Source organism: Microbacterium sp. S308A+ (assembly GCF_049800815.1).
Classification (GTDB): Bacteria; Actinomycetota; Actinomycetes; order Actinomycetales; family Microbacteriaceae; genus Microbacterium.
On the sequence record NZ_JBNAFT010000002.1, the window covers coordinates 166,064 to 280,007 of the forward strand.

The window sequence follows — 113,944 nt, forward strand, 5'->3', positions numbered from 1 at the left end:
ACGCCTACCAGGGGCATCCGGCCCATCAGGAAGTGGTCGCGTATGTGAGGTCGGTCGTCGCATCTCGTGCGGCGGTGGACATCGAGCTCTGATCCGCAACCGGATCGTGATGCGTCCCGGCGGGCCGGAGGTGCGGCGAACGTCGTGTGTCGTGTCAAGATGGGCTCCACCCGAGATCGTCCCGGGCCTCGTGCCCATTGACAAAGGGAGCTAGCCAATGCACCGTCGCACCCCACTCGCCGCCGGACTCGTCCTCGCCGCCGCGGCCACTCTCGCCCTCGCCGGCTGCGCGGGCGGCGGAACAGGAGGTTCCGGTTCCGCCGCGCCCTCCGGTGGCGGCGAGTACAGCCTGGTCTCCGCAGGGACGCTCACGGTCTGCTCGGACGTGCCCTACCCGCCGTTCGAGGTCGAGGACACGTCGAGCGAGTCGGGCTTCTCCGGCTTCGACATCGACCTGCTCACGGCGATCGCCAAGAAGCTCGATCTCAAGATCTCCGTGCAGGACGTGGGCTTCGACGCGCTGCAGTCGGGAACGACCCTCGCCGCCGGCACCTGCGATCTCGGCGCCTCGGCGATGACCATCACGGACGCCCGCAAGGCGAACATCGACTTCTCCGACCCGTACTACGACTCCGTGCAGTCGCTGCTGGTCCGGGCCGACTCCGGCATCAAGGGCGTCGCCGGCCTGTCCGGCAAGAACGTCGGCGTCCAGCAGGGCACCACGGGCGAGGCCTATGCCAACGAGAACGCCAAGGGCGCGAGCATCGTGCAGTACCCGTCGGACGGAGAGCTGTGGCCGGCCATGCAGGCAGGGCAGATCGACGCGATCCTCCAAGATCAGCCGGTGAACTTCGTGCACCAGCAGTCGGACCCGGCCTACAAGATCGTCGAGACCTACGAGACCGACGAGCAGTACGGCTTCGCCTTCGAGAAGGGCAACAAGGATGCGCTGCGCGAGGCCGTCAACGGCGCTCTGAAGGAGCTGCGCGACAGCGGCGAGTACCAGAAGATCTACGACCAGTACCTCACCGAGAAGAAGTAGGCGTCGCGACGTGAGGGGAGGAGCCCGACGATGGCGTTGAGGCGCACGACGAAGAACAGGATCTACCGGTACACGGTCTACGCCGTGCTGCTCGCGCTCGTCGTCTGGGCGGCCCTCAGCGCGGACTGGGCGCGGCTCGGCACCCTGTTCTTCAACCCGCAGGTCGCGATCAAGATGTTCCCGGCCATCGTCACGACCGCGCTGGTGAACACGCTGTGGTTCACCGTCGTCGCCTTCGCCGGCGGTCTGCTGCTGGGAGTCCTGCTCGCGCTGATGAAGCTGTCCAGCATCGGCCCGTTCCGCTGGATCGCGACGGTGTGGATCGAGCTGTTCCGCGGGCTTCCCGCGCTCCTCACGATCTTCGGCGTGGCCTTCATCGTGCCGATCGCGGTCGGGGTCCCTGGCAAGGACCTCGGCGGGCCGGTCGTGCTCGGGCTGATCGGTCTCGTGCTCGTCGCCTCGGCATACATGGCGGAGACCATCCGGGCGGGGATCCAGGCGGTCCCGAAGGGGCAGACCGAGGCGTCGCGATCGCTGGGCATGTCTCCGTTGAAGACCACGTTCTGGATCATCGTCCCGCAGGGGTTCCGGATCATCATCCCGCCGCTGACGAACGAGTTCGTCCTGCTTCTGAAGGACACCTCGCTCCTGTTCGTCGCCGGGACCTTCATCTGGTCGAAGGAGCTCACCACGTTCGCCCGCGACGCGACGACCCAGAACACCAACGCGACGCCGCTGATCATGGCGGCGATCCTGTACCTGATCGTGACGATCCCGCTCACGCGGTTCACGGCGTGGCTGGAGCGTCGGATGGCGAGGGCACGATGAGCACCGATCTGATCGACGTCCACGCCCCGGCGATCGACGTGCAAGGGCTCGTCAAGACTTTCGGCGAGAACGAGGTGCTCAAGGGCATCGACCTCACCGTCACCGCCGGAGAGGTCGTGTGCGTGATCGGGCCCTCGGGCTCGGGCAAGTCGACGCTGCTGCGATCGGTGAATCTGCTCGAGGAGCCGACGGCCGGCACGATCCGCATCGAGGGGATCGACATCACGGACCCGGACACGGACATCGACCGTGTCCGGACCCGCATCGGCATGGTGTTCCAGAGCTTCAACCTCTTTCCGCACATGACGGTGCTGGGCAATCTCACGATCGCCCAGAGACGAGTGAAGAGGCGGTCGAAGGCCGAGGCGGAGAAGGTCGCCCACGAGATGCTGTCCCGGGTCGGCCTCGCCCAGAAGGCCGGCGCCTACCCCGGTCATCTCTCCGGCGGGCAGCAGCAGCGGGTCGCGATAGCGCGGGCGCTGTGCATGAACCCGGACATGATGCTGTTCGACGAGCCGACCTCGGCACTCGACCCCGAACTGGTGGACGAGGTGCTGCAGGTGATGCGCGCTCTCGCGGACGAGGGCATGACGATGCTCGTCGTGACGCATGAGATGGGCTTCGCTCGCGAGGTCGGGTCTCGGCTGATCTTCATGGACGGGGGGAACATCGTCGAGGAGGGCGATCCCCGTCACGTGCTGGCGAACCCGCAGCATCAGCGTACGAGGGACTTCCTCTCCAAGGTGCTGTAGTCCTTCCGGATGATCCCGGGGCGCCCCCAGCGTTTCCCCGGGCACGCGCGAAGACGGCCGTTCTAGGATGGGCCGTCACCCCCGGAGGGACCGGAGCGGTGCGGGAAGAGGGGCTCATGCCGCAGTGGCTGCTCACGCTGGACATCGCTGAAGGCGTCGTCCCGTGGACGGTGTGGGGCGTCGCGATCGCCGCGGCGCTGGTTCTGCTCGTCCGCCGGCCGAGGCGTCGCTGGGTGCGCCGGGTGGCCGTCGCCGTCGTCGCGGGAGGGGTGATCGGGTTCCTCACGGCCGTGCTCACCGAGGGGGCGAACCTCTACGGCGGGCCGATCCCGGAGAGCGTGCGCTGGTGGGCCGCTGCGACCTTCGCGGCCATGGGTCTGGCTGTCGTGAGCCTGTGGGACTCCCGCTGGTGGCACAAGGTCACTGCGATCGTGCTCGTGGTCGCGGGCGTCCTCGCCGGCGCGATCGGCGTCAACGCCGCCTTCGGCCTGCAGCGCACGCCCGGTGAGCTGCTGGGGATCTCCACGCATGCCCAGCTGGGTGCCCTGCCCGCGCCAGACCCCGGGGCCACCTCGACCGCTCCCCTCATGGAAAGCTGGCATCCGCCGAGCGACATGCCGGGGCGCAGCGCCGTTTTCACCCTGAGCGGCGACAAGGCGATCCCGTCCACGGCGGGGTTCGCTCCGAGGGATGCGACGATCATCCTCCCTCCGGCCGCGCGGGTGGTCGACCCGCCGCCGCTCCCCGTCCTCGTCCAGATGATGGGGCTCCCTGGATCCCCGGACTCCTCGATCGTGCGCGACATCGTCGACGAGTTCGCCGCGAAGCACCAGGGGCTCGCGCCGATCGTCATCATCGCGGACCAGCTGGGGGAGACCTCGCAGAACCCCGGCTGCGCCGACACGAAGGCCTACGGTGGGGTTTCCACGTACTTCAACGTCGACATCCCGACGTACATCAAGGACAAGATCCGTGTGCTCCAGGATCCGCGGTTCTGGACGATCAGCGGATACTCCAACGGCGGGGCCTGCTCCTTCCTCTACGGCGCGGAGCACCCGGAGATCTGGGGCAACCTGATCGACGTCTCGGGCGAGAGGTGGCCCGGCTTCGGTGACAAGGCCTCGGTGCTGGACGGCGCGTTCGGTGGTGACGAGGCCGCCTTCGACGCGAACAAGCCCGAGTCGGTCCTCCTCCACCACCCCGGCGCGTACGTCGACCGCCGGGCCGTCTTCACCGCCGGGTCGGAGGACACGAAATACGGGCCCGGCGCGAAGATCGCGGCCGATGCCGCACAGGCGGCAGGCTGGGACGTCAGCTTCTTCATCGTGCAGGGGGCGTCGCACACCAACACCGCGTTCAGCGAAGGCCTGAAGGAGTCGTTCGAGCTGCTCGCGGAGCGATGGGGGCTGGCGGGGAGATGACCGCGAAGATCACCGTCGCGGTGCGGACGTTCGGTTCCCGGACGGCCGCCTTCGTCCGCCGGCACCCGTTCTCCGCCGCGCTCGGCGTGCTCGTCGTCGTGACCGGCCTGGCGACGGGGTCGCTGTGGACCGCGGAGCCCGAGATGATCGGGGCGAGCCCGGTCGCCATCGTCGAGCGCGGCCGCTGGTGGACGCCGATCACCGCCCTCCTGGTCCCGGATTCCGTGCTACAGCTGCTGTTCACGCTGCTCCTGGCGGTGGCCGTCCTGGCGTACGCAGAACGGCTCCTGGGAACGAGGCGCACCGCCGCGCTCTTCTTCGCGACGGGCATCGTCGGGATCATCCTCGGCGTGGGGGTGCAGGAGCTGGCTGCGGCCTGGGGCGAGGTCTGGGCACGTGCGGGGACGTCGAGCCTCGTCGCCGACCCGGTGATCGGCATCTGCGGCGCTGTGATGGCGGCCAGCGCCTTCGCCCCCGCGCTCTATCGGCGCCGCATCCGCCTCATCGGCTTCTCGTGGCTCGTGATGTTCATCCTCTACGCCGGCGACGCCGAGAGCCTCTATCGCCTCGTCGCCGCGCTCCTTGGCCTGTTCCTCGGGCTCGTCCTGGCCCGAGGCGTCTCGCATCCGGCCTGGCACCGCAGCTCCTACCGTGAGACGCGCACGCTGGTCGCCGCGATCGTCGCCGTGACCGGACTCGGCCCGCTCATCGTGATCCTCACCGGTGTGGGCGCAGGCCCGCTCTCCCCGGTGATCGCCGGGCTGCGCGGTGCCGACATCAGCTCGGTGATGTCGCGCTGTGCGCGTGCGGCGACCGAACGGTGCGTCGTCGACGTCCCCGCGATCGTCGCCGCGGGCACCGGGGCCTTCTTGATGAGCATCGTGCCCCTCGTGCTCTGCCTGGTCGCCGCATGGGGCCTGCGGTCCGGGCGTCGTGCGGCATGGTTCCTCGCGCTCGGCGTCAACGTCACGATGGCGACGCTCACGGCGATCAGCCTGGTGGTCCGCACGGCGAAGCACCCTCAATCCCTCGCCGCCTTCAACCAGCAGTTCCCCGGATTCCCGGTGTTCGCGATCGCCGTCCCGCTCGCGGTCTGCCTCCTTCTCGTCCTCACGCGGCGCCGGTTCGCCGTGCGTGCGGAGAGGGCGGCCGTACGCCGGTTCGCGCTGATCGTCGTCCTCGCCTTCGTCCTCCTCCTCGTCGCGGACACGCTGCTCGTGCTCACGCTCACGAGATCCGGCGGCTTCTGGACGGTGCTGGGGGACGCGGTCCGGCGGTTCCTTCCCACCGGCATCGGGCGCCCTGGCACCTCGACGCCTCTCGTCGGCCTTCCCCGGGGGATCCATCGCGGCGTCGGGGCGATGTTCTGGGGCGTCTTCGCGGTCGCGATGCTCGGCCTCCTGCGCGCGCGGACCAACACGGCCACCGATGATGCGCAGCGCTTCCGCGACCGCCTCCGCCGGTACGGCAGCGGCACGCTCGGCTTCATGGGGACCTGGGCGGGGAACAGCCACTGGTTCTCCCCGGACGGTGCCGGCGCGATCGCCTACCGGGTGGTAGGCGACATCGCGATCGCGGTGGGCGATCCGGTGTGCGCCCCGGAGGACAGGGAGAGCACGATCCGGGGCTTCATCGACTTCTGCGACAGCAACGCCTGGACCGCGGTCTTCTACAGCACGCACGAGGAGTCGTTGCCGGTCTTCCGGGATCTCGGCTGGAAGCACCTCTCCGTGGCCGAGGAGACGGTCGTGCCCCTCGAGCGGTTCGCGCTCACGGGGAAGGTGTGGACGAAGGTCCGCCAGCCGTACAACCGGGGCACGCGGGACGGCCTGACCGCGCTGTGGACGAGGTGGGCGGATCTGGGCCCGGCGCTGACGGCCAAACTGGACGCGCTCAGCGAGCAGTGGGTGTCTGAGAAGGCGCTCCCCGAGATGCGCTTCACCCTCGGCGGTGTCGAGGAGCTGAAGGATCCGGACGTCGCGCTCATGCTCGCGATCGGTCCAGACGGCGCGCTCCAGGCGGTGACGAGCTGGCTGCCCTGTTGGAAGGACGGCGAGCTGGTGGGCTGGACGCTCGACTTCATGCGGCGAGCCGACGAGGCGATGTCCGGCGTCATGGAGTATCTGCTGGCCTCGGCGGCCCTCCGGATGAAGGAGGAGGGGCTGGAGACCATGAGCCTCTCGGGTGCGCCGCTCGCCCAGGCTCCGGACGAGACCGCCGATCCGGACGCGCTCACCGAGCTGCTGGCCTGGCTGAGCCGCGTGCTGGAGCCGGCCTACGGCTTCGCGTCGCTGTTCCGGTTCAAGGGGAAGTTCAACCCCGACTACCGGGCGCTGTACCTCGCCTACGCCGATCCCGCTCAGCTTCCGACGATCGGTGTCGCGCTCGCCAGGGCCTACCTGCCCGAGGTGTCTCCCCGGGAATATCTGGCTCTCATGCGCACGCTCTCGGGCTGACTCGCGACGTGTCATGCGGCCGCGGCCGACGCCCTGCCCGGACACGATGACGCCCCGCCCGGACGGATCCGGACGGGGCGTCAGCTGGAGAGCTCAGGCCTCGGTCTCGACGACCTCGGCATCGGAGGCGTTGCGCCGAACCGAATCGATGCCGTTGAGCGCGCTCGACTTCGAGGCGTATCCCTGGCTCGTGGCGATGATCTCGCCATTGCCCGCCTTGAGTCGGAAGCGGTAGTCGCCACCCTTGTCCTGGTATAGCTCGAACTTCCCCGCCATTGTGCGTCCTTTCGATCCGGATCGGGCGCGACGGCGCCCCTGAGCACACGTTAGCGACGCCGGCGTGGGAAAGGGCAGGACGACACGACGGCTAGGGGGAAACACGTAAGCGGCCGCTCCTGCCGCGACGCACGGCGGTGACGCTCCGCCGCCACGTCCGCAGTGGTGGCGGAGACCCCGGCTATCATGACTCTCGGGCCCCTTACGACGTCGAATCGAGTAGGCATGCCGTCCTGGCTTCTGAAGACCAACATCGTCGACGGTCCGTTCCCCCTGACGGTCTGGGGCGCGACCGCGATCCTGATCGTCGTGCTGCTGGTGCGCCGCCCGACGCTCCGCGGGGCGCTGACAGCCCTGGTCGCCGTCCTCGGCGGGGCGGTGGTGGGGGTGGGGACGGTGCTCGTCCTGCGGATCTCGGGTGTCCTGATCACGCTGCCCCCGTTGCTCGCGTTCTGGGCGGGCGCCGGACTGGGATTCCTCGGGCTCGCGATCGTGAGCCTGTGGGACACGAAGGTCTGGCGCAAGGTCGTGGCCGCGCTCACCATCGTGATGGTGCTGCTCTCGGTCACGCTCGGCGTCAACGCCCAGTTCGGCATCGACAGGACGATCGGCGATCTGATCGGAGAGTCCACCCTCGACAAGGCCGAGTCGCTTCCCGGGCCGGCGACGCCCCCTGCCGCCTCGGGGCCCCTCTACAAGAGCTGGGAGCCACCGGCCGGGATGCCGGCCAAGGGCAAGGTCCTGGAGCTGGGCAACGCGGAGGCCATCCCCTCGTCGGCGGGGTTCGTGCCCCGCAACGCCTCGGTCTACCTTCCGCCCGCCGCGCTCGTCGCCGCCCCTCCGCCCCTGCCTCTGGTCGTGCACATGATGGGGAAGCCCGGGGCGCCCACGCCTCAGTTCATGCAGGAGGCGATGGACAAGCTTGCGGCCGAGAACAAGGGGCTCGCGCCGATCGTCATCGTCGCCGACCAGCTCGGCGGCGATGAGAACAACCCCGCATGCGCCGACTCCGCGGCCTTCGGCGGGGTCTCCACCTACTTCAACAAGGACATCCCGGCGTACGCGCTGGGCAAGCTCCCGGTCACCGCCGATCACCGGGATTGGACGATCAGCGGCTATTCCAACGGCGGCGCCTGTGCGTTCGCCTGGGGTGCCGAGCATCCGGACGTCTGGGGCAACGTCGTGAGCATCTCGGGCGAGGACTATCAAGGCTCGGAGGAGCCGGATCAGGTCCTCGCCCAGATCTTCGGCGGCGACCAGGCCGCGTACGACGCCGCCAAGCCCGCAGCCGTGGCCGCGCGGAACAAGGGGAGCTTCGCGGGTCATGTCGCGATCTTCACGGTCGGAGCCAACGACCCGCTGTACATCCCCCGCGCCGAGAGGTCCGCCGCTGTCGCACGGGAGGCGGGGTTCGAGACGAGGACGTTCGTCATCCCCGACGCCGACCACGTGGTCACCGCGCTGCAGAAGGGGATCCCCGAGGCCTACCGTGCGCTGTTCCCGCATCTGGGGCTCGCGCCGCCGGCCTCCTAGCCGCCTGACTCTCACCATCCGTCCTGAAAGGCCCTCCATGTCGACGACAACGACGCCCGACGTCGCCTCGCCCACACCGCGCCGCTCGCCGATCCTCCGCTATGCGCGACGGCACCCGTTCGCGATCCTGTTGTCCCTGACGCTCCTGGGCACGGGAATCGGATTCGGGACGCTGTGGGGGAACGCCCCGGCGGAGCTCGCCGCGAGCCCGCTGACGACGTTCGCCCAAGGGACATGGTGGTCGCCGGTGACCGCGCTCCTCGTGCCGGACTCGGCCGTCGAGGCTCTGCTGACGATCGCCCTGGTCCTCACCGTCATGGCGTACGCCGAGCGCAAGCTGGGGACGCTCCACAGCGTGCTCGTCTTCCTGGGCACGGGGGTCCTCGGGATCCTGCTCGGGTTCGGCCTCGAGTCCCTGCTCACGAACGGCGATCTGCTCTGGGGCCTGTCGCTCGAGGCCGGCTTCGTCCTGGACCCGGCGATCGGCGTCCTCGGCGTCGTCATGGCCGGAAGCGCGTTCGCTCCCGTGCTCTTCCGCCGCCGGATCAGGATCATCGGCTTCGCGGTGATCCTGATGTTCGTCCTGTATGCGGGAGACGCCGACAGCCTCTTCCGGCTCGTGTCGGCGATCCTCGGCGTCGTGGTCGGCCTCGTCCTCGCCCGCGGGGCGGCGGCAGGGGCCTGGCACCGCAGCTCCTACGCGGAGACGCGGACCATCGTCGCGGCCATGGTCGCCGTGACCGGCCTGGGCCCGCTCATCGCCTTGGTCTCCGGGATGGCCAACGGGCCCCTCGCCCTCGTCGTCGCCGGGTTCTCCGGTGTGGACGCCGAGGAGGTCTTCGAGCGCTGCGACACCTCCGAGACGCTCAGCGACGCCTGTCTCACCGACATCGGTCGCGTGCTCACCGACGGACCAGGACCGTTCCTGCTCAGCCTCATGCCGCTCCTGCTGAGCCTGATCGCCGCCTGGGGGCTGCGCCTCGGCCGCCGTGCGGCGTGGTTCCTCGCCCTCGCGGTCAATGCCGTCGTCGCGATCGTCACCGCTGTCGGGCTGGGCGCAGGCGAGCTGTTCGACGCCGCGACGCGGACGGACGTCGGTCTGGAGTACGTGATCTGGGCGCTGCTGGCGGTCCTCCTGCCGGTCGCCGTGATCGTGCTCCTGCTCGTCACCTGGCGACGTTATCGGGTGCGGGCGCCGCGCCGTGCCGCTCTGCGGTTCACGCTGACCGTGACCGGGGCGTTCGTCGTCCTGGCCGGAGGCTATGTCGCGCTGGTGCTGCTCTCGCCCGCCGGTGCCTTCCTGCTTCCCGTGGCGGCGGGCGACGTGCTCCTCGACGTGGTCCGCCGGTTCCTCCCCGCGGGACTCCTGCAGCCGGTCCCGGTGCCGGTGGTCCCGACGGAGGGCCTCGTCCTGTTCGCGTACCAGTGGGTCGGCGTGGTGTTCTGGATCGTCTTCGCTGTCGCGATCCTCGTGCTGTATCGAGCGACGATCGTCCACCGCGACGCCGAAGGGGAGGCGCGCTTCCGGGCGCTCCTTCGCGCGGGCGGCGGCGGGACGCTCGGCTTCATGGGCACCTGGCGTGGCAACGACTACTGGTTCGCCCCCGAGGGCACCGGTGCGGTCGCCTACCGGGTGATCAACGGGATCGCGCTGACGATGTCCGATCCGGTCTGCGCGAAGGAGGACGAGGCGGCGACGGTCCGCGGCTTTGCGGACCACTGTGACAGCCAGGGGTGGACGCCGGTGTTCTACAGCGTCCACGACCGTTATCGTCCCGTCTTCGAGGGCCTCGGCTGGCAGACCATGTCGGTCGGGGAGGAGACGGTCGTCCCGCTCGCCGGCTTCGAACTCACCGGCAAGCCGTGGGCGAAGGTCAGGCAGGCATACAACAAGGGCGTGCGCGAGGGCATCACGACGCTGTGGTCGTCGTGGGCCGACCTGCCCGCGTCCGTCCTCGCCCAGATCAACGCGATCAGTGAGCAGTGGGTCTCGGAGAAGGAACTGCCGGAGATGGGCTTCACGCTCGGCGGCATGGAGGAGCTGAAAGACCCCGACGTCGCCCTGTTCCTGGCTCTCGGGCCGGACGGCGGGCTCCAGGCGATCACGAGCTGGCTGCCCAGCTGGACCGACGGGCGGATCACGGGCTGGACCATCGACTTCATGCGCCGCGGAGACGAGTCGACCTCCGGGATCATGGAGTTCGTCATCGCCTCCGCTGCCTTCCGGATGAAGGAGGAGGGTGTGGAGGTGATGAGCCTGTCCGGTGCGCCGCTGGCCCAGAAGCCCCTCGCGCCAGGCGAGCAGGCTCCGGATCCGACGGTGATGACGCGGCTGCTCGGCTGGCTGGCGACGGTTCTGGAGCCGGCCTACGGGTTCACGTCGTTGTTCCGGTTCAAGAGCAAGTTCAACCCCGAGTACCGCACGATCCTCATGGCCTATCCCGATCCTGCGCAGCTGCCCACGATCGGTCTCGCGATCGGCAACGCCTACCTTCCCGAGGTGTCGCCCAAGGAGTACCTCGCCCTCGCGAAGACCTTGAACCAATAGGATCGCGCGTCCGAGAAGTCTCCGCGAGAAGTCGGCCGCGGCGGGAATGATCGCGGGCTGGCGAGGGTTTTCCTGCAGGGCAGGTATATGCACCTGCATGGAAAATACGGAAGGAAACAGCCCGCATGACCACCTATGACGTCGGCGTTCTCATCGGCAGCATCTCCTCGACCTCGATCAACCGGCGCCTCGCGAAGGCGCTCGTGAAGCTCGCTCCGCAGGCGGAGCTGCGCCTGACCGAGATCCCGATCAAGGGTCTGCCGTTCTACTCGGCCGACCACGACACGGCGATCCCCGCCGAGGCTGCGGAGCTCAAGAAGCAGATCGAGGCCGCCGACGGCATCCTCCTCGTCACCCCCGAGTACAACCGTTCCGTGCCGGGGGTGCTGAAGAACGCGATCGACACCGCGAGCCGGCCGTGGGGGCAGAACAGCTTCGCCGGCAAGCCCTCCGCGGTCATCGGCACCTCGATCGGCGCGATCGGCACGGCCGTCGCCCAGCAACACCTGCGTTCGGTCCTGTCGTTCCTCGCCTCACCGGAGCTCGCGCAGCCGGAGGCATATCTGCACTCCACCGAGGGCCTCATCACCGACGACGGCGAGGTGACAGACTCCTCGACCGCCGAGTTCCTCCTGTCCTGGCTCAGGGCGTTCCACACTCACATCGCGAAGACCCTCAGTCCCGCCCGCTGACGGGTGACATCGCCACGGTGGCGGCGACCTCCCGGAAGCCGCCGCCACTATGGCGCCTTCTCGTGTGGCCTACGGAGCCGCGCAGAGACGGTAGGGACCCGACTCGCGGAGCGTCGGCCCGGGACAGGGGTCCAGGCTCAGGCGTGTGACATGCTGCATCGCCGGGGCGTCGGAGAGGCCGACGTGCGCACCCGTGAGGACGACCGCCGAGACCGCCGGGCCCCACGGGGCCGCGGCGAGCCAGTGCGCGTCGTTCTCCTGGACCCAGGACGCCAACGGGGCGGCCGCGGCACGCTGCGCGGCCAAGGTCTCGGCCGTCGGCGGGGTCACGGCCTGCGCCGCGTGCATTCCTCCCGCGACGCCGATCGGGAGCAGGAGCGCCGCGCCGGCGAGCGCCGCGGACGTGCGACGGACCGCCTGAGCCTTCACGCCCTCGCCTCGCCAGAGCTCTTGGGCTGCGCGCACTCCCGCGGCGGCCAGGAGGGGGCTGAAGGCGAGAAGGCCGACCGCGGGGTGGCGGATCCACAGCGGTGAGCTCGCGGCCTGCGCCCACCAGCCGAGGAAGACCAGGAAGCCGACCGCTCCGGAGGCGATCAGCGCGATCGCCTCGTGGTCGCCGCGCAGCGCGGGGGAGAGCACGAGGGCGATGAGGAGGATCGCGGCCACGATGAGACCGGCCGAGACCGCGGTCCACGTCGGCACGAACCAGGAACCGGCGAAGGTCTCCAACTTCTGCGGGATGGTCGGGGGGGTGAGGTGTCGCTGCCCCCCGTCGAGGAGGAAGTCCCGCACACTGCGCAGGTGGTCGACGAAACCTCGAGGGCCGAGGGAGACGAAGGTGACCAGTTCGACCAGGACTGTCGGCACCGCGGCCGCGGCGAGGGGCAGGATCGCGCGCCGCAGCGTCCGCAGCAGTCGTGCTCCGAGGGGCGCGTGGCGGGTGAGGACGAACAGCGCCACGGCGAACGCCGGCAGGGCCAGGAACGAGATGTACTTCGCCTGGAGGGCGAGACCGAACAGGAGCCCGGCGAGCCAGGGTCGGCGGGAAAGGGCGACGAATGCCCACACGAGCAGTGCCGCGGCGGGGACCTCCCCGAGGAGGTCGGCCGGCCCCTGCAGCGGCGACACCGAGAGGGCGCCGTTGAAGGCGAGCGGCAGGGCGGCGGCGGCGAGACCGCCCCACCGTCCGGCCAGGTGCCGGCCGAGCATCCACAGCCCGCCGACGAGCAGCGCCCAGTACGCGAGCGGGACCAGGCGCGCGCCGATCACCGGATCGATTCCGGTGGCCAGCACGCCTGCCACGGGCAGCAGCACGGCCGGTCCGGTGGAGATGCGGGCGTCGAAGGGGGTGAGGAGCGATCCGGACAGGGTGCCGTCGCTCGTGTACCCGAGCCCGGCGAGGAGGTTTCGGGGCACGGTGAGGTTGAAGGCCTCGTCCTCCCAGAGCCGCAGTACGGTGAGGCTGTGCCAGCAGACCAGGACGTTGGCGACGAGAAGCATCGCGGCCAGCGCCCAGAAGGCGATCGTGGCGAGACGACGGCTCATGACGTGCTCGTCCCGGAGGGCCGGGCCGCCGTGGCGATGGACCGGAGCGGAGCCCCGGGACGGAGCGACCAGGTCCAGGCCTCGCGGAGGGCGTCCCGTGCGAACGCGCGCAGTCGCCGAGGAGGGAGGGCGATCCGCGACGCGCGACCCCACATCGTGCCGGTGGCGGAGGCGCCGCGGCGCGGGATGCTGCGGACCCGGACGTAGCGGACGCGGTAGCCGGCGCGGACCTCCGCGAGAGAGAAGTGCACGTGGGGCACGAGGGCGTCCCGGGGCACCGCGTCCACCAGCGCGCGGGCGACCGCGGGACGATAGGCGCGCAAGGGCGTGTTCACATCCGGGACCCCTCGGCCGGCGGCAGCGGCGACGAGCACCCGCACCGCGGCGGTGAGCGCGCGCCGGAACCACGGGTCGGTGCGTCCCCCGCGGACGCCGTGCACGACGTCCGCGCCGGTGTCGGCGAGGGCCAGGGCGACGGCCGCGATCTCCTCGCCGAGGAACTGCCCGTCGCCGTCCACGTGGACGATCGCGTCGGGGGCGAGAGCGAGCCCGGCCCGGTAAGCGGCGAGAGCGGTCGGGCCATGGCCGCGGTTTGCGGGCTGGGTCTCCACCCGTACGCCGTCGAAGGACGAGAGGATCTGCGCCGTGTCATCCGTCGAGCGGTCATCCGCGACGACGACCGTCAGATCCTTGGTCAACGGAAGGAGGGTCTCGCGAAGCTCGTCGACGAAGCCGACGATGCCCTCTGCTTCGTTGTAGGCCGGCATCACGACCACGAGGTGGGTAAAGCGCACGGGTTCCTCGGTCAGCGGGCGGCGAAGACGGCGCACAACGCACCGCCCCGGTAGTCTAGTCGAGTCATGGATCGTCGCTCTCGCTTGCGCCGGATCGCGGGGGTCGGCGGTCGCTTCCTCGTCATCGGCGGCATCAGCACCCTCATCGAGGTCGGCGCCTTCAACCTGTTCGTCTACGTGCTGGGGTGGGACGTCGTGACCGCCAAGGTCGTCGCCTCTCTCGTCGCCCTGGTCAACGCCTACTTCGGCAACCGGGAGTGGGCGTTCCGCCATCGCGACCGCCGTGGACGCGCGGCAGAGATCGTGCTCTTCCTGGCCACGAACCTCGTCTGCACCGCGCTCGGTGCGCTCCTCGTCTGGGCGGGGACCGAGGCCGCCGGCGCGCTTCTCGGGCATGCGCCGGGGGCTGCGATCGTCAACGTGGTGAATCTCGCGAGCATCGCGATCATCGTCGTCGTCCGCTTCATCCTCTACCACGGGATCGTCTTCCGTCCTGCTCGCGCCGTCCAGCGCTGACCGCGCCGTCCCCTGCGTCGAAGCGCGCCGACGGGCGCCATGACCATCGCCTGCGTTCCGCGGGTCGCGGGTCAGCCCGTGGCGGTGCAGCCCGGTGCGTTCACCGTGACCCCGGTCGGGCGCACCATCGGGGTATGACGTACCTCGAGGGGTCCGTAGGCGCCGGCGGCTCCCGAGTAGGTGGCCGACACCTGGGCCGTCTGCCCAGGCCCCGTCTCCACATTGACCTTCACCGCGTTGCGCCCCAGGTGCGGCATCGGAGTGAACGACACCTCCTTGCCGTCCACGGTGACCGTGGTGGGCGTCGCTCCTACCGGTCCGTAGATGACAAGGTCGGTCGACACGATGCCCTTGGGGAAATACGTTCCCGGCGAGATGTACTCCGCGAGCCCTGGAACTTGGGCGGCGGTGAGGGTGTTGGCCAGGGTCGCGGTGATCCCGAAGGTGGGGCTCCCGTCCTTCGCCTCGCACTGGTTGCTGTCCGCGGTGATGTCGAGCTGCATGTAGTAGTCGAGCTTGCCCGCGGTGATGTCGTTGACGTAGACGCCAACGGTGGTCGCCTCGGCGTTCATCTCGGGCAGGGTGCCGTTGACGAGCGTGCCGGCGATGACAGCCGACTCGTCCCTGTCGTTCGGGGCGTAGAGGAGACGTCCCTCCCCGGCCGCCTTCGCCAGCATGTCGACGAGGGTCTTCGGGTCGGAGGGCTGGGAGAGCAGGCCGCGGAAGACGGCCTCCGCGGTCGCCGCGAAGAATGCGTCCTGGTCCTTGGTGGACGGGTATTTCGCGTACACCTCGTTCAGGAGAAGCGGCACGGCGTTCTCGGCCGTCAGCTCCTCTCCCGTGGTCAGCGTCACCGGCCCCGTCGCGGAGAGGAGATAGCTGAGGGCCACCGGATCGAAGGAGGCGACTCCGTCGATGGGGGTGCCGAAGGACTCCGCCCAGAAGGCACGGGCGATCTCCGCCGTCGTCGGGAAGTTCGGCGTGAGCGTGGTGTCCTGGATGAACCGGCCGATCTTGTCGGTGTAGAGGGCGAGGGTCTGGGAGTCGATCGTCGTGACGGGCTCGGCGCGACCGTTCTTGAAGTCGCTCGACGAGGCCTGCTGCGTGATCGAGATCCTGCCCTGGTCTGCGGTGACGATCGCGATGGCGGCGGGGTTGCCGCCGGTTCCGCGGGACTCCGCGTTGTTCTGGAACAGGACCAGGTAGTTGCGCGGCCCCTCGGAGCCGAGGGCCTTGGGCATCAGGGTCAAGGCGTTGTGGGTGGGCTCGAGCACCGGCTCGACCTTCGCCAGGGCGTCGTCCAGCATGCCGAGACCGCCGGCGACCTGGTCGACGAGCGCGCCACGGTCGATCCCGGCGACCTCCTTCTTCACCTGTTCGACGCTCGTCGAGGCCTTCTTCACGACCCCGGCGAGCTCGGTGAGGCGGGCGAGGTCGATCGCGCCGTCCCTGGGCACCAGGGCGTCGAGGCTCAAGGCCGTGAGCGGCACGACGGCGTCACGGACGAGCGCATCGGCCGAGGACGCGGCGATGCGCGCCGCGGCGAGGTTTGCCCCCGCCACGGGCACCACCTCGGCGACGCGCCAGAGGGGACCATCGGTCTTCGCCTTCGCCGCGGCGGTGTACTCGGCGATCTTCGTCGCCGTGACCTGGGCGCCGGCGGCGTCGCCGGCGAGCATGCTCTTCTCCACCTCGCCCACGAGCGGGACGGCCTTCTCGAGATCGCCCTTGGCGGAGATGGCCTGCTCGTAGAGGCTCTTCGCCGCCAGGCCCCCTCCGACGATCAAGCCGATGAGGACGACGCCGATCGAGACGGGCACCCAGAAAGCCGCGCGTTTGAGGAGCGGCCGGCGCCGCTTCCGGCGCCGGTGGGAAGAAGTGCTGGTGCTCACCCGGGGATCATATCGGCCATAACTGAGAGGACCCCGCGTCTCCGTTCCGGTCGCCGCAGCCGTCTCGCCGGCGTTTCTCGGGTCCGATCGGAGCAAGGCGTCACGCCGGCAGACCGGTCGAGGCCGATCCCATCGGTTATTGTGGTTCTGCGCGCGTGGGGGGCGTCGGCGTGGCCGTCGCCACATCGGGACGGCATGCGGCCTCACGCCCTGGCAGCAGGAGGAGAACTCCGCCAGCGAGCCCGGGGAAGGGATGAGCAGTGACCGATCGTCTGAGAGTGGGGTTCTGGCGCACCCGGCTTCTCGCGGGGAGCGAGACATTCATCCGCCTGCAGGCGAAGACGCTGCAGCAGGGGACGACGGATGTCGACACCTTCGGATTCGCGCCGTTGCGCTCCTCCCTCGCCAGCGATCGCGACCTCTTCCCCTTCCGCGGCTACAACTTCTCGCGAGCGATGCTGAGGGCTTTCCAGATCACGAGGAGATCTCGTCGCCTGGAGAGGCTCCTTCGGAAGCGGCGCCCGGATGTGATGCATGCGCATTTCGCTCTCGACGCGGGGCTGATCACGCCGACGCTGCGGCGGTTGGGCATCCCCTTGGTCGTCAGCGTCTACGGCTACGACGTGACCAGGACGGCCTCGGACCCACGACAGGCGGAGAAAGAGGCGGCCCGCCTCCGCGAGGCGTTCGACTACGCGACGACGATCACGGCCAACTCCGCGTTCATGCGAGAGAGCGCGATCGCCCGCGGTGCCGACCCCGACAAGGTCGAGGTCGTGCACCTTGGCGTCGAGATGCGGGAGGACGCGGTGCCCTCTCCGCAGGAGGAGCGCCGTGGCGTCCTCTTCGTCGGACGCTTCACCGAGAAGAAGGGCGTGGACGACCTCATCGAGGCGATGAGCCTCCTCCCGGCGGAGCTGAGGGACACGGAGCTGACGGTCATCGGCGACGGTGAGACCAGGGAGTCGCTGGAGCGACGCGCGAGGGAGCACGGGCTGAACGCCCGTTTCCTCGGGAGCCAGCCGCACTCGGTGGTGCAGGAAGAGGTCGCGAGGACGATGATCCTGGCCGCCCCGTCGAAGACGGCGAGTGACGGCGACTCCGAGGGGCTGCCGACGATCATCCTCGAGGCCGCCCAGATGGGCGTGCCGGTCGTCTCCACCTACCACTCGGGGATCCCGGAGGCCGTCGCCGACGGGCGGACCGGGATGCTCGTCCAGGAGAAGGATCCGAAGGCGTTCGCGGCGGCGCTGGCGCAGCTGCTCTCGGATCCCGCGCGTGCGTGGTCGATGGGGCAGCAGGGGCGTGCCCTCATCCGCGAGGAGTTCGACATCGGGCTCTGCGCCCGGCGGCTGGAGACGATCTATGCCCGGGCGGTCGGGGAGCGCCGGTGACCGCCAGTCTCGTCCTGGGAGGCAACGGTTTCCTCGGTGTCCCTCTCGTCTCGGCGCTCGTCGCGGCGGGACAGCAGGTCACGTCGTTCGACAGGTTCAGTCGGGAGCCGGTGCGTGAGCTGCCTGACGGAGCGACCAGGTTCGCCGGAGACTTCCTCGACAAAGGCGATCTCGCCAGGGCTCTCGCGGGAAAGAAGGAGGTCTTCCACTTCCTGTCGATGACGACGCCGGTCGCCTCTGACGACGACCCGTTCCTCGACCTGCGGACCAACGTGTTCCACACGGTGGAGCTGCTCAAGCTCTGCGTCGACGCGGGCGTCGAACGTCTCTACTTCGCCTCCAGCGGCGGGACCGTGTACGGGGACCGGGGCAAGGCCGCTCTCTCCGAGAACGATCTTGCGGAGCCGATCTCCCCCTATGGCATCGGAAAGCTCGCGATCGAGAACTACCTCTCCTACTTCCATGCCAAGTACGGGCTGGAGTCCGTGATCCTGCGGATCTCGAACCCGTATGGACCGGGGCAGCCGCCGACCCGGCGCCAGGGGCTCATCCCGATCGTGCTGGGGAGAGTCGCCGAAGGGCTCCCGGTCGTCCGATCCGGGGCCGGGACGATGGTGCGGGACTATCTCTACGTCGACGATGCGATCGCCATGATCCTCGCCCTGGTGGGAGGTGAGCCCCGGCATCGCGTCTACAACATCGGCAGCGGCGTCGGCCATTCGGTCAATCAGGTCTTCGAGGCGATCCAGCGGGTCACGGGACGGACCCTCGACGTCCAGGACGTCCCGAAGCCCGCCTCCTTCGTCGAGCACGTCGTCTTGGACACGTCCCGGTTCGCCGGCGAGTTCGGCGCCCTGGAGCCGTTGTCCCTGGACGAAGGCATCGCGCGCACCTGGGCCGCGCTGCGCTCCTGAGGGACAGGCCGTAGCTCAGCGTTCCCGCGGGAAGGTCGTCGTCCCCGCGGGAAGGGTCCTCCCCGCGTAGCGGGCCTCGACACCGACCGGCACCTCGAACCGGACGGTGTCCGCGTCCCAGGCGACCCGGACGTCGCCTCGCCCGGTGTCGACGCTGGCGTCCAGCTCGTCCACGAGGAAAGAAGGATCAAGGTCGACGGCGCCAGGGGACACCGGGCGGATCCCCGCCAGACGCGTGAGGAGATAGGCCAGATAGCTGCCGTGCATATGGTGGGAGAGGCTTCGCACCTGCGCGGGCTCGCCCCACCCGTTCCAGGTGGTCGTCGCGCCCAGCTCGGCCCATTGTCCCCACGAGGGGCGGTCGGTGGAGCGGAGCAGCGCAAGGCAGAGATCCGCCCGCCCGTGGTCGTGGAGGAGGGGGAGGAGGAGCGGCTCGCCGACGATGCCGACGTTCAGATGTCCCAGCCGTTCGGTCTCCCGCGCCACGGCATCGATCGGCGCTGTCCCGTGGGCGGCGGGCTCGATGCCGATCGCGTAGGCGAGCAGCGTCGGGGTGCTCTTGAACGGCGCCATACGCGGATAGATGCGCGAGGGACGGTAGGTCGAGGTCCTCCGATCCCACAGCCGCCGTCGCCACGCCTCTGCCTCTTCCGCCGCGCGCTCGCCGTAACGTGCGGCGTCCTCGGCTCGGTCGACGCGATCGGCCATTCGCGCCAAGGCTTTCAGCGCCAGGACGACATGCGCTGTCGCCGTGCTGTCCCGACCGCCGTCGCGTTTGTTGCCGGCGGGCGATCCCCAGTCCCCGTAGCAGGACGACCAGCGGCCTCGACGCTGGTTCGCCAGCAGCCACTCCACCACGTTCCGGACACGTTCATAGCTCTGGGCGACCCAGCCGGGATCGTCGTGAAGCGCGTCGACGCGCTCGACGAAGAGGGCGGCGGCCGATGCCCACTCCGGCGCGAAGTACTCGCCGATCGGCTCCGGCGTGCGCGGCGGAGGCGGCACGATCACCGGGAGGAAGCCCAGATCCTCGAACGAGTCGAGGGCCTGGTCGTGCCATTGCCGGAGGAGCGGTGCCATGTCGAAGGCGAGCGTCGAGCTCTCGAGCATGGCGACGGCATCGCCCAGCCAGCCGTTCTTCTCGTAGGTCGGGGTGTCGGAGACGACCCCGGCGTGCTGGTTGATGAGCATCGAGCGGACCGACATCTCGAAGAGCTGCACGAGGAGAGGGTCGGAGCAGGTGAAACGCGCCCGCTGTGGCGTCTCGGAGAGGATCTCGCGCAGACGCACAGATCGCACGTCGACCTCGGCGGCGTTCTCCGGAAGGAGGACGGCCACGTAGCGGCATCCCTTGAAGGTCAGCTGGGCCTCGAACGTGTCCTCCTCGCCCGAGAGCAGGAGCACGTCTGTCTGCATCGTCTGCATCAGATCGTGTCCGCTGCCGTGCAGGGCCTCGTTGGCGGTGAAGACCATGCCGGAGGCGTCGACCTTCTCGCCGTGGACGACCTCGACCCTGGTGCCGGCCGGTCCGGTCACGACGATGCGCGCCGTTCCCGTGGTGACGAGGCCGAAGTCGTAGACCGTCCCGTCGCCGGTCGGGGACGGCGCCTCCGAGAGGGGGTCGAGGAGGCGCCCCGGCCTCTCCGGATAGGCGCGTGCCGCGCGGATCGGGAGCTCGGGTGCGGGGACCTCCTCCGCCTCCGCCCAGGCGTGGTCGTCATACTCCGCCTCCTGCCACCCGGTCGTCTCCTCGCGCGCATCGAGGAGCTCGCCGTAGAGGACGTCGTCGTAGCGGACCCTGCCCGGGGCGGCCTTCCAGCTGGCGTCGCTGACGAGCGTCGCCGCCCCCGTGACCCGTATCCTGACGCGCGGACGATCCGTCCAGGCGGCGTTCCTCCAGTCCCAGTCCGACTCGGAGCGGACGCCCCACCATCCGCGACCCAGGGTGACCGTCACCACGTTCCGGCCGGGCCGGAGGTCGACGGCATAGCTGCGCGAGAGGAAGCCCCGAGGATAGTACGGGAAGCCGGGATCGTTCGCGCCGGAGACCCGCTCGCCGTTGACCGACACCACGGCGAAGCCTGCGCATGCCACGTGCACCACGGCGCGCCCCCCACCGGGAGCGTCGAACACACGGCGGAGCTGCGGAGCGGCCTCGGCGGCATGCGTGATCCACTGCGCGTCCGCCCAGTCCTCGGCGGAGAAGGGTCCTGTGCTGAAGCGGAGATTCTCCTCCGCCTCCGCGCCGTGCTCATCGCGGACGGCGAGCACGGCCCGGTAGTCCGTGAACGGCGCGAGCAGCGGGGCACGCCAGCGCTGGGCGCCGCCCTGGACCCATCCGGAGTCGATGCCGCCCGGATCCAGCCGCATCCGGTACGCGGCTTGCCGCTGGCCGGTCTCGGCAGCGGCAAGCTTCCATGCCAGCACGGGGGAGGGGTCATCGACCCCGTCGCGCACGCCCCAACCGGGGAGGAAAAGGTCAGTGATCCTCATCGACGCTCACTCCGTCCAGCTGGATCCATTCCGTGGGGTGTGTCGGGGCCGTGACGATCTGCACGACCCCCGCCGCGATCCGCAGCGTGACGTGCCCTTCGCCCGCGGACGCGGTCACCGTGCCGTCCTGCGCCGGCCACGGGCCGGTCAGGATCACCGCTCCCGGGGCGAAAGCCGCCTGGCCGCGCAGGACACGGCCGTGCAGCCTCGACGTCGCCGGCCGTGCGGCGAGCGCATGCACGGGGGCAGCAGGGTCGCTGCGGAAGCCAGGGGCGACCTCGAGGGACGATCTGGGCTCTCCGAGACGCCGAGCGGGACGGGGCGCGGCGCCGATCTCGGAGAGGCGGGTGAGCGCTGCAAGCCCCTTGTCCGTCGAAAGGAGACGGGGGAGCAGGCCTCCGATCGATACCATGCCGACATCCTCTCATGGCGTCCTCGGCAGCCGAGCGCGCTCGGCTACGCTGGGCAGGCGTCGGCGGTCTGCCCGAGCCGGCAGCGACAGAAGGGGAGCCGAACGATGAGCGCGCCGGATGCGAACGGTCAGCGACCACATGTGCACGTGGTCGCCGACGACGTCTTCTTCCCCTCGAACAGCGGCGGCAGGGTCGAGGTCCTCGAGAGCACGCGCGCGCTGCACCACGCGGGTTTCGCCGTCTCCTGCACGATCATGCAGCGGGAGCAGATCTCAGAGGGCGACGTGCGCAGGAACACGGCGGAGTTCCCCGGCACGCTGACCCTCCACCGTCCTGGGTTCCTCGCCACGACGATGCGGCACCCTTTCCTCCCCTACCAGCTGGCGAGCCGGCTCTTCGCCGATGTCCCGCGGACGCTGGACACACCGCCCGACATCGTCGTCGCTCATCACGAGTGGGCGCTCCCCTATGCGCGTCGGATCGCCCGCGAGCACGGGGCGCGTCTTGTCCTGCGCAGTCACAACGACGAGCTCGAGTACCTGCGCTCGTTGCGGAACCCCGCACCGTGGGGCGTTCGTCGGGCGTACTACTCGGCCGAGCTCGCTCGGGCGAGACGAGCCTTTCGGGCGGGCTTCTACGAGGACGTGGCGCTGGCGCTGACGATCTCGGAAGCTGACCAGCGGTTCTATCGCGACCGCGGTGTCGCGGTGGCGACCATGCCGCCCTCTCTCGGACTGGCCAGCGCGAAGCCCGTGGAGGAGATCCCTGAGGGGAAGGGCATCGTGTTCGCGGGCTCGATGGACATGCCGTATGTGGTGGCGGGGCTTCGCTGGTTCGTCGCCGAGGTCCTTCCGCGGATCGTCGAGAAAGACCCGGACGTGCGGTTCCACGTGATGGGCAGACGGGCGCCACAGGCGCTCGCCGACGAGCTCGGAGGAAACGGCAACGTCACGTTCCTCGGCGAGGTGGACGACACCGTTCCTCATCTGCGACAGGCCAGGGTCTTCGTGAATCCGGTCTTCGAGGGAAGCGGTCTGAACATGAAGATGGGACCGCCTTCGGCGCTGGGCATCCCGATCGTGACGACGACCGTCGGAGCCAGGGGGCTGGGCGATCTCGCCGCCCTCTTCGACGTCGCCGACGACGACGCCGGGTTCGCGGAGGGCTGTCTTCGGCATCTCGCGGGCGGTCAGCTCTGGCAGGAGCGCTCGCGAAAGCTGGTCGCCGCGTCGGCGTCGTACAGCAGGGATGCCGTCGCGCGTCAGTACCGTGAGGCCTTCGAGAGCCTGTGAGCGTCCGCGCCGGCCGCCGGCGCGCCCGCTATGCTTACGGAAGCGACCAAGAACACTTCGAGCCATCCCGGTGGTGATGTGAAAGACAGCGGGTGCCCATGCGATTCCACGTGTTGATCGTGAACTTCAACTCCGTGCAGTTCGTCGCCGACTCCATCCGCTCGCTCCGGGACGAGCCCGTCACGGGGATCCACGTTCTCGACAACGGATCGACGGAGCCGCAGGATCCCGGGTTCGAGGCTCTCGCAGCGCTGGACTCCCGGGTCACACTGCACCGGAGCGAAGCGAACCGCGGGTTCGCAGGAGGCGTCAACCGGCTGGCCGCCGCCCTCGACGGCGCAGATGACGACATCCTCTGGGTGCTGAATCCCGACACCCGCGTGGTGCCAGGCTGCGTGCAGGCGTTGACGGACTGCCTGTCCCGGCATCCCGATGCCATCATCAGCCCGGTGCTCCTGCGCCCGGATGGAACCATCTGGTATGCCGGTGGGGCATTCGAGCCGAAGCGAGGGTACTCGGCGCACGACCATTACGGGGAGTCGCCCGAAGTGCTGGGCACGGCGGTCTTCCCCACACAGTTCGTCACGGGCGCGGCGCTCACCCTCACCAAGAGGACGTGGTCGGAGGTCGGGCCGCTACGCGAAGACCTCTTCCTGTACTGGGAGGACACCGACCTGTCGTTGCGCGCGGCGACGAGGGGCACGCCGCTTCTCGTCGTCCCCGGAGCGGTGGTCGAGCATCTCGAAGGCGGGTCCAGCTCGGGCGGCAAGGGCCGCAGCGCGGTGTACTACTACTACTTCTCGCGCAACCGCATCATCGTCTGCGCGCCGACAGCAGGTCTGCTGCAGCTGATCGTCGGAAGAGGCATCATCGAGACGGTGCGCGCGCTGGCCAAGCCTTTGATCAAGGAGCGCGACGGGCGGTGGAAGAAGACGTTCGCCAGCTTCCGCGGCCTGTGGGCAGGGATTCGCGCCTATCGGGCGTCGACGACGTCTCGATAGGCGCGGCCTTCTGTAGCGCCGTCGCATCCGCGCGGTCGTTGGCGCCGGCGATCACGATGCAGATCAGGGAGAACCACGTCGCCCACGCGAGCGTGTCGACGGTGTCGATACGCAGCGGCGTCTCGGCGATGTACATTCCCATCAACGCGAGCAACGCCATCAGGGCGGGACGAGATCCGACGGTCGCGGACATCGCCCCGCGGAAGGCCACGATCATCACGACGACGAAGTAGCACACGACCAGCGCCCCGCTCATGGTGAGCAGGGTGACGAACTGATTGTGCCCGTGATAGGTGGGCGAGCCGTTCTGCCGGGCGAAGTTCGAGTCCAGGCCGTAGAACTCCAGGCTGCTGCCCAGGAGGAAGTTGCCGAGCGAGCTCCATTCATGGCGAGAGAGCATCCAGATGGCGCCGCGGTTCGAGAACGCATGCCAGTCCTGGATGACGAGGGGGAGGGCGACCACGACCACGACGATGGCGATGGCGGCGGAGGCATGGAGGACGTTCTTGAACGTGCGATTGCGCCAGATCAAGGCGATGAGCGCGACCGGTAGTGCGATCGCGTAGCTGATCAGAGCCGTCCGACTCGATGTGAGCACGAGAGCGAGAGACATCAGGAGGAACGCGATCGCGCCGATGCTCTTCCGCTTCATGAGGAAGGCGAACGGCGCGCACGTCGCCATGACGATGCCCAGGATGTTGCTCTGGGGGAAGAGGCCCCCGAGGAGCTGGTCGCCGATGAGCGACTTCTCGATGAGCGCGAAGTCGGCTTGAAGCATCCATGCCTTGCCCGACGGGATCAGCGCGAAAGAGCCGAGGGCGACGAGCGTTCCGACGGCGCCGATGACCCGCAGGTCACGGATTCGCGGCTGGATGCACCAGATGACGAGGACCAGGACGATCGCGATGCGCGAGCCGATGCGCACGTTCGTGGCGTCCGAGCTGAAGAAGCTCATGAAGACGATCAGCAGGAAGAAGCCCAGGAGAAGAAGCGCCGGCGCCCCGGGGGCCGGCTTGCGGTCGCGCCGGAGAAGGCTGCCGAAGACGATGACCGCGCTGCCCAGATAGAAGGCGATCTCGCCGAGGATCCCTGTCGCCGTGCCCAGCGAGGTCACGGCGACTCGTCCGGTCGACCCGTATCCGGCGGGAAGGCGTCCTCCGACGATCAGGTTCACCACAGGCTCTCCGGTGGCGAAGACGAAGGCCAGGATGATGACGATCCAGAGCTGCAGAACCCGTCGTTTCTCTTCGGGGTCGACGCTGAGAGCGCCCGTCGCGGGGACGGACCCGCTCTCCGCGGCCTCCGCGGTGTGCGCCGTCCGACGGGCGATGGTGCTCGTCATGAACTGCCTTCTGTCGTCCGCCGGGCGCGGAGAGGATCATCTGAATCTGTTGATAGTATCAGCGCTGGCACTGGGAGCGCGGTGTGGGGATCTGGAAACCGCCGCGGGAGCGAAGCAGGGGAACCGACCATCAACCATCTTCAACGAGCCACGTCGGCGACGAAGTGGACGACTCTCTCGGTCGTCATCCTGGCTCTCTCCCAGCTCCTCATCGTCCTGGTGCTCGCCCGCATCCTCGACAAGCATGACATGGGCCTCGTCGCCATCGTGACGATGATCTACTCCCTGATGGACGTCTTCGTGGGCATGGGGCTGACGAGCGCTCTGATCCAGCGGCGGAGGGTGACCTCCTACGAGCTCTCGTCGGTGCACTGGGCCAACGTGACCATCGGCGTCCTCTTTCTGGCCCTCACCATCGTGCTGAGCCCCGTCTTCGCCGGTTGGCTCGGAGCGCCCGACTCGCAGAACCTCATCATCATCTGCGCGGTGGCCTTCCTCGTCACCGCACTGGGGCAGGCGAGCCGGGCCATGCTGGAGAAGCGGCTCATCTTCCGCCCCCTGGGCATCGCCGACGCGATCTTCGGCATCACGTCCTTCGTCGTGGCCATCGTCCTCGCTCTTCTGGGGGCAGGGGCCTACAGCGCGGCGATCGGTCTCGTGGTCGCGGCGCTGGGGCGGACGATCACGTTCGTCGTCGCAGGCCGGCGCGTCACTCCGATCCGACTTCGGTTCCGCCTCCGGGACACGCGACGTTTCTTCTCCTTCGGGGTGTGGCAGTCCATCGACGGGATCCTCAACTACACCGGCAACACCCTCAGCGCCCTGGCGACGGGACGCCTTGTGAGCACCGCTGCGCTCGGCGGATACAATCTCGCCTTCAACGTGGGGGTGAGCATCCCCGGACGTGTGAACCCGATCGTCACCCGCATCCTCTTCCCGTACTTCTCCATCATCCAGGACGACCTCTCGCGGATTCGCCGCAACTACCTGCAGATGGTGACCCTCCTCGGACTGGTGAGCATCCCCCTCCTCGTCGGCGTCGCGATCGTCCCTGCGGACGTGATGGCGGTCGTGTTCGGCGCCGAATGGAGCGAGTTCGGGACGATCCTCGCGATCCTCGCCATCGCGGGGATGTTCCGTGCACTGGGCAACCCGCTGGGATCGCTGCTGATGGCGACGAACCGGATGCGTCTCGGCGTCTACATCAACATGGTGCGCACAGCGTTCAACATCCCGCTCGTCATCCTGATGACCATGGCCTGGGGCGTGACGGGCGCGGCCTGGGCGATGGTCGTCATGGGCGTGATGAGCTACTTCATCGGGTTCGGCTGCCTCCGTGTCGTCACCGGCGTCGACATGCGCTCGTATCTGGCGGCGACTCTTCCTCCGTTCCTCCTCTCGATCCCCATGGCCGTCGTCGTGGCGGGGCTGAGCCTGCTGATGGCGGGGCAGCCGTCGTTGATCAGGCTTCTCGTCCTGATCCCTGTCGCTCTGCTGGTCCTCGCCGGCACGCTCCTCCTCTCGCGCGACCCGGCCGTCCAGCTCTTCGTCACGGAGATCCGTCGGCGTCTGACCCGCGCCGGCTCTCCGGCGCTCGCCGTGATGATGCCCGTGGACGAGCGCTTCGACGGGACAGGCGGCGCGGCGGCGAGCTGGGCGCGCAACGCCTACTCCCAGGGGGCGATGGCAGACGTGGACTACGCCATCTACTGCCCGCTCAACCGGGGAAGCTTCTCATCCGGCATCAGGCGGGGACCGATCGGCCTCTACGAGCCGTTGGACCGGGTGCTGCGTGCGTGTGCACGTGCCGCGGCGTCTGTGACCGGTCGCAATGCGAACAGCATACGGCGCATCCTCACCGGCAAAGGCAAGCACTGGGTGTGGTTCCTCTATCCCCGGCTGGCCGGCTCCCGAGTCGTCCACATCCACAACCGTCCTTCGTACGCGGCCTATCTCCGTCGTCTCGGATACTCCGGCCGGATCGTCGTGCACATGCACAACGACGCCGTGGACAGTATCGGGGCGGCGCTCTCGCGAGACCGCTCCATGAGCGCCGAGGAGATCACCGAGGCCGTCGACCTCTGGTTCTTCTGCAGCGAGTTCCTCTCGACGAGGGCCGCGGCCGAGTTCTCCATCGCCGACAGGAGCGGGGTCCTGCACAACGGGCCGACCGTGACGGACGCCGTCCCGGGCCAGCACGGCGTGCACTCTCCGTTGCGACTCGCCTTCGCGGGAAGGATCATCCCCGACAAGGGGGTGCTCGAGGCCGTCCGCGTCGCGGAAGAGGTCGGGCGGACCCATCCGGTCGTGCTCGACATCTATGGGGGGCGTGCGATCGGCGCGGGAGCAGGCGACTCTCCGTATATGAGACAGGTGCGTGAGCTCGCCGAACAGATCTCCGCCGAAGACGCGGGGGCGACGATTCGTATGCACGGCTTCGTCCCTGCCGGGGAGCTCTCCACGCGGCTGGCCGAGGCAGACCTCTTTCTCTACCCCTGTCGCTGGGATGAGCCTTTCGGGATGGTCATCGTCGACGCGATGGCCGTGGGCACTCCCGCGGTCACGGTCCGCCGGGGCGGGATCACTGAGATCGTCACGGACGGCAAGGACGGCAGGCTCCTCGACCCGGGAGCCTCGGCCGCCGAGATCGCGGCGGTCGTCGTCGAGCTCTCCGAGACTTCGGACTACGGGGCGATGCGCGAGTCGGCGGGGGACACCGTCCGCGACCGCTTCTCCTGGGGAAGGATCGCCGGTGAGATGATCGAGGCGATCGAGGCGACGGGAGAGAACGTGAGGAAGAGACGATGACCGACACGACGCCCATCGCCATCTATGTGAGGGCGCGGACCGTGCATCTCGAGCGCTTCGCGGACATCGGGGTGCGGCTCATCTATCGGACGCGGAACTACGACTTCGACCCGGAACTGGCGGAGAGGCTCTCCGCCAGGCAGCTGGGATACCTCGGGACCGTGCGGTACCTGCTGAAGAACGCGCCCACGACGGTCGAGCTCAACGAGCCGTTCCAGCTCAACGCGTGGCCCAGCCTGTTCCTCTCCGTGACGGCCATCCGGGTCAAGGACTTCTTCACCCGCAGGCGTACCGAGATCGTCACGTATGCGATCGGCAATGACGACCTGGTCGCGAACGTGATGGCGTACACCCGACTGCCGCGACCGTTGGCCGCGATGCTCGCCAAGGGGGCGATGCGCTATCTGTTCGGCCGGTACGATCGCGCCGCCTTCGGCATCCCCGTCGCGCGCGAGATCTATCGCGAGCTCTGCGGAAGGGCCTTCGACCGCCCGGAGACCAGGCTGTTCGGCGCCTTGGCCCCCCGCATCCCGGGAGAGATCCCGGAGGAGCGTCCACAGCGACTGGTCTTCCTCGGCTCCCTCGAAGAGCGCAAGGGCATCGCCAAGCTCATGGAGGCGTGGCCCGCCGTGGGGCGCCCGGACGCTCGCCTCGTCATCCTCGGCAAGGGGCCCATGGCAGACGAGGTCGCTCGCTGGGCCGAGGCCCGCGACGACGTCGAGTTCGTCCTCGACCCGTCGCGAGAGAAGATCTCCGCCACCCTGCTCGCCTCGTCGGTTCTGATCCTCTTCTCCCAGCGCACACCGCGTTGGCGGGAGCAGATCGGCCTGCCCATCCTGGAGGGCCTCTCGCACGGATGCACCGTCATCGCCTCGACCGAGACGGGAGTCGCGGACTGGCTCACGGAGCATGGGCATGTCGTCCTCGACGCTGGTGCCTCGACGCAGACGCTCGCGTCCGCGATCGGGCGGACGCTCGACGCTCCCCAGTCCGTTGCGGAGGTCCTTGCCTCCCTGCCGGAGAAGGACACCCGCCTGATCGCATCCGACTGGATGTTCGGCGCGGAGATCTAGGCGCGCGTCCCCTCGGCAGGACGCGCGTCGAGCTCGCCGAACAGCTCCCGATAGCGTGCGACGACGTTCTCCATGCGGTATCGCTCCGGGAGGGCCGTGCGAGGGAGGTCGTCCACGGCGGCGATCGCCTCAGCGACCGCTGCGGGCGTCGCATCACGAACGATGGTCAGCTGATCGCGGATGTCTGCCGGCCAGAGTCCGCCGTCGAGGGTGACGATCGGAAGTCCCGCGGCAAGCGCCTCGAGCACGACCATGGGCAGACCTTCCCGCTCGATGTTGCGGGGAAGGAAGACGAAGGCGTCGGCGCAGGCCATCGCCTTCCGCACCGCCTCGGCGTCCACATGACCGGAGAAGGTCACCCGTGACTCGACCCCGCTGTCCGCTGCCAGGCGTGCGAGGGCGGCGAGCTCCGGACCGTCCCCGAGCACGGTCAGCGAGCCACGGCCGGCGGGCAGCGCGGCGATGACCCGATCGACGCCTTTCTGCGCGGTCAGGCGAGCGGCCGCGAGGAGAACGGGTCGATCGCGGTCGCTCGGGGGATCGAGACGGGGCGGAGGGGCGCCGACACCGTTGGGGATCTCTGTCGGGCCGTTCTCCCGGAAGGCGCCGGCGTAGGCCGGATCCTTCAACGCGTCGATCACTGCGGGCCCGATTCCCACCACGGTCGAGCGGCGGTAGGAGAAGCGGTCGATCATCATCCACCAGGCGTACCGCAGGGCTCGAAGCGGCCAGAGCGACGGCTTTCCGCGAAGGGTCGCCTGGAGCTCACGCTTGGCCGTGCCGTGCGCCTGGAAGACGTAACGCGGGCCTTTCCTGCCGAGCAGGATCATCGCCGTCGCGCCCGCGCTCACGGAGAGGACGGCGTCATAGCCGTCCGTCCGCGTCCGCGCCGTCGCCAGCCACCAGCGTGGCGAGTACTTGCCGCTCTTCGCTCCCCGGATGGTGCGGACGGGAATCCCGTCTGCGACGAAGCTCTCGCCGTGGCCGGGGACAGGCGTGGTCAGGACGGACACGTCCTCGCTGTGGCCCAGTGCGACCGTGAGGTCCCAGGAGGCTCTCTCCATCCCTCCCGCGCCGCGGTGGAAAGGGGTAGCCCGGGTAACGACCAGAATACGCACGCTGAGAAGCTACCAGACCCTCTCGGAGCGGCTATGCACCGCGCGTCGCCCGTGAGGCGAGGTCCTCGTACCAGCCCGTGAGGTCGGCGGCGCTCTGCGGGATCGAGTACCCGGCCGAGGCGAGGCGAGAGGCCACCTCGTGAGACTCCCGAGGGGCGCCGCCCGCCCGGCGGAGTGCCTGCGCCCATTCCTCGGCTCCTGCGGAGAGCGGAACCTGCGTGATGAGCTCGTCGACGATGACGGCCTCATCCGGCACACGGTCGGAGATCACCGTGGGCAGCGACGAGGCCTGTGCCTCGACGGCGACCATGCCCAGGCCTTCGTACAGGGACGGGAACGCGAGCACGTCCATCGCCGCATAGAGGGAAGCCGTGTCCGATCGCGCGCCGAGGAATCGCACGTGGTCGGAGACGCCGAGTCGATGAGCCTGCTGCGCGAGCTGCTCGCGGAGCGGGCCTTCACCGAGGAGGAGGAGGACGGCCGGTCCGTGGAGCTGGAGGAGCCGTGCGAACGCCTTGAGGAGGAACACCTGGTTCTTCTGCGCGCTCAGCCGGCCGACGCACCCGACCACGAGGTCCTCGTCGGAGAGCCCCAATGCACGCCGCGTCTCGACGCGATCGGTGACACGGAAGGCGAACCTCTCGATGTCGAGGGCGTTCTTGACGAGGTGGACACGTCCGCCGCTCGTGGCCCTCTTGCCGAAGAGCCAGGCGGCGGCATGATCGGAACAGGCGGCCAGATCCGTCGGCATCGTCCGGGAGACCGAACGGAGGAGCAGCTTCGCCGCCTCGCGAACCGGTTCCGCCGGCGCGGACGTGCTGTGGCTGTGGGCGATGCGAACGGGGACGCCCGCACGGCGCCCCGCGGCGAGCGGGAAGACGCTGAGCGCGTTCACGTGGGAATGCACGATCATCGGACGGTGCTGCCGGCAGAGATCGGCGACGGCGTTCAGGTATGCCGGAAGCCGCTTGTAGCCCGGCACCTCCCATACGCGTCCTCCCGCGGCCTCGATCTCGTCACGAGGGACGTGCGTCGAGCCGGCGTTGACCACGAAGTCGAACTGCACCCTCGTGCGGTCGAGCGCCCGATAGTGGTTCAGAACGGTCGACTCCACCCCGCCCGCGCCCATGTGCCCCATGATCTGCATCACGCGGAGAGGGGCGTCGCTCACGGGCGGCCCATCCCGAAGTAGGACCAACCGGCGTCGCGCCAGGCCTTGCTGTCGAGGCAGTTGCGGCCGTCCACGACGACCTGCCCTGCCGTGAGCGACGATGCGTGGACCGGGCTGAGCTCGCGACGGTACTCGTCCCACTCGGTGACGACCAGCACGGCGTCGGCGCCGCGGAGCGCCTCGTCGCGGTCCGTTGCATAGGCGAGCTGCGGGTGGACTCGTCGGGCGTTCTCGATCGCCTCGGGGTCGGTGACGACCACGTCTGCGCCGAGACCGTGGAGACGTGTGGCGGCGTCGAGCGCCGGCGAGTCGCGGACGTCGTCGCTGTGCGGCTTGAACGCGGCACCGAGGACCGCGACCCTCTTGCCGAAGACGGAGCCGCCCAGGCCATCGATCACGAGCTGCACGGCGCGATCCCGTCGACGGAGGTTGATCGCGTCGACCTCTCTGAGGAAGTTCACCGACTCGCCTCGGCCGAGCTCCTCGGCGCGTGCCGCGAACGCGCGGATGTCCTTGGGGAGGCATCCGCCGCCGAACCCGATCCCTGCGCCCAGGAAACGACGTCCGATCCGGACGTCGTGACCGATCGCGTCGGCGAGCTGAGTGACATCGGCGCCGGTCACCTCCGCGATCTCGGCCATCGCGTTGATGAAGGAGATCTTGGTGGCCAGGAACGCGTTCGCGGCGACCTTGACCAGCTCCGAGGTGGCGTAGTCGGTCACGATGAACGGCGTGCCCTTGGCCACCGAGGGGTGGTACACCTCACGGAGGATCTCTGCGGCACGCTGCCCTTCCGGGCCCTCGGGGACCCCGGCGACCAGACGATCGGGATCGATCGTGTCCTGCACCGCCCATCCTTCCCGAAGGAATTCCGGGTTCCAGACGAGCGTCGCACCGGTGGCGGTGACGCGTTCGGCGAGGCGGGCAGCCGTGCCGACGGGGACGGTGGACTTCCCTGCCACCACGTCCCCGGGACGGAGATGGGGGAGGAGGGCGTCGACGGCGGCATCGACGAAAGTGAGGTCTGCCGCGTATCCCCCTGCCTGCTGGGGGGTCCCCACTCCGATGAAGTGCACGGCGGAGCCGGCGGCCGCGGCCGTGTCCTGGGTGAAACGGAGGCGTCCGGAGGAGATGCCGTCGGTCAGGATGTCCTGAAGCCCCGGCTCGAAGAAGGGCGCCACCCCGCGAGACAGCGTGTCGATCTTGCCGGCATCGACGTCGATCCCCACCACCTCGTGGCCGATGGAGGCCATTGCCGCGGCGTGCACCGCACCGAGGTAGCCGCAGCCGATCACGGACAGACGCATGTCGTTCCTCCCAAGGTCATGCTCACCCGTGTGAACCGTGTGATGAGCGGTGGCTGTCGCCGAAGTCAGTGCGCGGTCTCGCCTGGTGCGAAGACCGCCTTGAACGTGCGGAAGAGGATGTTCAGGTCGCCCGTGAGCGACCAGTTCTCCACGTAGTACAGGTCCAGGCGGATGGCGTCCTCCCAGGACAGGGAGGAACGCCCGCTGACCTGCCACAGTCCGCTCATCCCCGGCTTCACGATCAGACGACGTTGCGCGGCGTCGTCGTAGAGCGCCACCTCGCCCTCGCGCTGCGGGCGCGGTCCGACCAGGCTCATGGAGCCGAGGAAGACGTTGAACAGCTGCGGAAGCTCATCGAGAGAGAACTTGCGCAGGACGCGCCCCACCGTGGTGATGCGCGGATCGTTCTCCACCTTGAACAACGGCGAGTCCGAGCGCCCCTGCTCGGCGAGGAGCGATGCGAGCTGTGCGTCGGCGCCGACGACCATGGAGCGGAACTTCATCATCTTGAAGGGGACGCCGTTCATCCCGATGCGCTCCTGACCGTAGAGGATCGGGCCGCGGCTGGTGGCCTTCACGAGGATCGCGATCGTGATGAGGACGGGGGAGAGGAGAAGGATCAGGGTCCCGGACCCGATCATGTCGAACGCGCGCTTGGCGACGACCTGGGGACCGGTGTACTTCGGTGTCTCCACGTGCATCAGGGGGAGGCCGGCGACGGGACGCATATGGATGCGCGGGCCGCCGATGTCGGTGAGGTTCGGCGCCATGATGAGATGCTGCTGCCCGGCCTCGAGCTGCCAGCTGAGCTCGCGCACACGATCCGCCGGGAGGCCGCTCTCGCTGGAGACGAGGACGGTGTCGGCGTTGGTCCGTTCCAGGAGGTGGGCGAGGTCGTCAAGTCCGCCGAGGACGGGGACCTCGGCGGGGCCGAGGGTCTCGGCCTCGATCTCGGACGAGGAGCAGACTCCCACCACGGTGTAGCCGGCTTCGGGCTGTCGCGCGAGCTCGGCGAGGATGCGGACGTTGGCCGCCGTGTCGCCGACCAGCAGCACACGAGAGACCATCCGTCCCGATCGCCGCTGCCGGATCAGCCAGCGGCGCCACAGCCAGCGGCTGATGATCAGGAGGACGACGCCGAGCGGGAAGCTGATGAGGACGTACCCGCGCGAGATGTCCGCCGCCAGGACATAGGAGACGATCGCGACGAGACCGAAGAGACGGAGCGCGCCGTTGACGATCGCGCGGTACTCGCCGCTCCCGTAGCCGACCACACGAGGGCTGCGGGTGTCGTACATCGCCAAGGTCGCGATCCAGGCCAGGACGAGGAACACCGACACCACCGTGTAGTCGAGCGTGTCGAAGCCGGAGACGCTCGGCGGCTGAAGGCCGCCGAGCCAGAAGAACTGCGTGCCGAAGACGACCAGCAGGACGACCAGGAGGTCGCTGACCCAGAGCCGGCGGGCATATTGGACCTGCCAGTCGGTCCTCATCCCGGTGACTTCTCGTCGTACACGCGCCCCTCGTTCCGGCGCCATCGAAATCCTCCCCTGCGGCTCGACGATGACGATTGCGAGACCGCAGCGCTCATCGAAACGTCGACCGGGCAGGGCTCACCGAGGAACAGGATATCAGCCGTGGCCCTCCGCTGTGCCGTGGTCGCTGCGCGAGGATGCGGACGGGATGTCGGGATCATCCCCATTGCCGGTCTCCTCTCTGACACGGGCGACCGCCGACGGCTGTCGTCTTTCATACCGGTCGTCTTCCTGTCGGGTCCGACCGCGGGATCCCTCAAGTATCCCGCTCCCGGAGTCGCTTGCCCACCCCCGAACGGAATAGGCGGACGGGAGCCATTGCGGACGGGCGTCAGTCCGCCCCGGGACCGCTGTCATGTCGCGATCGACGGCGCTCGACCAGGGCGATGAGCACGAGCCCGATGCACGCTCCGGCCGTGTTGGCGAGGATGTCGTTCACACTCGGGGTCCGCCCGGGGAGGAGCAGTCCCTGGACGCATTCGATCGTGAACGAGGCGAGGAACGCGATCGGCAGCACGAGGGAGCGCTGACGGACGAGCAGGAGCGCGAGCAGCACGCCCAGAGGAATGAAAAGCACGATGTTGGCGCCGAACTCGAGTCGTTCATAGGTCATCAGCGGGATGAGCTTGATGACCCTCCCGAGGAACGACGGAGAGATGTTGCTGTCGACGTGCTGCGGCCAGAAGGCGATCAGGCCGAGCCCGATGAGATAGACCGTGAGCCAGGCACCGGGACGAAGGAGGAGAGGGCGCCGCTTCTCGGCCCGTCGCGCCGTGGGATCCACCGGGACCAGGCGCGGCGGAGGGGGAGCGTCGAATCGCCGGGGGACGGCGTTGCGATCGTGTTCCACCGGCCCTCCTCTTCTTCCTCGGCGATCGGGTGGATGAGCGTCCATTCTGTCAGCATGGGCCTGCGCCCGTGCTGACAGGGGCGCTCAGAGCGCCAGGCGGTCCTTGACCACGGCGGCGAGGTGTGCGGCGTGGCGCTGCGCGGTCTCGGCGTCTGCGGCCTCGACCATGACCCGCACGAGCGGCTCGGTGCCGGAGGCGCGCAGGAGGACCCTGCCGCTCTCGCCCAGCTCGGCCGTGCACTCCTCGACCGCGGCCTTCACCGCGGGGTCGTCGCGCACGCCGTCCTTGTCGACGTCCTTCACGTTGACGAGGACCTGCGGATAGATCGTCATGACTGCGGCGAGCTCGGCGAGGGTCTTGCCCTGGCGTGCCATCTCGGCCACGAGGTGGAGGCCGGTGAGGAGGCCGTCGCCGGTCGTCGCGAACTCGCTCATGATGACGTGGCCCGACTGCTCGCCGCCGAGAGAATAGCGTCCCGCGTTCATGTCCTCGAGCACATAGCGGTCTCCGACCGCCGTCTGCCGGACGGTGATCCCCTGCTCACGCATGGCGATGTGCAGGCCCAGATTGCTCATGACGGTCGCGACGAGGGTGTCGGCGGCGAGACGTCCTCGCTGCTTCATGGCCACGGCGAGGATCGCCATGATCTGATCGCCGTCGACCGGGTTGCCCTCGGCGTCGACGGCGAGGCAGCGGTCGGCGTCGCCGTCGTGGGCGATGCCGATGTCGGCGCCGACGCGGACCACCTCTGCCGCCAGCTTGTCGAGATGCGTGGACCCGACGCCTTCGTTGATGTTCATCCCGTCGGGATCGGCCCCGATGACGGTGACTCTCGCGCCCGCGTTGCGGAACGCCTCGGGCGAGGCGCCGGAGGCCGCGCCGTTCGCGCAGTCCAGCACGACGTGGATCCCGTCCAGACGGTGCGGGAGCGATGCGAGCAGATGCAGGACGTAGCGGTCCTCGGCGTCGGAGAATCGGCGAACACGGCCGACGTCCGCCCCAGTGGGCGTGAGCTTCGGACCCGCCATCGCGGCCTCGATCCGCTGCTCCACCTCGTCGGGCAGCTTCCTGCCGCCGCGGGCGAAGATCTTGATGCCGTTGTCGGGCGCCGGATTGTGCGAGGCCGAGATCATGACGCCGAAATCGGCGTCGACGTCGGCGATCAGGAACGCCGCCGCCGGGGTCGGCAGAGTGCCGGCGTCGAGGACGTCGACGCCGGAGGAGGCGAGTCCCGCCTCGACGGCGGCACTGAGGAAGTGCCCCGAGAGCCGGGGGTCACGCGCGACGACCGCCGTGAGCCGCTTTCCTGCGGCCTTGCGGGCCTCCGCGATACGGCCCTGGCCCAGGACGACGGCAGTCGCCTGGGCCAGGGAGAGCGCAAGGTCGGCGGTGAGGACGCCATTGGCGAGTCCTCGCACACCGTCGGTGCCGAACAGTGCCATGAAAGGAACGGTACGGCTCAGCGCTTCGAGTACTGCGGGGCCTTACGGGCCTTCTTGAGACCGGCCTTCTTCCGCTCCTTCACCCGGGCGTCACGCGAGAGGAAGCCGGCCTTCTTCAGGGTCGGGCGGTTGTTCTCGACGTCGATGCCGTTCAGCGCGCGGGCGATGCCCAGGCGCAGGGCGCCGGCCTGGCCCGAGGGGCCGCCGCCGGAGATGCGGGCGATCACGTCGTACGCGCCGGCGAGGTTCAGGACCGTGAAGGGGTCGTTGATCAGCTGCTGGTGCAGCTTGTTCGGGAAGTAGTCCTCGAGGGCTCGTCCGTTGACCGTGATGGTGCCGGAGCCGGGGACGAGGCGCACGCGGGCGATGGCCTGCTTGCGACGGCCCACGGCGGCGCCGGGGACGCTGAGCACGGGACGCGGAGCGCTCTCGACGACCTCGACGTCCGGAGTCGAGGTGGAGAAGTTCTGCGGGAATTCGGTGGTGTCCTGGATGTCGGCCACGAGTATGTCCTTTTCTGAGCGGCGCTTACTGGGCGACCTGGTCGAGGGTGTACGGCGTGGGCTGCTGTGCGGCGTGCGGGTGCTCGGCACCGACGTACACCTTGAGCTTGCCCAGCTGCTGGCGTCCCAGGCTGTTCTTCGGGAGCATGCCGCGGATGGCCTTCTCCACCGCGCGGACCGGGTTCTTCTCGAGGAGCTCGGCGTAGCTGACCGCCTTCAGGCCGCCCGGGTAGCCCGAGTGGCGGTAGGCCATCTTCTTCTGGAGCTTCTGTCCCGTGAGCGCGACCTTCTCCGCGTTCACGATGATGACGAAGTCGCCGGTGTCGATGTGGTTGGCGAAGGTCGGCTTGTGCTTGCCGCGCAGGATCGCTGCGGCGTGCGAGGCCAGCCGGCCGAGGACGACGTCGGTGGCGTCGATGACGACCCAGTCACGCTGGACCTGCCCGGCCTTCGGGGTGTAAGTGCGCGTCACGATAGTGCTGCTTTCTTGTCGAACGGAGAGGTTCGTGAATCCCGCTCCGGGGTGCTTCGCCGGGGAGGATCCGAGGATCCGAGGATCCGTCCTGGTCCGCCGAAGACGCCAGTGGAGGGCTCACGTTCGTGTGGATCCGCCGCCCGCGCGTGTCGAAGGACGAATACCAAAGCAATAGCTTACGGCATCGCTCGACGTTCCCCGAAATCCGGGTTCAGGAAGGCTCGGCGATGACGAGGATCGGGCGGTGGTCGCTCGTCCCCTGCGGAAGGGTCTGGATACTCGAGATGTCGAACCCGACCGAGGTCGCGAAGTCGTAGTGGCCGCGGAACACCCGGTATCTGGTGTAGGTGCGATCGTCGCTGAGAGTCAGCGTGTAGCCGTGCGCGCGAACGGCCTGACCGAGGTTCTCCTTGAACACGGGGTAGTTGTAGTCGCCGACCATGAGGACGGGGAGCCCCGCGCCCAGGGCGGCGAGCGCGTCGAGCGCGGCACGGATCTGATGGCGCCGGAGGGAGTTGAGCGCGGTGAGCGGCGCGGCGTGGAACGAGGCGATCACGAGCTCGCCGCCGGCGTCGATGTCGCGCAGGCGCACCCCGAGCACCCGTTCGTGTGCGGGACGGAGCACCCGATCGTGGAGCGACTTCTTCAGCTCGAACGCACGGATCTCGGACACGCGGAAAAGGCTCTCCCGGTGGTAGACGGCCAGTCCCAGCCGATTGCCCTGAGTGGCCTCGGCGAGGGCGAGGCCGCCCATCCGCTCGGGAAGGGCCTGGGTGTCGGCCTCCTGGAGGCAGAGGATGTCGGCGCCGTGGGCGTCGACGAGCTCTTCCAGCTCTGTGGCGGCCCGATGCTTGCGCAGGTTGTACGAGATGACCCTCACGCGTCGTCCAGCCCCCGTCGGTTGCGGGTCTGCGCGGCGCGGGCGGCAAGGAGGTCGTCGGCGGGGTAGCCGACCTCCGTGAGGGCGAGCCCGCGGGCGGGGAGGACCTTGAACTCGCTCGTGCGGGCGAGCGCGTCCCTGAGCCTGACGAGGTCGTCGACGTCGAGCCTCCCCTCGCCGACCGCGGCGCAGGCGCCGACGAGCGCGCGCACCATGCTGTGGCAGAAGGCGTCCGCCTTCACCTCGGCGACGAGCACGTCCTCGTCGTCGCGGTGCCAGCGGTACCCGAGGAGCGTGCGGATGGTGGTCGCCTCCTCGCGGGGCTTGCAGTAGGCGGCGAAGTCGTGGAGGCCGATGAGCGTCTGCGCCGCCGCGTCCATCGCCTCGACGTCGAGCGTCGCACGCACGGTCGTCGTCTGGTGGCGGAAGAGGGGGTCGTACCCGGCGACGGCATCGGCGAGACGATAGCGGTAGCGCCGCCAGACCGCGGAGAACCGGGCGTCGAAGCCCTCGGGAGCCAGGCGCGTCCGCGTCACGGACACATCGGGATAGGCGCCGAGCACGCCGCGCAGCCGTCCGGCGAGCGAGCCGGCGGGGTCGTGCGCCGCGCGTCCGTGTCTCGCCTCGACACGCGCCCACTGCCCCTCGTCGAGGTCGACGTGAGCGACCTGCCCCGTGGCGTGCACGCCGGCATCGGTGCGTCCTGCCACGACGAGGCGCACGTCGGACCCCACGATCCGGGCAAGAGCGTCCTCGAGCGTCCCCTGGACGGTGCGCAGGCCGGGCTGGCGGGCCCAGCCGCGGAACTGGGTCCCGTCGTAGGCGATGTCGAGCCGGATGCGCACGTCTCCAGGGTACTGGGGCGGCCGTCCGCGGAGCCCTGCGTCGCCTGAGCGATCATCCGGCGACACGAATAGATCAGATCGCGTCGTTCGTCGCGCCGACCGGAAACGTCCGCGCAAGGCTCGTCGCGGCGAACCCCCATCGCCGCCCCCAGTCAGGACATCCGGAGGTATCCCATGGAAGACGCTCGCATCCCCGACGGCGTTTCTCGCCGCACGCTCGTGAAGGGCGCGGCATGGTCGCTGCCCGTGATCGCGGTCGCCTCCGCGGCCCCGATGGCCGCCGCGTCGACCCCCGGAGGCGGCGTCGTCGAGGGCTTCTCGGTCGACGGCTCCTGCGGTCTGCTCGGGGCTCTCGGCCCCGGCTTCACCGTCAAGGCGGGCACGACGCCGATTCCGGTCGGCACGACGATCCGGATCCACACCACCGGCCTGGCCAAAGTCGACCTGGTCTCGCTCTCGGGTCAGGGGCTCGCCGACGTCACCCTGATCGGCAGCAACGACCTCGGCGTCACGCTGACCGGCGAGATCCCCGCGCAGCAGCAGATGAACATCGCGTGGCTGCTCAGCGTCACCGTGCTCACCACGACGACGGCGACCCTGACCCTGCCGACCGGCTACACCGCCGGTCAGGGCACCAAGTCCCAGGGCGGCCTGTCGCAGACGCTCGTGCTCTGCACCCCGTCCTGATCGGCCTGATCCGGAGACCGGGTCGGGAACCAGGCGGAAGAGACCGCATCGCGCCGTTCGCGCGATGCGGTCTCTCGTGTCTCGCCCTGGTCTCCGCTGTCGCGGTTAGCATTGCGGTGTGTCAGGACCTGTGAGCGTGGCGTCCGCGCTGATCATCGCCGTCGTCCTCATCGCGAGCGGCATCGCAAAGCTCCGCCGCCCCGATGACGTCTCCGGATGGGCAGACATGGGAGTCCCCGCAGCGCTGCGGCTGCCGTTCCTCGTCCGGCTGCATCCCTGGGGAGAGATCGCCCTGGGGGTCGCGATGCTCCTCCTCGGGGGCGTCCTCGGCGCGGCGGCGGCTCTCGTCGCGACCGTGCTGATGCTCGCCTACCTCATGCTGGTGGTCCGCGTGGTGCGGACGAAGGAGGACGCCTCCTGCGCATGCTTCGGCGCCAAGAAGGCGGTCACCCGCGTGACCGTGGTCCGCAACTCCTGGTATGTCGCGGTGGCGGCGGCGGCCCTCGCGACCACGTGGGCAACGCCCCTCTGGGGCGGGCCGCTCTCGACCCTCCGCGCGGACGGATGGCTCTGGGTCGTGGGCCTCGCCGCCGCGGCGATCACGGTCGCGGTCACCCTCTGGCCTGAGCCGGAGGTCGTCGGCGACTCGGCGTCGGCGGGCGTGCAGCCGGCGACCGTCGACGCCCCGCGCGACGAGGAGATGCTCGACTACGTCCGCACGAGGACTCCCGCGGTGCCGGTGACGCGCGCCGACGGGGTGACCGTCAACCTCCGTCAGCTGAGCCAGGAGAGGCCGCTGCTGCTGCTCGCGGTCCGGCCGGGATGCGGCGCATGCGTGCCGGTGATGGCGAAGGTCGATGCCTGGCGCGAGCTGCTCCCCGAGGTCTCGATCCGGCTGCTGTTGACGAACCGCCCGGATGAGGGTGAGTTCGCGGAGCGGGACGAGCCGATGTCGCTGCACGATCCAGACCAGTACGTCCGTGCCTCGATCGCCGAGTGGGCGACGCCCACCGCGGTCCTTCTTGGCGCCGACGGGATGCTCGCGGGCGGACCGGTCACCGGCGACCCCGCGATCTCGGCGTTCGTCGACGACGTCTACGAGAGCCTGCACGGCGTCCGTCCGTCCACGCCCGCGACGAGCGCCTGACCGTCGCGAACGGCCTGGTGGGCTGTCGCTCGCCGGACGGACGCGTGTGCGGAGCGTCCGTACCCGGGCTCGCTCCGTGGCGGAGCAGGCCCGATCGTCGATCGGCTCCCGGTCAGAGGCCCGACCAGCGCGTGATCGGCCAGAGGATGGCGACCGCCTTGCCCACGACGCCGGGGCGGGTCGCCCAGCGATAGCAAGAGTCGTCCGGCGGGGTACCGGAGACGTCAGCCGATCGGCAGGCGGCGGCCGAGTCCGAGGAGTTGGACCGATGGTCGCCGAGCACGAGATAGGAGCCCTCGGGGACGGTGACCTCGGGGAGACAGCGCTGCGAGGCGGGGGTCGTCGTGCAGTCGAGGACGCCGGGAGTGAACGGGAAGTCCTGATAGACATAGGGCTCGTCCAACGGCTTCCCGTCGACGAGGAGCCTGCCGTCGGCGGTGCAGCAGCTGACGGTCTGCCCGGGGCCGGCGATCACGCGCTTGACGAGCGTGTGCGGGCCCGAGGGGCCGAACCCGCTCACCTCGCCGAGCCAGCGCAGCGCCGCCTTCAGCGGGTTGCCGTCGTCGGTGGGGTGGGCGCCCCAGGTCTCGTCGGCGTCGAACACGATGACGTCGCCCGTCGCGGGCTGCGCCCCGACGTAGGCCAGCCGGTTGACGAGGACCCGGTCGCCGACCATCAGCGTCTGCTCCATCGATCCGGAGGGCACCGAGTAGGGCTTGGCGACGAAGGAGAGCACTGCTCCGACGACGACGAAGGCCACGACGAGATGGAACCAGGTGCTTCCGACGACGCGTCGCCAGAGGGGGCGTCGCCAGAGGGGGCGTCGCGCCGCGGTCTCGGATGTGCTCACCGTCCCATCCTGCCCTGCCGGTGCTGACCCCTTCTCGGAATCAGCCGAGAAGGGGTCAGCGAGGCGCGGGCGTGGCACCATGGGGGGACTCCTGGCGCATGAACACGGAACGGATGCGAATGTCCAAGACACGGCTGGTGGTCCCGGATGTCCTCCGCGGTCTCGCGATCGTCGCCATGCTCATCGCGCACGCGGCTCCCTTCCTTCCCTTCGTGCCGCGGCCCGTCCAGTTCGCGATGGCCAACATCAACGACGTGGCCTCGCCGCTGTTCGCCCTCGTGATGGGGATGTCCGCCCAGCTGACGTGGAACGCCGTGAGCCGCGTGGGCAGAACCTTCCTGCAGCAGGCGATCCGTGGTCTCGTCCTCATCGCCCTGGGCATCTGGATGACGACGTGGGGTGCCTGGGTGGTCATCGTGCTGGCCCACCTCGGTCTGCTCCTGCTGGTGGGCGTCCCTCTGCTCCTGCTCCGTACACGATGGGTTGCCCTCGTCGCCCTCCTCGTCGTCCTGATGAGCGATCCGCTCAACGCCTTCGCCCGCACGCAGAACTGGATCGCCACCGCGGATCCCCTGGTCCGGCTCCTCGCGGACCTCACGGTTCTCGGCACCTCGTACCGGTTGACGAACCTGCTGCCCTTCTTCCTCCTCGGGGCCCTGCTCCTCCGCCACGGGCTCGCCAGGGACCGTGTGCTGTGGACGATGGCGGCGATCGCGCCGATCGCTTACCTCGTGCGCCCTGTCGCGGAGCGGCTCGCAGGGCAGGAGACGACCCCGTCCGGCGCCTACACCGACACGCTGCACGACATCGGGCTCGTCTTCACGGTCTACGTCGTGGTCGTCCTTCTCTCGGGCGTCGTCCGTCCCGGTGCGGCGAGGATGATCGCGGCGGTCTTCGCGCCGCTCCGTGCCTGGGGGCAGCAGGCGTTGAGCCTCTACCTTCTCCACGTGGGCATCATCGCGATCTGGGCGCGGCTCGCGGGGTGGCCGATGGCGAACGAGCCGATCGGATGGGCGATGACGGTGATCCTTCCGCTCGGCGTGGCCTGGATATGGGGGCGCTGGGTCGGAACAGGCCCCGTGGAGTGGGCGATGGGGATTGTCAGCGCGCGTCCCAAGCCTTTTCTTCATCGCACACGGCGGAGAAATGCGCACGCGGCGACGGGTGTCGCAAAATGATTGGGTCGTGTCTGAATTTGTGCCAGACTGAACAATCGTGGGTGCCGGACCACGACAGCGACAGACGACCCGACTGAAGAGCACGCGGGCGGTCGATCGTCCGTGATGTCGGTGCCGCAGACTCGTCTGGGAGGTCCGGCGTTGGGGAACGTCAATGAGATGCTCGCTGTCGTGCGCGCGCTCAAGCAGGGCGGCGAGGTCCCGCTCCGTACCCGGAGGTTCCGGAGGGTGCTCGTGACGAGCCACGTCATCGAGAGCGGCATGGAGTGGACGTGGGGGGCCGTCGAGGGCGCCGACGACGCCTACGCCGGCATCGTGTTCCCGCAGGGGACGATGAGGCTCAGCACCGGCCGAGGAGAGCAGGATCGTGTGCCCGCCGACTGCGCGGTGTTCCTGCATCCGGCGCGCACTCACCTCCTGGCCGCCGCCGAGGCGCCGGTCGCTGTGGTCTGCGTGTGGGTGCCGTGGAGCGCCCTCGTCGAGATCGAGGAGGGCATGCGCGCCCCGGCGTGCATCGTGCCCTCGACGCCGCTCTCGGCGGGGCTGCGCTCCTTCCTCGCCACGCTCCTCGTGCATCCGGTGGCACCGACCCGGTATACGGACTACCTCGTCGAGCGGACGCTCGCGGAGATGGCGTTCGGCACGCTCGTCGAGGCGGCGGCGAAGGGCGCGGACGGTCACCGCGCGCCGCGCCCGATCGATCGTGCGCGTTCGCTCATGCTGGTCCGCCGCGAGGACCCGGGCTTCAACGTCGCCGAGCTCGCGGCCGAGATGCACATGTCCACCCGCCACCTCCAGCGTCTCTTCGCCGAGGACGGCAGCTCTCCGGCCGACGAGCTCCGCCGGAGCAGGGTCGAGCTCGCCAAGGAGCTGCTGAACGATCCGACCTATTCGCCGCTGTCCGTCGAGGAGATCGCCGTGCACTCGGGGTTCGGAACGGCGGCGGGTCTTCGGCGTGCCTTCTCCGCGTTCGGACTCCCGACGCCCGGGAAGGCGCGACGTGACGGGGTAGGGTGACGGCGATGACGGATCTCGCGACAGCGAGCATGCCCTCGGTCCTCAGCTTCGGGTAAGCCCCACCCTGTAGTAATGTCGAAGAATTGTGGATAGCGCCCACTCCTCGGGCGAAGCAAGGGGGATCGTCCATGGATCTGCGCGACTACTTGAGAGTATTCCGAGCCCATTGGCTCGGGATGCTGCTCATCATCGTTGCGGGCGTGGCCGCGGCTTTCGGCTGGACGTTGCTGCAGCCGAAGGTGTACACGGCTGACACCAGCGCGATCGTGCAGACGCGTAGTGCGAACGGCTCGGACAGCAACGTCGGCGAGGCGACGCTGGGGAACACGCTCGCGATCTCGCGCGTGAAGACGTACGTCGAGCTGGGCACGTCCCGCGCGGTGGCGGAGCGGGTGATCAAGGACCTGGGGCTCAAGACGAGCCCGGACGCCATCTCCTCACGGATCAGCGTCTCCAACGCTCAGGACACCCCCTCGCTGAAGATCTCGGCATCGGCGGGTGACCCTCAGGGCGCCAAGGACCTCGCCGAGTCGTGGGCGCGGGCGATGGTCTCCGAGGTGAACAAGCTTGAATCCGGCGACGCGGCGAGGCAGGGGTCGATGTACCTGCAGCCGATCGACTCCGCTCGTCTGCCGTCGAGTCCCTCCTCGCCGAACGTGCGTCTCGCGCTTCTGATCGGTGGGCTCGCCGGCCTCGCGCTGGCGATCGCCTACGGGCTGCTGCGGTACACCTTGGATCGGCGGATCCGCTCTGTCGAGTCCGTGGAGAGGGAGACCGGCGTCGCGGTGGTGGGCACGATCCCCGAGGAGAAGTCCTTCACCTCGGATGACCGGCTCATCCCGTTCGACGGCGGCAACACCCTCGGCAGCGCGAACGCGCACCTGTTCCCGATCGCCGAGGCCATGCGGGAGCTGCGCACGAACATCCAGTTCATGGACGTGGACAACCCGCCGCGGGTCATGGTCGTGACCAGCCCCCTCCCCGGCGACGGGAAGTCGACGACGGCCTCGAACCTCGCGATCACCCTCGCCTCGAGCGGGCAGCGCGTGGTCCTCATCGACGGTGACCTGCGTCGCCCGATGATCAGCACCATCTTCGGCCTCGCCAAGGGCGCAGGCGTCTCGGACGTGCTCGCAGGGCGGGCCAAGATCTCCGATGTCGCGCAGCGCATCGGCGACGGCAACCTCCTCGTGGTCGGCGCGGGCAAGGTGCCGCCGAACCCCAGCGAGGTCCTCGGCTCGTCTCGCATGCGCGATCTGCTCGCCACGATCGCCCGTGAGGCGATCGTGATCGTCGACGCGCCGCCGCTGATCCCCGTGACCGACGCGGCCGTGCTCGCGCACAGCGCGGACGGCGCGGTGGTCGTCGCGACCGTCGGCAGGACCACGTACGAGGTTCTGGGCAAGGCGCTCGGGAACCTGGAGCGAGCGGACGCCCGCCCGCTCGGCATCGTCCTCAACCGCGTGCCGCGACGCGGCTCCGGCGCGGCGTACTACGGATACCAGTACCACGGTGAGTACTACCGACGCGACGCGGAGGTCGAGCCCTCGGGCCCCACGCGTTCGGTGACCTCGTCCGAGGCCTGATCCCGTGGTCGAACCCGTCGACGTCAGCGCGCTGGGCGCGCTCATCCGCATCTCCTTCCCCGAGGACGCCGAGCCGGCGTTCGTCGAGAATGTCCGCACCGCCTGGTCCGGCGCGCTGGGGGACGAGCGGGAGCCGGACGGCACGGTCGAGCTGTTCCCCGGGGACGAGGAGCACGTGCTCGAGGACCTCTCGATGCGCGTCACCCTCGAGGCCCTCGGGCAGCGCCGCGGCGAGCTCGTGATGTTCCACGCCGCGGGCGTGGCCGACGAGGAGGGAAGGGTCGTCGCCTTCGTAGGGCCGTCCGGGCGGGGGAAGACCACCCTGAGCCGCACGCTCAGCCGGACCTACGGCTACATCTCCGACGAGACGATCGGCGTCGACCGCGACCTCACGGTCCTCCCGTACCGCAAACCGCTCTCGGTGGTCCGTCCCGACCTGCCGAAGAAGCAGGTGTCGCCGCAGGAGGCGGGAATGCGCGACCTGCCTGCGGCGCCGTTGCGGCTGAGCGCGCTCGTGCTCCTGGAGCGGGACGCGGATCACGAGCGCAGCCTCGTCGAGCCGGTGCCGTTCCTCGACGCCGTCTCGGACCTCGTGCCCCAGCTGAGCTACCTGTCCGACCTCGACGCGCCGCTGCAGACCCTTGCCGGCCTGTGCGACGCGGTCGGGGGGATCCGGCGGCTGCGCTACCCGGACGCGGAAGAGGTCGCGACCCTCGTCCCCGAGCTGCTGGCGACCACGCCGCAGGAGCGGGAATGGGAGGCCGTGCCGGAGGCGGTCACGACCGGGGTGTTCGACACGAGCCCGTCTCGCGACGCGATCGCGATCGAGGACAAGCTCGTGCTGCTCGCCGGAGGGCAGGTCCAGGTGCTCGACGGCATCGCGCCGGAGATCTGGCTCTCCGCCCATGCAGGCCGTGACCTCGACGGGATCGTCGCCGACGTGGTCTCGGTGTTCGGCGAGCCCGAGGGCGCAGATCCCCGGGCCTTGGTGACGGCGGCGACCGACGAGCTCGTCACGGCGGGGATCCTCGCGCGCCGTTGAGTCCCTCAGTCGCCGGCGGCGGTCGACCGGCGATGCGCGGACGGGCCGGGAAGCCCCTCGGCACGGAGCGCCCGACGAAGCTGAAGCCCGGAGGAGAAGCCGGAATATCGGGCGATGTCCTCGATGCTCAGCCGCGCGTAGACCGGGTTGCGGAGGAGGGACTCGGCCAGCTCGACCCGCATCCGGCGCAGGGCGTCGCCCGGAGTCGTGTCGATGCGGGCGAAGGCCCGTTGCAGCTGCCGGGCCGAGATGTGCAGCTCGGCGGCAAGCTGGGCGGGGCCGAAGGCCGGGTCCTCCCGCCGGATGAGCATCGCGGAACGGGCGCGCTCCAGGAGCGAGGAGGCGCTCGTCCGGGTGGACTCGACGGAGTCCTGCTCCAGGAGCGCCCCGAAGATCATCTCGGCGAGGAGGCGCTCGACGGCGTACCGCCCCACGGATGAGCCTTCGTCCGGCTGGCGGACGAGGGTGTACGCGAAGGCGCGAAGCCCGGTGGTCAGCGGAGACGAGACAAGGTCGGTGCGCTCGGGGATGACGCCCTCGGTGAACTCCGCGATGGACTCGATCGGCGTCCAGATGGCGAGCACCTCGACGGAGCGTGTCCAGGGGATCGTGGTCATGTCGCCAGGGGGGAGGAAGAGGCCGAGGCGTTCGGGGTCGTCTCCGCCATCGTGCGGAACGCTGTTGCCGTCACCGGTGAGGAGCACGGCGGAGTGCGTGGGCTGTTCGCTCCGTCCGCCCCAGTCCCACGCTGCAGAGGCGCGGGTGCGGTGCAGCGTGACGTCGATCGAGCGGAAGGAACGGGCGGCGAGCAGGCCGGATCCGTGGGCGTCGGAGCCCAGGTGGCGGGCGAGCAACCGCGTGATCGCTGAGGCGGACATGGCATCGTGGGAGGGTGGGGGACCACGGCGCGGCGCCAGGGCGTCGGCCGATCCGGGGCGGGGGTACCCGGACACTCGCTAGGCTACCAATGGAGTAGGCCGAGAGGGGAACAGGTGCGGATCGGCGACGACGTGGCATGGACGCAGGGAGCGCAGCGTGTCGTCGCGCTCAATCTCGTCCGCCCGGACGCCCAGCCTGTCGTGCTGGAAGGGACCGCCGCTTTCGTCTGGGAGGAGATCGCGGTCGAGGCGCCCTCCGATCTGGACGCGCTCGTGACCGGTGTCGCCCAGGTCTTCGAGGTGTCGGCCGACCTGATCCGCGGCGACGTCGAGCAGCTCGTCGCCGTTCTGCGCACGCGGGCGCTCATCGAGGAATAGCGGAACCGATGCGGCGGAGCGGAACGGCTCATTCTGCCGTGCGCGGACGTGTAGGGTCGGGTCATGGTGCCGTGGGAGGGGAGGGATCGGTGGAGCAGATCGCATCGAACTTCTCGCTGAACGAGGCGAACGAGCTGACGCACGCCTATGTCGCTGCGACGTCGCGGCGCAGCGGAATCCGTGCACTGTCGATCAAGGGTCTGGTCTCCGACCACTACAGGCTGCGTGAGCCGCGGGTCGCGGCGGACGCGGACGTCCTGGTCGACCCGGATCGTTTCGAGGAGTTCTGCGCCCTGCTGCAGGAGGGCGGCTGGCATCCGCGTGTCGAGCGCGATGTCCCCTCGCTCATGGAGCAGCACTCGGTGACGCTGATCCATGACGGATGGCCGAACGACATCGACGTCCACGTGTACTTCCCCGGCTTCTTCGCCGACAAGGCCGTGACCTTCGACCGGCTGTGGGAGAGCCACACCTCGATCGAGGTGGCGCACGCCCCGGTGCTGGTGCCCTCGCGCGCGGGGGCGGCGGTGATCGGTGCCCTGCATTCGCTGCGGTACACCCGTTCCATCCGGCACTCGGTGGAGCTCGAGCGGATCGCACGCATCGTCGAGGAGGAGTTCTCCGACGAGGACCGTGCCGATTTCGTGGACATCGCCCGTGCCGGGGGCGCGCAGTGGGTGCTGGGGGAGGTCCTCGAGCGCATCGGGGTGAGGCCGGTGGTCGACGTGACCCCGGCCCAGCAGCGGCTCTGGCAGATCAATCGCACGACGGTCGAAGACGGCTCGGCCGTGTCCTGGCTCGTCGCGTTGCGGGAGGCCCCGTGGTTCCGGAAGCCGGCGATCCTGTTGCGTGCGCTCTGGATCTCCCGGAAGGACATCCCGCGGAACGATCCGGACGTGTTGCCGTCGCGAAGCGAGGCGTGGGCGCATCGCCGGCTGCGCTGGCATCGAGGGGCCATCGCCCTGTGGCACTATCTCAGAGGTCTCGCGGGCCGCTGACCGTGAGGGCTTCCGGTCGATGCCCGGCCGGGTCGGGGCCCGACCGTCGGATTCGACCGCGCGCTCAGCCCAGAGCGGCCCGGATGACGCGCTCCACCTCGTCGAGTGCGGGGACGAGCTGAGCCGCGGACTCCTCGTAGACGGAGAAGGATCGACGGTACGGGTCGACCACGTCCTCGTCGCCCTCCGCCGCGGGCGAGGTCCCGCGCTGGTCGGCGACGGCGGTCACGACGGCCTCGAGACGAGCGCGAGGGGCGGAGCCCGCCCCCTCGACGATCTCGTGCAGGGTCTTGTCCTCGAGCGTCGCGGCGAGCCTGGCGAACTCACGGACGGCGAAGGTGCGCCGCAGGCCGCTGGGCGCGAGGTGCAGGGCGAAGGTGCGGTGCTCGCCGGTCATCGCAAGCACGAGGTCGGCCTCGTGCAGGCGAGGCTCGGTGAGCAGGCGCGCCTCGTGATCGGTGACGAGGTCGGGGTCGGCGCCGTGGAGGAGCGCGATCCGTCGGGCTGGCTCCGGCATGCCGTGGCCGACGAGCGCCTGTGTGCCCGCGCTCCCCACCTGGACGGCCAGATCGCTCAGCCGCGTGGCGAGCAGGGTGGCGGCGAGAGGGGAGCGGCAGATATTGCCCGTGCAGACGGTGAGGATGGTCGGGAGCGTGGCGGGCTGCTCGGCGTCGGCGGACGCGAACATGGTCGCCAGGGAGAAGTCCCCGCCGGTGTCGCGGGACGGCGACGGCCGGGAGGCCGCCGCCTGACCCTGCCCTGTCGCCTCGCCTGTCGAGGCGATGGGGAGGACGGTCGAAGTCGCCTCCTCCGCGGCACCCTCGACCGGCGTCTCGGCTGTCGCTCCGTGCACATGGCGCCACTCGCGGCGCGTCAGCGGACGTCTGCTGCTGTCGCTCATGCCATCACCCTAGGGCGTCTCCGCTGTGTCCGGCCTCAGCGCGGGGGACCGCCCCGTGCACCTGCTCGATGTAGCGGAGGAGGACGCCCTCGCGCAACGCCCAGGGCGACACCTCGAGCTCTTCCACGCCCAGCGCGGTCATCGCCGTGTGCAGCGAGACCGCGGCGGCGACGATCTGGAATGTCCGATCCGGGGTGATGCCAGGCAGCTCCTGGCGTGCGGCGGCGGGAAGGCGGGAGAGACGGGGGATCCATGAACCGAGCGCCGCGCGGGGCAGCAGCATGCGTTCGGTCCCGGCCCATCCCCGTGCGGGATACCCCACGAGCCGGGCGAGCGAGCGGATCGCCTTCGACGATCCGACGGCGTGGTCGGGCGTCGGCTGGGCGGTGAAGGCCGCGGCGACCGGCGCGATGGCGGCCGCGGCATGGAGGCGCAGCCGCTCGACCGCCTCCTCGCCCGGCGGATCCTCGGGGAGGAACTGCACCGTCATCCTCCCGGCTCCGAGCGGGACCGATGCGGCCAGGTCCGGCAGTTCCTCGGCGCCGGTCGCGAGCTCGAGCGAGCCGCCGCCGATGTCGAAGAGCACGATCCGCCCCGCCGACCACCCGAACCAGCGACGGACCGCGAGGAAGGTCAGCTCCGCCTCGGTCTCGCCGTCGAGCACCTGGAGCCCCTGGCCCAGCACGGTTTCGATCCGCGCGATGACCTCGGCGCCGTTCGTCGCCTCACGCACGGCGCTGGTCGCCGTCGCGAGCAGAGCGTCCACGCGCTCGGCCTCCGCGACGCGCCTGGCCTGGGCGACGGCGTTCTCCAGCGCGACCACACCTTCTTCGGTGATCGCACCCGACGGGGTGAGGTAGCGCATCAGGCGCACGATCGTGCGGTCGCTCGTGGTGGCGAGGGGCCTGCCTCCTGCGTGGACGTCGGCCGCGAGCAGATGCACGGTGTTGGAACCGATGTCGAGAACTCCGAGGCGCACGTCATGAGGATACTCGCGCCGTGCCGGCTCCCCGGCCCGTGGATACGATGGACGGCGTGAGCTCCGACCCGACCGCGCCGCTGTCGCCGTACCGTCGCATCGATCGCGCGGACTGGGCGCGTCTGGCCGCCGACCTCGATCAGCCGCTCTCCGAGACCGAGGTCGTCGAGATCCGGGGCATCGGCGACCGGCTCGACCTCACCGAGGTGCGGGAGGTCTATCTGCCGCTCAGCCGCCTGCTCAGCCTCTACGCGAACTCGACCAAGCGCCTGGGAGCCGCGACGAGCGACTTCCTCCAGGAGGAGGACGACACGACCCCGTTCGTGGTGGGCGTCGCCGGCTCGGTCGCAGTCGGCAAGTCGACCATCGCCCGTCTCCTGCGGGAGCTGATGAGCCGCTGGCCTGGAACGCCGCGGGTGGAGCTGGTGACGACGGACGGCTTCCTGTATCCGAACGCCGAGCTCGAGCGCCGAGGGCTCATGGAACGCAAGGGGTTCCCCGAGTCCTACGACAGGCGGGCCCTCCTGGAGTTCCTCACCCGGGTCAAGAGCGGCGCCGAGGAGGTGCGCGCCCCCTTCTATTCGCACATGCGCTACGACATCGTCCCGGACGCGCATGTCGTGGTCCGCCGTCCCGACGTCGTGATCGTCGAGGGATTGAACGTGCTGCAGCCGCCGCCGGCGCCGAACGACGTCGCCGTGAGCGACCTCTTCGACTTCTCCGTCTATGTCGATGCCGCCCCCGAGCACATCGCGCAGTGGTACGTGGACCGATTCCTCGCGCTGCGCCAGGGCGCGTTCACGAACCCGAACTCGTACTTCAACGTGTTCGCCCACCTCACCGACGAGGAGGCGGTCTCGACGGCGCTGGGCTACTGGAACGAGATCAACATGCCCAACCTCGTGGAGAACGTGATGCCCACCCGGCACCGCGCGACGCTGGTGCTCAACAAGGGGGACGATCACTCCGTCGAGAGCGTCCTGTTGCGCAAGCTCTGAGCGTTTCTCGGTCCCTTGCCGGGCGTTCGAGCACCGGACTCGGTTCGTTCGGAGCCTTCGCAAAACGACGGCCGTAGCCTTGCGGCATGTGTGGAATCGTCGGATACGTCGGTCCTCGTTCGAGCGAGGACGTCCTGATCGCCGGGCTCGCTCGACTGGAGTACCGCGGCTACGACTCCGCGGGCATCGCCGTGATCGACCGCGACGGCTCCCTGGGGATGCGCAAGAAGGCCGGCAAGCTCAGCGTGCTCCGTGAGGAGCTGGCAGCCCGTCCGCTCGCCGCGGGGACGACCGGTATCGGGCACACCCGGTGGGCGACGCACGGCGGCCCGACCGATGCCAACGCACACCCCCATCTCGCCGACGAGGACCGGCTCGCCGTGATCCACAACGGCATCATCGAGAACTTCGCCGCGCTGCGCGCGGAGCTCGAGGCAGAGGGCGTCGCCTTCCGCAGCGAGACCGACACCGAGGTCGCCGCCGCTCTCCTGGGACGCGAGTACCGCCGCACCGGGGATCTGCAGGAGGCCTTCCGCGATGTGGTGAACCGGCTCGACGGGGCGTTCACGCTCCTGGCCATGCACCGTGATCAGCCGGGTCTCGTCGTCGGGGCTCGCCGCAACTCTCCGCTGGTGATCGGTCTCGGGGAGGGGGAGAACTTCCTCGGCTCCGACGTGGCGGCCTTCGTGGGGCACACCCGCCGCGCGCTCGCGATCGGCCAGGACCAGATCGTGGCGATCACGCCCACGTCCGTCACGGTGACCGACTTCACCGGCTCGCCGGCCGTGCCCGAGCCGTTCGAGGTGTCCTGGGACGCCGCCGCCGCGGAGAAGGGCGGCTGGCCGAGCTTCATGGCGAAGGAGGTCGCCGAGGAGCCGGAGGCCGTCGCGAACACCATCCGCGGCCGCGTGCGGGACGGCGCCGTCGCGATCCCGGAGCTGGAGGGCATGGACGACCTCTTCCGCGGCATCGACCGCATCATCGTCGTGGCCTGCGGCACGGCGTCCTATGCGGGGATGGTGGGCAAGTACGCCCTGGAGCAGTGGACCAGGGTCCCCGCCGATGTGGAGCTCGCGCACGAGTTCCGCTATCGCGACCCCGTGATCGGGGAGCGCACGCTGGTGGTCTCCATCAGCCAGTCCGGCGAGACCATGGACACCCTCATGGCGGTCAAGTACGCGCAGGAGCGCGGCGCGAGGACCCTGTCCGTCTGCAACACCCAGGGCGCCACGATCCCGCGCGAGTCGGACGCGGTCGTCTACACCCACGCGGGTCCCGAGGTCGCGGTCGCGTCCACCAAGGCCTTCGTCGCGCAGATCACGGCGCTCCTTCTGCTCGGCTTGCACATGGGCCGTGTGCGCGGGACGCTCCAGGACGCCGCTGCGGAGATCGCCGAGCTCGAGGCGCTGCCGGAGAAGATCGCCGCGGTGCTGGAGCGTGAGGACGCCCACGTGTCGCAGTTGGGCACGTGGATGGCGGACTCCCGCTCTGTGCTCTTCCTCGGCCGCCACGTCGGCTTCCCCATCGCGCTCGAGGGCGCGCTCAAGCTCAAGGAGATCTCCTACATCCATGCCGAGGGCTTCGCTGCGGGTGAGCTCAAGCACGGTCCGATCGCGCTCATCGAGCCCGGTCAGCCGGTGTTCGTGATCGTCCCCTCCCCACGGCACTCCGCGCTGCTGCACGCCAAGGTGGTGTCCAACATCCAGGAGATCCGAGCGCGGGGCGCCAGGGTCATCGTGATCGCGGAGGAAGGGGATGCGGCGGTGCTGCCGTTCGCCGACGAGGTGATCCGGATCCCGCTCGCCGCCGCCCTGTTCGAGCCGATCCTCGCCGTCGTCCCGTTGCAGATCTTCGCCATGGCGCTCGCGACCGCGAAGGGCCTCGACGTCGACCAGCCCCGGAACCTCGCCAAGTCCGTCACCGTGGAGTAGCCGGCGCGCGCCTGTTCTGGGCAGGCTTGGCCTGAGCTGTGGCGGAGGGCATACAGCTGGCTGAGGATTCTCCGATCGGCGGAGACCTCCGCCGGGAAACCCTCAGCCAGATGAGCGAGGGCCATGCACGTGGCTCACATCCTCGCGCGGGCCAGCGCGGCGAGGATCGCGGCGACGACGGTCGGCCAATCGTGGATGATCAACGCGTAGTCGAAGCGGAGCGTCTCGAATCCCTGCATCGAGGCCGCGGCGTCTCGTCGGAGATCATGACGACGCCGATCCGCCGGTTCGTGGTTCTCACGTCCATCGGCCTCAAGGACGATCCGGTCCTCGATCACGAAGTCCACCCGCCCGACGTGGTCGATCCAGACCTGGCTTCGGGCGGAGATGCCGAGCAGGTGCAGCCGTAGGCGCACGAGCGACTCGAGCCCACTCTGCGCGTCTCCGCGGGCGAGGTCGACGAGCCATCGGGCGGTCACCGGAAGGGCGTCGCGGATCCGGGCACGCGCCGCTGATCCGAGCTGCCGTCGATTCCACGCCGACTCGAAGGCGGCGAAGAAGAACTCGTCGCCGTGGCAGGAATAGGCGTGCACGAGAGCGTGCTCGATCGGTGCGATCCCCAATGCCATCCGGCCGTGTCGGAAGTGTGGTCGGCAGCGGCAGCCGGGATGCGAGTGAACCCGTCCGCCGACCCCCATCCAGACGTGGATCTCCGGTTCGGTGCCGAGCGTCCACACCTCGTGGAACCGCAGCGCCCGCGCGCACGTCAACGCGCCGCCGTGGGCAGCAGCGGCGATGACGTCGCGATCGGCGTCGGGCAGGGAGAAGACGCCGGGGCGGACGCGGTGGACCTCTCCACGGCGCACGGCAGCGGAAAGGGCGTCACGCGTCCATCCGATACGAGACAGGTCGGTCCCGCGGGTGACGCCTCCGCGGGATCGGAGGATCGAGTGCAAGGTCAGCATGCGACATCCTGTCCCGGGAGACGATCGCCCTCTGAGCCGGTCCCAGGATCGGTGGAGAAGAGCGCCTTCGCGTCCTTCCGTGGAGGAGGCGCAGATGGCTGAGGGCTGCCCGCATGGCGGAGGGGTGCTTTCGGGATCTTCCGCCATGTGGCGAACAGTCATGCAGCTGGTTGGCACGCCGGGGGCCTCGGGCGCGTGCCAGCGCGAGCGGGGCGGGCGGGCCCCGGGAGCACGGGGTGAGGCGCCGGTAGGCTGAGACGGTGATCATCGGCACCGGTATCGACATCGTGGACGTCCCGCGGTTCGAGCGCACGATCACGCGCACGCCCAGGCTCATGGAGCGCTTGTTCGCTCCCTCGGAGCGGGGGATGCGGATGCCTTCGCTGGCCGCCCGATACGCGGCCAAGGAGGCGTTGATCAAGGCGCTCGGCGGTTCCGACGGCGTGCACTGGACCGAGATCGAGATCGCCTCGGAGCCCTCGGGGCGTCCGCATTTCGTCCTGTCCGGGTCGACCGCCGCTGTCGTGCGCGGACGAGGCATCGACAAGGTGCACCTCACGATGAGCCACGACGCGGGGCTCGCCACCGCCTTCGTCGTGGCAGAGGGCCTTCCCGTCTCCCCGGCGACGTCCGCCCCCGTTCCCTCCATCGACGTCCCCCTCTCCGAGGAGTCCCCATGAGCGTCCCCTTCCGCGAGGCGACGATCGACCTCGACGCCGTCAGCGACAACATCCGTCACCTCCGCCGCCTGACCGGCACCGAGGTCATCGCGGTGGTCAAGGCCGGCGGATACGGACACGGCGCCGCGGCGGTGGCCGTCGCCGCCCGAGCCGGGGGCGCGGCGCGTGTTGGCGTCGCGACGATCGAGGAGGGGCTGGAGCTGCGACGAGCCGGGGTGAACGGGCCGCTGATGGCGTGGCTCCACGCTCCGCACCGCCGCTTCGACGACGCGGCCGAGGCGGGGATCGAGGTCGCCGTCTCGTCCTTCGACCAGCTGGAGGCCGCCGCAGCGGCCGCGGGGGTGGACAGCCCGCTCGGCGTGCACCTCAAGATCGACACGGGCCTGTCCCGCAACGGGGTGACCCCGGCGGATCGGGGACGCGTCTTCGCCGAGGCGGCACGCCTGGAGCGGATCGGCCGTATCCGGGTCATCGGCCTGTTCAGCCACCTCTCCAACGCCTCGCCGGAAGACGACCACGCGGCGCTCGCCGTGTTCGAGCATGCGTGCGCCGAGGCCGATGCGGCCGGGGTGCGGCCGGAGATCCGGCACCTCGCCGCGACCGCGGCGGCGATCGACCGGCCGGAGACACGACTCGACGCGGTGCGGATAGGGATCGGCCTCTACGGCCTGTCGCCGTTCGCGGACCGCAGCTCGGCCGATCTCGGGCTGCGGCCCGCGATGACCCTGCGCGCCGCGGTCGCCGCCGTCCGGCGCGTCCCCGGCGGGACCGGGGTGTCCTACGACTACGCGTACCGTGCCGAGCGTGAGACGACCCTCGCGCTCGTGCCGCTCGGCTACGCCGATGGCATTCCGCGGCAGGCGTCGGGGCGGGGGCCGGTCATGATCGGCGGCAGGCGGTTCGCCGTGGCCGGCCGGATCGCCATGGACCAGTTCGTCGTGGACGTGGGCGATCACGCCGTCTCGGTCGGCGATGAGGCGGTGCTGTTCGGAGATCCGACGCTCGGGCACCCGTCGGCGACGGAGTGGGCGGACGCCGCGGGCACGATCAACTACGAGATCGTGACCCGGATCGGGCCGCGAGTCCCGCGACGGACCGTCTCGTGAGCGTGCCGGAGGCGCTCCTCGGCGCACGCGAGATCCCGACCGCCGAGGCCATGGCGGACTTCGGCCGTGCGATCGGCGGCAGCCTCGTCGCGGGCGACGTCCTGGTGCTCACCGGACCGCTCGGGGCGGGGAAGACCACCTTCACCCGTGGCCTCGCGGAGGGGCTCGGCGTGCGCGGGCCGGTGCAGAGCCCGACCTTCGTGCTCGCCCGTACCCATCCCTCGCTCGGGGACGGCCCTCCGCTCGTCCACATGGACGCGTACCGGCTGGGGTCGTCGGCGGAGCTCGATGACCTCGACGTGGACGTCGAGCGCTCGGTCGTGGTCGTCGAGTGGGGGCGGGGGCTCGCCGAGGGCCTCGCCGAGGTCTGGTGGGATGTCGAGGTCGAACGGCCCGTCGGCGCGGAAGAGGACGAGGCCGGCCTCCCCGACGACGAGCTGGACGCGGACGCGCCGCGGATCGTGACGATCCGCCGCCTCTCCTCGGCCTCCGGTTAGCCGCGGTGGTGCCCGCCCTCCTGTGAGCGGGCGTTTGGCCTGCGCCCCTGCGCCGCCGCACCCCTGGGCGCCTGTCCAGCCGCCCGGCGGCTACCCTGGAGAGGTGATTCTCGCCGTCGACACGTCCCTGGGCTCGGCCGTCGCCGTCCTCGGAACGGACGGCGACGCACTCGCTGACGTCGCCCGGCCGGGGACGCTCGGTCATGCCGAGGCGATCGGCGACCTCCTTCGCGAGGTGCTCGGCGCGGAGGACCCTCCCGTCACCCACGTCGTCGCCGGCATGGGGCCCGGTCCCTTCACCGGTCTTCGGATCGGGATCGCCGCGGCGCGGGCGTTCGCCCTGGGCCGCGGCATCCCGGTGATCGGGGTGCCCAGCCATGCCGGAGCGGCGCTCGCGGTGATCGAGGGCGAGAGACCGGCGGGAGCGTTCGCGATCGTCACCGACGCGCGGCGCCGAGAGGCGGCGGTCACCGTGTACGAGGGCGTGGACCTCGACGGCATCCCGCACGCCGTGGTCGAGACCGTGCTCGTCCCCCGCAGCGAGGTCGAGTCGCGACTCAGCGGCATCCCCCGCCATGAGCCCGAGATCCTCTCCGCGGCCGCCCTCGCACGCGTGGGGCGCAGGGCGATCGCCGCCGGCCGGGAGCTCGCCGGGCCCGAGCCCTTGTACCTCCGGGCGCCGGACGCACGTCCGCCCGTCTCGCCGAAGCGGGTCGGCGTATGATCCGCAGAGCCACCGTCGCCGACCTGGAGGGGATCATGGCTCTCGAGCACGCGGCCTTCCCGGGCGACGCATGGAGTCCGCAGTCGATGGCGGCTGAGCTCGCCGGCACGCACGGGCACTACGTCGTCGACGACGAGGACGGCGTGCTGGTCGGCTATGCGGGCCTCCGCGCCGTCCGCGGATCGCGTGACGCCGATATCCAGACCATCGCCATCGAAGAGGCGCATCGGGGGGAGGGGCGCGGGCGGCGCATGCTGCGCGCCCTGCTCGCCGTGGCCGTGGAGCGTGGCGCGCGGGAGGTCTTCCTCGACGTCCGTGCCGACAACGCGCCCGCGATCGCGCTCTATGCGTCCGAGGGCTTCGAGGAGATCGGCCGTCGGCCCCGGTACTACCGTCCCGACGGCATGGACGCGATCGTGATGAAGGTGGCGCTGGATCCCGCGCGCCAGACGGAGGGGGTCTCCGCGTGACGGGACCGCTGGTGCTCGGCATCGAGACGAGCTGCGACGAGACCGGGATCGGGGTCGTCCGCGGGCGCACGCTCCTGTCCAACACGATCGCCTCCAGCATGGACGAGCACGCCCGGTACGGCGGTGTCGTGCCCGAGGTCGCCGCTCGCGCCCACCTCGAGGCGCTGGAGCCCTCCATCCGTGCGGCGCTCGCCGAGGCGCGGGTGCAGATGTCGGACATCGATGCGATCGCGGTCACGAGCGGCCCGGGGCTCGCCGGAGCCCTCATGGTCGGGATCGGAGCGGCCAAAGGCCTCGCGGTCGCGCTCGACAAGCCGCTCTACGCGGTCAACCACCTCGTCGGTCACATCGCCGCAGACATCCTCGACCCCGACGCCCCGCCGCTGGAGTATCCCACGATCGCCCTCCTCGTGAGCGGTGGCCACACCTCGCTGCTGCATGTGCGCGACCTCACGACCGACGTCGAGCTCCTCGGCGAGACCGTGGACGACGCAGCAGGCGAGGCGTTCGACAAGGTCGCGCGGATCCTCGGGCTGCCCTATCCCGGCGGCCCGCAGATCGACCGGGTGGCCGCTGACGGCGACCCCCGTGCGATCGCGTTCCCGAGGGGGCTGTCCCGCGCCTCCGACCTTGCCGCCCATCGTTATGACTTCTCCTTCTCCGGCCTCAAGACCGCGGTGGCCCGGTGGATCGAGCGTGCCGAGGCGGCGGGCGATCCCGTGCCCGTCGCCGATGTCGCGGCCAGCTTCCGCGAGGCCGTCGTGGACGTGCTGGTGACCAAGGCGATCGCCGCCTGCGCCGATCGGGGCGTACCGCGGCTGCTCCTGGGCGGAGGGGTGATCGCCAACCGGCGTCTGCGGGAGCAGGCGCTCGCCAGAGCGGAGGCGGCGGGCATCACCGTGCGCATCCCTCCGCTGAGCCTCTGCACCGACAACGGCGCGATGATCGCCGCCCTCGCAGCGGAGCTCATCTCCTCCGGACGCCGGCCCTCGACTCTCGCCTTCGGGGCGGACTCGACCCTCCCCGTCACGGAGATCCAGGTGGATGAGGGGCCGGCGCCTGTGCAGGCCGGAGCAGGACGATGAGCGGGGAGGGCCCGCAGCCGGAGCGTTTCGCCCGGCTGCCCACCGTGCCGACGCCGCTGAGCCCCGAGAGCGGCTCTGACGTCGCCGAGGGGGCATTCGTCCGGGACGCCGCCTGGACGCCGTCCGACGGCAGCGAGCTCCGACCCCGTCCGGAGGCGCGGCTGGCGCCATGGGCGCTCCTGGCCGCGGTCGTCGCTCTTGTCGCCTCGTTCTTCGTCGGCTGGGGGATCCCGCTCGGGATCCTCGCCGTGATCGCTGCGATCCTCTCGATCCGCCGCCCGGCCGAGAGCCGGGGCATGTCGCTCTGGGCGCTCGTGCTCGCCCTCGTCTCCTGCCTCTACAGTCTGGGCTGGCTGGCGTGGGCCGCATACGGTTCGGGCCTGTTCGGCTCCTGAGGTCCTCCCTCCTCCGCGGACGCTCCCTGACGGAGAGGACTCGGGGACCGGCCTACGGCACCGCGATCGCCGCGCGGTCTCCTGCAGGACCTCCAGGGCGAGAACCGACGGCTCTGAGGCCCGGCCGGATCAGACGCGGTCGGCGAGGATCGCCTGCCGCCTCTCGCCGGCTCGCACGAGGAGGAGCGTCGCGGCCGTCGCTCCCTTCAGCGTCAGCCTCCGTCGGAAGGCGGAGGGGTCGATGTCGACGCCCCGCTTCTTGATCTCCACCGTGCCGACGTCTGCGGCGCGGAGGACGGCGTTGATGGCCTTCGGATGCAGGGGAAGCACCTCGCGCACACGGAACGAGACGGCGAGCGGGCTCTCCGACGGCGCATCCGAGGTGAGATAGGCGATCTTCTCGTCGAGCATCCCGGCGTCCATGCCCCGCGCGAGATCGCCGATGAGGCGGGCGCGGATCACGGCGCCGTCGGGCTCGTGGAGGTAGGCGGCAAGAGGGCGGACCTCGGCGTCGGGACTGTCCGACGCCGCGACGAGCTCGTGAGTCTCCTCGCCGCGCACGACCATGGCCGCGCGCCGCACGCCGGGGCGGGCGAGCGCACCCGACCACAGGACGAGCTCGACCACGCTGCCGTCCGCGCTCACCCACTGGGCCTCGGCGTCGGCGGGCAGAGCGGCCCGGTCGTGCCCCGGGCCGAGCTTGATCCCGGCGGACATGCTCGCTGCGAGAGCGAAGGCCCAGTCCAGCGGGGGCGAGTAGTCGGCGGCGGAGACACGGCGGGTCTCCCGGTGCCCGGCCGTGCGCCGGGCGGGGTCCAGCCACACCGCGTCGGCGGCGGAGAGGTCCGTCTCCTGCGCGATCCCGTGGCGCACGACGACGTCGTCCCCGAAGGGCGCGAGGTTGTAGGCGGCGAGCGCGGCGGTGACCTCGTCGGCGTCCACCGCGGTCACGCCCAGCCCGGCGCCGGCGAAGGCGAGCGCGTCTCCGCCGATCCCGCAGCCGAGGTCGGCGACACGTGCGATCCCGGCGGCCCGCATCCGGCCGGCGTGCCGGGCGGCCACGCCGAGACGGGTCGCCTGCTCGAGCCCCGCCCGGGTGAAAAGCATCCGGTCGGCGAAATCGCCGAACTTGGCGCGGGCCTTGGCTCGCAGGTGGGCCTGGCCGACCACCGCGGCGACGAGGTCGGGCCCGTGCCCGGCGGCGCGGAGGCGTGAGACGGCGGCAGCGGCCGCACCTGTCGTCTCGACCGGGCCCAGGGAGTCCAGCAGGCGCAGGCCCTCGGACGTGAGCAGCGCGGTCAGTTCGGCCATCTCCACGGGACCCAGCCTAGGAGGCACGCGGCGAGGCCGTGAATTGGCACTCGCATTGCGGGAGTGCCAGCCATGCGCCTAGACTGTGGTTAGCACTCTCAGGCTGAGGGTGCTAACGAGTCTTTGAACCGTCAAGAAAGAGGTAGACCGTGTCGGTTTCCATCAAGCCGCTCGAGGACCGCATCGTCATCAAGCAGGTCGAGGCCGAGCAGACCACCGCGAGTGGCCTGGTCATCCCCGACACCGCCAAGGAGAAGCCCCAGGAGGGCGAGGTCGTGGCGGTGGGCCCCGGCCGCATCGACGACAACGGCAACCGCGTTCCGCTCGATGTCGCCGTCGGCGACCGCGTTCTCTACAGCAAGTACGGCGGGACCGAGGTGAAGTTCGGCGCCGACGAGTACCTTGTGCTCTCGGCCCGTGACGTCCTCGCGGTCGTCGTCCGCTGAACGACACCCACTCTCGCTCGGAAGGCCCGGTGCTTCTGCACCGGGCCTTCCGTCGTCTCCGTCGCGCTCCCGCGGCGTCCCGCCGATCGCGATCCGGCCACAGAGGCGAGCGATCCTGCCAACAGGGTCTGGCCCTGCCCGCCGCGTCCGCACCCGGGAATAGGGTTGTGCGGTGACATCCCCCTCGCGCAGCACCCAGACCACCGGCATCGCCTACACCGTCGGGGCCTACGTGATCTGGGGGATCCTGCCGCTCTACTTCCTCCTCCTCGCCCCGACAGGACCGTGGGAGCTCGTCGCCTGGCGGGTCCTGCTGTCGCTCGTCTTCTGCGCGATCCTGCTCACGGTCACGCGCGGATGGGCGGCATTGCGCGCCGTCGTCCGTCAACCGCGGCTGCTCGCCCTCACGGCCCTCGCGGGTCTGCTGATCTACGTCAACTGGCAGGTGTTCATCCTGGCCACCCTCTCGGGCAACATCGTCGAGACGAGCCTCGGATATTTCATCAACCCGATCGCGATGGTGCTCCTCGGCGTCTTCGTGCTGCACGAGCGGCTCCGGCCGCTGCAGTGGGCAGCGATCGGGATCGCCGCGGTGGCCGTGCTGGTGATCATCTTCGCGCACGGGTCCTTCCCGTGGATCGCCCTCTCGCTCACCGCCTCCTTCGGCGTCTACGGGCTGGTCAAGAAGCAGATCGGCCCCGCTGTCGACGCCGTGAGCGGGCTGACGCTGGAGTCTCTCTGGCTCGTCCCGATCGCCGTTCTGCAGCTGGTTCTCGTCGCCGCGGACGGGGGGATCACGTTCGGCTCCTCCGGGCCTTTGCACACCGTGCTCCTCGCCTTCGCGGGGGTGGCGACCGCGGTGCCGCTGCTGCTCTTCGCCGCGGGAACCCGTCGCATCGCCCTCGCCCTCGTCGGGATGATCCAGTTCATCACCCCTGTCATGCAGTTCGTCGTCGGGGTGGTGCTCCGCGGTGAGGACATGCCGTTCGAACGCTGGGTCGGGTTCGCGATCGTGTGGGTCGCGATCGCGGTCTTCCTCCTGGACCTCGGGATCGCCACGCGCCGGGGACGTGCGGAAGAGATCATCGAACCCGTGTGAGGGATCGTTAGCGCACCGAGACAAACGAAACCCGGAACCTCTGTCGCCGCGAACTACTGTTGATGCACCGAGTGTGGCCGTCCGAAGAAGCACGGCCACGTTCAGCCACGCAAAGGAGCATCATGAACGCACTCAAGGCTTCGCGAGTGGCCAAGGCGCTCACCGGGATCGCGCTCGTCAGCGCATCCGCACTGGTGATCGCCGGCTGCAGCGGAAACCCCGGGACGACGCCGTCCGAGACGTCGGGAGGAGGCAAGCCCGCGGCCGACCTGACCCTGAAACTGGGCTCTCTTCTCCCGTCCACCGGAACGCTCGCGTTCCTGGGCGCGCCGATGGAGGCCGGCGTGCAGCTGGCCGTCTCCCAGGTGAATGACGCGAAGGCCGGGATCACGATCGGTCTCAGCAGCGCCGACGAGGGCGATCTCGACAACAAGGCGTACGAGACCTCGATCACCAAGCTGCAGAGCGAGGGTGTCTCGGCCGTCGTGGGCGCCGCCTCGTCGAGCGTGAGCAAGCTCATCCTCGACGGCAACGTCGGCAGCGGCATCCTCACGATCTCGCCCTCCAACACCTCGCCGGACTTCACCGGGATCAACCCGATGTACTTCCGCACCGCGCCGAGCGACCTGCTCCAGGGCGAGGTCCTGGGCAACCAGATCGCGGAGGACGGCAACAAGACCCTCGGCATCATCTATCAGAACGACCCGTATGGGACCGGGCTGTACCAGGCGATCAAGGACACGTTCACGAGCACCGGCGGCACGGTCGTCGCGGAGGCCTCGTACAACCAGGGCGACGGGCAGTTCGACGCCCAGGTCCAGACCATCGCCGCGGCCAAGCCCGATGCCGTCGCCGTGGTCTCCTACGAGCAGTTCAAGACGATCGCGCCGCTCCTGGGCAACGCGGGCATCAACACCGGCAAGCTCTACATGGTCGACGGGAACCTGTCCAACTACGCCAAGGACAGCCTGCCGGTCAAGCTGGAGGGCTCGAAGGGGACGCGCGCGGGAGCCAAGCTCCCGGACGACTTCCTGGACCAGCTCAACAAGGTCTGGACGGCGAAGGGCAACCCGCCCATCAACGACGTGACCTATTCGTCCGAGGCCTATGACGCGGTGATCCTCGTCGCGCTCGCCGCCCTGAAGGCGGGATCGACGACGGGCAAGGACATCGCGGCCACGATGCGCGAGGTCTCCGGCGGGACCGGCGACGGGGAGAAGTGCACCACGTTCGCCGAGTGCGCGAAGATCATCGGCGACGGCGGGACTGCGGACTACGACGGCCTCTCCGGCGAGATCACTTTCGACGACAAGAACGACCCGAAGGGTGCGGCGATCGGCGTCTACGAGTACGGCGCCGACAACAACAACACGCGGATCAAGTAGGTCTCTGCGAGACGGGAGGCGGTCCGGGCAGGCCCGGGCCGCCTCCCGCTGTGTTCGCGGGGCGGATGCCCGGTCTCTGCCGCAGTGCCCGTGTCAGGTGCAAGATCGAGCGGCTAGCCTGGAGGCGCCGTCGAAAGGAGCGCCCGATGTTCGACAGCCCGCTCTCGGCGTCTGCGTATGAGGTCCTCGGTGTCGTCCCGGGCGCCGAGGAGGAGGAGCTCAGGCGGGCGTACCGCCTGCGTCTTCGCCTCGCCCATCCCGACACCGGCGGTGATGCCCTCTCCTTCGTCGCGGTGCAGCGGGCGTGGGAGCTCATCGGCACGCCCGAGGCGCGGGCCGCCTACGACAGCGGGCACGGGTTCGCCGCGGGGGAGCGGTGGCGCGGGTGGGACGAGCCGGAGACCCGCACCGGGTCACGGCTCAGGGCGACCTCGTACGGCCGCGCCGGCGGATGGCATCGGCGGAGGTATCTCGCGCTGGCGCGTGAGTGGGCGGGCGCGGAGGTCTCTGATCCGTATGATCCCGCGTTCGTGCGACAGGTCCCCAAGGAGCTTCGCCGGCTGCTCGCCGACGCCCTTGCCGAGGAGGAGACGGCGCGCACGGTGTCGGATCTCGGGATGGGCTTCACGATATGGCACGACGTCGCCACGGGCCCGTCCGACGCCGGCGAGGAGGGACACAAGCTCGATCACATCGTGCTCGGCCCCACCGGCGCCTACGGGGTGAGCTCGCTCGACCTCGGCGGGATCGCCCGCTTCCGCGGCGGGGAGATCATCGGACCGGACGTCGGGCCACGAGCGCCCGTGACCGTGCTTCTGACCGGCCTGCGGGCTGTGGCACGGACGACGCGGGTGCGCTTCGGCGGCGGTGTCGTGGCGGTCCCGGACGACGCGCTCGCCCAGGCGGCCGTGTCGCTCGGCACGGTCCGCGGAGTGCCCATCGTCGTGACCCGCCGCAGCGCTCTCGCGACCATGCTCCGCGGCGGTGTGCCAGGAGGACGACCCGTCGGAGGCAACGAGCTGTTCGACATGAGGACCCGCCTGCAGCAGGCCATCCGCTTCGCCTAGCCGCGTCGCCCTCCGCAGGGCGCGGCTAGGCGGCGTCCTGGCCGAGCGTGCCGAGGTAGAGGCCGATGACCTTGGGGTCGTTCAGCAGGTCGCGGCCCGTCCCCTCATAGGCGTCGCGGCCCTGGTCGAGGACGTAGCCGCGGTCGCAGATCTGCAGGCAGCGGCGGGCGTTCTGCTCGACCATGATCGTCGTCACGCCGGCCTTGTTGATGTCGGACACCCGGATGAAGGCGTCGTCCTGGCGAACGGGCGAGAGGCCCGCGGACGGCTCGTCGAGCAGGAGCACCGAAGGATCCATCATCAGCGCTCGCGACATGGCGACCATCTGCCGTTCGCCGCCGGAGAGCGAGCCCGCGCGCTGGTTCAGGCGCTTGCCGAGCTCCGCGAAGATGCCGGTGACGAACTCCAGCCGCTCGGCGTACGCCTTCGGCCGCTGGTAGAGCCCCATCTGGAGGTTCTCGGCGATCGTCAGCGAGGGGAACACGTTGTTGGTCTGAGGGACGAAGGCCACACCACGGGCGACGAGCTTGTCCGCCTTGAGCCCGACGATGCTCTCGCCCTTCACGGTGATCTCTCCCTCGCGAACGTTGACCATCCCGAAGATCGACTTCAGAAGCGTCGACTTCCCCGCACCATTGGGCCCGATGATGCCGATCAGCTCGCCCTGCCGGGCGATGAGGCTCGCCCCGTTCAGGATGTTGACCCCAGGGAGGTAGCCGGCGTGGACGTCCTTCAGCTCCACCACCACGTCGTCCGCGCGGTCGTGCGCGGTACCGGCCTGCGGCGCGTCGGTCATGTGCGGTCCTCCTCGATGTCGTCTCCGGCGTCCTCCGCGGCGATCTCCTGCGCGACCTCGGCCTCGATCACGGTGCGGGTCGCCGTCGCCTCGGCCGGGTCGAGCACGGTGATCCGGCCGGTGACGGCACCGAGGTCCACGTCCTGATGCGCGCCGAGGTAGGCGTCGACCACCGCGGGGTCGTCCATCACGGTCTCCGGCGGGCCCTCGGCCACCACACGACCTTCGGCCATCACGACCACCCAGTCCGCGATGTGCCGGACCATGTGCATGTCGTGCTCGACGAAGAGCACGGTCATCCCGCGATCCTTGAGGTCGAGGATGTGGTCGAGCAGCGACTGCGTCAGCGCGGGGTTCACGCCCGCCATCGGCTCGTCCAGCATCACCAGACTGGGGTCGCTCATCAGCGCCCGTGCCATCTCGAGGAGCTTCCGCTGCCCTCCGGAGAGCGAGGCGGCGAAGTCCTTCTCCTTCGCGTCGAGCTTGAAGCGCACGAGCAGCTCGCGCGCCCTCTGCTCGATCTCACGATCCTGTCCGCGCCAGAGGAAGGGGAGCAGGCTCGTCCAGAACCGCTCCCCGCGCTGGCCGGGAGCCCCGAGCTTCATGTTCTCCAGCACGGTGAGGAGCGACAGCGACTTCGTGAGCTGGAAGGTGCGCACCTGTCCCATCCGCGCCACCTTGAACGAGGGGATGCCGGCGAGGTTCTTGCCGTCGTACCTCCAGGACCCGGCGTTGGGCTTGTCGAAGCCGCAGAGCAGATTGAACAGGGTGGTCTTGCCCGCCCCGTTCGGGCCGATGAGTGCGGTGATCGCGCCACGCGGGATCTCGAGGTGCTCGACGTCGACCGCGGCGAGACCCCCGAAGCGTCGGGTGACGCCGTCGGCGACGAGGATCGGGTCCGCCTTCGCGACGCCTGGAGCCGCGGGACCCTTCGCGAGCCCTGTGGTCTTGGGACGGCGGACGCTGCTCGCCTCCGGAGGAGCCGCCTGCGCCCCGGGGGCGCTGTTCTCATTTGACAAAGGTCATCTCCCTCTTGTCGCCGAGGATCCCCTGTGGGCGGAAGATCACGATGAGCATGAGCACCACGCCCACGAGCACGAAGCGCACCGTCTCGGCCTGCACGCTCGTCATGGGGAGGTACCCGGCGGCGGCGAGCTGCGGGATGAGGTTGCCGAGGAAGGCGAACACCACCCAGAAGACCACCGCGCCGAGTGTGGGGCCGAACACCGTCGCCGCGCCGCCGAGCAGCAGGATCGTCCAGAGGAAGAAGGTCAGCGACGTCGAGTAACTCCCCGGGACGACCGCCGAGGGGAGGACGAAGACGATGCCGCCGAGGGCGCCGATGATCCCGCCCAGCACCAGTGCCTGCATCTTGAAGGCGAAGACGTTCTTGCCGAGCGAGCGCACCGCGTCCTCGTCCTCTCGGATGCCCTTGAGCACCCGGCCCCAGGGGCTGCGCATGAGCGCCCAGACGAGGACGACGACGATCGCCAGCATGACCAGGCCGAACACGCGGTTCCACAGGTCCGTCTCGTTGTACGTCCACGGGCCGAAGCCGTAGGTGCCGGGAGGGAACGGGTTGATCTCCCGGAATCCGGCGCTGTAGCCGGAGAGGCCTCCGGCCGAGTTCGTCCACTTCTTGAACAGCTCGGTGAGGAAGAGGAGCCGGACGATCTCGGCGGCCGCGATCGTCGCGATCGCGAGGTAGTCGGCCCTCAGACGCAGCGTCGGGATGCCGAGGACGAGCGCGAACGCGGCGCCGGCGAGAAGGCCGATGAGCATGCCCAGCCACCAGGGGAGGCCGAAGCTCAGCACCGAGATCGCATAGCCGTAGCCGCCGACGGCCATGAACGCCGCCATGCCGAAGTTCAGCAGGCCCGCGTAGCCGAAGTGCACCGCGAGACCTGTCGCGGCCAGCGCATAGGCGATCGTGACCGGGCTGAACAGGTAGGCGGCGGTGTTGCCGAAGATGGTTCCGAAGTCCATGCGTCAGCCCAGCCTTTCCTTGCGTCCGAGGAGTCCTTGCGGTCGCACCAGGAGGATCACGATCAGCGCGACCAGGGCGCTCGCGTACTTGAGGTCGGAGGGGATCCACAGGGTCGACACCTCGACGGCGATCCCCACGATGAGGGAGCCGATGAGCGCGCCGATCGCGGAGCCGAGACCGCCGAGCGTGATCGCGCAGAACATCAGGAGCAGCATCTGCATGCCCATGTCCCACTTCACCCCGGGGCGGAAGTAGGCCCAGAGGATGCCGGAGAGGGCGGCCAGCACGCCGGCGATGATCCAGACGATCCGGATCACCCGATCGACGTCGATGCCGGAGGCGGCCGCCAGCTGCGGGTTGTCGGAGATGGCCCTGGTGGCCTTGCCGATCCGGGTCCTGGTGAGGAAGAGGGCCATCGCGATGATCACCGCGAGGCTCGTCCCCATGGCGATCATGTCGATGTAGGAGAGCGAGATCGGGCCGAGCTGGATCGGCGTGGGACTCGCGCCGGGAAGCTGGTACGTCCCGCCGCCGATGATGTACTGCAGCGCGTAGCGGAGGGCCAGCGAGAGGCCGATGCTGACGATCATGAGCTGGACCACGCCGAGCCCTCGTCGTCGCAGCGGCCGCCAGAGCCCGGCGTCCATCGCCCAGCCGAGGACGGCTCCGGCGATCACCGCGGCGGCGATGCCGAGCCAGAGGGGGAGGCTCCACAGCGAGCTGACGATGAGGGCGACCACACCTCCCCAGGTCACCATCTCGCCGTGCGCGAAGTTCGAGAGCCGGGTGGTGCCGTAGATGAGAGCGGCTCCCATCGATGCGAGTCCGAGCAGGAGACCGAAGTTGATCCCGCCCACCAGCCTCGACAGCAGCTGATCGACGAACGAGGTGGTCTGGCGTTCGCCCTCGCCGAGGAAGAGGTTGATGATCTTCGTCCCCGTCAGCCCGAACTCCACCTCCTGCGACGCCGAGTCGCCCTCGACGATCACGCCTTTCGGTAGGGTCGACTCGTCGACGGTCAGGGTGTAGGTCGCCTTCTCCGGGACGTAGAGGCGCCACTTGCCCTCCGCGTCGGTCTCGGTGTCGGCGGAGAAGCCGTTGCCCTCGACCTTCACCACCACGCCCTCGATCGGCTTGTCGTCGTAGGAGATCACCCCGGCGAAGTAGAAGTCCGTCTTCTCCTGGCCGTCGTCGGCCAGGGCGCTGTGGGGCCCCTGGAGCACCATGAACGCGGCGGCGAGCAGCGCGCACACCAGCGTCACCAGCCATCGTCGGGTCGGTGCGACGGTCGTCCTCTGTTCCACGCATCCTCCACGGTGAGTGCGTCGTCTGCGGCACCCCATCGCGTCGCAGGTCTCCGAGCGTAGCCTGAGATGTTCCGTACGCCTACCGGGTCGCCCGCACCGGGGCGAGACGCGGTCCGTCCAGGGAATGAAGGCGACCGGTTCCGCCTTACAATTGACAGACGCGAGAGGAGCCCTCATGGAGCAGCACGACCCGTTCGGATTCGTCGGACTCACCTACGACGACGTGCTGCTGCTGCCGGGGCACACTGATGTGATTCCCAGCGAAGCCGACACATCTTCGCGTGTGACCCGACGGATTTCGGTGGCGACGCCGTTGCTCTCCAGCGCCATGGACACTGTTACCGAGGCGCGGATGGCGATTGCGATGGCTCGCGAGGGCGGTCTGGGGATCCTGCACCGCAACCTGTCGATCGCGGACCAGGCGGCCCAGGTCGATCGCGTCAAGCGCAGCGAGTCCGGGATGATCACCGACCCCATCACCACGACGCCCGAGGCGACGATCGAGGAGGTCGACACGCTCTGCGCGACCTATCGCATCTCCGGGCTCCCCGTCGTCGATCCGGACGGACGGCTCGTGGGCATCGTCACCAATCGCGACATGCGCTTCGTCTCCGGGTTCGAACGGCAGACGACCCTCGTCCGCGACGTCATGACCTCCGAGGGCCTGGTCACCGCGCCCGTCGGCGTGGCCGCGGGGGAGGTCATCGCGCTGTTCGCGCAGCACCGTGTGGAGAAGCTGCCCCTCATCGACGCCGAGGGCAAGCTCGCCGGGCTCATCACCATCAAGGACTTCGACAAGAGCGAGAAGTACCCGCTCGCGACCAAGGACGATCAGGGACGGCTGCGCGTGGGCGCCGCGATCGGCTTCTTCGGCGACGCGTGGGAGCGTGCCGAGGCGTTGCGCGACGCCGGCGTGGACGTGCTCGTGGTCGACACGGCCAACGGGCAGTCCCAGGGCGTGATCGACCTCGTGCGGCGGCTCAAGGCCGACCCGTCCTTCGCTCACATCGACGTCATCGGCGGCAACGTCGCGACCAGGGAGGGCGCGCAGGCGCTCGTGGACGCGGGCGTGGACGCGGTGAAAGTGGGCGTGGGCCCTGGGTCGATCTGCACCACCCGAGTGGTGGCAGGCGTCGGCGTGCCGCAGGTCACCGCGGTCTATGAGGCGTCGCTCGCCGCAATGCCCGCCGGGATCCCGGTCATCGCCGACGGCGGCCTGCAGTACTCCGGCGACATCGCCAAGGCGCTCGTCGCCGGCGCCGACGCGGTGATGCTGGGCTCGCTCCTGGCCGGGACCGACGAGTCGCCGGGCGAGATCGTCTTCCAGGGTGGCAAGCAGTTCAAGCAGTACCGCGGAATGGGGTCGCTCGGCGCGATGCAGACCCGCGGCAAGCAGACGTCCTACTCCAAGGATCGCTACTTCCAGGCCGACGTCCCCAGCGACGACAAGCTCATCCCCGAGGGAATCGAGGGACAGGTGCCCTACCGGGGGCCGCTCGCGGCCGTCGCGTACCAGCTCGTCGGCGGACTGCGTCAGTCGATGTTCTACGTCGGCGCGCGCACGATCGAGGAGCTCAAGCAGAGGGGGCGGTTCGTGCGTATCACCGCCGCCGGCCTGAAGGAGTCCCACCCGCACGACGTGCAGATCGTCGTCGAGGCTCCGAACTACAAGAAGTAGCCACAGCGCCACCGTGGTGTCGGCGGTCCTCCGACCGGGCGTTGCGTCAGATGACGACGATCGTGGCGGGGGCGGCTGAGGGCCGTTAGCCTCGCCGCATGACTCTCCTCCCCGACACCGAAACCCACACCGACGTCTCCGCCGACGAGCGCGCCCGCCGCCTCACCGAGGCCGGCGCCGCCTGGAACGAGCGCATCGCCGCCGACGCCTCGTCGGCCGCGCTCACCTATCGCGTCACCGGCCGCGGCATCGGCGCGGTGGCCACCGAGATCCGCGCAGGGAGGCACCGCTTCCTCGTCGACGAGCCCGCCGCGCTCGCCGGTGACGACGCCGCCCCCAGCCCGGTCGAGTACGCGCTGGGTGCCCTCGTCTCCTGTCAGGTCGTGGTCTTCCGCCTCTACGCCCAGGCGCTCGGGCTGACGATCGACGACATCCGCATCACCGCCGAGGGCGATCTCGACGTGCGCAAGCTGTTCGGCATCGACGAGTCGGGCCGGGCGGGGTTCCACGACGTGCGGGTACGCACGGAGATCACCGGCCCCGACTCCGAGGAGGACTACGACCGGCTGCGCGCCGTCGTCGAGGAGCACTGTCCCGTCCTCGACCTGTTCGCGAACACCGTCCCGGTGGCGGGCACGCTCGCCTGATCTCCGTCGCGGGCGCCGGCTCCCTGCGCCACGACGCCCTAGAGTGAGCGCATGGATTCACCGACGAGTTCTGCGCCGGCCGGGGAGCGGGCGCTCACGCGCGGCCAGGTCGCCCGCTATGCGATCGGATCGCTGGGCACGGGCGGCTTCGCCACCCTGCCCGGGCTGGTGCTGGTGTACTACCTGACCGACTCCCTCGGGGTGACCGCGCTCGCCGCGGGCGCGATCGTCACCGCGGCGAAGGTCTGGGACGTGCTGATCGATCCGGTGATCGGCGGGCTCAGCGATCGCTCCGCGGCGCGCACCGGCACCCGGCGGCGGTTCATGGTGCTGGGCGGCGTCGGGCTTCCCCTCGCGTTCGTGCTGACCTTCGCGGTTCCGGGCGGCCTCGGTCCGCTGCCCTCCGCGCTCTGGGTGCTGGTCGCCTTCGTCCTCGCCGCCACCTGCTTCAGCCTGTTCCAGGTGCCCTACATCGCCCTTCCCGCCGAGCTCACCGACGGCTACCGGGAGCGCACGCGGCTGCTGAGCTGGCGCGTGGTCGTCCTCACGGTCGCGATCCTGCTGTTCGGCGCGGGCGGGCCGGAGCTGCGCGGGCTGTTCCCGGACGATCCGTTGCGGGGCTATCTGGTCATGGCCGTGGTCGCCGGGGTCGTGCTCGGGACCGGGATGCTGGTGTCCGCCACCGTCGCCCCTCGTCGCGCCCTGCAGCCGGTCGACGCGCGACCGGACGTGTCCCGAGCGTCGGTGGGGGTGCACTATCGGGACGGCATCCGCGTCCTCCGGGAGAGCCAGCCGTTCCGGGCGCTGCTGCTCGCCTTCCTGCTCCAGGGGCTCGCGACGGGTCTCATGCTCGCCGCCGCCCAGTTCGTCGCCCGGTGGGTCCTGCACGACGAGGGAGCGGTCACCCCGCTCTTCGCCGCGCTGATCGCGCCCGCGCTGCTCATGGCGCCGGTGTGGAAGGCGGTCGCGGACCGCCTGGGCAAGGAGCGCTCGTTCCGCCTCGCGAGCCTGCTGTTCCTCCTCGCGACCCTCGTGCTGCTGGTCATGGTCTGGGCGCCGGGATGGTGGGTCCTCGCCCCGGTCGCGCTCGCCGGCGCCACCTACGCGGGCATGCAGACGCTCCCGATGGCGATGCTGCCTGACGTCATCGCCCATGACCGGTCTCGTACCGGCGGCGCCGGTCGCTCCGGTGTGTTCAGCGGGGTGTGGACGGCGGGGGAGACGATCGGGATGGCCCTGGGGGCCGCCGTGCTCTCGCTCGTCCTCGCGCTCACGGGCTACATCGAGTCGACCGCCGGCGTGGCCGTCGCGCAGCCGGCGGCGGCGGTGGCAGGCATCGCGGTCTCGTTCAGCGCGATCCCGGCGGTGCTCATGACGGTGAGCCTGGTCGCTCTGTCGCGGTACCGGCTGCGCGAGCGCGACATCGAGGGGACGTCGGCGTGAACGACGGAGACGGCGTCCTGGCGCGACTGCGACGGCTCCGCGCCGACGACGCGCCGACCCACGGCGGTCACGTGCTCGCCTACGTCTACGACTCCGGGATGCCTGAGCTCGACGAGCTGGCCGACGCCGCGGCCGCCCTCGCCCGGCCCGTCAACGGCCTCGACCCGACCGTCTTCCCCTCCGTCGCGGCGATGGAGCGGGACCTGCTGGGCTTCGTGCGCCGCGCCGTGCACGGCGGAGGGAACGTCGTCGGGTCGGTGACGAGCGGCGGGACCGAGAGCTGCCTGCTCGCGGTGAAGACCGCCCGCGACCTGTGGCGCGCGGAGCAGACCCGGCGGGAGGACCTCTCCGCCGAGGCGCGGGCGGTCCGCAGGCCGCGGCTGCTGGCGCCGGTCACCGCGCACGCCGCCTTCCAGAAGGCGGCGCGGATGTTCGACCTGGACTTCGACCCCGTGCCCTGCACGCCCGACGGCACGGTCGCGGCCGCCGACGTCATCGCGCGGATGGACGACGACGTCGCGCTGGTGGTCGTGTCGGCACCCGCCTATCCCAGCGGAGCCCTCGACCCCATCCGCGCGGTCGCGGCGGCCGCGAGCGCGCGAGGCATCCGCTGCCACGTCGACGCCTGCTTCGGCGGACTGGTGCTGCCCTGGTGGCCGGGGGTGCGGACCTGGGACTTCCGGGTGCCGGGAGTGACGAGCATCTCGGCGGACCTGCACAAGTTCGGCTACGCCCCCAAGGGCGTCTCGGTGCTGCTGCACCGGGGCCGGCGTGCGCACCGCGCGCAGTTCTTCGCGACGACGCGGTGGCCCGGATACCCGGTGGTGAACCCGACGCTGCTCGGGTCGAGGTCGGCCTCGCCCCTGGCCGCGGCGTGGGCGATCGTGCAGCGTCTGGGGCGGACGGGGTACGCCGAGCTCACGGCGTCGATCGTGCGGGTCGCGGCGGCGGTCCGCACCGAGGTGGGCACGATCCGCGGACTGACGGTCATGGGCGATCCGGTGGGGCCCGCCATCGCGCTCGTCGCCGACCCGGACGTGCCCGTCGCGGATCGCGTCGATCCGCATCGCCTCGCCGACGAGCTGCTCCGGCACGGATGGCGGATCCAGCACCAGCCCGGCTTCGTGCAGGCCGACGGCTCCCGGCTGCCACGCAGCGCGCACCTCACCCTCACGCCGGTCCTCGAACGCGAGCTCCCGGCGTTCCGACGGGCGCTCGTGACCGCGGCCGACGCCGTGCGCGGCCGCCCGCCGGCGGACGGCAGGGCGCTCGCCCGCGCCGTCCGGGCGCTGGGGTATGGCCCAGATCGGGTCCCCGGTCCGTCGGCGGCCTGGGCCCTGCTGCGGATCGCGGGGGCGGGGAAGGTCCGTCCGACGCAGCCCATGTCCGGGTTGATGGCCCTGATCGAGGAGCTTCCCGCTCCCCTCGCCGAGACGCTGCTGGCCGAGCTCCTGGCCCGGACCTCCGCGCCGCGCTGAGGCCGGGTCCCCGGTGCGGCGACGTGGTCGCCGTCCTGATAGTCTGGTCGGCTCGTCATTCCCCTGTCGACGGGCGGAAGGACGGCTTTCGCCGTGGCACACATCGACGTGGCGGGCGTCTCGTACACGCTGCCGGACGGACGGCCCCTGCTCGACGAGGCGACGTTCCGCGTGGGCGCCGGATCGACGAGCGCCCTGATCGGCCCGAACGGCGCGGGCAAGTCGACGCTGCTGCGGATCATCCGCGGCGACGCGGTCCCCGACGCGGGCGTGGTGACGATCGACGGCTCCCTCGGCGTGATGGACCAGTTCATCGGCCACGGCGAGGCGGGGACGACCGCGCACGACCTCCTGGTCCGTGTCGCCCCCGACCGCATCCGGCGTGCGGCCGAGGCCCTCGAGGCCGCGGAGAACGCCCTCATCGAGCACGACGCGCACGACACGCAGATGGCGTATGCGACGGCGATCGCCGAGTACGCCGACGCCGGCGGCTACGAGCACGAGACGGTCTGGGACCAGTGCACGGTCGCGGCGCTCGGCGTCCCCTACGACCGCGCCCGGTTCCGCGACCTCGGCACGCTCTCCGGCGGCGAGCAGAAACGGCTCGCGCTCGAGGCGCTCCTGCGGGGACCCGACGACGTGCTGCTGCTGGACGAGCCGGACAACTATCTCGACGTGCCGGGCAAGCGCTGGCTGGAGGAGCGGCTGCGCGAGACGCCCAAGACCGTCCTGCTCGTCTCGCACGACCGGGAGCTACTGGCGCGTGCAGCCGACCGGATCGTCACCCTCGAGCCCGGAGGGGCGGGCGCGTCGGCCTGGGTGCATGGCGGCGGCTTCGGCACCTACCATCAGGCGCGGGCGGATCGGATGGACCGTCTCGATGAGCTCCGGCGCCGGTGGGACGAGCAGCATGAGAAGCTGCTCACGCTGGTCGCGACGTTGAAGGTCAAGGCCGCGGCGAACGACGGCATGGCCTCTCGCTATCAGGCCGCGCAGACCCGCCTCCGCAAGTTCGAGGAGGCGGGGCCGCCCGAGGAGCGCCCGCCGGCGCAGGACTTCGACATGCGGCTGCGCGGCGCACGCACCGGCAAGCGTGCGGTGGTGTGCACAGAGCTCGAGCTCACCGGTCTCATGCGCCCCTTCGACGCGGAGATCTGGTTCGGCGACCGGGTCGCGGTCCTCGGCTCCAACGGCTCGGGCAAGTCGCACTTCCTGCGACTCCTGGCCCGGGGCGGCAGCGACCCGGACCCGACGCTCGGGCACCTCACCTCCGCCGGGGAGCGCCTCGACACGGTCGCGCACACGGGGTCGGCCGTCCTCGGGGCGCGGGTGGTGCCCGGTCTCTTCGCGCAGACCCACGCGCATCCGGAGTTCCTCGGTCGCACCCTGCTGGAGATCCTCCATCGCGGCGACGAGCGTCGCGCGGGCATGCCGAGGGACGCGGCGAGCTCCGCCCTGGACCGGTACGGGCTCGTGCGTCAGGCGCAGCAGGAGTTCGGCCAGCTCTCGGGCGGCCAGCAGGCGCGGTTCCAGGTGCTCCTGCTGGAGCTGTCCGGTGCGACCCTGCTGCTGCTCGACGAGCCGACCGACAACCTCGACCTGGAGTCCGCCGAGGCGCTGGAGGAGGCGATCGCGCGGTTCGAGGGGACCGTCGTCGCCGTCACCCACGACCGGTGGTTCGCGCGGTCGTTCGACCGGTTCCTCGTCTTCGGCGAGGGCGGGCAGGTGTACGAGGCGGCGGAGCCGGTGTGGGACGAGCGGAGGGTCGTCAGGGCCCGCTGAGCCGCGAGGCCGAGGAGGAGACAGGGCAGAAGGGCATCCCGGGTAGGGTGGACGCGTGACCATGGAGATCGATCTCGGCCGAGGCAAGCGCGCCCGTCGCGCATACACGTTCGACGACATCGCGGTGGTGCCTTCGCGGCGAACCCGCAACCCGGAGGACGTCTCCACCGCCTGGACGATCGACGCGTTCTCGTTCGAGATCCCGGTCCTCGGCGCGCCGATGGACTCGGTCATCAGCCCGAGCACGGCGATCGCGCTCGGACGCCTCGGCGGGCTGGGGGTGCTCGATCTCGAGGGCCTGTGGACCCGCTACGACGCCCCGCAGCCGCTCCTCGACGAGATCGCCGGACTCGACGAGAGCCAGGCGACGCGGCGGATGCAGCAGCTGTACGCCGAGCCGATCAAGCCGGAGCTGATCACCCAGCGCCTCGCCGAGATCCGCGAGGCGGGGGTCACGGTTGCGGGGTCCCTCACACCGCAGCGCACACAGGAGCTGTACGGCACCGTGGTCGACGCGGGCGTGGACCTGTTCGTCATCCGGGGCACCACCGTCTCGGCCGAGCACGTGTCGAGCGTGGCCGAGCCGCTGAACCTCAAGAAGTTCATCTACGACCTCGACGTCCCTGTCATCGTCGGTGGTGCGGCCACCTACACCGCCGCGCTGCACCTCATGCGCACCGGGGCCGCCGGCGTGCTCGTGGGCTTCGGCGGGGGAGCGGCCTCCACGACGAGGGCGACCCTCGGCATCCACGCTCCCATGGCTACCGCCGTCTCCGATGTCGCCGCGGCCCGCAGGGACTACCTGGACGAGTCGGGCGGGCGCTATGTGCATGTGATCGCCGACGGCGGCGTGGGAACGTCGGGCGACATCGTCAAGGCGCTCGCGATGGGCGCGGACGCGGTGATGCTCGGCGTCGCCCTCGCCCGCGCGACCGACGCGCCGGGCAAGGGGTTCCACTGGGGCACCGAGGCGCATCACCCGCGGCTTCCGCGCGGCCACCGCGTCGCGGTCGAGGGCGTGGCGACGCTCGAGGAGATCCTGTACGGCCCGGCGCCGGTCGCCGACGGCACCGCCAACCTCATCGGGGCGCTGCGCAAGTCCATGGCCACCACGGGCTACTCCGACCTCAAGGAGTTCCAGCGCGTCGAGGTCGTGCTCGCTCCGTACGAGCGGATCTGATCCACGCCGTGACCGCCCCTGTCCCCCCGGCCCTGCAGGAGTTCCCGCCGACTCTGCGCGAGGTCATGCTCCGTGGGCGGTGGATCGCGATGCTGCTGCTCTGCCTCGTGGTCGCCGGCGTCTTCGCCTGGCTCGGGCAGTGGCAGCTGGGGCGCGCGGTCGAGAGCGATCCCGCGCCGCCGGGGGCGACCGAGGAGGTCGTCCCGCTGACCTCGGTCGTGGAGCCGGGGGCGTATCTCCCCGCCCCGTCGATCGGGCAGAAGGCGACGACGAGAGGAACCTGGGTCCCGGACGACTTCCTCGTCGTGGGATCCCGGTTCAACGGCGCGGACGAGGGCTACTGGGTGACCGGGCAGCTGCGGATCGCCGATGCGCGGACGCCCACGTCGATCGCTGTCGCGATCGGATGGGCGCCGGACGAGCGGACGGCCGAGGCCGCGGTCGACCGGCTGTCCCGCGAGGCGGGCGCCGTCGTCGAGGTGTCGGGAAGGCTGATCCCGGACGAGGGGGCGAAGCCGCCGCCGCGCACCGATCCGCAGCGGATGGACCGGATGTCGCCGGCGATGCTGCTCGGGCGATGGCACGATGCGGACGGGCTCTTCGTCTATCGTCCGTTCCTCACCGCGGCGGAGCCGCTCGGCGGTCTGGTGCGCATTGACTCGCCCGCCCCGATCGAGCAGTCGCCGGTGAACTGGCTGAACGTCTTCTACGCCGTCGAGTGGGCCGTCTTCGCGGGGTTCGCGTTCTACCTCTGGTACCGCCTCGCCCGCGACGCCTGGGAGCGCGAGGTGGAGGAGATCGAGGAGCGCGGCGCGGAGTGAGCCGAGGCGTCCGGTGACGAACAGATGACGAACCGGGGAACGCGCTTGAGGAATGTCCTCGGCCTCTTCTAAGGTCGCAGGCGTGCGTCTCTCGGGGCGCACACGTCCCGCCCTCGCGCGGGGCGTGCACGGGTCGTTCATGAGAACGCCGTCGATCTGCACCGGAGGAGAGAGCCCGATGAAGTCCGTCCCCGACGACGCGCGTATGGAGCCGTCGTCCCGTACCCGAGGGAGGGGAAGCGTCGGCGTTCTCGCTCTGGCCACCTCGGTCGCCCTCGCCGCCAGCTCCCTCGCGGCCGTCCCGGCCGTCGCAGAGGAGACTCCGGTGCCGTCCGCGGCAGAGACCTCCGCTCCCGCACCGGAGGGCACCCCTGCCGTCGATGACGAATCCGCCGGCCTGACGGCCGCGGCAGCGCCGATCGACATCGACATCGTGACGATCAACGACTTCCACGGCCGCATCGTGACCGACGGCGTCGCCGCCGGCGCGGCGGTGCTGGCGGGGGCGGTGCAGCAGGTGCGCGCCGCGAACCCGAACACGATCTTCGCCGCCGCGGGCGACCTCATCGGCGCCTCCACGTTCACCTCGTTCATCCAGGACGACAACCCGACGATCGACGCCCTCAACGCCGCCGGCCTCGAGGTGAGCGCGGCGGGGAACCACGAGTTCGACCAGGGCTGGGCGGATCTGCGCGACCGTGTGCAGCCGCGTGCCGACTGGGAGTACCTCAGCGCCAACGTCTTCCTCACCGAGACCGGCCAGCCGGCGATGGCGCCGTCCTGGGTCAAGGACGTGCAGGGCGTCAAGGTCGGCTTCATCGGCGCCGTGACCGAGGACCTCGACACCCTGGTGTCGCCGGACGGGATGAAGGGGCTCGAGGTGCGCAGCATCGCCGACTCCGTCAACCGCGTCGCCGCCGACCTCAAGGACGGCGATCCGTCCAACGGCGAGGCCGACGTGATCCTCTTGCTCGTGCATGAGGGGGCGGTCACGACCGATGTGTCCAGCATCACTCCCGATTCGGCGCTCGGCCGGATCGTCTACAACGTGACGCCGGAGGTGAACGCGATCGTCTCGGCGCACACCCACCTCGCCTACAATCACGTGATCGACGGACGCCCCGTGGTCTCCGCCGGCCAGTATGGCGAGAACTTCGGGCTGATGAACCTCCAGGTCGACCCTGTGACGAAGAAGCTCCTCTCGATCACGAACGAAGTCAAGCCGCTCACCGACAAGGACAAGAATCCGCTGTATCCGGCGGTCCCCGCGGTACAGACGATCGTCGACGACGCGAAGAGCAAGGCCGACGAGCTCGGCGGCAAGCAGGTCGGGACGATCACGGCCGACTTCAACCGTGCGCGGCAGAGCGACGGGAAGACGGAGAACCGCGGGGGCGAGTCCACGATCGGCAACTTCGTGGCCGACGTCCACCAGTGGGCGACGGGCGCCGACCTCGCGCTGATGAACCCCGGCGGGATCCGCGCGAATCTCGTCTACGCGTCCAGCGGCGCCGACGATCCGGACGGGACCGTCACCTACCGCGAGGCGGCGACGGTGCAGCCGTTCGCCAACACGCTGGTCACGCTGACGCTCACGGGCGCCCAGGTCAAGAGCGTGCTCGAGGAGCAGTGGCAGCCCGACGGCGCCGCGCGGCCGTTCCTGAAGCTGGGCGTCTCGAAGGGGCTGTCCTACACCTACGACCCGACGGCGGAGCGAGGGGCGCGCATCACGAGCGTCACGCTCGACGGCGCGCCCATCGACCCCGCCGCGACGTACACGGTGGCGGCGAACTCGTTCCTCGCCGCGGGCGGCGACGCCTTCTACACCTTCGCGCAGGGGGTCGACAAGAAGGACACCGGCAAGTCCGACCTGCAGTCGACGGTGGACTGGTTCGCGGCGCACAGGACCGCGACCCCCGATCTCGTGCAGCGTGCGGTCGGCGTGACGGTCAGCCCGGCCGCCGGGGCAGAGGGGCACAAACCCGGCGACACGGTGACCGTGTCGCTCTCATCGCTCGCCTTCAGCGCGGGCGAGCAGGCTCCGGGTGAGGTCACTCTCGCCCTGGACGGCAGGCAGCTGGCCACGTCCGCGGTCGACCCGACCGTGATCGACGCCTTCGACGAGGCCGGACGAGCGACTCTGACCTTTACCGTCCCGGCGGGGCTGTCGGGCGCGCAGACGCTGACCGCCTCGGTCGCAGGCACAGGGACGGAGGTGCGGATCCCGCTGCCGCTCGCGGACGCTCCGGCACCGAGCGGCATCGTCTCCGTGGATTCCGCGACGGTCGCCGCAGGCAACGCGGTCGTTGTCTCGGGCACGGGCTTCGCGCCCGGCGTCGAGCTCGCACTCGAGCTGCGGCCGTCGTCCGTCCTGCTCGGCACGGTCACGACCGGCGCCGACGGTTCGTTCTCCATGGCCGTCTCGATCCCGAAGGACACCCCGGCGGGGACGCACACCGTCGCGGTGGTCCGCCCGGACGGCTCGGCGGCGACGATCGAGCTCACCGTCACCGCCGCGAGCAGCGGCGCGGGCGGAAGCACCGGCGGAGGGGGCGGGAACGGCGCTCTCGCCGTCACCGGTGCCGAGGCCGGGCCATACGCTCTCCTCGCCGCTCTCCTTCTGTTCGTCGGCCTCGGCCTCGTCGCGGCCCGCCGTCGCGCGCGGATCGAATAGCGCGCACGCCGTTCGCCACGCAGACGCCCGTCGCCGCCCTTCGAGGCAGCGGCGGGCGTCTGCGTCCCCGCCCGTCTCCGCCTGGGCGTCCTCGTCGCCGCGGCTAGACTGGACGACATGCCCGAACCGAAAGTCGCCAGCTTCCCGGCGATCCGCGGTGCGCTGAGGTTCTACCAGATCGCGTCGATCATCACCGGCGTCATGCTGCTCCTGCTGGTGGCCGAGATGGTGCTCAAGTACACGCCGATCCATCTCGAGCTCTACGCGGGCGGATCAGGGGGGCCGCTGTGGTTCGCGCCCGTCGTGGAGGGGCCGACGGGACTGGAGTCCACCGGGGACGGCGCGAACCTCTCCCTCCTCATCCTCATCGCGCACGGCTGGTTCTACGTCGTCTATCTCTTCGCCTGCTTCCGCATGTGGAGCCTGATGCGCTGGCCGTTCCTGCGGTTCATCCTGCTCGCGTTGGGCGGTGTCGTGCCGCTCCTATCATTCTTCATGGAGGCGATCGTCGCCCGCGACGTCAAGGCCTACCTCGCCCGGCGTGAAGAGCGCGAGGCCGGCGGGTCCGACGACGATCGTGCCGCTCTCCAGACCCCCGCCTCGTCGGACTCGGATTCCGACCCCGCTCCCGCCACGGAAGGACCCCGGTGACCGACAACACCCCCGCCGACGCGAACGCGACTGTTCAGCGCCCTGCTCTCGTCGTGGACTTCGGCGCGCAGTACGCGCAGCTGATCGCCCGCCGTGTGCGTGAGGCCGGCGTCTACAGCGAGATCGTGCCGCACACGGCGACGGCCGCGGAGATCGCGGCCCGCAACCCGGTGGCCCTCATCCTCTCCGGCGGGCCCTCGTCGGTGTATGAGGACGGCGCGCCGCAGCTCGACCCCGGCGTGTTCGATCTCGGGGTCCCGACACTCGGCATCTGCTACGGCTTCCAGGTGATGGCTCAGGCACTCGGGGGCGAGGTGGCCAACACGGGGCTGCGCGAGTACGGGGCCACCGACGCCGTGCTCTCGGGCGAGGACGGTGTGCTGCTGAGCGGTCAGCCCACAGAGCAGAACGTGTGGATGAGCCACGGCGACCAGGTCTCGCGCGCGCCCGATGGCTTCGCGGTGCTGGCCTCGACGAAGGCCACGCCGGTCGCGGCCTTCGCGGACGAGGCGCGGCGGTTCTACGGCGTGCAATGGCATCCCGAGGTCAAGCACACCGACCACGGGCAGCAGGTGATCGAGAACTTCCTGCACAAGGGGGCAGGCCTTCCCGCCGAGTGGAACAGCGACAACGTCATCGCCGAGCAGGTCGAGCGGATCCGGGAGCAGGTGGGCGACGCGCGGGTCATCTCCGCGCTCTCGGGCGGCGTTGACTCGGCGGTCTCCACCGCTCTCGTGCACAGGGCGATCGGCGACCAGCTGACGGCCGTGTTCGTGGACCACGGGCTCCTTCGCAAGGGGGAGCGCGAACAGGTCGAGCAGGACTACGTCGCCTCGACCGGCGTGCGCCTGATCACCGTCGACGCGGCGGACACGTTCCTCGGCCACCTCAAGGGCGTCACCGATCCCGAGGAGAAGCGCAAGATCATCGGTCGCGAGTTCATCCGCGCCTTCGAGAAGGTGCAGCGCGAGCTCGTCGAGGAGGCCAAGGCCGAGGGCGGCGCGCCGATCCGGTTCCTCGTACAGGGCACGCTCTACCCTGACGTCGTCGAATCGGGCGGCGGCGCGGGCACGGCCAACATCAAGTCGCACCACAACGTCGGCGGGCTCCCCGACGACCTCGACTTCGACCTCATCGAGCCGCTGCGCACCCTGTTCAAGGACGAGGTCCGCGCGATCGGTCGCGAGCTCGGGATTCCCGGGGCGATCGTAGGACGGCAGCCGTTCCCCGGACCAGGGCTCGGCATCCGTATCATCGGCGAGGTGACCAGGGACCGCCTGGAGATCCTCCGCGACGCCGACGCGATCGCGCGCGAAGAGCTCACCAGGGCAGGCCTGGACCAGGAGATCTGGCAGTGCCCGGTCGTCCTGCTCGCGGATGTCCGTTCGGTCGGGGTGCAGGGCGACGGGCGCACCTACGGGCACCCGATCGTGCTGCGTCCGGTGTCCAGCGAGGACGCGATGACCGCGGACTGGACGCGTCTGCCCTACGACGTGCTGTCGAAGATCTCCAACCGCATCACCAACGAGGTTCGTGAGGTCAACCGCGTGGTGCTCGACGTGACCTCCAAACCCCCGGGGACCATCGAATGGGAGTGACCCCGTACGGGGAGCGCGGAAGGGCGCGGGCCTCGGCTCGCGCCCTTCGCCGTCTCGGGGGTCTGCCGCCTCGCTGAGCGTCGGCGTCCGCCTGCTCCGGGTCAGCCGAGGTTCTTCAGCGCCTCCCTGCGGGAGAGCGGGGAGAGGGAGGGATGCGTGTCGACGAAGGCGCGAACCCAGTCCGGATCGGTCTTGCCGAGCTCGCGCAGCGCCCAGCCGATCGCCTTGCGGATGAAGAACTCGCGGTCGTCGAGGTTCGCCTCGATCGCCTCTGCCAGCAGCATGCGGTCGGTCGCGTCCCTGCGGCCGAGCTGGGCGATGATCGCGACGCGGCGGATCCAGTGGTCTTCGTCGGTCATCCAGCATCGGAGCAGCGTCGCGGTCTCGGCCGGGTGCGCGTCGAGGAGCTCCGCGAGCCGGTGGGCCACCTCGTCGGAATGGTCCCACCAGGCGCCCGTGCGGATCATCTCCTCGTGCACCGGAACCATCTCGAGCCGCCCGCGCAGAGGGCGTAGGGACATCAGCTCGGTGGCGGCGTACTGCTCCTCACGGCAGGCCGCCTCCCGCCACAGCAGGAGCGCCGCCGCGCACAGGATCTCTGCGTCCTTCTCACCCCGGGCGAGGCGGCGGGTGAGGGAACGCACCTCGGGGACCCGGACCCCCAGGAACGGGATCTCCGACTTCATATACGCCTGCTGTGCGGGCGCCCGGGAGGGGTCGGCCGCCTCCCGGAGGGCGGAACGGATGGAGAGCACGAGATCGTGGGCGGGACGCACAGCGCGAGTATAGGGGGACGGCGGCCCGATTCGCGCCGCGGTTCCCGCGGGTGGGGAACGGTGCTCGGGCCGGAAGACAGACGGACGAGAAAGGCCGAGAAAAAAGTTCCGGAGTTGTGTCGATCCGGACGCTTCTCGTTCGACGTCTTCAATGAGAGGGTCGAGAGACGACCCACGATCAAGGAGACGATCACCATGAAGTTCATGCTCATCATGCGCGCGACCGACGAAGCGGTGAAGGCCTTCGAGGAGATTCCGTTCGAACAGGTCATCGAGGCGATGGGGAAGTACAACGAGTCGATGATGAAGGCCGGCGTGCTGCTCGCGGGCGAGGGGCTCACCGACGCGGCCGAGGGCTTCGTCGTGGACTTCTCTGCCGAGAAGCCTCTGGTCACCGACGGCCCCTACGGCGAGACGAAGGAGCTGTTCAACGGCTTCTGGATCATCGAGGTGTCCTCGCGCGAGGAGGCCGTCGAATGGGCCTCCCGCGCTCCGCTCGGCCCCGGCTCGTTCCTGGAGGTGCGCCGGGTCACCGAGTTCGACGATTTCCCTGCTGACAACGAGTGGATCCAGAAGGAGGCCGGCTGGCGCGAGGAGCAGGCCGCGCGCGCCGGCGAGTGACGATGAACCGTCCGGACGAGGCGATGGCGCGTCCCGGGGAGCACGGCTCCGCGGAGCGCACCGTCGCCGCCGTCTGGCGCATCGAGTCCGCCCGGATCGTCGCCACGCTCACCCGATACACCGGGGATTTCGGTCAGGCCGAGGATCTCGCTCAGGAGGCCCTGGCCGAGGCATTGGAGCGATGGCCGCAGGACGGTGTGCCGCGCAACCCCGCCGCGTGGCTCACGACGGTCGCGAGGCGACGGGCGGTGGACGAGTGGCGGCGTCGTGAGCGCTACGACGAACGGATCGCCTCTCTCGGGCATGACCTCGAACGTGAGCAGGACGAGAGCGCAGGGGCGCTGCCGTGGGACCCGGATGCGATCGATGACGACGTGCTGCGGCTCGTCTTCATCGCCTGCCATCCTGTGCTCTCCCGGGAGGCGAGAGTCGCTCTCACGCTGCGGGTGGTCGGCGGCCTGTCGAGCGAGGAGGTGGCCAGGGCGTTCCTGGTGCCGGTCGCGACCGTGCAGCAGCGGATCGTGCGGGCGAAGAAGACTCTGGCCGCTGCCAAGGTGCCCTTCGAGGTGCCGACGCGCGACGAGTTCCCCGACCGCCTCGGCGCGGTGCTCGGCGTCCTCTATCTGATCTTCAACGAGGCGCACACCGCGAGCGGGGGCGAGGATCTGCTGCGTCCTGACCTCGGTCGCGAGGCGATCAGGCTCGCGCGTGTGCTGACGGAGCTCGTGCCTCGTGAACCGGACGCCCATGCGGTCCTCGCCCTCATGGAGCTCACGGCGGCCCGGTTCCCGGCGCGTGTGGACGCAGACGGAGCACCGGTGCTGCTGGCCGACCAGGACCGTCGTCGCTGGGATCGCGACCGTATCCGCCGGGGGAGGGCGTCCCTGGCCCGCGCCGACGCACAGGGGCGAGGGCGTGGCTCCTATGCGCTCCAGGCGGCGATCGCGGAGTGTCATGCCACCGCTCCGTCGATCGAAGACACCGACTGGGAACGTATCGTGCTGCTCTACGAGGCGCTCGGGCGGATCTCCCCGTCACCGGTCGTCGAGCTCAACCGGGCCGCCGCCGTCGCGATGGCGACAGGCCCCGCTTCCGCGCTCCGGATCGTGGACGCCCTCGTCGAGTCCGGTGCGTTGCGCGGCTACCATCTTCTCCCTGCCACTCGCGGCGAGCTGCTGCTGCGCCTCGGTCGCGCCGACGAGGCGCGCTCCGAGTTCGCCAGCGCCGCCGCGCTCGCCGGCAACGAGCGGGAGCGGGCGGCGCTGGAGGTCAAGGCGTGGGGCTGACCCCGTCTCACCCGGCGGTTCTCATTCGGCGGGGGTCCTCGAACGACCCACGATGAGACCGTAGATCAGCAGGACGACGACGGAGCCGCCGATCGCGAGCAGCCAGGTGGACAGGCTCCAGAACTCGTTGATGCCGACGTTGAAGATGAGCCCGCCCAGCCAGCCGCCGAGCATGGCTCCGACGACGCCGAGGAGGAGGGTGACCAGCCACCCTCCGCCCTGCTTGCCGGGAAGGATGAGCTTGGCGATCGCGCCGGCGATGAGGCCGAGCACGAGGAATGCGAGAAATCCCATGGGTGTCTCCGTTCCTGTCCGAGCGCCTGGGGGTGACGCTCTGTTCCTTCCACTCTGCGCCGACCCGCGTCCGGGCGACAAGGGGTTGCGCAGCGCGCCCGCGGCATGAGAAGGTTCGGCGCAACGAAGAAGGCCGCCTCCGAGGAGACGGCCTTCTTTCGTGTCTGCGTCAGTTGTTGCCGCGGGCGATCGCGATGATCCGGAGGATCTCCACGTACAGCCAGACGACGGTGACCATGATGCCGAACGCGCCCATCCATCCGTAGACGCGCGGGGCGCCGTTGCGCACACCCTGCTGCACCTGGTCGAAGTCGAGCACGAGAGAGTACGCCGCCATCAGCACGACGAGGACGCCGATGATGAGCCCCAGCGGGATGCCGGCGATCTTCATGCTGTGCAGCCCGAAGCCGTCCTGCACCACGCCGGTGAGCATGAGGACCACGTTCAGCAGCGAGAAGACGAGATAGCCGACCATCGCGATCAGGAAGATCTTGGTGGCCCTCTTCGAGGCGCGGATCTTGCCGCTCGCGAAGAGCGCGAGGGTCACGCCGACGACGGCGAGGGTGGCCAGCGTCGCCTGCATGACGATGCCGGGCCAGCGGACCTCGAAGAAGGCCGAGATCCCACCGATGAAGAGGCCCTCGAACGCGGCGTACGCCCAGATGAGCGCCGGCCGCACCTTCTTGCGCGAGGTGAAGGTGACCACCAGTGCGAGGACGAAGCCGCCGAGGGCGCCGATGACCCACGGGAGGATGTTGATCGCCGCTGCGTTGTACGGGTCGAAACGGGGCGCGTTCAGGCCGCCGAGGGTCCACACCCAGCCGATCGCGGCTGTCACGAGAAGGATGCCGAAGAGGCCTGCGGTCTTCCAGACCGTGTCCTCGACCGTCATCCGGTCGGTCTCGAGCGCACCGGCCGAGGGTGCGGCGTACATGCCCTCGAGCTGCGCGTTGACGGCGGCGTCCATGCCGGCGTGCGTCGCCGACGCGGCCTGGGCGCCCGCCTGCGGGCCGCCCGGATAGGTCGCGACGTTGCGCGGGTCCTGCTCCTTGAAGACAGGATTGTTGAAGGCGAAGTTGCTCATGTAAGTGGCCTCACTCCCGGGGGTTTGGTCAGCGCTTGCTCCTAGAGTAGCGGCAGAGGGCTATGAGCGGCCTGTTCTACGCTGAAAGCGTGACTCGCCCGTTCCCGCTCGTCATCGGCCATCGGGGCGCTCCTGGCTACCGACCGGAGCACACGCGTTCCTCCTATGAGCTGGCGATCGCCATGGGCGTCGACGCGGTGGAGCCCGATGTCGTGCCGACGAAGGACGGGATCCTCGTCGTCCGGCACGAGAACGAGATCTCGGGGACGACCGATGTGGCGGACCGGGCGGAGTTCGCGGACCGGCGTCGCAGGGCCGTCGTCGACGGCGAGGAGCAGACAGGATGGTTTGCCGAGGACTTCACCTGGGCGGAGCTCGCGACGCTCCGCTGCCGTGAGCGCCTTCCCGCCCTGCGTCCCGGCAGCGCGGCCTTCGACGGCATCGAGCCGATCCTCCGCCTCTCCGATCTGCTCGCGATCGTGCGCGCGGCCTCCGCAGCGGAGCGGGAACGCGAGGTCGGCGTCGTGCTGGAGATCAAGCACGCGACGACGTTTGCCGCCGCCGGCTTCGATCTCGCGGACCTCGTCGTCGGCGAGCTCCGCGACGCGGGATGGGCTGACGGCGCGCTCCCGCTGTGGATCGAGTCCTTCGAGGCAGGGGTCCTCCACCGCCTCCGCGCGCCGCTCGGCGAAGCCGGGATCGCTGCCAGCCTGGTGTATCTCATCGAGGCGGAGGGGGCGCCCTATGACCTCGTCGCGCGGATGGGGGACGATGCGCCGACGTACGCGCAGGAGATCTCGCCGGCCGGCCTGGACTCCCTTCGCGGGCGTGTGGACGGCATCAGCGTGGACAAGCGGATCCTGCTGCGCCGCCCCGGTCTGGTCACGGAGGCGGTGGCGCGCGGGCTCTTGACCTTCGCCTGGACATGCCGCCCGGAGAACGCCTTTCTCGACCCCGCGCATCGGCGACCGGGCGGAGAGGGGGCCTTCGGCGACTACGAGACCGAATGGGCGCTCCTCGCCGGGGCCGGGGTGCACGGTGTCTTCGTAGACCACGCGGATCGGGGAGTGGCGGCGTTCCGGCGCTGAGCCGGCGCCGCCACCCCCTTTCCCTGCCTCGGCCGAGGGGATCTCCCTGCCCCTGCCGAGGGGTCTGGGGTCACATCGGGCGTCGAGGGCTCGACGGGCCGGCGAAATCCTGCACGTTCGGCGTCCTCGGCAACGTGCCCACCAGGCGGGAGCTGGCCCTGGTGGATCCGGCGCGATAGACCGACGCGTCTTGGTGTGTGACGGGGAGCGGCTCGGCGGCATCCGGCGAGAGGATGTCCGGCGAGACGGGGAGGATGCGCGCGACCTCCCAGGCGGCGCGGACGTTCGCCGGGCGGATGGGGGAGACCGCGACCCATTCGTTCTGGAGGGTGTGCGTGAGGGCGAGCGCCTCGACCCGGGCGGCATAGTCCTCCCACTGGCGCGTCTGCTCGCATTCGCCCGAGCCACCGGCCCGATTGCGGGCGAGGTTCGCGATGCGGTCGAGGCTCTGCTCCGCGTTGTGTACGAAGTCCTCGGCGCGGATCTCGTAGATCCACACGGTCGCCCCGTCCACCCGGTCCCGGCGGATCTCGTTCGCGATCCTCGCGGCGGACTCGATGCTGGAGGTCGTCGCGATGTAGCCCGACGTGGCGCGGTAGGGACCGCCGGTCACATGGCGGACGAGGCTCATGTCCGTGCCCTGCGGGGCGAACCCGCGCGTGAAGACCTCCTGGGGCGGTCGCTCCGACACGCGATACACCACGGCGGGCGGCTGTCCTTCGTAGCAGGCGCCGGAGCAGGTGTTCCCGGCGTGGGCCGGCGCGGGAGCGGCGAGCACCGCTCCGGCCAGCGGCAGCACCGCGCCGCCGACGACGAGCGTCGAGACGGCGATGAGGGTCCGCGCGCGGCTTCTCCGCGCGAGGGGGCTCTGCGAGTGGGGGCGAGGCGGTGCGCATGTCCTCATTTCGCGATCCCCAGCTCGATCCGCTGCGCCTCGGGGTAGAGGTCGGACTTGTAGGTCTCGTCGGTTCCGCCCCAGTAGATGCCCTTGACCACCGGATGGACGACGACCATGAAGTCGCCCGGGACCCCTCCGGTGTCGAACGTGTGGGTGGCGGAGAGCTCCTCCACCCCGTATCCGAAGGTGTCCAGGGGCACCGCGCCCACACGCTGCCCGTCGCGGAGAAGGATCAGGCTGCCGGCGAGGGTCACGTTGTAGGTGGAGCCGAACACATGACCCGAGCCGCCCCACCACGTCCCGAACCAGCCGAAGCCGCGGTAGTGCTCGAGGTCCGAGACCTTCACGCTCACGGTGATCCCGGTGGTCTGGTCCCAGGCGACCTCGCGACCGGCGCGGATCTCCAGCTTCCCGCGCTGCCATCCGTCCTCGGACACCATGGAGACGGTCTTCCGGTAGGGGAGGATCGAGGCGTCGTGCTGCGGGATGGACAGCGCGGGCGGATCGGCGGGCTCCGCGGCCTGCGCGGCAGGGGACAGGGCTCCGAGCGCTGTGGCCGCGACGAGCGCGGCGCTCACGACCACGGTCGCGCGCCGCCCGGCGGGAAGCCGCCGCCGGGCCGATGCAGGGGCGTCATCTGTTCTCATATAACTAGTATGCCCACAAAGGGGATGAGTGTTCCCTGAGACCGGAGCGCCCGGTGGTGCCGCCTTCTATGTCCGCTGTGCGACCTAGACTCGAAGGGCAATGACCGAAGCGCCTCTCATCGTCCCCCCCGGCTCCGCCGCGCCCGCCGACGACCTGCTCGCCGGACTGAATCCGCAGCAGCTCGACGCGGTCACCTACCGTGGCAACGCGCTGCTCATCGTCGCCGGTGCGGGCTCCGGCAAGACGAGCGTGCTCACCCGCCGGATCGCGCTCCTGCTCCGTCAGCGTGAGGCGTGGCCGAGTCAGATCCTCGCGATTACGTTCACCAACAAGGCAGCCGGCGAGATGCGCGAGCGCGTCGGCCAGCTCGTGGGCGACGCCTCGCGGGGCATGTGGATCTCCACCTTCCACTCCGCGTGCGTGCGGATCCTGCGGCGCGAGGCCGAGCAGTTCGGGTTCACCAAGAACTTCACGATCTACGACTCCGGCGATTCGAGGGCGCTCGTCAAGCGCCTGGTCAAGGAGCACGAGGCTGATGCGTTCGGCTACACCCCCGCGGCCGTGCAGTCACGCATCTCCAGGCTCAAGAACGAGCTGCAGGACGCGGAGTCCTACACGCGCCAGGCCAACATGTCCGACCCCGCCGAGCGGGTCTTCGTCGAGGTGTTCGCCGACTACCAGCGCGCGCTGCAGAAGGCCAACGCCTTCGACTTCGACGACCTCATCGGTCAGACGGTCTTTCTCTTCCGCGCCTTCCCCCATGTCGCCGACACGTATCGTCGCCGCTTCCGCCACATCCTCGTAGACGAGTACCAGGACACCAACCACGCGCAGTACGCGCTCATCCACGAGCTGACCCGCCCGGTGCAGGGCGAGGCGCCCGAACCGTATGCCGCGAACGGCATGATGATCTTCGAGGCGGAGGAGGCCCCGGCGGAGCCCGGCGCCTCGCTCACCGTCGTCGGCGACTCAGACCAGTCGATCTATGCCTTCCGCGGCGCCGACATCCGCAACATCAGCGAGTTCGAGCGGGACTTCCCCGGCGCCAAGGTGGTGCTCCTGGAGCAGAACTACCGTTCGACGCAGAACATCCTCTCCGCCGCGAACGCCGTGATCAGCAACAACTTCGACCGCAAGGACAAGAAGCTGTGGAGCGATCGCGGCGCGGGGGAGCGGATCGTCGGCTTCACCGGGTACTCGCAGCACGACGAGGCGCAGTTCGTGGCCGACGAGATCGAGGCGCTCCACCGCGCCGGCATGCCGTACTCCGAGATGGCGGTGTTCTATCGCACCAACTCGCAGTCCCGTGCGCTGGAGGAGATCTTCATCCGCTCGGCGCTGCCGTACAAGATCATGGGCGGCACGAAGTTCTACGAGCGGGCTGAGATCAAGGACGCGCTGGCCTATCTCGTGGCCGTCGCCAATCCCTCGGACGAGATGGCCCTGCGTCGGATCCTGAACAAGCCGCGCCGGGGCATCGGAGATGTCACAGAGACGAGCATCGCCCGCTTCGCCGAGGATCGGGGGATCAGCTTCCGCGATGCTCTTGCCCACGCCGCCGACCTCGGGCTCGGCCCCAAGCTCCAGGCCGCGATCGGCCATCTCGACGCAGTGCTCGCCGAGGCGACGGCGATCATGCTCCCGCCCTCGGGCGAGGTGCCGCCGCCCACCGCTGTCACCGAGGGGCTCACTCTGCTGCTCTCCAAGAGCGGGTACATGGACGCCCTCCGTGCGAGCCGCGACCCGCAGGACGAGGCCCGGCTGGAGAACCTCGACGAGCTCATCGCGGTGACCAGGGAGTTCGCCCGCAATAACCCCGAGGGCACGATCTCGGACTTCCTCACCGAGGTCGCGCTCGTCTCCGACGCCGACGACCTCGACGACGCCTCCGGCGTGGTCTCGCTCATGACCATGCACACCGCCAAGGGCCTGGAGTTCGACGCGGTGTTCGTCACGGGCGTCGAGGAGGACCTCATCCCGCATCGCATCTCGGCGGGTGAGCCCGGAGGGCCGCAGGAGGAGCGCCGCCTGTTCTATGTCGGCATCACCCGTGCCCGCAAGCGCCTGTACCTCTCGCTCGCGATGACACGCGCACAGTTCGGGGAGGTCTCCGTCGCGATGCCCAGCCGGTTCCTGCAGGAGATCCCGGCGGACCTCATCGACTGGAAGCAGTCCCCCGGTGACGTCAACTCCCGCGGCGGCACGCAGTCCAGGGCGCTGAACGCCCGCCGGCCAGGCGGCGCCGATCGGTTCGCCCCGCGGGAGCTCCCCCGCCGCGAAGGGCTGAAGCCGCTCTCGACGGCCATGGACAAGTTCGCCAATCGCGTCACCGGCAAGGTACGCGACAACGGCGACCTGGAGCTCGCGCCCGGCGACCGCATCCGCCATGACGACTTCGGCGAGGGGCGTGTGGACCAGGTCACGGGCGAGGGCGCAAAGCGCGTCGCGCATGTGCGTTTCGACGGCGCCGGCGCGAAGAAGCTGCTCATCAAGATCGCCCCGATCCAGAAGCTGTAACTCCGCCGCCTTCTCGTTCCCGTCTCGATATCTGTCGCCATACTGTCGGTCCGGCGACAGACGTCGAGACGGGAGGAGCAGGGGTGCGCAGGGAGGTCGACGGTGGCGACCTCGGATCGTTCATCGGAGCGGATGGAGGTGGAGGCTAGGCTGGCACGATGGGTCTTTTCTCGCGCCGCAAGAAGCAGGACGACACCGTCAGCGCATCGCAGGAGCAGGACGGCGCGGCCGCCGGACGGGACTCTTCCGTCGCTTCCGGGACGTCATCCGTTCACGGCGCTTCGAACGCCGCGCAGGCTGCGGGTGACGCGCCGGACGCGTCTGTCCCTGGATCGGGCGTGGGCCTCGCGCGGGGTGAGACCCCGCCCGAGGCTCCGGCGGTGAATATCGACATCTCGGTCCAGGCCTTCCGCGGTCTCGGCGCTCCGGCCGGCCCCGAGGTCGCTGCACCCGGTGCGGAGGAGCCGGAAGGAATCCACGGGAGTGCGGAGAAGGCGCCGTCCGTCACGCAGGAGGGAGCAGCCGTGGCCGAACGGGTCCTGCCGCTCGCCCCGCTCGACCCGCCCGCGCAGACCGAGACGATCCCCGGGATGAAGGACAACGTCCTGCTTCGTGACGCCCTCGCGCAGATCGCGGAGGGGGCGACGCACGCGCAGCTGCTGGGTGTGCTCCGACAGGCGCTGCAGGGCCACCTCTTCCTGCGCGTGCAGGGCGACGCCGGTGAGCAGCTGAAGGAGGGCAAGCCGCTCGCGGTCGGGATCGTGAACGACGGCGATGACTCGTACATGCTCGCGTTCAGCGCGGCCGCCGCCGTGCGCGACTCGGTGCAGCTCGAGTCCGATCCGGCGGCGACCTCTGCCGTGGTCCAACCCGTGCAGGCCGTCTTCCGGCAGGTTGTGGAAGGACCTTTCGCCGGCCTCATCATCGACAACGCCTCGGCCCCGCACCGCGTCGTCCTCCCCTCCGCCGTGCTGAGACAGGCGATCGAACAGGCCGATCCGTCCTTCGCGTTGAAGACCATCCTCGCCGCCGAGCGACAGGCGGACTCCGAGGCGCGGATGGGGGAGGCGCTCACGTCGGCACGTCTCTGGGTCGCGGTCAACGCTCCCGAGGGCGAGGACGGGCAGATGGGCGTCGCCGAGGCGCACATGGCCGACGGCACGCGCTTCCTCCAGGTCTTCTCCCATCCGCTGGAGGTCATCGCGCTCGGTCGTGGTGAGCAGCCCATGCCGTTCAGCGGCGAGCAGCTCGGCAAGGTCCTCGCCGGACACCCGGAGCTCGCCGGCGTGCTCGTGGACCCGGCCGGTCCGACGATCGCGGTCCGGCGCGAGGCCCTGGCCCCCGTCCTCGCGCTCGCCGACGTCGACTGACCCGTCTCGCTCACGTTCCCGTCTCGATATCTGTCGCTCTGCGACGCTGATGGCGACAGGTATCGAGACGGGAACGGTCGCTGCTCGGGGCAGGCGGCGGTCAGCGCTCGGGCGCGGTGCCCTCGGACAGCGCGTGCAGCAGCCGGGTGAGCTCATGGATCTCGCCGAGCTCCCAGGCGTCGAGGGATCGGATCAGGCGCTCGTCGTCGTGCCGGCGCGCTTCGGTGAGGCGCTCGGCGCCCCGCGCCGTCGCGGAGACGAGGCTCGACCGGCCGTCGCGCGGATCGGGCGTCCGGTGGATCAGCCCGTGCTGCTCGAGCTCGCGCAGCAGGCGGCTGACGAGGGACTTGTCCGAGAGCGTGCGCTCGGCGAGGGCGGAGGCGGTCGCCTGCTCGCAGCGCACGATGAGCGCGAGCAGGCGGTAGGCCCCGGGCGAGAGGCCCGGCGCCACCCGCTCGGCGTTGGCGACATAGAGCCGACGGACCCGCGAGAAGAGCTCGCCGAACTCGGTCTCCAACGCGTGCAGCGCCACGGCCCGTTCGGGCGAGATCTCAGCCATCCTCACGATTCTCGCGCATGGAGCGTCCTTTCGTGGCCGTGGGGATCGGGCCGGTCGCCGGGATCGCCTCCATGCCCTGAGGCGTGCTCACCGTGGCGAGGTCGGCCTCTGCCGCCTGCAGGCGTTCCTTCGTCGTCATCCGGGTCAGCGGCGTGTTCGGCAGGAAGGCCACGGCGATCAGGCTGATCACCGCGAGGGGAACCGCGATGAGGAAGGACGACGCGATCCCCTGCGCGTAGATGTCCTCGACGATCACACGCACGGCGTTCGGAAGCGTGTGCACCTCGGGGAGCGTGCCGGAGGTGAGCTGTGCCGCCACCGCAGCGCCCTTCTCTCCCAGGCCTGCGATCGCGGTCGTGATGTCGGTCCTGCGGTCGCCGAACAGGCCGGCGACCGTGGCCGCGAGCGCCGAGCCCATGACGGAGACGCCCACCGTGCCGCCCAGGCTTCGGAAGAAGGTGACGCCGGAGCTCGCGGCGCCGAGGTCCTCCGGCCGTGCGGTGTTCTGGACGATCAGCACGAGGTTCTGCATCGACATCCCCACCCCGGCGCCGAGCAGGAACATGTAGACCGAGACGAGCGCGAAGTTCGTGTCGTAGTGCAGTGTCGACAGCAGCGCGGACCCCGCGATCATCAGCGCGGCGCCGACGATCACATAGGGCTTCCAGCGGCCGAACCGGGTGATGAGCTGGCCGACGACGATCGAGGAGCCGAGGAGCCCTGCGATCATCGGCAGGGTCATGAGGCCCGCCTGCGTGGGTGTCGCGCCGCGGGCCATCTGCATGTACTGGCTCAGGAAGACCGAGGTGCCGAACATCGCGATGCCGATCGAGATCGACGCCACGACGGAGAGGGTGAAGGTGCGATCGCGGAACATCCGCAGGGGGACGAGCGGCTCCGCGACCTTCAGCTCGACCACGACGAAGAGGATCGCCGCGAGCAGTGATCCGCCGACCATCAGCACGGTGGGGAGGCTCCACCAGTCGTAGTCCTTGCCCGCGCTGGTGACCCAGATGAGGAGCAGCGAGACGGCGGTGGAGAGCAGGACGATCCCGAGGTAGTCGATCCGGGCCTTCCGTCGCGTCGGCGAGGCCTTGAGCGTGGCCTGGAGGATCACGAGCGCGGCGATCGCGAACGGGATCGACACGTAGAAGTTCCACCGCCAGCCCGCGGCATCGGTCAGGAAGCCGCCGAGCAGCGGCCCTCCCACCGTGGCCACGGCCATCACCGCTCCGAACAGCCCCATGTACCGGCCGCGTTCGCGGGGGCTGATGATGTCGGCCATGATGATCTGGCTCAGCGCCGCGAGCCCTCCCGCGCCCAGGCCCTGCACGGCGCGGAAGGCGATGAGCATGCCCGCGTCCTGGGAGAAGCCGGCCGCTGCGGTGGCGAGGACGAAGATGGTCAGCGCGAGCTGGATCAGGAGCTTGCGGTTGAAGAGGTCGGCCAGCTTTCCCCAGACGGGGGTCGAGATCGCGGTGGTGAGGAGCGTCGAGGTGACGACCCAGGTGAAGGCGGTCTGATCGCCGCCGAGATCGTGCACGATCACCGGCAGCGAGGTCGAGACGACGGTTCCGGCGATCATCGACACGAACATCCCCAGCAGCAGGCCGGAGAGGGCTTCGAGCACGTGACGATGCGACATAGGGGCGAGGGCGGACGAGGTCATCGAGCTCCAAGAAGTAGTTGAGTAAAGTCAACTATATGCTGATAGTTGATAGCCGTCAACTACTCGCCGGCTCTCCTGACGGTTCCAGCGAAACTGATGTCGGAATCGTGACCTCTTGGCATTGCGCGGCGACGATGCGAATGGCCAGGATGAGCGTGTAGGGCACGTGGGGGGAATCCACGAAGGGGACGCAAATGTCAAAGACGACGAATCGCCGCAAGATCCTCGCGGTTCTGGCGGGCGGGCTCGTGCTCGGCGTCGGGGCCGCGATCACGCTGGCGGCATGGAACGACTCCGAGTTCGCGACCGGCACGTTCACCGCCGGCAACTTCAACCTGGAGGGCTCGACGACGGCAGCGGACGGCGGGTACGACGACCACGCCACCGCGGGGGCCGCCGGAGCGCTCACGTTCACCGCGCCCTTCGGCAACATGGCTCCGGGCGATGTCGTATACGCGCCGTTCTGGGTGCGGCTGGACGACACGACCACGACCGACGCCACTCTCGCCGCGGCGACGCCGACGGCCGTCGGAGCGAACGCGGCGAACATCTCCTACAACGTCTACGCGATCGCCCCTGCGGCCACCTGCGATCCGAGCGCGGCCTCCGGAACGCTCGTCGCCTCCGGTACCTCGCTCACCGACTTCACGGCAGGCGCGACGGTCGCGCTCGCCAAGGGAGCGACCGCAGGCACCGCGGGCGTCCCGACCCAGCTCTGCTTCCAGGCCACCGCGAAGCCATCCCTCGCCCAGGGCCAGACCGCCACGGGGACCTGGTCGTTCACCGCCACGTCGAGTTGAGCCTCCATGTCTCGCAGGCAGCGGCGAGAAGAGGTCCGCCGGATCCGATGGCGTCGTGCTCGTGCGATCCTCGCGAGCGGACTGGTGCTGGGCGTCGGCACGGCGGTCACCCTGGCCGCGTGGAATGACGCCGAGTACGGGGCGGCGACCTTCACGGCCGGCCGGTTCGGGATCGTCGGGGCGACGGACGGGAGCACCTTCACCGAGCACAGCAGCGTCGGCGCCGCGGCGACGCTGAGCTTCCAGGCGCCGCCCACGGCGATGGCACCTGGTCAGACCGTGTACACGCTCTTCAGCGTCAAGACGCTGAACCCGTCCGTCGCGGGCACTGTGCAGCTGCTCGCGGGCACGCCCACCGGCGGGCTGGCCGGGATGCTCAGATACGGGGTGCGTGCGATCGGCGGCACCACGTGCAACGCGACGAGCTACGCCGCGGGCACGGCCGTGGTCCCGGACGGATCCGCCCTGGCCACGAACGGGAGCGGTTCGCTGCCGTTGCCCGCCGACGGGGCGAGCGCGGTGAGCTACTGCTTCGCCATCACCCTGCCCAGCGGCGCGGACAACTCGGCTCAGGGACAGACGATGTCCCAGACCTGGCAGTTCTCGGCGGTGTCGAGCTAGGAGGACGCACAGCGCACAGCGCACGAGACGGGGAACCAGGGCACGCACGACCAGAACAGCGCGGGGAAGGAGAGCGATGAGCACGCCGACGACCAGACGTGAGCTGCGCGCTCGCCTGTCCTCGCCGGTGCCCTTGGGGGGCGGAGGGGAGGAGGAGGCATGGGCGCGGGGCGCCCGTGCCTCCTCGATCGACGTGGACGGCCGGGGTGAGGGCGGATCGTCCCGTCCGCGTCGGTCCGCCGGACCTGCGCTGGGCGAGGGGCTGCTCTGGGCGGCGGCGCTCGCCGGGCTCGTCTGCATCGTGCTCGTGGTGCTGGCCTTCACGGCGGACATCACGCTCATGATGTTTCGCACCGGATCGATGTCGCCGGGCATCCCTGCGGGCTCGGTCGCGATCGTGCAGCGGATCCCCGCGGAGGAGGTCGCCGTCGGCGACGTGGTGACCGTGGACCGGGCGGGGGAGCTCCCGGTCACCCATCGCGTGCGGTCCACCGAGCCGGGCCCTCAGCCGGGCGAGCGCGTGCTCGTGCTCCGCGGCGACGCGAACGACCAGGACGATCCCTTCCCCTACACCGTCTCGTCCGTGCGGATCGTGCGGTTCGCGATCCCGGGAGCGGCGCCGGTCATCGCGTCGTTGGGGAATCCGGTCGTGCTCGGCGGCATCACGGTCGCGGCATCCGTGCTCGTGGGCTGGGCGTTCTGGCCCCGGAGGGAGAGGCGCGAGGCGGCGGCATCGGTCTCTGGCCCGCGCCGAGAGGGGAGTGCGGGAGACCCGGACGAGGGCGGCGATCCGGTATGAGGAGGGTCGGGGAACGCGTCTTCGCCGCCGTGCTCGTCCTCTGCCTCGGAGGCGTCGTCACGGCGGCCGCGCCTCCGGCCACCGCCGCCGTGCGGACGGACGTGGTGCAAGGGCGCCACCTCCGTCTCGAGTCCGTCGCCGACTGGGAGGCCGCCAGCCGGATGCGGTCGGGCGAGTCCGTGCGCTGGGACGTGGAGGTCAGCGCGAACGCGCCGGAGCCCGGCCGGGTCTCGATCGGCGTGAGCGCGACCGGGGACGCGGCCCTGCGGATCGACGTCCGGCTGTGCGCGCTGCCCTGGCGGGGCGAGGAATGTCCCGGGGGTGCCGTGACCCTGCGCCACGGGTGGGAGGTGCCTCGCGACGGGGGCACGGTGGTCCTCGCCCGCACCGATGTGACGGCCGTCTCGCGGCTCCGGCTGGACGTGGCCCTGGATCAGCAGGCGCCGGGGGAGCGGCCCCCGGGACGGGACGACCGGGCGCCGGGACAGGGGGCCGGCGGGAGGTCCACCGAGGTCAGGGTGCACGCCGACGGGATCGGCGACTCCGTCCAGGTCGGGCCGGGACTGCCGCAGACCGGAGCGACCGTGCCGGTGTTCGGGATCGTCGGGGGCGCCGTGCTCCTCGTCCTCGGCGTGGGCGCGCTCCTCGTGACGGGGGCGCGACGGAGGCGGCGGGAGAAGGACGTCGCGCCGGCCGACGGTGCCGCGGCCGACAGCGCTGTGACCGTGACGGACGGCGCAACCGACGGGACCAGCGCGGCCGGAGCGGCCGGAACGGAAGGCCCTTCGGGCGACGATCCCGAAGGCCCGGGGGAGCGGGCATGAGCGACGCCGTCCCCCGTCGCCGTCGGGAGCGCAGAGCCGTGGCGCTCCTCGGCATCGGGCTGCTCGCGACCCTGTCCTGGATCGCGGCGCCGTCGACGACCGATGCGTCGTTCACCGACGGCGAGTACGCCGGGGCGAGCGTGACGGCGCTCACGATTCATCCGCCCCAGATCGCGAGCACTCCGCTGTGCCAGCGGCCGCCGTTGCTCGGGGGCGACGTGTTCTCGATCCGCTGGAGGATGCCGGCCGGCGTGCCGGCCGACAGCGTCGTCCGCTGGGCGATCGACGGTCAGGTCCTCACCACCTCTCCCGCCACCGCCACGGACCCGCAGGGATACTCCGTGTCGACCTTCGGCACCGCGCTGCTCTCGGGGCTTCTGGGATCGCTGCTCGGCGCGAACGTCAAGGTCGAGATGTGGGCGACATCGGGCACCTGGATATCGCCGACGGAGTCGACGATGACCTACTACGCCCCGCTCCTGGCGGGCTCGCCCACCTGCACGATCGTGAACGACACGGCCGGCTGAGCCCGGTCCGGTCGTCCGACCGTGCCTGCGGTCGGGCTCCTCGTCCGCCAGGGGCGAGGGCTAGTCGGCCAGGGCGAGGGCGCGGAACATGTCGCGCTCGCGCAGCGCGTCGCGACGGCTCTCGGCGGCCGGCTCGGCGCGCTCGGGCAGCGGGCGACCGGTCGTGCGCCGGTAGAGCTCGTCGATGAGGCTCGTGGCGAGCCCGACCAGCCGGGAGATCTCACGCTCGTCGCGGTCGATCCACACGCAGTGCGGCTCGTCGTGAACGGGCGAGAAGTCCTCGTGCTCCTCCCAGACGAAGAGCGTCCGCTCCGCTCCGAGGACGTGCTGCTGCCACCAGACCTGCCGCAGATAGGTGCGGGGGATCGCGCGCCAGGACTTGTTGGTGGTCTTGATCTCGGCCAACGTCACTCGTCCCTCGGCATCCTGCGAGATGCCGTCCGGCGTCGCAAGATGCCGCGGCTCGACGACGGCTCGGAAGAGGGCGGAGGAGGGGAGGATCCCGTGCGTCGCCGCGACCCAGGCCGCGATCTCGGGCTCGCGACGGCGCCCGTGGTCGGTGTAGGCGTTGCCGCCGAAGCGGGGGCCGGCGCCGAGCTTGGCGTCAGCGGCGCGCGCGATGGACGCCGTGCTCGTGAGACCGGCGACGTCGGTGGCGGTGATCCCGCGTGCCCGCGCCCGGAGCCAGGCGACGCGATCGCGGGAGTCCGCCACGATGCGCGCTTCGAGTTCCGGTGTCACCCTTCGAGGCTATCCCCGACGACGGACAGGAGCAGCCGCACACGCCGTCCGGAGTCGGGTCGTCCAGTGCTCCACGGGCCCGCCGACGACGGGTCCGGGTGCAACGGAACCCCGGACCGTCGCCGGCGCTTTCTCCGCGCCGACGGGACAGGCGAACGCGGCCTGCGGGCGCACCGTCTCCGGAGGAGGAGAGAACGCCCGCAGGCCGCGTCGGCGGCTCACCTGTCGGGTCAGGCGTGGACCGCCTGGGTGAGCCGGCGGACGAGAGCGCGCGGGTCGGGGGAGCCCCACACGTTCCGTCCGAAGGCGACGCCCGCCGCTCCCGCGGCGACGACGCCGGAGGCGAGGGCGACGACATCGTCCTCGGAGTCCGTCTTCGGGCCGCCGAGGGCGACGACCGGGACAGGGCAGGCGTCGACGACGGCACGGAACTCCTCCGGCGTGGCCGGCGAGACGGTTTTGACGATGTCTGCGCCGAACTCCGCGGCGATGCGAGCGCCGAGGGCGACGTTCTCGATGTTCCACTCGACCGCTCTGCCCCATCCGCCGGGGATGACCTCGGCCATCACCGGGAGGCCGTACCGTTCGGCCTCCCGTACCACCTGGGCGAGGCGGGCGAGGGAGCGGTCTTCATCGGCCTGGCCGATGAAGACGAGCAGGACGATGGCGTCGGCGCCGATGCTCACGGCGTCCTCGACGCGGTAGAGCAGCGAGGACACGTCGCCGTCCGGATAGCCGCCGAGCTCGGTGGTGCCGCCGTCGACACGGAGGACCAGCCCGGTCCGGGCGAAGGCCTCCGCGTACTCACGGGCGATGTGCCAGGTGGCCAGCACCCCGTCCGGACCGCCCTCGGCGATATCGGTCATCGTGCGCCCCAGCGGCGGGCTGGGGGCGATGTAGGCGGCGTGGTCGACGGCGGCGAAGACGCTGCGGCCGTCGGGTGCGAAGATGCGTCCCATGCGGCGGGTCTTGGCCGCTCCGACGGAGGAGAACGAGGACATTGGACTTCCTTTCATGCCGGCCGGCGGCCGGCGGATGGGAGGGGGTCAGGAGGCGGCGCGCGGACGCGCCTCGTGCTCGGCGAAGTCGCCCAGCTCGAGGAACCGGCGGTACGCGTCGTCGTACACGGGGGTGGGGACCGGATCGATGACCGTCATGTCGGGCACCGGCCACGCCGCCGGGTCGTCGGACGTGCCGGGCGCCGGCCACCAGCCGGCGACGGCACCCGCTGCGTAGGCGCTGCCGAGCGCGGCGAGGTTCGACTCCGCCGGCACTCGGACCGGGAGCCCGAGGATGGACGCCTTGATCGAACACCACAACCTGCTGCGCGAGGGGGATCCGGTGCACAGGACGTAGGCCGGCTCGATCCCGTCGGCGCGGATGCCGTCGAGGATGTGACGCAGCCCGAAGGCGGTCCCCTCCAGCACCGCCCGGGTGAGCTGGGCAGGGCCGGTGGCGCTCTGCACTCCGCTGAGGCCGGCGCGGAGCCCGCGGTTCCAGCGTGGCGCCCGCTCGCCCTCCAGGTACGGCACGAACACCGCGCCCTCGGCTCCGGCGGGGACCCCTTCCGCAGCGGCGAGGAGCCAGTCGACGCTGCGCCCGGTGAGGTCTCGCAGCCATTCGATCGCGAGGCCGTGGCCGTTGACCGGACCGCCGACGATCGCGGTGGCGCGGCTCGCCGAGGCGATACGGAACGCGTCGGCGGGGAGGGCGTCCTCGCGGACGGTCGCGACGAGTCCGCCGGTGCGGCCGCCGGGGTCCATGGCGATGCCATCGCGGGTCAGCCCGCCGGCCCAGAACGCGAGGAAGGCGTCCTGGCCGCCGGCCGCGATCGGCACGCCCGAGGGGAGGCCGTGGGTGCCGGAGGTGGACCCGATGAACGTTCCCGTCCGGCGGACGTCGCCGAAGTGGGGGATGGGGTCGTCGTCGGTCCAGCGCGACTGCACGTCGGCGGCGCCGAGCTGGCGGGCGATCCAGTCGTAGCCCTGGGAGGGGACCAGGCCCCCCTCAGCGGCCAGCACCTCGGCCTGGGCGACGTGCTGGCCGCGCGGGGGCAGGGTGGCGCCCGCCGGGTGCCGGACGGTGATCGCGAGGTGTGCGCCGTCGGAGACCACGGCCGGGCTCTGCCCGCCGATGCTGATCGCCTCGGGCGTCCTCGCCTCGGGATGTGCCTCGCGGACATCGTGCAGGACCCGCGTGACGGCGTGGAGCCACGCGGCGGGGTCGGCCCGCCCGGCCGGCCATCGGTCCGCATGCGGGTACCCGGCCGTCGCCGAGGCGAGCACCTCGCCGTCCGGCCCGATCGCGATCGCACGTGTCGAGCTTGAGCCGAGGTCGACACCGATGACCGACGACATCGGTCATCCCCCCACGAGCACGCGCATGACCGGGTTGTGCGCGGCGAAGTCGAGGGCCTCGTAGGCCTCGGCGAGCGGGTAGTCGGCGGTCACGAGGGCCTGCAGCTCGGCGGTGACGACGCCGGCGCCGATGAGCGCGCTGGCGCGCTGCCAGTCCTCCGGCTCCTGACTGTAGACGCCGATGATCGAGAGGCCGTGGTGGTGGATCTCGTCCGGCGAGACGCCGGCCGAGAGGTCCTTCGGGAAGGCGCCGAAGAGCACGACCGAGCCCGCGATCGCGACGAGACCGAGAGCCTGTTCGAGGGCGCCGGGGACGCCGGCGGTGACGAAGACGACGTCCTGGTCGTGCGCGTAGGCGGCGAGCTCGTCCGGCGTCGCGACCCAGCTCGCGCCGGCGTCCCGCGCCTCTTGCAGGCGTTCGCGGTCGACGTCGATCACGCCGATGCTGGACGCCCCGGCGAGGCGGGCCAGGATCAGGTGCAGGCGCCCCATGAAGCCTGCGCCGGTGATGGCGACGCGGTCGCCGGGGCGGATCCCGGAGAGGCGGACCGAGTTGGACACGCACGCGAGCGGCTCTGTCATCGCGGCGATCTGCGCCGGGGCGTCTCCGGTGGACCACACGCTCGCGGCGTCGGCGACCATGTACGTCGCTAGACCGCCGCCCATCGCGATGGTGCCGTCGGTGAGGGTAGCTTCCTGCGGGGCGAGGTCGAGGGCCGTGCGTGCCCGGCGCGAGGTGCGCGACGCCCGGTTGCGGGAGAGCATGTCGATGGCGACGCGCTGGCCGATCGCGGGGACGCCCTGCAGGCTCGCGACCTTGTCGCCGTGCGCGACGATCGTGCCCGCGGCCTCGTGCCCCGCCGCGACAGGATAGATCTGACGTTCACCGCGGAACAGTCGACGCTCCATCGTGCACAGGCCGCACTTCTCCAGAGCGACGAGGACCTGCTGGGGGCCGATCTCGGGCAGCGCGACATCGCGCATCTCCACGGTGGCGGGGGCCGTCATGACGGCGGCGGTGAGGTGCGTCGGCAAGGCCGGCGCCGGGGACGGGGAAGCGGTCGGAGTCATGCAGTCGACGCTATTGACGCCGGTCGCGTCGATCCCGAGGCCGGGGGCATGAACCTCGGTCGCCGGTCCCTGTGCCCCTAGCACAGTGACCCCACGAGGCCCCGAGGAAAGGATGGACGACATCCGCCGAGCCGGTCGCCGAGCCGGGCCGGATGCACACCGACAGAAAGAGCTCCCGTGGACGCCACGACGACCATCCCCGCCTCCGACACCGCCCCCCTCGTCCCTCCGGGATCGCGTGCCGAGCTCGATCCGCGCTGGCTGCCGGCAGGCGGGCTCGTTCCCAGCATCGTCGACGGCGCCGAGATCGTCGACGGCCCGCGGCGCGAGTGCCGCGACCCTTACACCGGAGCGGTCTTCGCGCAGGCCGTCGACGCGGACCCCTCGCAGGTCGAGCGTGCGATCGCCGCGGCCCGCCGCACGTTCGACGAGCGCACGTGGCGAGGGATGCACGCGACGGCGCGGGCCGACGTCCTGGACCGGGTCGCCGACATCGTCGGCGCCGAGGCGCCGCGGCTGGCGGCGCTCGAGACGATCGACACCGGGAAGGGCTATTACTCCGCCCTGCACAACGACGCCTACGAGGCGGCACAGGCGTTCCGCTACGCGGCCTCGGCGCTCCGCACGCACGCGAGCGACGTCCGCCACGGCAGCTACCCGCCGGCGATCGTGCCGGACGGCCCCGAGCTCGTCGTGCTGCGCTTCGACGACCCGGCCGGCGTCGTCGCCGAGCTGCTGCCCTGGAACGGCCCGCTGATGACGGGCAGCCAGCGCATCGCGATGGCGCTCGCCGCGGGCTGCTCGATCGTCGTGAAGCCCCCGGTGGACGCCGTCGTCTCGGCTGTCGAGATCGGGCGGATCGCCCTCCGCGCCGGCGTGCCCGCCGGGGTGCTCAACGTCGTCATCGGCGGCGGGTCGACGAGCGGGAACGCGCTCGTCACCGATCCGCGGATCGACCTGGTCAGCCTCACCGGCGGAGTGGAGACCGGGAAGCGTGTGATGGCGGCCGCCGCGCAGAACCTCACCCCGGTGCATCTGGAGCTGGGCGGCAAGTCGCCGGCGATCGTGTTCGAGGACGCCGACCTCGACGCCGCCGCGCAGTGGATCACGATCGGCGCCTTCGCGAACCAGGGTGAGGTCTGCGTCGCGGGCACGCGTGTGCTCGTGCACGAGAGCGTGTACGACGCCCTCGTCGAGAAGATCGCTCAGGCCACCGCGGCGCTCCCCGTCGGGGATCCGTTCGACTCCGGCGTCTTCATCGGCCCGCTCATCCACGCCGCTCACGCCGAGAACGTGCGCGGCTTCATCGACCGTGCCGTCGCCGGGGCCGACGCGGGGATCGCCGCCCAGGGCGTCCTCCCTGAAGGGGCGCCGGCGACGTTCGTCCCGCCGACGCTGCTGCGCGACGTGCGGCCGGGGAGCGAGGTGGAGCAGCAGGAGATCTTCGGTCCCGTGCTGGGAGCGATGAGCTTCACGGACGAGGCGGAGGCGATCGCCCGCGCCAACGGGACGAGCTTCGGTCTCGCCGGAGCGGTCTTCACCTCCGACAACGCCCGCGCCTTCCGAGTGTCCCGCGCGTTGGACTGCGGCGAGGTGTACGTGAACACCTACTACGTCGGCGCGATCAACGGCGGCCGTGGCGAGCCCCGTCGCAACAGCGGCTTCTCACGCACGGGTCTCGAGGCATACACCCGCAAGAAGTCCGTCACCTTCAACGTCGGCTGACCGTGGCCCCGTCCGCCGCGGTGCGGCGCGCGGCCGTCGCCGTGCTGGCCTGCGCCGCTCAGTTCCTCGTCGTCCTCGACGTGTCGCTGGTGACCGTCGCCATCCCGACCATCGCCGCGGAACTGCGGCTTCCGGACCTGCAGTCCTCCTGGGTGGTGAGCGGCTACACGGTTGCCTTCGCCGCCCTGCTGCTGCTCGGCGGCCGGATCTGCGACCTCCTCGGGCCGCGACGGGCGTTCCTCATCGCCTCCGGCCTGTTCGTCGTGGCGACGGCAGGGGGCGCGCTCAGCACGGACGGGGAGATGCTCATCGCCGCGCGGGCGGTCCAGGGAGCGGCGGCCGCGCTGCTCGCGCCGACCTCCCTGGCGCTGCTGCAGGACGTCGACGAGCCCAGGGCGCGGCTGCGGGCGGTCGCCGCGTGGAGCGCGACCTCCAGCGTGGGCGGGGCCTTGGGCGCGCTCCTCGGCGGCGTGCTCCTGCTGGTGTGGCCGTGGCCGGCGATCCTCCTCTTCGAGGGCGGTCTCGCGCTCGTCGGCCTGCTCGTCGCCCTCGCGGTGATCCCCCCTCGACGCCCGTCGGCTCCTGCGCGAGTGGACGTCGTCGGCGCGCTGTCGCTGTCCCTCGCCCTCGCCGCGGCCATGGTCGCCCTCGTGGACGCGGGGACCGTCGGCTTCTCCGGGCCGGCGTTCTGGATCGCGGTGACGGTCGCGCTCGTCGGCGCCGTCGCCTTCGCCCTCCGGCATCGGGCGGCGCCGGCGAGCAGCGTGCTCGCACCGGCGGTCCTGGGCACGCCGCGGGTCGCCGCGGCGAATGTCGTGATGCTCCTCGCCGCCGCCTCCTGCTTCCCACTCTGGTTCCTGCTCAGCCTCACGCTGCAGCGCGTGCAGGGCCGCGGCGCCTTCGAGACGGGGCTGTGGTTCCTGATCCCGTCGGCGGCGGTCGTCCTCGGCTCCCTCGCAGTCCCGGCCCTGCGCCGTCGGATCGCGACGCTGACCGTGGTGCTCCTGGCGGGAGCGCTCACCTCCGCCGGTGCCCTCGCCCTCGCCTTCTCCGGCGGTCGCGAGATGGCGACGGCGATCCTCCCCGCCTCGGCCGTCGCGCTCGGCATGGGCCTGATGTTCACGACGCTCACGGCGACGGGGACACGGGATCTGCCCGTCGCGTACCGAGGAGCGGCGGCCGGAGCGGTGAACGCGTCCCGGCAGGTGGGCGGCGCGACCGGCCTCGCCCTCGCGACGATCGCGTTCGCCAACACGGGAGGGGTGGCCCTGGGGTTCGCGGTCCTCGCCGCCTCCGGTGTGCTCGTCCTCCTCGTGGCGCCCCTGCTGCATCGTCCGCTGCGGGAGGAGCCGCCCGTGGAGCAGCCGGATCCCGGCGGTCCGGTGTCGGCGTCGGGCTCGCGGGGGCAGGGGCGGAGAGCGCAGCGGCAGGGGACGCAGGGGTAGGGGACAATGCCACTATGACCGACGCCGACCTGCTCGCCCTCGAGCGCGAGCTCACCTCCCTCGCCCTCGAGGGCGCGGGGTGGACGACCCTGCTCGACCGCCTCGCGCAGCGCACCGGCGTCCCGGCCTCTCTCATCGGCGTGCACGGGGAGCCGCTCGTCCCCGCGATGCCCGGCGCGCCGACCGCGATCTCCGCGGGAGACATCGCCGTGGCGTTCGCACAGGGTCATCTGGCCGCGGACGTCGCGACGGTCGACGGCGGCATGGCGATCGGACTTCCCGTGCTGGCAGGCGCCCGGCGCATCGGCCTCCTCGCCGTCGGCCGCGGCCTCGACGGAGAGGACGTCCGGGAGCGGCGGTCGGCGCTGCTGGAGGCGGCGAAGACCGCCGTCGCGGTCGAGGGCGTGCGCCGGGACACCCTCCAGCAGGCGCGGGGTGAGAACGCGAGCCAGATCGTCGACGAGCTGCGCTACGGATCCCTGCGCAACCCCGGCCGTGTCGCGCGCGCCGCCGCGAAGTTCGGTCTCGCGCTCGACGAAGAGCATCGCGGCGTCGTCTTCCACTACACAGGTTCGCAGCGGCAGTCCTGGGCGACGGCGGTGGCCTGGCTGCCCACGCCGACGCGTCTCAGCGGCGATCTGGCCTGGACGATCGTCGACGGGCGTACCCCGTCCGCGGAACTGGGACGGATCCGGCTGCGCATGCAGGGGATCGTGGGTGAGACGCCCCTCCTGATGAGCATCGGTCCTTCCGTCCGGGGCAGCGAGAGCACTGCCTCGTCCTTCCGCTCCGCCGAGACCGGGCTCGGGCTGCTCCTCTCCCGTGGCGGCGACGTGCTGTCCTTCGACGACCTCGGCGTCGAGCAGCTGCTCATGGAGCTCGGCGCCGCACAGCTCCACGCCTTCGTGGCGCGTCAGATCGGCCCCATCCTGCATCGTGACGATCTCATGACGACGCTCGCGGCCTGGTTCGAGCTCGACGGCAGCCGCAGCGCCATCGCGGAGCGGCTTTTCATCCACCGCAACTCTGTCGGCTATCGGCTGAGCCTGATCAAGAGCCTGCTCGGCGACGGGTGCCTCGAGCCCGGCTCCGCCCCGCGACTGCTCGCCGGGCTGCAGGCGCACGAGACCGCGCTCGCGATGGAGACGTTCGCGGCCGTCGAGCGCGGGGTCGCGGCCGAGGAAGGCGTCGACGGCGCGGCCGGCGTCTCTCCGCGAGGCTAGTCGAGCACGACGCCGAGGCCGTCGAGGTATCCCTGCACGTTGCGGCGCACCTCGGTCACCGAGTCGCCGCCGAACTTCTCCAGCACCGCGCGGGCGATCGTGAGGGCGGCGACATACTCCGCGACGACGGCGGTCGGAACGATCGCACAGACGTCGCTGCGCTGGTTGATCGCGGTCGCCGGCTCGTGCGAGGCCACGTCGACGGTCGACAGCGCCCGCGGGACGGAGGAGATCGGCTTGAGGGCCGCGCGGAAGCGCAGGGCCTCGCCGGTGGTCATCCCGCCCTCGATGCCGCCTGCGCGGGCAGAGCGCCGGCGGATCACGAGCTTGCCGTCACGTTCGCCGACCTTCTCGATCTCATCGTGCGCGCGTGAGCCGGGTCGGGTGGCGGTGGTGAAGCCGTCGCCGAACTCCATCCCCTTGATCGCCTGGATGCCCATCATGGCCTCGCCGAGCGCGGCGTCGAGGCGTCGGTCGCCGTGCACGTAGCTGCCGATCCCGGGCGGGAGGCCGTAGACGAGCACCTCGACGACGCCGCCGAGGGTGTCGCCGGCCGCGCGGTGGCGGTCGATCTCCTCCTGCATCCGCCGGGACGTCTCGGGGTCGACGCAGCGCATCGGCTCGGCGTCGAGGGCCGCGGCGTCCTCGGGGAGGGGCCAGAGGCCGTCCGGCGTCGCGACCGGGCCGCAGCCGACGACATGGCTGACGATCTGCACGTCCAGCGCCTGCGCGAGGAACCGGACGGCGATCTCGCCGAGAGCCACCCGCGTCGCCGTCTCGCGTGCGCTCGCGCGCTCCAGGACCGGACGGATGTCGTCGAAACCGTACTTCAGCATCCCGGCGAGGTCGGCGTGGCCGGGGCGGGGCCGGGTGAGCGCGGCCGCGCGACCGGAGCCCGCGAGACGGCCGGGCTCGTCATAGCGGCGGCCCTCCTCGTCCGTCGCCGAGACGGCCATCACCTCGGTCCACTTCGGCCACTCGCTGTTGCCGATGACGAGGGAGATCGGGGAGCCCAGCGTGCGTCCGTGCCGGATGCCCCCGAGGACGTCGAGCTCGTCCTGCTCGAAGGTCATCCTCGCACCGCGTCCGTACCCCCATCGCCGTCGCTCCAGGGCCTTGGCGATGTCGGCGGGCTCGATCTCGATCCCTGCCGGCAGCCCGTCGATCGTCCCCACGAGCGCCTTGCCGTGCGACTCGCCCGACGTGATCCAACGCAGCATCTGCACCACCCTCTCCTCATGCGGATGCGGAGCGACCGATCGGCCGCTCCGCATCCGCGCGAATCGCGCTCAGGATACCTTCCTGAGGCCTTGCACCATGACGCCCCCGAGGAGGGCGACCACACCGCCGACGATGAACAGCAGCGGGTAGTTCTCACCTCCTGCCGATCCGATCGCCAGGAGGAACGGGGCGACGATCGGGACGATCGACTGGGGGAGCGTGTTGGCGATGTTCAGCACGCCCATGTCCTTGCCGCGGTCGTTGTCGCTGGAGATGAGCTCCGAGACGATGGCGACGTCGATCGCGAGGTACACGCCCTGGCCGAAGCCGATCACGCCGACCGCGAGGAGGAACCAGCCCTCGGTGTTCCCGGAGGCGAGCATGACGAGGCCTGCCGCCATGATCACGCCGGCGACGACGGCGACGATCTTGCGCTTGCCCGTGCGGTCTGAGATCCAGCCCGCGATCAGCGACGCGACCACGGCGGCGGCCGAGGTGAGGAAGGTCGCGTTGCCGACGACGGCGCTCGCGGCGTCCTGGTCCAGGCTCAGCTGCGTCATCACGTAGTAGAGCTGGTAGGTGATGAGGCTGAAATAGCCGAGATAGACGAAGAGGCGTCCGAACCAGAAGATCGCGTAGTCGCGGTTCTTGACGGGGTTGACGTAGAAGGACCCGAGGAAGCTGCCGAGCGTGAAGGGCGTCAGGGTGCTCCGGTCGGCGGGGGCGTCGACGCCGCGGAGCGCCACGAGCAGCCAGCCCGAGGTGAGCACGAGGAACGCGGCCGGCACGAGGTACATGAGCGGCGGGATCGCGGCCACCCAGATGACGGTGTAGACGGCGACGACCTGGGCGCCGGTCAGGACGATCCCGAACCACGCCGAGACTCGACCGCGCAGGCGGGTCGGGATCTGGTCCGGGATCACCGCATGGCATGCGCAGGAGACGGCGTTGATGAAGAACTGGGCCACGGCCCAGCCGATCGTCAGGAGCGGGATCGAGTTCGCGAACGCGAGGATCGTCAGGCCGACGAGCCCGCCGATCGTGCCGATGAGGATCCAGCTGCGACGCTTGCCGAAGGACCAGGTCGTGCGGTCGGAGAGCCGCCCGAACAGCGGCTGGGCGACCAGGGCGATGAACGCGCCAGGAGCGAGGACGATGCCGAGGTTGACGACCCGGTCCTCGGGCGTCAGCGTGCCGACGCTGATCGAGAGGGCGATGAAGGACGGCGCGAAGACGGCGATGAAGGCGCCGAACTGCGCCAGGACAACGCCGATCAGGAGGGCGGGCGAGACCGATGTCGGTCCCGGGGAGGCGGGAACGCCGCTGGGGGGTGCGGCGACGGGGGTGTTCTCGAGCATCGTTGCTCCTCGGATCGGGTGTCGGAGAGCGAGCGCCGGGGCGCCTCGGTGATCCGAAGCTACCCGGGCTCGCGTGGACGCTCCCATGTGCTGCGCGCACAAGGATCCGAGGCACTCGCCTGTCCGGCCCGTGGGGGCCGGCGTCGACGTCCGGTCTTTCGGGGTTCCCACGTTCGAACGGACGGACGAGGGAGGCGTCGCGGCTGCCGGCGGTCTACGGCACGCGGACCGACGACGGACGCGGCCGGGCTGTCTGCTGCCTCAGGCGGTGGTCCCCTCGTCCTCCGATGCCGCGTCGACGCCGGCCTCAGCACGCTGTTCCGCGGTGATCGGGGCGGGGGCCGCGGTGAGCGGGTCGAAGCCGTTGCCGGTCTTCGGGAACGCGATCACCTCACGGATCGACTCGGTCTTGGTGAGGTGCTGCAGCACCCGGTCCATGCCGAGGGCGATGCCGCCGTGCGGCGGGGCTCCGAAGGCGAAGGCCTCGAGCAGGAACCCGAACTGGGCGTCGGCCTGCTCGTCGGTGATGCCCATGACGTTGAAGACACGCTTCTGCACGTCCTCCCGGTGGATGCGGATCGAGCCTCCGCCGAGCTCCGAGCCGTTGCAGACGATGTCGTACGCGTAGGCGAGCGCCGATCCGGGGTCGGTGTCGAAGGTGTCCTCATATTCCGGCTTCGGGCCCGTGAACGCGTGGTGCACCGCGGTCCAGGACCCCCCGCCGAGGGCCACGTCGCCCGAGGCCACGGCGTCGGCGGCCGGCTCGAACATGGGGGCGTCGACGACCCAGGTGAAGGCGAAGACGTCGGGATCCAGGAGGCCGAGGCGACGGCCGATCTCGACGCGCGCGGCGCCGAGGAGGGCGCGGCTGTCCTTGGCCGAGCCGGCAGCGAAGAACGCGCAGTCCCCGGGCGCCGCGCCCACGAGCTCCCTGAGGCCGGCCTGCTCCGTGGCGGACAGGTTCTTGGCGACGGGGCCGCCGAGAGTGCCGTCCTCGTTGAAGAGGACGTAGGCGAGGCCACGGGCGCCGCGCTGCTTGGCCCAGTCCTGCCAGGCGTCGAGCACCTTGCGCGGCTGGCTCGCCCCTCCGGGCATGACCACCGCGCCCACGTACTCCGCCTGGAAGACGCGGAAGGGCGTCTCGGCGAAGGCGGAGGTGACCTCGACGAGCTCCTGGCCGAAGCGCAGGTCGGGCTTGTCCGATCCGTACCTCGCCATCGCCTCGGCGTACGTCATCCGCGGAAGCGGGGTCTGCACCTCGACGCCGATCGTGGCCCACATCGCACGGACGAGGGCCTCCATCATCTCGATCACGTCCTCCTGGTCCACGAAGCTCATCTCGATGTCGAGCTGGGTGAACTCGGGCTGACGGTCGGCGCGGAAGTCCTCGTCGCGGTAGCAACGTGCGATCTGGAAATACTTCTCCACCCCGCCGACCATCAGCAGCTGCTTGAACAGCTGCGGGCTTTGCGGCAGCGCGTACCACTTCCCCGGATGCAGGCGTGCGGGCACCACGAAGTCCCGCGCGCCCTCCGGGGTCGAACGGGTGAGGGTCGGCGTCTCGATCTCCACGAACTCACGGGCGTGCAGCTCGTCGCGGATCGCCTTGTAGACCTGAGAGCGGAGCCGCAGGGCGGCCGCAGCGTTCGGGCGACGGAGGTCGAGGTAGCGGTGCTTGAACCGCACGTCCTCGCCGACCGGGTCGGCGTCCGCGGCTCCCGAGGAGACCGGGAAGGGCAGCGGAGCGGACTCGTTCAGCACCTCGACCTCGGCGGCGATGACCTCGATGTCGCCGGTGGGCAGGCTCGTGTTCTCGTTGCCCGCGGGGCGGCGGGACACCTCGCCGACCACCTTCAGCACGAACTCGCTGCGCAACGGATGGGCGACCTCCTCGTCCCGGATCACGACCTGGGTGATGCCGGAGGCGTCCCGCAGATCGATGAAGGCGACGCCTCCGTGATCCCGACGACGATCGACCCAGCCCGTGAGGGTGACGGTCTGACCGATGTGCTCGGCTCGCAGCGAGCCTGCCGAGTGGGTGCGAAGCACGGAGGATTCCTTCTGATCGGAGAGAGAGCGGGTTTCCGACAGTCTACTGGCGGCATCTCGCCGCGCTGGGCCCCGATCGCTATGATCGGAGCGCCCGCGCGTCGCCGCGCGGCGCAGAGAGGTCGACCAATGCTTTCCACCATCGTGCCCCTCGCCGACGGCGGCGACGGCCTGATCGCCGACGTCTACGCGGGGCTCTTCTCTGGGACCACCTCCCTCATCGCGCTGGTCTACTACGTCCTGGTGGTCATCGCCATGTGGCGGGTCTTCACGAAGGCGGGATACCCGGGGATCCTGGCTCTCATCCCGATCGTGAACCTCATCTTCCTCATCAAGATCGCCGGCATGTCGGGATGGCTCGTGCTGCTCTACCTCATCCCGATCGTGAACATCGTCTTCGCGATCATCGTGGCCGTGAAGCTCGGTGCCCGGTTCGGCAAGGGCGGGGCCTTCTCGTTCTTCCTGCTCTGGTTCCTGCCGGTGATCGGCTACTTCATCATCGGCTACGGTCAGGCCCAGTACCGCCGGGTCTGATCCTGTGCCGCCGGGCAGGACGTCCTGCCGCAGATAGTCTGGCGGCATGCCCGCAGATCGCCTCCACCTCGTCCGGCACGGCGAGGTCCATAACCCGGAAGGCGTGCTCTACGGCCGTCTTCCGGACTATCACCTGAGCGCGGCGGGTCGGCAGATGGCCCAGGCCGCCGCCGATCACGTCCGTGCGTCGGAGCGCTCGGTCGCGGCCCTCCGCTGCTCGCCGCTCGAACGGACGCGCGAGTCGGCGGAGCCCTTCACGGCCGTCTTCGGGCTGCCCGCGGTGGTCGAGCCGCGCATCATCGAGCCGGCGAACGTCTTCGAAGGACGACGGATGCGGCGCGCGCTGGCGAACCCGGTGAACTGGTGGCATCTCCGCAGGCCGTCCGAGCCCAGCTGGGGCGAGCCCTACGCGTCCATCGCGGCGCGGATGCGCGCAGCGATGGACGCGGCCTGGGCGGCGGGGGACGGCGGCGACGTCGTGCTCGTCTCGCACCAGGCGCCGATCTGGATCGCCCACCTCGCGATCGCCGGGCTGCCGCTCCGGCACGACCCGCGCACCCGTCGGTGCGCGCTGTCGAGCGTGACCTCGTTCGAGCGGCACGAGGGCCGCTGGCGCGAGGTCGCCTACGCGGAGCCCGCCGCTGCCGGCATCGATCTGGGAGCGGTGTAGCCCGGGCGGCCCCCCTCTTCCTGCGTCCGCCGCCGCGCGGCGTGTCGGACGAGGTCTTCGAAGAGACCCCGATCGGCGGTGCCCTGCTCCGGGTGCCATTGGACGCCGATCGCGTACCACTGATCCTGGGTGTCCTCGACGGCCTGGACCAGGCCCTCCTCGCTCCGGGCCGTCA

General features: G+C 70.4%; 104 protein-coding genes (2 of these 104 cut by a window edge). 62 read left to right on the forward strand and 42 right to left on the reverse strand.

What is annotated here, in order from left to right; genetic code table 11:
• From ACP15J_RS06600 to ACP15J_RS06625, 6 genes are all read left to right on the forward strand, one after another.
• Nucleotides 1-92 carry the 3' end of a Dabb family protein gene (locus ACP15J_RS06600; protein WP_424936221.1) on the forward strand. It extends 211 nt beyond the left edge of the window, so 92 of the gene's 303 nt are visible here — the last part of the coding sequence; its start codon lies off the left edge, out of view; the stop codon is at nt 90-92.
• Nucleotides 93-217: 125 nt separating this feature from the next.
• Entirely contained in the window at nt 218-1,042 is an 825-nt protein-coding gene (locus ACP15J_RS06605; RefSeq protein ID WP_424936222.1) for a basic amino acid ABC transporter substrate-binding protein, read from the forward strand.
• 30 nt (nt 1,043-1,072) lie between these two features.
• Nucleotides 1,073-1,870, forward strand: a complete 798-nt coding sequence (locus ACP15J_RS06610; RefSeq protein WP_197219850.1) for an amino acid ABC transporter permease — start codon at nt 1,073-1,075, stop codon at nt 1,868-1,870.
• The gene (locus tag ACP15J_RS06615; RefSeq protein ID WP_424936223.1) at nt 1,867-2,622 is read left to right on the forward strand and encodes an amino acid ABC transporter ATP-binding protein; all 756 of its coding nucleotides are present in this window, start codon (nt 1,867-1,869) and stop codon (nt 2,620-2,622) included. Before ACP15J_RS06610 ends, ACP15J_RS06615 begins: the two co-directional genes overlap by 4 nt.
• A gap of 116 nt (nt 2,623-2,738) precedes the next feature.
• Entirely contained in the window at nt 2,739-4,043 is a 1,305-nt protein-coding gene (locus ACP15J_RS06620) for an alpha/beta hydrolase (protein WP_424936224.1), read from the forward strand.
• Nucleotides 4,040-6,499 carry a bifunctional lysylphosphatidylglycerol flippase/synthetase MprF gene (locus ACP15J_RS06625; protein WP_424936225.1) on the forward strand — a complete coding sequence of 820 codons (2,460 nt, stop codon included), beginning with the start codon at nt 4,040-4,042 and terminating at the stop codon, nt 6,497-6,499. The genes ACP15J_RS06620 and ACP15J_RS06625 overlap by 4 nt, the downstream gene beginning before the upstream one ends.
• Nucleotides 6,500-6,592: 93 nt before the next feature.
• Here the strand turns inward: ACP15J_RS06625 and ACP15J_RS06630 are convergent, their stop codons facing one another.
• The gene (locus tag ACP15J_RS06630; RefSeq protein WP_424936226.1) at nt 6,593-6,775 is read right to left on the reverse strand and encodes a YegP family protein; all 183 of its coding nucleotides are present in this window, start codon (nt 6,773-6,775) and stop codon (nt 6,593-6,595) included.
• A gap of 225 nt (nt 6,776-7,000) precedes the next feature.
• Here ACP15J_RS06630 and ACP15J_RS06635 point away from each other — a divergent pair, with 225 nt between their 5' ends.
• The 3 genes from ACP15J_RS06635 (at nt 7,001) to ACP15J_RS06645 (ending at nt 11,548) form a co-directional block, all read left to right on the forward strand.
• Nucleotides 7,001-8,308 carry an alpha/beta hydrolase gene (locus tag ACP15J_RS06635; RefSeq protein ID WP_424936227.1) on the forward strand — a complete coding sequence of 436 codons (1,308 nt, stop codon included), beginning with the start codon at nt 7,001-7,003 and terminating at the stop codon, nt 8,306-8,308.
• 37 nt (nt 8,309-8,345) lie between these two features.
• A complete protein-coding gene (locus ACP15J_RS06640; protein WP_424936228.1) occupies nt 8,346-10,856 on the forward strand; it encodes a bifunctional lysylphosphatidylglycerol flippase/synthetase MprF in 2,511 nt (836 codons plus the stop codon).
• 125 nt (nt 10,857-10,981) lie between these two features.
• Complete coding sequence (locus ACP15J_RS06645) at nt 10,982-11,548, forward strand: NADPH-dependent FMN reductase (RefSeq protein ID WP_424936229.1); 567 nt, start codon at nt 10,982-10,984, stop codon at nt 11,546-11,548.
• A gap of 69 nt (nt 11,549-11,617) precedes the next feature.
• Here the strand turns inward: ACP15J_RS06645 and ACP15J_RS06650 are convergent, their stop codons facing one another.
• Both ACP15J_RS06650 and ACP15J_RS06655 read right to left on the reverse strand, forming a co-directional pair.
• Entirely contained in the window at nt 11,618-13,093 is a 1,476-nt protein-coding gene (locus tag ACP15J_RS06650) for a hypothetical protein (RefSeq protein ID WP_424936230.1), read from the reverse strand.
• Nucleotides 13,090-13,887, reverse strand: coding sequence for a glycosyltransferase family 2 protein (locus ACP15J_RS06655; protein WP_424936231.1), 798 nt, complete (start codon nt 13,885-13,887; stop codon nt 13,090-13,092). The genes ACP15J_RS06650 and ACP15J_RS06655 overlap by 4 nt, the downstream gene beginning before the upstream one ends.
• Nucleotides 13,888-13,953: 66 nt before the next feature.
• Between ACP15J_RS06655 and ACP15J_RS06660 the strand changes: the two genes are divergently transcribed.
• Nucleotides 13,954-14,403 carry a GtrA family protein gene (locus ACP15J_RS06660; protein WP_424936232.1) on the forward strand — a complete coding sequence of 150 codons (450 nt, stop codon included), beginning with the start codon at nt 13,954-13,956 and terminating at the stop codon, nt 14,401-14,403.
• Nucleotides 14,404-14,474: 71 nt separating this feature from the next.
• Here ACP15J_RS06660 and ACP15J_RS06665 read toward each other — a convergent pair whose 3' ends face one another.
• Complete coding sequence (locus tag ACP15J_RS06665; protein ID WP_424936233.1) at nt 14,475-16,295, reverse strand: DUF4012 domain-containing protein; 1,821 nt, start codon at nt 16,293-16,295, stop codon at nt 14,475-14,477.
• A 260-nt stretch (nt 16,296-16,555) separates the two neighbouring features.
• Between ACP15J_RS06665 and ACP15J_RS06670 the strand changes: the two genes are divergently transcribed.
• Nucleotides 16,556-17,689, forward strand: coding sequence for a glycosyltransferase (locus ACP15J_RS06670; protein ID WP_424936234.1), 1,134 nt, complete (start codon nt 16,556-16,558; stop codon nt 17,687-17,689).
• Complete coding sequence (locus tag ACP15J_RS06675) at nt 17,686-18,603, forward strand: NAD-dependent epimerase/dehydratase family protein (protein WP_424936235.1); 918 nt, start codon at nt 17,686-17,688, stop codon at nt 18,601-18,603. Before ACP15J_RS06670 ends, ACP15J_RS06675 begins: the two co-directional genes overlap by 4 nt.
• Nucleotides 18,604-18,618: 15 nt before the next feature.
• Here the strand turns inward: ACP15J_RS06675 and ACP15J_RS06680 are convergent, their stop codons facing one another.
• Complete coding sequence (locus ACP15J_RS06680; protein ID WP_424936236.1) at nt 18,619-21,096, reverse strand: family 78 glycoside hydrolase catalytic domain; 2,478 nt, start codon at nt 21,094-21,096, stop codon at nt 18,619-18,621.
• A complete protein-coding gene (locus ACP15J_RS06685) occupies nt 21,083-21,508 on the reverse strand; it encodes a hypothetical protein (protein WP_424936237.1) in 426 nt (141 codons plus the stop codon). The genes ACP15J_RS06680 and ACP15J_RS06685 overlap by 14 nt, the downstream gene beginning before the upstream one ends.
• 105 nt (nt 21,509-21,613) lie before the next feature.
• On the opposite strand from ACP15J_RS06685, the gene ACP15J_RS06690 reads away from it, so the two are divergent.
• Both ACP15J_RS06690 and ACP15J_RS06695 read left to right on the forward strand, forming a co-directional pair.
• The gene (locus ACP15J_RS06690; protein WP_424936238.1) at nt 21,614-22,801 is read left to right on the forward strand and encodes a glycosyltransferase family 4 protein; all 1,188 of its coding nucleotides are present in this window, start codon (nt 21,614-21,616) and stop codon (nt 22,799-22,801) included.
• Nucleotides 22,802-22,899: 98 nt separating this feature from the next.
• A complete protein-coding gene (locus ACP15J_RS06695) occupies nt 22,900-23,802 on the forward strand; it encodes a glycosyltransferase (RefSeq protein ID WP_424936748.1) in 903 nt (300 codons plus the stop codon).
• On the opposite strand, the gene ACP15J_RS06700 is transcribed toward ACP15J_RS06695, so the two are convergent.
• Nucleotides 23,705-25,144 carry a hypothetical protein gene (locus ACP15J_RS06700; RefSeq protein WP_197220347.1) on the reverse strand — a complete coding sequence of 480 codons (1,440 nt, stop codon included), beginning with the start codon at nt 25,142-25,144 and terminating at the stop codon, nt 23,705-23,707. The genes ACP15J_RS06695 and ACP15J_RS06700 overlap by 98 nt on opposite strands.
• Nucleotides 25,145-25,225: 81 nt before the next feature.
• Here ACP15J_RS06700 and ACP15J_RS06705 point away from each other — a divergent pair, with 81 nt between their 5' ends.
• Nucleotides 25,226-27,952: an MOP flippase family protein gene (locus ACP15J_RS06705; protein ID WP_424936239.1), complete on the forward strand. Its 2,727-nt coding sequence runs from the start codon at nt 25,226-25,228 to the stop codon at nt 27,950-27,952.
• Nucleotides 27,949-29,025 (forward strand): glycosyltransferase, encoded by a 1,077-nt coding sequence (locus ACP15J_RS06710; protein WP_424936240.1) that lies wholly within the window; start codon nt 27,949-27,951, stop codon nt 29,023-29,025. The genes ACP15J_RS06705 and ACP15J_RS06710 overlap by 4 nt, the downstream gene beginning before the upstream one ends.
• Here ACP15J_RS06710 and ACP15J_RS06715 read toward each other — a convergent pair.
• The 10 genes from ACP15J_RS06715 to truA form a co-directional block, all read right to left on the reverse strand.
• The gene (locus tag ACP15J_RS06715) at nt 29,022-30,089 is read right to left on the reverse strand and encodes a glycosyltransferase family 4 protein (protein WP_424936241.1); all 1,068 of its coding nucleotides are present in this window, start codon (nt 30,087-30,089) and stop codon (nt 29,022-29,024) included. The genes ACP15J_RS06710 and ACP15J_RS06715 overlap by 4 nt on opposite strands.
• 85 nt (nt 30,090-30,174) lie before the next feature.
• Nucleotides 30,175-31,314 carry a glycosyltransferase gene (locus tag ACP15J_RS06720; protein ID WP_424936242.1) on the reverse strand — a complete coding sequence of 380 codons (1,140 nt, stop codon included), beginning with the start codon at nt 31,312-31,314 and terminating at the stop codon, nt 30,175-30,177.
• The gene (locus ACP15J_RS06725) at nt 31,311-32,621 is read right to left on the reverse strand and encodes a UDP-glucose dehydrogenase family protein (protein WP_424936243.1); all 1,311 of its coding nucleotides are present in this window, start codon (nt 32,619-32,621) and stop codon (nt 31,311-31,313) included. The genes ACP15J_RS06720 and ACP15J_RS06725 overlap by 4 nt, the downstream gene beginning before the upstream one ends.
• Before the next feature lie 65 nt (nt 32,622-32,686).
• Complete coding sequence (locus tag ACP15J_RS06730) at nt 32,687-34,114, reverse strand: sugar transferase (protein WP_424936244.1); 1,428 nt, start codon at nt 34,112-34,114, stop codon at nt 32,687-32,689.
• A 373-nt stretch (nt 34,115-34,487) separates the two neighbouring features.
• Nucleotides 34,488-35,006, reverse strand: coding sequence for a VanZ family protein (locus tag ACP15J_RS06735; protein WP_424936245.1), 519 nt, complete (start codon nt 35,004-35,006; stop codon nt 34,488-34,490).
• Between the two features lie 84 nt (nt 35,007-35,090).
• The gene (glmM, locus tag ACP15J_RS06740) at nt 35,091-36,449 is read right to left on the reverse strand and encodes a phosphoglucosamine mutase (RefSeq protein WP_424936246.1); all 1,359 of its coding nucleotides are present in this window, start codon (nt 36,447-36,449) and stop codon (nt 35,091-35,093) included.
• A gap of 17 nt (nt 36,450-36,466) precedes the next feature.
• The gene (rpsI, locus tag ACP15J_RS06745) at nt 36,467-36,952 is read right to left on the reverse strand and encodes a 30S ribosomal protein S9 (protein WP_424980899.1); all 486 of its coding nucleotides are present in this window, start codon (nt 36,950-36,952) and stop codon (nt 36,467-36,469) included.
• A gap of 25 nt (nt 36,953-36,977) precedes the next feature.
• On the reverse strand, nt 36,978-37,424 hold the full coding sequence (rplM, locus tag ACP15J_RS06750; protein WP_424936247.1) for a 50S ribosomal protein L13: 447 nt from the start codon (nt 37,422-37,424) through the stop codon (nt 36,978-36,980).
• Between the two features lie 214 nt (nt 37,425-37,638).
• Nucleotides 37,639-38,307, reverse strand: a complete 669-nt coding sequence (locus ACP15J_RS06755; RefSeq protein WP_424936248.1) for an endonuclease/exonuclease/phosphatase family protein — start codon at nt 38,305-38,307, stop codon at nt 37,639-37,641.
• Entirely contained in the window at nt 38,304-39,152 is an 849-nt protein-coding gene (truA, locus tag ACP15J_RS06760) for a tRNA pseudouridine(38-40) synthase TruA (RefSeq protein ID WP_424936249.1), read from the reverse strand. The genes ACP15J_RS06755 and truA overlap by 4 nt, the downstream gene beginning before the upstream one ends.
• A 174-nt stretch (nt 39,153-39,326) precedes the next feature.
• Between truA and ACP15J_RS06765 the strand changes: the two genes are divergently transcribed.
• Together ACP15J_RS06765 and ACP15J_RS06770 are read left to right on the forward strand one after the other, a co-directional pair.
• Complete coding sequence (locus ACP15J_RS06765) at nt 39,327-39,839, forward strand: hypothetical protein (protein ID WP_424936250.1); 513 nt, start codon at nt 39,327-39,329, stop codon at nt 39,837-39,839.
• A gap of 118 nt (nt 39,840-39,957) precedes the next feature.
• Complete coding sequence (locus ACP15J_RS06770; protein WP_424936251.1) at nt 39,958-40,986, forward strand: MauE/DoxX family redox-associated membrane protein; 1,029 nt, start codon at nt 39,958-39,960, stop codon at nt 40,984-40,986.
• A gap of 112 nt (nt 40,987-41,098) precedes the next feature.
• Here the strand turns inward: ACP15J_RS06770 and lepB are convergent, their stop codons facing one another.
• A complete protein-coding gene (lepB, locus tag ACP15J_RS06775) occupies nt 41,099-41,836 on the reverse strand; it encodes a signal peptidase I (protein ID WP_424936252.1) in 738 nt (245 codons plus the stop codon).
• A 119-nt stretch (nt 41,837-41,955) separates the two neighbouring features.
• Here lepB and ACP15J_RS06780 point away from each other — a divergent pair, with 119 nt between their 5' ends.
• The 4 genes from ACP15J_RS06780 (at nt 41,956) to ACP15J_RS06795 (ending at nt 46,659) form a co-directional block, all read left to right on the forward strand.
• Nucleotides 41,956-43,014, forward strand: coding sequence for a heparan-alpha-glucosaminide N-acetyltransferase domain-containing protein (locus ACP15J_RS06780; RefSeq protein WP_424936253.1), 1,059 nt, complete (start codon nt 41,956-41,958; stop codon nt 43,012-43,014).
• Between the two features lie 141 nt (nt 43,015-43,155).
• Nucleotides 43,156-44,031 carry a helix-turn-helix domain-containing protein gene (locus tag ACP15J_RS06785; RefSeq protein WP_424936254.1) on the forward strand — a complete coding sequence of 292 codons (876 nt, stop codon included), beginning with the start codon at nt 43,156-43,158 and terminating at the stop codon, nt 44,029-44,031.
• A gap of 128 nt (nt 44,032-44,159) precedes the next feature.
• Nucleotides 44,160-45,617 carry a polysaccharide biosynthesis tyrosine autokinase gene (locus tag ACP15J_RS06790; protein ID WP_424936255.1) on the forward strand — a complete coding sequence of 486 codons (1,458 nt, stop codon included), beginning with the start codon at nt 44,160-44,162 and terminating at the stop codon, nt 45,615-45,617.
• Nucleotides 45,618-45,621: 4 nt separating this feature from the next.
• Nucleotides 45,622-46,659 carry a hypothetical protein gene (locus ACP15J_RS06795; RefSeq protein WP_424936256.1) on the forward strand — a complete coding sequence of 346 codons (1,038 nt, stop codon included), beginning with the start codon at nt 45,622-45,624 and terminating at the stop codon, nt 46,657-46,659.
• A 5-nt stretch (nt 46,660-46,664) separates the two neighbouring features.
• Here ACP15J_RS06795 and ACP15J_RS06800 read toward each other — a convergent pair whose 3' ends face one another.
• Nucleotides 46,665-47,537: a helix-turn-helix domain-containing protein gene (locus ACP15J_RS06800; protein ID WP_424936257.1), complete on the reverse strand. Its 873-nt coding sequence runs from the start codon at nt 47,535-47,537 to the stop codon at nt 46,665-46,667.
• A gap of 114 nt (nt 47,538-47,651) precedes the next feature.
• Here ACP15J_RS06800 and ACP15J_RS06805 point away from each other — a divergent pair, with 114 nt between their 5' ends.
• Nucleotides 47,652-47,915, forward strand: coding sequence for a PqqD family protein (locus ACP15J_RS06805; protein WP_424936258.1), 264 nt, complete (start codon nt 47,652-47,654; stop codon nt 47,913-47,915).
• A gap of 89 nt (nt 47,916-48,004) precedes the next feature.
• The gene (locus tag ACP15J_RS06810) at nt 48,005-48,913 is read left to right on the forward strand and encodes a nucleotidyltransferase family protein (protein ID WP_424936259.1); all 909 of its coding nucleotides are present in this window, start codon (nt 48,005-48,007) and stop codon (nt 48,911-48,913) included.
• Between the two features lie 64 nt (nt 48,914-48,977).
• Here the strand turns inward: ACP15J_RS06810 and ACP15J_RS06815 are convergent, their stop codons facing one another.
• Both ACP15J_RS06815 and ACP15J_RS06820 read right to left on the reverse strand, forming a co-directional pair.
• Nucleotides 48,978-49,814 carry a hypothetical protein gene (locus ACP15J_RS06815; RefSeq protein ID WP_424936260.1) on the reverse strand — a complete coding sequence of 279 codons (837 nt, stop codon included), beginning with the start codon at nt 49,812-49,814 and terminating at the stop codon, nt 48,978-48,980.
• Nucleotides 49,815-49,818: 4 nt separating this feature from the next.
• On the reverse strand, nt 49,819-50,793 hold the full coding sequence (locus ACP15J_RS06820; RefSeq protein ID WP_424936261.1) for a Ppx/GppA phosphatase family protein: 975 nt from the start codon (nt 50,791-50,793) through the stop codon (nt 49,819-49,821).
• A gap of 47 nt (nt 50,794-50,840) precedes the next feature.
• Here ACP15J_RS06820 and coaA point away from each other — a divergent pair, with 47 nt between their 5' ends.
• On the forward strand, nt 50,841-51,791 hold the full coding sequence (gene coaA, locus ACP15J_RS06825; protein ID WP_424936262.1) for a type I pantothenate kinase: 951 nt from the start codon (nt 50,841-50,843) through the stop codon (nt 51,789-51,791).
• A gap of 86 nt (nt 51,792-51,877) precedes the next feature.
• Nucleotides 51,878-53,722, forward strand: coding sequence for a glutamine--fructose-6-phosphate transaminase (isomerizing) (gene glmS, locus ACP15J_RS06830; protein WP_424936263.1), 1,845 nt, complete (start codon nt 51,878-51,880; stop codon nt 53,720-53,722).
• A 134-nt stretch (nt 53,723-53,856) separates the two neighbouring features.
• Here glmS and ACP15J_RS06835 read toward each other — a convergent pair whose 3' ends face one another.
• Nucleotides 53,857-54,687, reverse strand: a complete 831-nt coding sequence (locus tag ACP15J_RS06835; RefSeq protein ID WP_424936264.1) for a DUF559 domain-containing protein — start codon at nt 54,685-54,687, stop codon at nt 53,857-53,859.
• Nucleotides 54,688-54,947: 260 nt separating this feature from the next.
• Between ACP15J_RS06835 and ACP15J_RS06840 the strand changes: the two genes are divergently transcribed.
• The 7 genes from ACP15J_RS06840 to ACP15J_RS06870 all read left to right on the forward strand — a co-directional run bounded on the left by ACP15J_RS06840 (nt 54,948) and on the right by ACP15J_RS06870 (nt 59,644).
• Nucleotides 54,948-55,367, forward strand: coding sequence for a holo-ACP synthase (locus tag ACP15J_RS06840; RefSeq protein WP_424936265.1), 420 nt, complete (start codon nt 54,948-54,950; stop codon nt 55,365-55,367).
• On the forward strand, nt 55,364-56,473 hold the full coding sequence (gene alr, locus ACP15J_RS06845) for an alanine racemase (RefSeq protein WP_424936266.1): 1,110 nt from the start codon (nt 55,364-55,366) through the stop codon (nt 56,471-56,473). Before ACP15J_RS06840 ends, alr begins: the two co-directional genes overlap by 4 nt.
• Nucleotides 56,470-56,970 carry a tRNA (adenosine(37)-N6)-threonylcarbamoyltransferase complex ATPase subunit type 1 TsaE gene (gene tsaE / locus ACP15J_RS06850; protein ID WP_424936267.1) on the forward strand — a complete coding sequence of 167 codons (501 nt, stop codon included), beginning with the start codon at nt 56,470-56,472 and terminating at the stop codon, nt 56,968-56,970. Before alr ends, tsaE begins: the two co-directional genes overlap by 4 nt.
• Before the next feature lie 103 nt (nt 56,971-57,073).
• Nucleotides 57,074-57,694, forward strand: coding sequence for a tRNA (adenosine(37)-N6)-threonylcarbamoyltransferase complex dimerization subunit type 1 TsaB (gene tsaB, locus ACP15J_RS06855; RefSeq protein ID WP_424936268.1), 621 nt, complete (start codon nt 57,074-57,076; stop codon nt 57,692-57,694).
• A complete protein-coding gene (gene rimI, locus ACP15J_RS06860; RefSeq protein ID WP_424936269.1) occupies nt 57,691-58,164 on the forward strand; it encodes a ribosomal protein S18-alanine N-acetyltransferase in 474 nt (157 codons plus the stop codon). Before tsaB ends, rimI begins: the two co-directional genes overlap by 4 nt.
• The gene (tsaD, locus tag ACP15J_RS06865) at nt 58,161-59,249 is read left to right on the forward strand and encodes a tRNA (adenosine(37)-N6)-threonylcarbamoyltransferase complex transferase subunit TsaD (RefSeq protein WP_424936270.1); all 1,089 of its coding nucleotides are present in this window, start codon (nt 58,161-58,163) and stop codon (nt 59,247-59,249) included. Before rimI ends, tsaD begins: the two co-directional genes overlap by 4 nt.
• Nucleotides 59,246-59,644, forward strand: coding sequence for a hypothetical protein (locus tag ACP15J_RS06870; RefSeq protein WP_424936271.1), 399 nt, complete (start codon nt 59,246-59,248; stop codon nt 59,642-59,644). The genes tsaD and ACP15J_RS06870 overlap by 4 nt, the downstream gene beginning before the upstream one ends.
• A gap of 129 nt (nt 59,645-59,773) precedes the next feature.
• On the opposite strand, the gene ACP15J_RS06875 is transcribed toward ACP15J_RS06870, so the two are convergent.
• The gene (locus ACP15J_RS06875) at nt 59,774-60,961 is read right to left on the reverse strand and encodes a THUMP-like domain-containing protein (RefSeq protein ID WP_424980900.1); all 1,188 of its coding nucleotides are present in this window, start codon (nt 60,959-60,961) and stop codon (nt 59,774-59,776) included.
• A gap of 143 nt (nt 60,962-61,104) precedes the next feature.
• Here ACP15J_RS06875 and groES point away from each other — a divergent pair, with 143 nt between their 5' ends.
• The 4 genes from groES to ACP15J_RS06895 all read left to right on the forward strand — a co-directional run bounded on the left by groES (nt 61,105) and on the right by ACP15J_RS06895 (nt 64,952).
• On the forward strand, nt 61,105-61,401 hold the full coding sequence (gene groES, locus ACP15J_RS06880) for a co-chaperone GroES (RefSeq protein WP_039394204.1): 297 nt from the start codon (nt 61,105-61,107) through the stop codon (nt 61,399-61,401).
• Between the two features lie 172 nt (nt 61,402-61,573).
• Nucleotides 61,574-62,500 carry an EamA family transporter RarD gene (rarD, locus tag ACP15J_RS06885; protein WP_424936272.1) on the forward strand — a complete coding sequence of 309 codons (927 nt, stop codon included), beginning with the start codon at nt 61,574-61,576 and terminating at the stop codon, nt 62,498-62,500.
• Nucleotides 62,501-62,622: 122 nt separating this feature from the next.
• The gene (locus ACP15J_RS06890) at nt 62,623-63,885 is read left to right on the forward strand and encodes an ABC transporter substrate-binding protein (RefSeq protein WP_424936273.1); all 1,263 of its coding nucleotides are present in this window, start codon (nt 62,623-62,625) and stop codon (nt 63,883-63,885) included.
• A gap of 146 nt (nt 63,886-64,031) precedes the next feature.
• A complete protein-coding gene (locus tag ACP15J_RS06895; protein WP_424936274.1) occupies nt 64,032-64,952 on the forward strand; it encodes a DnaJ domain-containing protein in 921 nt (306 codons plus the stop codon).
• A gap of 25 nt (nt 64,953-64,977) precedes the next feature.
• Here ACP15J_RS06895 and ACP15J_RS06900 read toward each other — a convergent pair whose 3' ends face one another.
• Genes ACP15J_RS06900 through ACP15J_RS06915 form a run of 4 tightly spaced genes read right to left on the reverse strand, consistent with a single transcriptional unit; the run spans nt 64,978 to nt 68,961 of the window.
• Entirely contained in the window at nt 64,978-65,748 is a 771-nt protein-coding gene (locus tag ACP15J_RS06900) for an ABC transporter ATP-binding protein (protein WP_424936275.1), read from the reverse strand.
• Complete coding sequence (locus tag ACP15J_RS06905; RefSeq protein WP_424936276.1) at nt 65,745-66,767, reverse strand: ABC transporter ATP-binding protein; 1,023 nt, start codon at nt 66,765-66,767, stop codon at nt 65,745-65,747. The genes ACP15J_RS06900 and ACP15J_RS06905 overlap by 4 nt, the downstream gene beginning before the upstream one ends.
• Nucleotides 66,757-67,734, reverse strand: coding sequence for a branched-chain amino acid ABC transporter permease (locus tag ACP15J_RS06910; RefSeq protein ID WP_424936277.1), 978 nt, complete (start codon nt 67,732-67,734; stop codon nt 66,757-66,759). The genes ACP15J_RS06905 and ACP15J_RS06910 overlap by 11 nt, the downstream gene beginning before the upstream one ends.
• A gap of 3 nt (nt 67,735-67,737) precedes the next feature.
• Nucleotides 67,738-68,961 (reverse strand): ABC transporter permease subunit, encoded by a 1,224-nt coding sequence (locus ACP15J_RS06915; protein ID WP_424980908.1) that lies wholly within the window; start codon nt 68,959-68,961, stop codon nt 67,738-67,740.
• 256 nt (nt 68,962-69,217) lie between these two features.
• Between ACP15J_RS06915 and guaB the strand changes: the two genes are divergently transcribed.
• The 10 genes from guaB (at nt 69,218) to guaA (ending at nt 82,994) form a co-directional block, all read left to right on the forward strand.
• On the forward strand, nt 69,218-70,720 hold the full coding sequence (gene guaB, locus ACP15J_RS06920; protein WP_424936279.1) for an IMP dehydrogenase: 1,503 nt from the start codon (nt 69,218-69,220) through the stop codon (nt 70,718-70,720).
• A 98-nt stretch (nt 70,721-70,818) separates the two neighbouring features.
• The gene (locus ACP15J_RS06925) at nt 70,819-71,367 is read left to right on the forward strand and encodes an OsmC family protein (RefSeq protein ID WP_424936280.1); all 549 of its coding nucleotides are present in this window, start codon (nt 70,819-70,821) and stop codon (nt 71,365-71,367) included.
• A 51-nt stretch (nt 71,368-71,418) separates the two neighbouring features.
• Nucleotides 71,419-72,810: an MFS transporter gene (locus ACP15J_RS06930; protein ID WP_424936281.1), complete on the forward strand. Its 1,392-nt coding sequence runs from the start codon at nt 71,419-71,421 to the stop codon at nt 72,808-72,810.
• Nucleotides 72,807-74,288 carry a pyridoxal phosphate-dependent decarboxylase family protein gene (locus ACP15J_RS06935; protein ID WP_424936282.1) on the forward strand — a complete coding sequence of 494 codons (1,482 nt, stop codon included), beginning with the start codon at nt 72,807-72,809 and terminating at the stop codon, nt 74,286-74,288. Before ACP15J_RS06930 ends, ACP15J_RS06935 begins: the two co-directional genes overlap by 4 nt.
• 93 nt (nt 74,289-74,381) lie before the next feature.
• Nucleotides 74,382-76,070, forward strand: a complete 1,689-nt coding sequence (locus ACP15J_RS06940; protein ID WP_424936283.1) for an ABC-F family ATP-binding cassette domain-containing protein — start codon at nt 74,382-74,384, stop codon at nt 76,068-76,070.
• Nucleotides 76,071-76,131: 61 nt separating this feature from the next.
• Nucleotides 76,132-77,250: a GuaB3 family IMP dehydrogenase-related protein gene (locus tag ACP15J_RS06945; RefSeq protein ID WP_424936751.1), complete on the forward strand. Its 1,119-nt coding sequence runs from the start codon at nt 76,132-76,134 to the stop codon at nt 77,248-77,250.
• Between the two features lie 65 nt (nt 77,251-77,315).
• Nucleotides 77,316-78,071, forward strand: coding sequence for an SURF1 family protein (locus ACP15J_RS06950; RefSeq protein ID WP_424980909.1), 756 nt, complete (start codon nt 77,316-77,318; stop codon nt 78,069-78,071).
• Nucleotides 78,072-78,249: 178 nt separating this feature from the next.
• Nucleotides 78,250-80,745, forward strand: a complete 2,496-nt coding sequence (locus ACP15J_RS06955) for a bifunctional metallophosphatase/5'-nucleotidase (protein WP_424936285.1) — start codon at nt 78,250-78,252, stop codon at nt 80,743-80,745.
• A gap of 117 nt (nt 80,746-80,862) precedes the next feature.
• On the forward strand, nt 80,863-81,396 hold the full coding sequence (locus tag ACP15J_RS06960; protein WP_424936286.1) for a DUF3817 domain-containing protein: 534 nt from the start codon (nt 80,863-80,865) through the stop codon (nt 81,394-81,396).
• Nucleotides 81,393-82,994: a glutamine-hydrolyzing GMP synthase gene (gene guaA, locus ACP15J_RS06965; RefSeq protein WP_424936287.1), complete on the forward strand. Its 1,602-nt coding sequence runs from the start codon at nt 81,393-81,395 to the stop codon at nt 82,992-82,994. The genes ACP15J_RS06960 and guaA overlap by 4 nt, the downstream gene beginning before the upstream one ends.
• Before the next feature lie 101 nt (nt 82,995-83,095).
• Here guaA and ACP15J_RS06970 read toward each other — a convergent pair whose 3' ends face one another.
• Complete coding sequence (locus ACP15J_RS06970) at nt 83,096-83,770, reverse strand: DNA alkylation repair protein (RefSeq protein WP_424936288.1); 675 nt, start codon at nt 83,768-83,770, stop codon at nt 83,096-83,098.
• Between the two features lie 195 nt (nt 83,771-83,965).
• On the opposite strand from ACP15J_RS06970, the gene ACP15J_RS06975 reads away from it, so the two are divergent.
• Together ACP15J_RS06975 and ACP15J_RS06980 are read left to right on the forward strand one after the other, a co-directional pair.
• Nucleotides 83,966-84,391 carry a YciI family protein gene (locus tag ACP15J_RS06975; RefSeq protein ID WP_424936289.1) on the forward strand — a complete coding sequence of 142 codons (426 nt, stop codon included), beginning with the start codon at nt 83,966-83,968 and terminating at the stop codon, nt 84,389-84,391.
• A gap of 2 nt (nt 84,392-84,393) precedes the next feature.
• Nucleotides 84,394-85,677 (forward strand): RNA polymerase sigma factor, encoded by a 1,284-nt coding sequence (locus ACP15J_RS06980; protein WP_424936290.1) that lies wholly within the window; start codon nt 84,394-84,396, stop codon nt 85,675-85,677.
• 21 nt (nt 85,678-85,698) lie between these two features.
• On the opposite strand, the gene ACP15J_RS06985 is transcribed toward ACP15J_RS06980, so the two are convergent.
• Nucleotides 85,699-85,971 carry a GlsB/YeaQ/YmgE family stress response membrane protein gene (locus ACP15J_RS06985; protein WP_424936291.1) on the reverse strand — a complete coding sequence of 91 codons (273 nt, stop codon included), beginning with the start codon at nt 85,969-85,971 and terminating at the stop codon, nt 85,699-85,701.
• A gap of 169 nt (nt 85,972-86,140) precedes the next feature.
• Complete coding sequence (locus ACP15J_RS06990; protein WP_424936292.1) at nt 86,141-87,055, reverse strand: Bax inhibitor-1/YccA family protein; 915 nt, start codon at nt 87,053-87,055, stop codon at nt 86,141-86,143.
• A gap of 89 nt (nt 87,056-87,144) precedes the next feature.
• Between ACP15J_RS06990 and ACP15J_RS06995 the strand changes: the two genes are divergently transcribed.
• Nucleotides 87,145-88,143, forward strand: a complete 999-nt coding sequence (locus tag ACP15J_RS06995; RefSeq protein ID WP_424936293.1) for a glycerophosphodiester phosphodiesterase family protein — start codon at nt 87,145-87,147, stop codon at nt 88,141-88,143.
• 70 nt (nt 88,144-88,213) lie between these two features.
• On the opposite strand, the gene ACP15J_RS07000 is transcribed toward ACP15J_RS06995, so the two are convergent.
• Both ACP15J_RS07000 and ACP15J_RS07005 read right to left on the reverse strand, forming a co-directional pair.
• Nucleotides 88,214-89,047: a hypothetical protein gene (locus tag ACP15J_RS07000; RefSeq protein WP_424936294.1), complete on the reverse strand. Its 834-nt coding sequence runs from the start codon at nt 89,045-89,047 to the stop codon at nt 88,214-88,216.
• On the reverse strand, nt 89,044-89,688 hold the full coding sequence (locus tag ACP15J_RS07005) for a hypothetical protein (RefSeq protein WP_424936295.1): 645 nt from the start codon (nt 89,686-89,688) through the stop codon (nt 89,044-89,046). Before ACP15J_RS07005 ends, ACP15J_RS07000 begins: the two co-directional genes overlap by 4 nt.
• A gap of 100 nt (nt 89,689-89,788) precedes the next feature.
• Here ACP15J_RS07005 and ACP15J_RS07010 point away from each other — a divergent pair, with 100 nt between their 5' ends.
• Both ACP15J_RS07010 and ACP15J_RS07015 read left to right on the forward strand, forming a co-directional pair.
• Nucleotides 89,789-92,206, forward strand: a complete 2,418-nt coding sequence (locus tag ACP15J_RS07010; RefSeq protein ID WP_424936296.1) for an ATP-dependent helicase — start codon at nt 89,789-89,791, stop codon at nt 92,204-92,206.
• A gap of 158 nt (nt 92,207-92,364) precedes the next feature.
• Nucleotides 92,365-93,576 carry an SseB family protein gene (locus ACP15J_RS07015; RefSeq protein ID WP_424936297.1) on the forward strand — a complete coding sequence of 404 codons (1,212 nt, stop codon included), beginning with the start codon at nt 92,365-92,367 and terminating at the stop codon, nt 93,574-93,576.
• Between the two features lie 100 nt (nt 93,577-93,676).
• Here the strand turns inward: ACP15J_RS07015 and ACP15J_RS07020 are convergent, their stop codons facing one another.
• Together ACP15J_RS07020 and ACP15J_RS07025 are read right to left on the reverse strand one after the other, a co-directional pair.
• Nucleotides 93,677-94,135, reverse strand: a complete 459-nt coding sequence (locus tag ACP15J_RS07020; protein ID WP_424936298.1) for a MarR family winged helix-turn-helix transcriptional regulator — start codon at nt 94,133-94,135, stop codon at nt 93,677-93,679.
• Nucleotides 94,128-95,780 carry an MDR family MFS transporter gene (locus ACP15J_RS07025; RefSeq protein WP_424980910.1) on the reverse strand — a complete coding sequence of 551 codons (1,653 nt, stop codon included), beginning with the start codon at nt 95,778-95,780 and terminating at the stop codon, nt 94,128-94,130. Before ACP15J_RS07025 ends, ACP15J_RS07020 begins: the two co-directional genes overlap by 8 nt.
• A 218-nt stretch (nt 95,781-95,998) precedes the next feature.
• On the opposite strand from ACP15J_RS07025, the gene ACP15J_RS07030 reads away from it, so the two are divergent.
• From ACP15J_RS07030 to ACP15J_RS07050, 5 genes are all read left to right on the forward strand, one after another.
• Nucleotides 95,999-96,604, forward strand: a complete 606-nt coding sequence (locus ACP15J_RS07030) for a SipW-dependent-type signal peptide-containing protein (RefSeq protein WP_424936300.1) — start codon at nt 95,999-96,001, stop codon at nt 96,602-96,604.
• A gap of 6 nt (nt 96,605-96,610) precedes the next feature.
• Nucleotides 96,611-97,225 (forward strand): SipW-dependent-type signal peptide-containing protein, encoded by a 615-nt coding sequence (locus tag ACP15J_RS07035; RefSeq protein WP_424936301.1) that lies wholly within the window; start codon nt 96,611-96,613, stop codon nt 97,223-97,225.
• A 76-nt stretch (nt 97,226-97,301) separates the two neighbouring features.
• Nucleotides 97,302-98,024: a signal peptidase I gene (locus tag ACP15J_RS07040; RefSeq protein WP_424936302.1), complete on the forward strand. Its 723-nt coding sequence runs from the start codon at nt 97,302-97,304 to the stop codon at nt 98,022-98,024.
• A complete protein-coding gene (locus ACP15J_RS07045) occupies nt 98,021-98,848 on the forward strand; it encodes a hypothetical protein (RefSeq protein WP_424936303.1) in 828 nt (275 codons plus the stop codon). The genes ACP15J_RS07040 and ACP15J_RS07045 overlap by 4 nt, the downstream gene beginning before the upstream one ends.
• Entirely contained in the window at nt 98,845-99,375 is a 531-nt protein-coding gene (locus ACP15J_RS07050) for a hypothetical protein (RefSeq protein WP_424936304.1), read from the forward strand. Before ACP15J_RS07045 ends, ACP15J_RS07050 begins: the two co-directional genes overlap by 4 nt.
• A gap of 60 nt (nt 99,376-99,435) precedes the next feature.
• On the opposite strand, the gene ACP15J_RS07055 is transcribed toward ACP15J_RS07050, so the two are convergent.
• The 4 genes from ACP15J_RS07055 to ACP15J_RS07070 form a co-directional block, all read right to left on the reverse strand.
• Complete coding sequence (locus tag ACP15J_RS07055; RefSeq protein WP_424936305.1) at nt 99,436-100,116, reverse strand: YqaJ viral recombinase family protein; 681 nt, start codon at nt 100,114-100,116, stop codon at nt 99,436-99,438.
• Between the two features lie 230 nt (nt 100,117-100,346).
• Entirely contained in the window at nt 100,347-101,117 is a 771-nt protein-coding gene (locus ACP15J_RS07060) for a class I fructose-bisphosphate aldolase (RefSeq protein WP_424936306.1), read from the reverse strand.
• A gap of 45 nt (nt 101,118-101,162) precedes the next feature.
• Nucleotides 101,163-102,473 carry a xylulokinase gene (locus ACP15J_RS07065; RefSeq protein ID WP_424936307.1) on the reverse strand — a complete coding sequence of 437 codons (1,311 nt, stop codon included), beginning with the start codon at nt 102,471-102,473 and terminating at the stop codon, nt 101,163-101,165.
• Nucleotides 102,474-102,476: 3 nt separating this feature from the next.
• Nucleotides 102,477-103,544: a zinc-dependent alcohol dehydrogenase gene (locus tag ACP15J_RS07070; protein WP_424936308.1), complete on the reverse strand. Its 1,068-nt coding sequence runs from the start codon at nt 103,542-103,544 to the stop codon at nt 102,477-102,479.
• A gap of 177 nt (nt 103,545-103,721) precedes the next feature.
• On the opposite strand from ACP15J_RS07070, the gene ACP15J_RS07075 reads away from it, so the two are divergent.
• The 3 genes from ACP15J_RS07075 to ACP15J_RS07085 are packed head-to-tail and all read left to right on the forward strand — an operon-like array spanning nt 103,722 to nt 107,937.
• Nucleotides 103,722-105,269 carry an aldehyde dehydrogenase family protein gene (locus ACP15J_RS07075; protein WP_424936309.1) on the forward strand — a complete coding sequence of 516 codons (1,548 nt, stop codon included), beginning with the start codon at nt 103,722-103,724 and terminating at the stop codon, nt 105,267-105,269.
• Between the two features lie 2 nt (nt 105,270-105,271).
• Nucleotides 105,272-106,714, forward strand: coding sequence for an MFS transporter (locus ACP15J_RS07080; RefSeq protein WP_424936310.1), 1,443 nt, complete (start codon nt 105,272-105,274; stop codon nt 106,712-106,714).
• Nucleotides 106,715-106,728: 14 nt separating this feature from the next.
• Nucleotides 106,729-107,937 carry a PucR family transcriptional regulator gene (locus ACP15J_RS07085; RefSeq protein WP_424936311.1) on the forward strand — a complete coding sequence of 403 codons (1,209 nt, stop codon included), beginning with the start codon at nt 106,729-106,731 and terminating at the stop codon, nt 107,935-107,937.
• Here the strand turns inward: ACP15J_RS07085 and aroC are convergent.
• From aroC to aspS, 3 genes are all read right to left on the reverse strand, one after another.
• Entirely contained in the window at nt 107,934-109,157 is a 1,224-nt protein-coding gene (aroC, locus tag ACP15J_RS07090) for a chorismate synthase (RefSeq protein WP_424936752.1), read from the reverse strand. The genes ACP15J_RS07085 and aroC overlap by 4 nt on opposite strands.
• Before the next feature lie 69 nt (nt 109,158-109,226).
• Complete coding sequence (locus tag ACP15J_RS07095) at nt 109,227-110,516, reverse strand: MFS transporter (protein WP_424936312.1); 1,290 nt, start codon at nt 110,514-110,516, stop codon at nt 109,227-109,229.
• Nucleotides 110,517-110,777: 261 nt separating this feature from the next.
• Nucleotides 110,778-112,565 (reverse strand): aspartate--tRNA ligase, encoded by a 1,788-nt coding sequence (gene aspS / locus ACP15J_RS07100; RefSeq protein ID WP_424936313.1) that lies wholly within the window; start codon nt 112,563-112,565, stop codon nt 110,778-110,780.
• Between the two features lie 129 nt (nt 112,566-112,694).
• Between aspS and ACP15J_RS07105 the strand changes: the two genes are divergently transcribed.
• Nucleotides 112,695-113,099, forward strand: a complete 405-nt coding sequence (locus tag ACP15J_RS07105; protein WP_424936314.1) for a DUF5684 domain-containing protein — start codon at nt 112,695-112,697, stop codon at nt 113,097-113,099.
• Nucleotides 113,100-113,145: 46 nt separating this feature from the next.
• On the forward strand, nt 113,146-113,769 hold the full coding sequence (locus ACP15J_RS07110) for a histidine phosphatase family protein (RefSeq protein WP_424936315.1): 624 nt from the start codon (nt 113,146-113,148) through the stop codon (nt 113,767-113,769).
• Here ACP15J_RS07110 and ACP15J_RS07115 read toward each other — a convergent pair.
• Nucleotides 113,724-113,944, reverse strand: partial view of a gamma-glutamyl-gamma-aminobutyrate hydrolase family protein gene (locus ACP15J_RS07115; protein WP_424936316.1) — the 3' portion only. 598 nt of this gene lie beyond the right edge of the window; the window shows 221 of its 819 coding nt (coding positions 599-819); the start codon falls outside the window, past its right edge; the stop codon is at nt 113,724-113,726. The genes ACP15J_RS07110 and ACP15J_RS07115 overlap by 46 nt on opposite strands.

Bases quoted from the DNA above. Each gene is read 5' to 3' on its own strand.
- ACP15J_RS06605 (WP_424936222.1), top strand. From the start codon at position 218: ATGCACCGTCGCACCCCACTCGCCGCCGGACTCGTCCTCGCCGCCGCG.
- ACP15J_RS06610 (WP_197219850.1), top strand. From the start codon at position 1,073: ATGGCGTTGAGGCGCACGACGAAGAACAGGATCTACCGGTACACGGTC.
- ACP15J_RS06615 (WP_424936223.1), top strand. From the start codon at position 1,867: ATGAGCACCGATCTGATCGACGTCCACGCCCCGGCGATCGACGTGCAA.
- ACP15J_RS06620 (WP_424936224.1), top strand. From the start codon at position 2,739: ATGCCGCAGTGGCTGCTCACGCTGGACATCGCTGAAGGCGTCGTCCCG.
- ACP15J_RS06625 (WP_424936225.1), top strand. From the start codon at position 4,040: ATGACCGCGAAGATCACCGTCGCGGTGCGGACGTTCGGTTCCCGGACG.
- ACP15J_RS06630 (WP_424936226.1), bottom strand. From the start codon at position 6,775: ATGGCGGGGAAGTTCGAGCTATACCAGGACAAGGGTGGCGACTACCGC.
- ACP15J_RS06635 (WP_424936227.1), top strand. From the start codon at position 7,001: ATGCCGTCCTGGCTTCTGAAGACCAACATCGTCGACGGTCCGTTCCCC.
- ACP15J_RS06640 (WP_424936228.1), top strand. From the start codon at position 8,346: ATGTCGACGACAACGACGCCCGACGTCGCCTCGCCCACACCGCGCCGC.
- ACP15J_RS06645 (WP_424936229.1), top strand. From the start codon at position 10,982: ATGACCACCTATGACGTCGGCGTTCTCATCGGCAGCATCTCCTCGACC.
- ACP15J_RS06650 (WP_424936230.1), bottom strand. From the start codon at position 13,093: ATGAGCCGTCGTCTCGCCACGATCGCCTTCTGGGCGCTGGCCGCGATG.
- ACP15J_RS06660 (WP_424936232.1), top strand. From the start codon at position 13,954: ATGGATCGTCGCTCTCGCTTGCGCCGGATCGCGGGGGTCGGCGGTCGC.
- ACP15J_RS06680 (WP_424936236.1), bottom strand. From the start codon at position 21,096: ATGAGGATCACTGACCTTTTCCTCCCCGGTTGGGGCGTGCGCGACGGG.
- ACP15J_RS06685 (WP_424936237.1), bottom strand. From the start codon at position 21,508: ATGGTATCGATCGGAGGCCTGCTCCCCCGTCTCCTTTCGACGGACAAG.
- ACP15J_RS06690 (WP_424936238.1), top strand. From the start codon at position 21,614: ATGAGCGCGCCGGATGCGAACGGTCAGCGACCACATGTGCACGTGGTC.
- ACP15J_RS06695 (WP_424936748.1), top strand. From the start codon at position 22,900: ATGCGATTCCACGTGTTGATCGTGAACTTCAACTCCGTGCAGTTCGTC.
- ACP15J_RS06700 (WP_197220347.1), bottom strand. From the start codon at position 25,144: ATGACGAGCACCATCGCCCGTCGGACGGCGCACACCGCGGAGGCCGCG.
- ACP15J_RS06710 (WP_424936240.1), top strand. From the start codon at position 27,949: ATGACCGACACGACGCCCATCGCCATCTATGTGAGGGCGCGGACCGTG.
- ACP15J_RS06715 (WP_424936241.1), bottom strand. From the start codon at position 30,089: ATGGAGAGAGCCTCCTGGGACCTCACGGTCGCACTGGGCCACAGCGAG.
- ACP15J_RS06725 (WP_424936243.1), bottom strand. From the start codon at position 32,621: ATGCGTCTGTCCGTGATCGGCTGCGGCTACCTCGGTGCGGTGCACGCC.
- ACP15J_RS06730 (WP_424936244.1), bottom strand. From the start codon at position 34,114: ATGAGGACCGACTGGCAGGTCCAATATGCCCGCCGGCTCTGGGTCAGC.
- glmM (WP_424936246.1), bottom strand. From the start codon at position 36,449: ATGGCACTGTTCGGCACCGACGGTGTGCGAGGACTCGCCAATGGCGTC.
- ACP15J_RS06765 (WP_424936250.1), top strand. From the start codon at position 39,327: ATGGAAGACGCTCGCATCCCCGACGGCGTTTCTCGCCGCACGCTCGTG.
- ACP15J_RS06780 (WP_424936253.1), top strand. From the start codon at position 41,956: ATGTCCAAGACACGGCTGGTGGTCCCGGATGTCCTCCGCGGTCTCGCG.
- ACP15J_RS06790 (WP_424936255.1), top strand. From the start codon at position 44,160: ATGGATCTGCGCGACTACTTGAGAGTATTCCGAGCCCATTGGCTCGGG.
- ACP15J_RS06800 (WP_424936257.1), bottom strand. From the start codon at position 47,537: ATGTCCGCCTCAGCGATCACGCGGTTGCTCGCCCGCCACCTGGGCTCC.
- ACP15J_RS06815 (WP_424936260.1), bottom strand. From the start codon at position 49,814: ATGAGCGACAGCAGCAGACGTCCGCTGACGCGCCGCGAGTGGCGCCAT.
- coaA (WP_424936262.1), top strand. From the start codon at position 50,841: ATGGACGGCGTGAGCTCCGACCCGACCGCGCCGCTGTCGCCGTACCGT.
- glmS (WP_424936263.1), top strand. From the start codon at position 51,878: ATGTGTGGAATCGTCGGATACGTCGGTCCTCGTTCGAGCGAGGACGTC.
- ACP15J_RS06835 (WP_424936264.1), bottom strand. From the start codon at position 54,687: ATGCTGACCTTGCACTCGATCCTCCGATCCCGCGGAGGCGTCACCCGC.
- alr (WP_424936266.1), top strand. From the start codon at position 55,364: ATGAGCGTCCCCTTCCGCGAGGCGACGATCGACCTCGACGCCGTCAGC.
- rimI (WP_424936269.1), top strand. From the start codon at position 57,691: ATGATCCGCAGAGCCACCGTCGCCGACCTGGAGGGGATCATGGCTCTC.
- ACP15J_RS06870 (WP_424936271.1), top strand. From the start codon at position 59,246: ATGAGCGGGGAGGGCCCGCAGCCGGAGCGTTTCGCCCGGCTGCCCACC.
- ACP15J_RS06890 (WP_424936273.1), top strand. From the start codon at position 62,623: ATGAACGCACTCAAGGCTTCGCGAGTGGCCAAGGCGCTCACCGGGATC.
- ACP15J_RS06895 (WP_424936274.1), top strand. From the start codon at position 64,032: ATGTTCGACAGCCCGCTCTCGGCGTCTGCGTATGAGGTCCTCGGTGTC.
- ACP15J_RS06900 (WP_424936275.1), bottom strand. From the start codon at position 65,748: ATGACCGACGCGCCGCAGGCCGGTACCGCGCACGACCGCGCGGACGAC.
- ACP15J_RS06910 (WP_424936277.1), bottom strand. From the start codon at position 67,734: ATGGACTTCGGAACCATCTTCGGCAACACCGCCGCCTACCTGTTCAGC.
- ACP15J_RS06915 (WP_424980908.1), bottom strand. From the start codon at position 68,961: ATGGTGCTCCAGGGGCCCCACAGCGCCCTGGCCGACGACGGCCAGGAG.
- guaB (WP_424936279.1), top strand. From the start codon at position 69,218: ATGGAGCAGCACGACCCGTTCGGATTCGTCGGACTCACCTACGACGAC.
- ACP15J_RS06925 (WP_424936280.1), top strand. From the start codon at position 70,819: ATGACTCTCCTCCCCGACACCGAAACCCACACCGACGTCTCCGCCGAC.
- ACP15J_RS06930 (WP_424936281.1), top strand. From the start codon at position 71,419: ATGGATTCACCGACGAGTTCTGCGCCGGCCGGGGAGCGGGCGCTCACG.
- ACP15J_RS06945 (WP_424936751.1), top strand. From the start codon at position 76,132: ATGGAGATCGATCTCGGCCGAGGCAAGCGCGCCCGTCGCGCATACACG.
- ACP15J_RS06950 (WP_424980909.1), top strand. From the start codon at position 77,316: ATGCTCCGTGGGCGGTGGATCGCGATGCTGCTGCTCTGCCTCGTGGTC.
- ACP15J_RS06955 (WP_424936285.1), top strand. From the start codon at position 78,250: ATGAAGTCCGTCCCCGACGACGCGCGTATGGAGCCGTCGTCCCGTACC.
- ACP15J_RS06960 (WP_424936286.1), top strand. From the start codon at position 80,863: ATGCCCGAACCGAAAGTCGCCAGCTTCCCGGCGATCCGCGGTGCGCTG.
- ACP15J_RS06975 (WP_424936289.1), top strand. From the start codon at position 83,966: ATGAAGTTCATGCTCATCATGCGCGCGACCGACGAAGCGGTGAAGGCC.
- ACP15J_RS06980 (WP_424936290.1), top strand. From the start codon at position 84,394: ATGAACCGTCCGGACGAGGCGATGGCGCGTCCCGGGGAGCACGGCTCC.
- ACP15J_RS06985 (WP_424936291.1), bottom strand. From the start codon at position 85,971: ATGGGATTTCTCGCATTCCTCGTGCTCGGCCTCATCGCCGGCGCGATC.
- ACP15J_RS06990 (WP_424936292.1), bottom strand. From the start codon at position 87,055: ATGAGCAACTTCGCCTTCAACAATCCTGTCTTCAAGGAGCAGGACCCG.
- ACP15J_RS07000 (WP_424936294.1), bottom strand. From the start codon at position 89,047: ATGAGGACATGCGCACCGCCTCGCCCCCACTCGCAGAGCCCCCTCGCG.
- ACP15J_RS07005 (WP_424936295.1), bottom strand. From the start codon at position 89,688: ATGAGAACAGATGACGCCCCTGCATCGGCCCGGCGGCGGCTTCCCGCC.
- ACP15J_RS07010 (WP_424936296.1), top strand. From the start codon at position 89,789: ATGACCGAAGCGCCTCTCATCGTCCCCCCCGGCTCCGCCGCGCCCGCC.
- ACP15J_RS07015 (WP_424936297.1), top strand. From the start codon at position 92,365: ATGGGTCTTTTCTCGCGCCGCAAGAAGCAGGACGACACCGTCAGCGCA.
- ACP15J_RS07020 (WP_424936298.1), bottom strand. From the start codon at position 94,135: ATGGCTGAGATCTCGCCCGAACGGGCCGTGGCGCTGCACGCGTTGGAG.
- ACP15J_RS07025 (WP_424980910.1), bottom strand. From the start codon at position 95,780: ATGTCGCATCGTCACGTGCTCGAAGCCCTCTCCGGCCTGCTGCTGGGG.
- ACP15J_RS07030 (WP_424936300.1), top strand. From the start codon at position 95,999: ATGTCAAAGACGACGAATCGCCGCAAGATCCTCGCGGTTCTGGCGGGC.
- ACP15J_RS07035 (WP_424936301.1), top strand. From the start codon at position 96,611: ATGTCTCGCAGGCAGCGGCGAGAAGAGGTCCGCCGGATCCGATGGCGT.
- ACP15J_RS07040 (WP_424936302.1), top strand. From the start codon at position 97,302: ATGAGCACGCCGACGACCAGACGTGAGCTGCGCGCTCGCCTGTCCTCG.
- ACP15J_RS07045 (WP_424936303.1), top strand. From the start codon at position 98,021: ATGAGGAGGGTCGGGGAACGCGTCTTCGCCGCCGTGCTCGTCCTCTGC.
- ACP15J_RS07050 (WP_424936304.1), top strand. From the start codon at position 98,845: ATGAGCGACGCCGTCCCCCGTCGCCGTCGGGAGCGCAGAGCCGTGGCG.
- ACP15J_RS07060 (WP_424936306.1), bottom strand. From the start codon at position 101,117: ATGTCCTCGTTCTCCTCCGTCGGAGCGGCCAAGACCCGCCGCATGGGA.
- ACP15J_RS07065 (WP_424936307.1), bottom strand. From the start codon at position 102,473: ATGTCGTCGGTCATCGGTGTCGACCTCGGCTCAAGCTCGACACGTGCG.
- ACP15J_RS07070 (WP_424936308.1), bottom strand. From the start codon at position 103,544: ATGACTCCGACCGCTTCCCCGTCCCCGGCGCCGGCCTTGCCGACGCAC.
- ACP15J_RS07085 (WP_424936311.1), top strand. From the start codon at position 106,729: ATGACCGACGCCGACCTGCTCGCCCTCGAGCGCGAGCTCACCTCCCTC.
- aroC (WP_424936752.1), bottom strand. From the start codon at position 109,157: ATGCTGCGTTGGATCACGTCGGGCGAGTCGCACGGCAAGGCGCTCGTG.
- ACP15J_RS07095 (WP_424936312.1), bottom strand. From the start codon at position 110,516: ATGCTCGAGAACACCCCCGTCGCCGCACCCCCCAGCGGCGTTCCCGCC.
- ACP15J_RS07105 (WP_424936314.1), top strand. From the start codon at position 112,695: ATGCTTTCCACCATCGTGCCCCTCGCCGACGGCGGCGACGGCCTGATC.
- ACP15J_RS07110 (WP_424936315.1), top strand. From the start codon at position 113,146: ATGCCCGCAGATCGCCTCCACCTCGTCCGGCACGGCGAGGTCCATAAC.